This is a genomic window from Agrococcus sp. KRD186 (genome assembly GCF_017168255.1).
GTDB lineage: Bacteria > Actinomycetota > Actinomycetes > Actinomycetales > Microbacteriaceae > Agrococcus.
This window is the reverse complement of record NZ_JABFAP010000001.1, coordinates 657,087-772,429: the sequence shown is the minus strand read 5'-3', so window position 1 is coordinate 772,429 and position 115,343 is coordinate 657,087. Positions and strand designations below refer to the sequence as shown.

Annotated in this window: 76 protein-coding genes, 1 tRNA gene and 1 pseudogene (1 of these 78 only partly in view); 31 read left to right on the top strand and 47 right to left on the bottom strand. The window is 70.8% G+C overall.

The features are described from left to right. The 10 genes from J1M46_RS03655 to J1M46_RS03615 all read left to right on the top strand — a co-directional run. Positions 1–220, top strand: partial view of a methylenetetrahydrofolate reductase gene (locus tag J1M46_RS03655; protein WP_206446579.1) — the 3' end only. The gene continues 710 nt to the left of window position 1, outside the view; 220 of the gene's 930 nt are visible here — the last part of the coding sequence; its start codon lies off the left edge, out of view; it ends in the stop codon at positions 218–220. Then, positions 217–2,511: a 5-methyltetrahydropteroyltriglutamate--homocysteine S-methyltransferase gene (gene metE / locus J1M46_RS03650; RefSeq protein WP_206446578.1), complete on the top strand. Its 2,295-nt coding sequence runs from the start codon at positions 217–219 to the stop codon at positions 2,509–2,511. Before J1M46_RS03655 ends, metE begins: the two co-directional genes overlap by 4 nt. Positions 2,512–2,662: 151 nt before the next feature. Then, entirely contained in the window at positions 2,663–4,318 is a 1,656-nt protein-coding gene (locus J1M46_RS03645; RefSeq protein WP_342384260.1) for a TIGR04028 family ABC transporter substrate-binding protein, read from the top strand. A gap of 7 nt (positions 4,319–4,325) precedes the next feature. Beyond that, positions 4,326–5,261 carry an ABC transporter permease gene (locus J1M46_RS03640; RefSeq protein WP_206446576.1) on the top strand — a complete coding sequence of 312 codons (936 nt, stop codon included), beginning with the start codon at positions 4,326–4,328 and terminating at the stop codon, positions 5,259–5,261. Beyond that, entirely contained in the window at positions 5,258–6,109 is an 852-nt protein-coding gene (locus tag J1M46_RS03635) for an ABC transporter permease (RefSeq protein WP_206446575.1), read from the top strand. The genes J1M46_RS03640 and J1M46_RS03635 overlap by 4 nt, the downstream gene beginning before the upstream one ends. Beyond that, on the top strand, positions 6,106–7,767 hold the full coding sequence (locus tag J1M46_RS03630) for a dipeptide ABC transporter ATP-binding protein (protein ID WP_206446574.1): 1,662 nt from the start codon (positions 6,106–6,108) through the stop codon (positions 7,765–7,767). The genes J1M46_RS03635 and J1M46_RS03630 overlap by 4 nt, the downstream gene beginning before the upstream one ends. Continuing rightward, a complete protein-coding gene (locus tag J1M46_RS03625) occupies positions 7,767–8,795 on the top strand; it encodes an LLM class flavin-dependent oxidoreductase (protein WP_206446573.1) in 1,029 nt (342 codons plus the stop codon). Before J1M46_RS03630 ends, J1M46_RS03625 begins: the two co-directional genes overlap by 1 nt. Then, a complete protein-coding gene (locus J1M46_RS15215; RefSeq protein ID WP_342384259.1) occupies positions 8,785–9,438 on the top strand; it encodes a CMD domain protein in 654 nt (217 codons plus the stop codon). Before J1M46_RS03625 ends, J1M46_RS15215 begins: the two co-directional genes overlap by 11 nt. Then, positions 9,435–10,031: an alkylhydroperoxidase domain protein gene (locus tag J1M46_RS15210; RefSeq protein WP_241248998.1), complete on the top strand. Its 597-nt coding sequence runs from the start codon at positions 9,435–9,437 to the stop codon at positions 10,029–10,031. The genes J1M46_RS15215 and J1M46_RS15210 overlap by 4 nt, the downstream gene beginning before the upstream one ends. Beyond that, positions 10,031–10,690, top strand: coding sequence for a VOC family protein (locus tag J1M46_RS03615; protein ID WP_206446572.1), 660 nt, complete (start codon positions 10,031–10,033; stop codon positions 10,688–10,690). Before J1M46_RS15210 ends, J1M46_RS03615 begins: the two co-directional genes overlap by 1 nt. Positions 10,691–10,759: 69 nt before the next feature. Here the strand turns inward: J1M46_RS03615 and J1M46_RS03610 are convergent, their stop codons facing one another. After that, positions 10,760–11,989, bottom strand: coding sequence for a cobalamin-independent methionine synthase II family protein (locus J1M46_RS03610; RefSeq protein WP_206446571.1), 1,230 nt, complete (start codon positions 11,987–11,989; stop codon positions 10,760–10,762). 196 nt (positions 11,990–12,185) lie between these two features. On the opposite strand from J1M46_RS03610, the gene putP reads away from it, so the two are divergent. From putP to J1M46_RS03595, 3 genes are all read left to right on the top strand, one after another. Then, the gene (gene putP / locus J1M46_RS03605; RefSeq protein WP_206446570.1) at positions 12,186–13,778 is read left to right on the top strand and encodes a sodium/proline symporter PutP; all 1,593 of its coding nucleotides are present in this window, start codon (positions 12,186–12,188) and stop codon (positions 13,776–13,778) included. A 105-nt stretch (positions 13,779–13,883) separates the two neighbouring features. Next, complete coding sequence (locus J1M46_RS03600; protein ID WP_206446569.1) at positions 13,884–17,852, top strand: Pls/PosA family non-ribosomal peptide synthetase; 3,969 nt, start codon at positions 13,884–13,886, stop codon at positions 17,850–17,852. After that, positions 17,849–19,213: a M1 family metallopeptidase gene (locus J1M46_RS03595; RefSeq protein WP_206446568.1), complete on the top strand. Its 1,365-nt coding sequence runs from the start codon at positions 17,849–17,851 to the stop codon at positions 19,211–19,213. The genes J1M46_RS03600 and J1M46_RS03595 overlap by 4 nt, the downstream gene beginning before the upstream one ends. Here J1M46_RS03595 and J1M46_RS03590 read toward each other — a convergent pair. From J1M46_RS03590 to J1M46_RS03580, 3 genes are read right to left on the bottom strand one after another with little or no spacing between them, the layout of a single operon-like run. Beyond that, positions 19,185–19,712, bottom strand: a complete 528-nt coding sequence (locus tag J1M46_RS03590) for a 4'-phosphopantetheinyl transferase family protein (RefSeq protein WP_206446567.1) — start codon at positions 19,710–19,712, stop codon at positions 19,185–19,187. The two genes, J1M46_RS03595 and J1M46_RS03590, sit on opposite strands and share 29 nt — an antisense overlap. Positions 19,713–19,755: 43 nt before the next feature. Further along, positions 19,756–21,462, bottom strand: a complete 1,707-nt coding sequence (locus J1M46_RS03585) for an ABC1 kinase family protein (RefSeq protein WP_206446566.1) — start codon at positions 21,460–21,462, stop codon at positions 19,756–19,758. 38 nt (positions 21,463–21,500) lie between these two features. Further along, positions 21,501–22,070, bottom strand: a complete 570-nt coding sequence (locus tag J1M46_RS03580) for a PadR family transcriptional regulator (RefSeq protein WP_206446565.1) — start codon at positions 22,068–22,070, stop codon at positions 21,501–21,503. Positions 22,071–22,183: 113 nt separating this feature from the next. On the opposite strand from J1M46_RS03580, the gene treS reads away from it, so the two are divergent. Further along, positions 22,184–24,406, top strand: coding sequence for a maltose alpha-D-glucosyltransferase (gene treS, locus J1M46_RS03575; RefSeq protein WP_206446564.1), 2,223 nt, complete (start codon positions 22,184–22,186; stop codon positions 24,404–24,406). A 28-nt stretch (positions 24,407–24,434) separates the two neighbouring features. Here the strand turns inward: treS and J1M46_RS03570 are convergent, their stop codons facing one another. The 3 genes from J1M46_RS03570 to J1M46_RS03560 form a co-directional block, all read right to left on the bottom strand. Continuing rightward, positions 24,435–25,916 carry a hypothetical protein gene (locus tag J1M46_RS03570; RefSeq protein WP_206446563.1) on the bottom strand — a complete coding sequence of 494 codons (1,482 nt, stop codon included), beginning with the start codon at positions 25,914–25,916 and terminating at the stop codon, positions 24,435–24,437. 400 nt (positions 25,917–26,316) lie between these two features. Beyond that, positions 26,317–26,553 (bottom strand): type II toxin-antitoxin system Phd/YefM family antitoxin, encoded by a 237-nt coding sequence (locus tag J1M46_RS03565; RefSeq protein ID WP_206446562.1) that lies wholly within the window; start codon positions 26,551–26,553, stop codon positions 26,317–26,319. A gap of 173 nt (positions 26,554–26,726) precedes the next feature. Further along, the gene (locus J1M46_RS03560; RefSeq protein WP_206446561.1) at positions 26,727–27,293 is read right to left on the bottom strand and encodes an NADPH-dependent FMN reductase; all 567 of its coding nucleotides are present in this window, start codon (positions 27,291–27,293) and stop codon (positions 26,727–26,729) included. Between the two features lie 219 nt (positions 27,294–27,512). Between J1M46_RS03560 and J1M46_RS03555 the strand changes: the two genes are divergently transcribed. From J1M46_RS03555 to J1M46_RS03540, 4 genes are all read left to right on the top strand, one after another. Further along, positions 27,513–28,142, top strand: a complete 630-nt coding sequence (locus J1M46_RS03555; protein ID WP_206446560.1) for a class I SAM-dependent methyltransferase — start codon at positions 27,513–27,515, stop codon at positions 28,140–28,142. A gap of 127 nt (positions 28,143–28,269) precedes the next feature. Next, complete coding sequence (locus J1M46_RS03550; protein WP_206446559.1) at positions 28,270–29,430, top strand: diaminopropionate ammonia-lyase; 1,161 nt, start codon at positions 28,270–28,272, stop codon at positions 29,428–29,430. 73 nt (positions 29,431–29,503) lie between these two features. Next, entirely contained in the window at positions 29,504–30,157 is a 654-nt protein-coding gene (locus J1M46_RS03545) for a hypothetical protein (RefSeq protein ID WP_206446558.1), read from the top strand. After that, positions 30,154–30,621 (top strand): hypothetical protein, encoded by a 468-nt coding sequence (locus J1M46_RS03540; protein ID WP_206446557.1) that lies wholly within the window; start codon positions 30,154–30,156, stop codon positions 30,619–30,621. The genes J1M46_RS03545 and J1M46_RS03540 overlap by 4 nt, the downstream gene beginning before the upstream one ends. Positions 30,622–30,623: 2 nt before the next feature. Here the strand turns inward: J1M46_RS03540 and J1M46_RS03535 are convergent, their stop codons facing one another. The 4 genes from J1M46_RS03535 to J1M46_RS03520 all read right to left on the bottom strand — a co-directional run bounded on the left by J1M46_RS03535 (position 30,624) and on the right by J1M46_RS03520 (position 34,923). Then, complete coding sequence (locus J1M46_RS03535; protein ID WP_342384257.1) at positions 30,624–31,475, bottom strand: SDR family NAD(P)-dependent oxidoreductase; 852 nt, start codon at positions 31,473–31,475, stop codon at positions 30,624–30,626. Continuing rightward, a complete protein-coding gene (locus J1M46_RS03530; RefSeq protein ID WP_206446556.1) occupies positions 31,472–32,539 on the bottom strand; it encodes a zinc-dependent alcohol dehydrogenase family protein in 1,068 nt (355 codons plus the stop codon). The genes J1M46_RS03535 and J1M46_RS03530 overlap by 4 nt, the downstream gene beginning before the upstream one ends. A 56-nt stretch (positions 32,540–32,595) precedes the next feature. Further along, positions 32,596–33,282 carry a hemerythrin domain-containing protein gene (locus J1M46_RS03525; RefSeq protein WP_206446555.1) on the bottom strand — a complete coding sequence of 229 codons (687 nt, stop codon included), beginning with the start codon at positions 33,280–33,282 and terminating at the stop codon, positions 32,596–32,598. A gap of 432 nt (positions 33,283–33,714) precedes the next feature. Then, positions 33,715–34,923: an MFS transporter gene (locus tag J1M46_RS03520; RefSeq protein WP_206446554.1), complete on the bottom strand. Its 1,209-nt coding sequence runs from the start codon at positions 34,921–34,923 to the stop codon at positions 33,715–33,717. A 145-nt stretch (positions 34,924–35,068) separates the two neighbouring features. Here J1M46_RS03520 and J1M46_RS03515 point away from each other — a divergent pair, with 145 nt between their 5' ends. The 3 genes from J1M46_RS03515 to J1M46_RS03505 are packed head-to-tail and all read left to right on the top strand — an operon-like array spanning position 35,069 to position 36,668. Further along, a complete protein-coding gene (locus J1M46_RS03515) occupies positions 35,069–35,839 on the top strand; it encodes a phosphatase PAP2 family protein (protein WP_206446553.1) in 771 nt (256 codons plus the stop codon). 56 nt (positions 35,840–35,895) lie between these two features. Further along, positions 35,896–36,165: a type II toxin-antitoxin system TacA family antitoxin gene (locus J1M46_RS03510; RefSeq protein ID WP_206446552.1), complete on the top strand. Its 270-nt coding sequence runs from the start codon at positions 35,896–35,898 to the stop codon at positions 36,163–36,165. Continuing rightward, complete coding sequence (locus tag J1M46_RS03505; protein WP_206446551.1) at positions 36,162–36,668, top strand: GNAT family N-acetyltransferase; 507 nt, start codon at positions 36,162–36,164, stop codon at positions 36,666–36,668. The genes J1M46_RS03510 and J1M46_RS03505 overlap by 4 nt, the downstream gene beginning before the upstream one ends. A gap of 63 nt (positions 36,669–36,731) precedes the next feature. On the opposite strand, the gene J1M46_RS03500 is transcribed toward J1M46_RS03505, so the two are convergent. Next, positions 36,732–69,056 (bottom strand): HYR domain-containing protein, encoded by a 32,325-nt coding sequence (locus J1M46_RS03500; protein ID WP_206446550.1) that lies wholly within the window; start codon positions 69,054–69,056, stop codon positions 36,732–36,734. Between the two features lie 1,249 nt (positions 69,057–70,305). Between J1M46_RS03500 and J1M46_RS03495 the strand changes: the two are divergent. Both J1M46_RS03495 and J1M46_RS03490 read left to right on the top strand, forming a co-directional pair. Continuing rightward, positions 70,306–70,551: pseudogene (locus tag J1M46_RS03495) on the top strand (transposase); the annotation flags it as partial. Between the two features lie 116 nt (positions 70,552–70,667). Next, the gene (locus J1M46_RS03490) at positions 70,668–70,844 is read left to right on the top strand and encodes a hypothetical protein (RefSeq protein ID WP_206446549.1); all 177 of its coding nucleotides are present in this window, start codon (positions 70,668–70,670) and stop codon (positions 70,842–70,844) included. A 65-nt stretch (positions 70,845–70,909) separates the two neighbouring features. Here J1M46_RS03490 and J1M46_RS03485 read toward each other — a convergent pair whose 3' ends face one another. From J1M46_RS03485 to J1M46_RS03465, 5 genes are all read right to left on the bottom strand, one after another. After that, positions 70,910–72,298: a plasmid pRiA4b ORF-3 family protein gene (locus J1M46_RS03485; RefSeq protein ID WP_206446548.1), complete on the bottom strand. Its 1,389-nt coding sequence runs from the start codon at positions 72,296–72,298 to the stop codon at positions 70,910–70,912. A gap of 158 nt (positions 72,299–72,456) precedes the next feature. Next, complete coding sequence (locus J1M46_RS03480; RefSeq protein ID WP_206446547.1) at positions 72,457–73,542, bottom strand: ABC transporter ATP-binding protein; 1,086 nt, start codon at positions 73,540–73,542, stop codon at positions 72,457–72,459. A 29-nt stretch (positions 73,543–73,571) separates the two neighbouring features. Then, positions 73,572–74,924, bottom strand: a complete 1,353-nt coding sequence (locus J1M46_RS03475; RefSeq protein WP_206446546.1) for an ABC transporter substrate-binding protein — start codon at positions 74,922–74,924, stop codon at positions 73,572–73,574. Between the two features lie 50 nt (positions 74,925–74,974). Then, positions 74,975–75,844 (bottom strand): carbohydrate ABC transporter permease, encoded by an 870-nt coding sequence (locus tag J1M46_RS03470; RefSeq protein ID WP_206446545.1) that lies wholly within the window; start codon positions 75,842–75,844, stop codon positions 74,975–74,977. Then, positions 75,841–76,740, bottom strand: a complete 900-nt coding sequence (locus J1M46_RS03465; protein WP_342384256.1) for a carbohydrate ABC transporter permease — start codon at positions 76,738–76,740, stop codon at positions 75,841–75,843. The genes J1M46_RS03470 and J1M46_RS03465 overlap by 4 nt, the downstream gene beginning before the upstream one ends. 89 nt (positions 76,741–76,829) lie before the next feature. Between J1M46_RS03465 and J1M46_RS03460 the strand changes: the two genes are divergently transcribed. Next, a complete protein-coding gene (locus tag J1M46_RS03460) occupies positions 76,830–77,033 on the top strand; it encodes an OST-HTH/LOTUS domain-containing protein (RefSeq protein ID WP_206446543.1) in 204 nt (67 codons plus the stop codon). A 758-nt stretch (positions 77,034–77,791) separates the two neighbouring features. Here J1M46_RS03460 and J1M46_RS03455 read toward each other — a convergent pair. Further along, a complete protein-coding gene (locus J1M46_RS03455; protein ID WP_206446542.1) occupies positions 77,792–80,137 on the bottom strand; it encodes an AAA family ATPase in 2,346 nt (781 codons plus the stop codon). Between the two features lie 1,071 nt (positions 80,138–81,208). Beyond that, positions 81,209–81,670: a hypothetical protein gene (locus J1M46_RS03450; protein WP_206446541.1), complete on the bottom strand. Its 462-nt coding sequence runs from the start codon at positions 81,668–81,670 to the stop codon at positions 81,209–81,211. A 262-nt stretch (positions 81,671–81,932) separates the two neighbouring features. On the opposite strand from J1M46_RS03450, the gene J1M46_RS03445 reads away from it, so the two are divergent. After that, entirely contained in the window at positions 81,933–82,415 is a 483-nt protein-coding gene (locus J1M46_RS03445) for a hypothetical protein (protein WP_206446540.1), read from the top strand. A gap of 578 nt (positions 82,416–82,993) precedes the next feature. Here the strand turns inward: J1M46_RS03445 and J1M46_RS03440 are convergent. The 4 genes from J1M46_RS03440 to J1M46_RS03425 all read right to left on the bottom strand — a co-directional run bounded on the left by J1M46_RS03440 (position 82,994) and on the right by J1M46_RS03425 (position 85,980). Further along, positions 82,994–83,764: an ATP-binding protein gene (locus J1M46_RS03440; RefSeq protein WP_206446539.1), complete on the bottom strand. Its 771-nt coding sequence runs from the start codon at positions 83,762–83,764 to the stop codon at positions 82,994–82,996. Beyond that, a complete protein-coding gene (gene istA, locus J1M46_RS03435; RefSeq protein WP_342384255.1) occupies positions 83,761–85,326 on the bottom strand; it encodes an IS21 family transposase in 1,566 nt (521 codons plus the stop codon). Before istA ends, J1M46_RS03440 begins: the two co-directional genes overlap by 4 nt. A gap of 243 nt (positions 85,327–85,569) precedes the next feature. Further along, a complete protein-coding gene (locus J1M46_RS03430) occupies positions 85,570–85,734 on the bottom strand; it encodes a hypothetical protein (protein ID WP_206446537.1) in 165 nt (54 codons plus the stop codon). A gap of 170 nt (positions 85,735–85,904) precedes the next feature. After that, positions 85,905–85,980, bottom strand: a tRNA-Ala gene (locus J1M46_RS03425). Positions 85,981–86,093: 113 nt separating this feature from the next. Between J1M46_RS03425 and J1M46_RS03420 the strand changes: the two genes are divergently transcribed. After that, positions 86,094–87,461 carry a potassium transporter TrkG gene (locus J1M46_RS03420; RefSeq protein ID WP_206446536.1) on the top strand — a complete coding sequence of 456 codons (1,368 nt, stop codon included), beginning with the start codon at positions 86,094–86,096 and terminating at the stop codon, positions 87,459–87,461. Next, positions 87,454–88,176 carry a potassium channel family protein gene (locus J1M46_RS03415; RefSeq protein WP_206446535.1) on the top strand — a complete coding sequence of 241 codons (723 nt, stop codon included), beginning with the start codon at positions 87,454–87,456 and terminating at the stop codon, positions 88,174–88,176. Before J1M46_RS03420 ends, J1M46_RS03415 begins: the two co-directional genes overlap by 8 nt. A 71-nt stretch (positions 88,177–88,247) precedes the next feature. Here J1M46_RS03415 and J1M46_RS03410 read toward each other — a convergent pair whose 3' ends face one another. The 7 genes from J1M46_RS03410 to J1M46_RS03380 form a co-directional block, all read right to left on the bottom strand. Beyond that, a complete protein-coding gene (locus tag J1M46_RS03410) occupies positions 88,248–89,078 on the bottom strand; it encodes an HpcH/HpaI aldolase/citrate lyase family protein (RefSeq protein WP_206446534.1) in 831 nt (276 codons plus the stop codon). Then, positions 89,075–89,629 carry a MaoC family dehydratase gene (locus J1M46_RS03405; RefSeq protein ID WP_206446533.1) on the bottom strand — a complete coding sequence of 185 codons (555 nt, stop codon included), beginning with the start codon at positions 89,627–89,629 and terminating at the stop codon, positions 89,075–89,077. The genes J1M46_RS03410 and J1M46_RS03405 overlap by 4 nt, the downstream gene beginning before the upstream one ends. Next, a complete protein-coding gene (locus J1M46_RS03400; protein ID WP_342384254.1) occupies positions 89,626–91,572 on the bottom strand; it encodes an acetyl/propionyl/methylcrotonyl-CoA carboxylase subunit alpha in 1,947 nt (648 codons plus the stop codon). Before J1M46_RS03400 ends, J1M46_RS03405 begins: the two co-directional genes overlap by 4 nt. 5 nt (positions 91,573–91,577) lie before the next feature. Further along, on the bottom strand, positions 91,578–93,272 hold the full coding sequence (locus tag J1M46_RS03395) for a carboxyl transferase domain-containing protein (protein ID WP_206446532.1): 1,695 nt from the start codon (positions 93,270–93,272) through the stop codon (positions 91,578–91,580). 93 nt (positions 93,273–93,365) lie between these two features. Beyond that, the gene (locus tag J1M46_RS03390; protein ID WP_206446531.1) at positions 93,366–94,751 is read right to left on the bottom strand and encodes a dihydrolipoamide acetyltransferase family protein; all 1,386 of its coding nucleotides are present in this window, start codon (positions 94,749–94,751) and stop codon (positions 93,366–93,368) included. Continuing rightward, positions 94,748–95,791, bottom strand: coding sequence for an alpha-ketoacid dehydrogenase subunit beta (locus J1M46_RS03385; protein ID WP_206446530.1), 1,044 nt, complete (start codon positions 95,789–95,791; stop codon positions 94,748–94,750). Before J1M46_RS03385 ends, J1M46_RS03390 begins: the two co-directional genes overlap by 4 nt. Further along, positions 95,788–96,906, bottom strand: coding sequence for a thiamine pyrophosphate-dependent enzyme (locus tag J1M46_RS03380; RefSeq protein WP_342384253.1), 1,119 nt, complete (start codon positions 96,904–96,906; stop codon positions 95,788–95,790). The genes J1M46_RS03385 and J1M46_RS03380 overlap by 4 nt, the downstream gene beginning before the upstream one ends. Before the next feature lie 174 nt (positions 96,907–97,080). On the opposite strand from J1M46_RS03380, the gene J1M46_RS03375 reads away from it, so the two are divergent. Both J1M46_RS03375 and J1M46_RS03370 read left to right on the top strand, forming a co-directional pair. Continuing rightward, the gene (locus J1M46_RS03375) at positions 97,081–97,554 is read left to right on the top strand and encodes an Lrp/AsnC family transcriptional regulator (protein ID WP_206446529.1); all 474 of its coding nucleotides are present in this window, start codon (positions 97,081–97,083) and stop codon (positions 97,552–97,554) included. Positions 97,555–97,601: 47 nt separating this feature from the next. Beyond that, positions 97,602–98,486, top strand: coding sequence for a VOC family protein (locus J1M46_RS03370; protein ID WP_241248997.1), 885 nt, complete (start codon positions 97,602–97,604; stop codon positions 98,484–98,486). Positions 98,487–98,563: 77 nt separating this feature from the next. Here J1M46_RS03370 and rsfS read toward each other — a convergent pair whose 3' ends face one another. From rsfS to rplU, 11 genes are all read right to left on the bottom strand, one after another. Then, complete coding sequence (gene rsfS, locus J1M46_RS03365; RefSeq protein ID WP_206446528.1) at positions 98,564–98,938, bottom strand: ribosome silencing factor; 375 nt, start codon at positions 98,936–98,938, stop codon at positions 98,564–98,566. A 16-nt stretch (positions 98,939–98,954) separates the two neighbouring features. Continuing rightward, positions 98,955–100,157, bottom strand: a complete 1,203-nt coding sequence (locus tag J1M46_RS03360; RefSeq protein WP_206446527.1) for a hypothetical protein — start codon at positions 100,155–100,157, stop codon at positions 98,955–98,957. Beyond that, positions 100,154–100,744, bottom strand: a complete 591-nt coding sequence (nadD, locus tag J1M46_RS03355) for a nicotinate-nucleotide adenylyltransferase (protein ID WP_206446526.1) — start codon at positions 100,742–100,744, stop codon at positions 100,154–100,156. The genes J1M46_RS03360 and nadD overlap by 4 nt, the downstream gene beginning before the upstream one ends. Positions 100,745–100,761: 17 nt before the next feature. Continuing rightward, positions 100,762–100,938, bottom strand: a complete 177-nt coding sequence (locus J1M46_RS03350; RefSeq protein ID WP_206446525.1) for a hypothetical protein — start codon at positions 100,936–100,938, stop codon at positions 100,762–100,764. Between the two features lie 33 nt (positions 100,939–100,971). Next, a complete protein-coding gene (locus J1M46_RS03345) occupies positions 100,972–102,234 on the bottom strand; it encodes a glutamate-5-semialdehyde dehydrogenase (RefSeq protein WP_206446524.1) in 1,263 nt (420 codons plus the stop codon). A gap of 84 nt (positions 102,235–102,318) precedes the next feature. Next, positions 102,319–102,702: a hypothetical protein gene (locus J1M46_RS03340; RefSeq protein ID WP_206446523.1), complete on the bottom strand. Its 384-nt coding sequence runs from the start codon at positions 102,700–102,702 to the stop codon at positions 102,319–102,321. A 132-nt stretch (positions 102,703–102,834) separates the two neighbouring features. Next, a complete protein-coding gene (locus J1M46_RS03335) occupies positions 102,835–103,266 on the bottom strand; it encodes a GNAT family acetyltransferase (RefSeq protein ID WP_206446522.1) in 432 nt (143 codons plus the stop codon). Positions 103,267–103,271: 5 nt separating this feature from the next. Continuing rightward, positions 103,272–104,051 carry a glutamate 5-kinase gene (gene proB / locus J1M46_RS03330; protein WP_206446521.1) on the bottom strand — a complete coding sequence of 260 codons (780 nt, stop codon included), beginning with the start codon at positions 104,049–104,051 and terminating at the stop codon, positions 103,272–103,274. After that, positions 104,048–105,577, bottom strand: coding sequence for a GTPase ObgE (gene obgE, locus J1M46_RS03325; RefSeq protein WP_206446520.1), 1,530 nt, complete (start codon positions 105,575–105,577; stop codon positions 104,048–104,050). Before obgE ends, proB begins: the two co-directional genes overlap by 4 nt. A gap of 82 nt (positions 105,578–105,659) precedes the next feature. Then, entirely contained in the window at positions 105,660–105,917 is a 258-nt protein-coding gene (gene rpmA, locus J1M46_RS03320; RefSeq protein ID WP_092919170.1) for a 50S ribosomal protein L27, read from the bottom strand. Between the two features lie 13 nt (positions 105,918–105,930). Then, positions 105,931–106,239: a 50S ribosomal protein L21 gene (rplU, locus tag J1M46_RS03315; RefSeq protein WP_092919169.1), complete on the bottom strand. Its 309-nt coding sequence runs from the start codon at positions 106,237–106,239 to the stop codon at positions 105,931–105,933. 178 nt (positions 106,240–106,417) lie between these two features. On the opposite strand from rplU, the gene J1M46_RS03310 reads away from it, so the two are divergent. Beyond that, on the top strand, positions 106,418–106,687 hold the full coding sequence (locus J1M46_RS03310) for a DUF4031 domain-containing protein (protein WP_206446519.1): 270 nt from the start codon (positions 106,418–106,420) through the stop codon (positions 106,685–106,687). Positions 106,688–106,831: 144 nt separating this feature from the next. Here J1M46_RS03310 and J1M46_RS03305 read toward each other — a convergent pair whose 3' ends face one another. Together J1M46_RS03305 and leuE are read right to left on the bottom strand one after the other, a co-directional pair. Next, positions 106,832–109,501: an Rne/Rng family ribonuclease gene (locus J1M46_RS03305; protein WP_206446518.1), complete on the bottom strand. Its 2,670-nt coding sequence runs from the start codon at positions 109,499–109,501 to the stop codon at positions 106,832–106,834. 192 nt (positions 109,502–109,693) lie between these two features. After that, on the bottom strand, positions 109,694–110,377 hold the full coding sequence (leuE, locus tag J1M46_RS03300; RefSeq protein WP_206446517.1) for a leucine efflux protein LeuE: 684 nt from the start codon (positions 110,375–110,377) through the stop codon (positions 109,694–109,696). Between the two features lie 42 nt (positions 110,378–110,419). Here leuE and J1M46_RS03295 point away from each other — a divergent pair, with 42 nt between their 5' ends. Then, on the top strand, positions 110,420–111,040 hold the full coding sequence (locus J1M46_RS03295; protein ID WP_206446516.1) for a vitamin K epoxide reductase family protein: 621 nt from the start codon (positions 110,420–110,422) through the stop codon (positions 111,038–111,040). Positions 111,041–111,159: 119 nt separating this feature from the next. On the opposite strand, the gene ndk is transcribed toward J1M46_RS03295, so the two are convergent. The 4 genes from ndk to J1M46_RS03275 form a co-directional block, all read right to left on the bottom strand. Next, positions 111,160–111,570, bottom strand: coding sequence for a nucleoside-diphosphate kinase (gene ndk, locus J1M46_RS03290; protein WP_206446515.1), 411 nt, complete (start codon positions 111,568–111,570; stop codon positions 111,160–111,162). Between the two features lie 69 nt (positions 111,571–111,639). Beyond that, positions 111,640–112,092 carry a DUF4233 domain-containing protein gene (locus tag J1M46_RS03285; RefSeq protein WP_206446514.1) on the bottom strand — a complete coding sequence of 151 codons (453 nt, stop codon included), beginning with the start codon at positions 112,090–112,092 and terminating at the stop codon, positions 111,640–111,642. Beyond that, positions 112,089–113,663, bottom strand: coding sequence for a bifunctional folylpolyglutamate synthase/dihydrofolate synthase (locus J1M46_RS03280; protein WP_241248996.1), 1,575 nt, complete (start codon positions 113,661–113,663; stop codon positions 112,089–112,091). Before J1M46_RS03280 ends, J1M46_RS03285 begins: the two co-directional genes overlap by 4 nt. Continuing rightward, on the bottom strand, positions 113,660–115,343 hold a 1,684-nt coding region (locus tag J1M46_RS03275), incomplete at its 5' end, for a class I tRNA ligase family protein (protein WP_206446513.1). The genes J1M46_RS03280 and J1M46_RS03275, both read right to left, overlap by 4 nt.

Sequence of the window (115,343 nt, the reverse complement as noted above, 5' to 3'; positions counted from 1 at the left end):
GCTCCCGCAGGTGCTCGCCGACCGGCTCGCGCGAGCGGCACCCGAGGACGCCGTGCGGATCGGCGTCGACGCCGCCGTGGCGCTCATCAGCGCGCTCGCCGAGCACGACCCGCCCAGCGTGCATCTCTACACCTTCAACGACCACCGACCCGCGATCGACGTCCTCGAGGGCGTCGGCGCGCTGCCCATCGCCACCAGCATCAGCACAGGAGCACCATGACGACCATCAGCACCCGCGAGCAGCACGCCGCGGCACCGATCTTCCCCGGCGGCACGATCCTCGGCTATCCCCGCATCGGCCGCCGCCGCGAGCTCAAGCGCGCGCTCGAGGCGCACTGGCGCGGCACCATCGACGCCGCCGCCTTCCACGCCGCGGCGAGCGCGAACCGGCTGGCCGACCTCGAGCGCCTGCGCGAGCTCGGCCTGCGAGCCGATGACGCCTCGATCCCGATCGAGGCGGCGCACTACGACCACGTGCTCGACGCCACCCTCACCTTCGGCGTCGTGCCCCCGCGGCTTCGCGGCGGCCTGCCGGAGGGGCTCGCCGGCGAGTGGCTGCTGGCGCGCGGGCATGGCGACACCGCGCCGCTCGAGATGACCAAGTGGCTCGACACCAACTATCACTACCTGGTGCCGGAGCTCGACGCCGAGACGACCTTCTCCTTCGCCGACACCCGCATCGTCGACCGCTTCGTCGAGGCCGGCCGGGCCGGTGTGCACGGACGCCCGGTCGTGGTCGGGCCCGCCACCTATCTCGCGCTCTCGAAGGCGGCGGGCATCCGGCCCATCGAGCTCGCCGAACGGCTCGTGCCCGCCTACGGCGCGCTCGGGGAGGCGCTGGCCGCGGCCGGCGCCACCTGGGTCCAGCTCGACGAGCCCGCGCTGATCGCCGACTTCGACCACGTCGAGCTCGCCGAGCTGCAGGCCGTCGCCCGCGCCGGTGCCGAGGCCCTGCGCGCAGCCGGACTGCTGGTGCTGCTGCATGTCGGACACGGGGATGCTGCCGGTCGCGTCGAGTCGCTGGCCGACGCCGTCGACGCACTCGCGATCGACCTCGTGCGCGGCGGCGCGCCGGCGACCGGCTCGACGCCGCTGGTCGCCGGTGTGGTGCACGGCCGCAACGTCTGGCGCACCGACCTCGACGGCGCCCTGGAGCGCCTGCGGGAGATCGCGGCTCGCGGCCCCGTCGCCGTCGGCACCAGCACGAGCCTGCTGCACGTGCCGCACGACGTGGCGGCAGAGCAGTCGCTCGCCCCCCGACTGCGATCGTGGCTGGCCTTCGCCGACCAGAAGGTGGCGGAGGTCGTCGCACTGGCCGCAGCGCTCACCGGCTCCCTCGACGAGCAGGCGTTCGCCGACGCGCGCGCCGCGGTCGCGGACCGCGCCGCTGCACCCGGCGTGCGCGACGGCTCCGTCCGCGCTCGACTCGCGTCGCTGCCGAGCGAGGCGCGCCAGCGCGCGACGTACGACGAGCGCGCCCGGCTGCAGCGCGAGGCGCTCGAGCTGCCGCCGCTGCCGACCACGACGATCGGCTCATTCCCTCAGACCGGCGACATCCGCACCGCCCGCGCACGGCACGCGCGAGGCGAGCTCGACGACAGCGGCTACACGCAGGTGCTCCGCGCCGAGGTGCGCCGCGTGATCGAGCTGCAGGAGCAGCTGGGACTCGACGTGCTCGTGCACGGCGAGCCGGAGCGCAACGACATGGTGCAGTACTTCGCCGAGCACTTCGAGGGCTTCGCCGCGACCGAGCACGGCTGGGTGCAGTCCTACGGCTCGCGGGCCACGCGGCCGTCGATCCTGTGGGGCGACGTCTCCAGGGCGGCGGCGTTCACCGTCGAGTGGATCGCGTATGCGCAGTCGCTGACGAGCAAGGTCGTCAAGGGCATGCTCACCGGACCGGTCACGATCCTCGCGTGGTCGTTCGTGCGCGACGACCAGCCGCTGGGCGAGACCGCTGACCAGGTGGCGCTCGCGCTGGCCGACGAGATCGCCGATCTCGAGGCCGCGGGCGTCCGCATCGTGCAGGTGGACGAGCCGGCGTTGCGCGAGCTGCTGCCGCTGCGCCGCGAGGCCCGCCCCGCCTACCTCGACTGGTCAGTGGGCGCCTTCCGGCTGGCCACCGGCGGTGCGGCGCCGGCCACCCAGATCCACACGCATCTCTGCTACTCGGAGTTCAACACGGTGGTGGATGCGATCGACGGCCTGGATGCGGACGTCACGAGCATCGAGGCGGCACGCTCCAAGATGGAGGTGGTCGACGCGCTGGCCGCGCACGGCTTCGACCGCGGCATCGGTCCGGGCGTCTACGACATCCACTCCCCTCGCGTCCCAGGGCACGAGGAGCTCGACGAGCTGCTCGCCACCGCCGCCGCCGGCATCCCGGAGGGACTGCTGTGGGTCAACCCCGACTGCGGCTTGAAGACGCGCGGCTACGACGAGACGGTGGCGAGCCTCACCCGGCTGGTGGCAGCGGCTCGACGGGCGCGCGAGGTGGTCGCCGTCGGCTGAGCCTCCGCCCTCACGGCGCGCGCCGGCCTCCGTGGCGGCGCGCGCCGTCGTCGTCTGCAGGAGCGTGACGCCATGTTGCAGCCCAGGATGCGCGTGCTGCCGCAATCGGCTTGTCTTAGAGGCGTACCAACCACCGCTTATGGAGGTCCTCGTGAACCGCACACCGCATCCGCGTCTGTCAGCACTCGCCGGCGTCGCCGCTCTGGCCCTCGCCCTGAGCGCGTGCTCCTCCAGCCAGGCGTCGGCGCCCCAGAGCAGCGACGGAGGCCCCGTCACCGGCGGAACGCTCACGTACCTCGAGCACCAGGCCTACTCGACGCTCTACCCGCCGAGCGCCGGCTTCTACCCGAACGGCGCGCTCGTGAACAACCTCACCGTGCGCCTGCTGCACCAGGTGCCCGAGACGCTCGAGCTCGAGCCCTGGGTCGCCACGGCGCTGCCGGAGGTCAACGCGGACGCCACCGAGTACACCTTCGACATCCGCACCGACATCACCTACTCGGACGGCACCCCGCTGACGGCCGAGAACGTGGTCGCGAACATCGACCTGTACGGCCTCGGCGACCAGGATCGAGCGCTCATCGTCAGCGAGGCGATCAACAACTACGAGCGCGGTGAGGTCGTCGACGACGACACGGTGCGCTTCCACTTCAGCGCTCCCGCACCCGGCTTCGCGCAGGCGGTGTCGACCAACAACTCCGGCCTGCTGGCGGATGCGTCGCTCGAGCTCGACTCCGAGGGCTTCGGCCCCGGCAACGCCAGCGAGGTGATAGGGGCCGGGCCCTTCGTCGTGGAGTCCGAGCAGATCGGCACGACGATCCGACTCGCCGCGCGCGAGGACTATGCGTGGGCACCGCCGTCGGCTCAGAACCAGGGTCGCCCCTACGTCGACGCCGTCGACATCGTGATCGCCCCGGAGGACAGCGTGCGCATCGGCTCGCTCGTCTCAGGCCAGGGGCACATCGCGCGGCAGGTCGAGCCGCAGCACGAGGCGCAGGTGGCCGCAGCCGGGCTCGAGATCGTCGCCGAGCAGACCAACGGCGTCAACAACGGGCTGAGCTTCCGCTTCGACCACCCGCTGCTGCAGGACATCCGCGTGCGGCAGGCGCTGATCGCCGGCATCGACCGCCGGGAGATCGTCGACTCGATCTTCTCGGACGGCTATCCGCTCGCGACCTCCTCGCTGAGCCGGACAGCGCTGGGCTACGCGGAGCAGGTCGGAGCCTACGAGTTCGACCAGGAGCGCGCAAGGGCACTGCTCGACGAGGCCGGCTGGGAGGTCGGCGACGACGGCATCCGGGTGCGCGACGGCGAGCGACTGCACCTGGTCGTGAACGAGGCGCTGCCGCAGCCCCGCTCGCGCGACGTCATCACGCTCGTCGCCCAGCAGCTGCGTGAGGTCGGCGTGGAGCTCGAGCTCTTCCAGGGCGACCAGGCCGCGCAGACCGCTGCCGCGGCCGACATCGAGCAGATCCAGATCTACCACTCGATGGTGGGGCGGGCCGACTACGACGTGATCAAGAGCCAGTACTCGATCGAGAACCGCGACACGCTGCGCAACGCCGACGAGTCGGGCGAGCCGATCGACGCCGAGCTCGAGTCGCTGCTGCGCGAGGTCGCCTCCGCACCCGCCGCCGAGCAGCGGACCGCCGCCGCTGCCGCCGTGCAGGCGCACCTGACCGAGCACGCCTACGTGCTGCCCTTCTTCGAGGAGCCGCAGGTCTACGGGCTGCAGCCGGTGGTGCACGGCTTCGGCACCGAGTCGGTCGGCCGCCCCACGTTCTCGGGCGTCTGGCTAGAGGGCTGAGGGGGCCATGCCCTACGCACTCCGCCGCACGGGACAGGCAGCGCTGGTCGTGGTCGCCACGTTCGTGCTCGCCTTCCTGCTCCTGCACGCGCTGCCGGGCGACGCCATCGTCGCCCGGTACGCGAGCCCCGAGCTCGGGCTGACCGAGGCGCAGCTCGATCAGCTGCGCCTCGTCTACGGCACCGATCAGCCGGTCTGGGTGCAGCTGTGGCAGTCGGCAGCGGGCTTCCTCAGCGGCGACCTCGGCACGTCGCTGCAGAACGGGGCCGAGGTCGAGTCGCTGCTGGCCGCGGCGCTGCCCGCCACCGTCACACTGGCATCGCTGGGCTTCCTCGTCGCCGTGCTGCTGGCGACCGGCGTCGCCGTCGCTGCGACCTTCTCGTCGGCCGAGTGGCTCCGGCGCGCCTTCCGCTCGCTGCCGCCGCTGCTCGTGTCGGTGCCGGTCTTCTGGCTCGGCATCGTGCTGCTGCAGGTCTTCTCGTTCCAGCTCGGCCTGATCCCGGTGATCAACGCGAACCCGGTCGAGGCACTCGTGCTGCCGGTGCTGACGATCGCCGTGCCGATCGCGGCGCCGCTGGCGCAGGTGCTCATCCGCAGCATCGACGACACCGTCGCCGAACCCTTCATCGCCGTCGCCCGGGCGCGCGGTGCCGGCCCCCGCTGGCTGCTGTCGAAGGAGGTCGCGCGCAACTCGCTGCTGCCGACGCTGACCATCGCCGGGGTGCTGTTCGGCGAGCTGATCGCGGGCGCGGTGGTCACCGAGACCGTCTTCGCCCGCACCGGCCTCGGCCGGCTCACCGTCGATGCGGTCGCCACCCGCGACACACCGGTGCTGCAGGCCATCGTCGTCATCTCGGCCGTCGGCTTCGTCGCCATCAACCTGGCGGTCGACCTCGTCGCCCCGGCGATCGACCCCCGGCTGCGGAAGGCGGTGCACGCATGAGCGCGACAGCAGCGGTCCTGCTCCCCCGGCGCACCGAGCGCGCTGCCGCGCGCCGGCGGCCCGCCCTCACCCTCGTGCTCGCGGTCGCGGTGCTCGCCATCGCACTGGCGTGGGCGATCCTGCCCTGGCTGTTCACGAGCCAGGACCCGGTCGCGGGCGAGGCGCTGCACGCTCTGCAGGCGCCGAGCGGCGCGCATCCCTTCGGCACCGACGCCACCGGACGCGACCTGCTCGCCCGCGTCATCTTCGGCGCCGGCAACTCGCTCTCGGGCGCTGCCATCGCGGTGCTCGTCGGGCTGGTCGTCGGCACCGCGATCGGTGTGCTCGCGGGCTCCACCGGCGGCCTCGCCGACGAGGCGCTCATGCGGGTCGTCGACGTGCTGCTGGCGATCCCGGGCCTGCTGCTGGCGCTGAGCGTCATCGTGCTGCTCGGCTTCGGCGTCACGAATGCCGCGATCGCCGTCGGCGTGACCTCGATCGCCGTCTTCGCCCGGCTGGCCCGCTCGCAGGTGTTGAAGGTGCGGCGCAGCGACTACGTGGAGGCGGCCTTCGGCTCCGGCGGCTCGTTCCTCCGCGTGCTCTGGCGGCACGTGCTGCCCAACTCGCTGGGCGCCGTGCTGGCGCTCGCCGCACTGCAGTTCGGCAGCGCGATCCTGCAGATCTCCACGCTCGGCTTCCTGGGCTACGGCGCGCCGCCGCCCACACCCGAGTGGGGGCTGCTGATCGCCGAGAGCCGCGACTACGTCGCCACCGCCTGGTGGCTCACCACCCTGCCCGGACTGGTCGTCGCAGCCGTCGTGCTGTCGGCCAATCGGGTCGCATCCGCCGTCAGAGAGGCAACAGCATGAGCACACTGCTCACGATCGATGACCTGGCCATCTCCTATCGCGCTCGCGGCGAGCGGCACACCGCCGTGCACGGCGTCAACCTCGAGCTGCAGCGCGGCGAGGTGCTCGCCCTGGTCGGCGAGTCCGGCTCCGGCAAGACCACCATCGGCCACTCGATCATCGGGCTGCTGGCGGCCGGCGGCCGCATCGAGCGCGGCAGCATCGGGCTGCAGCTCGCCGGCGGCGACCTCGACCTGGCGAAGCTGCCCGCCCGCGCGCTGCAGCAGCTGCGCGGCGCGCGCATCGCGCTCGTCCCGCAGGATCCCGGCACCTCGCTCAACCCCGTGCAGACGATCGGCGCCTCGGTCGCCGCGCCGCTGCGCATCCACCGCTGGGGCACGAAGGAGGCCATCCGCCGTCGCGTCCTCGACCTGCTCGAGCGGGTCGGCCTCGACGACCCCGAGCGGCGCGCGCGGCAGTACCCGCATGAGCTCTCGGGCGGCATGCGGCAACGGGCGCTGATCGCGGCAGCAGTGGCCCTCGAGCCCGACCTGATCATCGCCGACGAGCCCACCAGCGCGCTCGACGTGACGGTGCAGCGGCGCATCCTCGACCTGCTCGACGACCTGCGCGCCGAGCTCGGATCCAGCGTGCTGCTGATCACGCACGACCTCGCGGTCGCGGCCGAGCGGTCAGACAGCATCGCGGTGCTGCGAGGCGGCAGGCTCGAGGAGGTCGGCGAGACGCGCTCGGTGCTGCTCGACCCGCAGCGCGAATACACGGCCACCCTGCTCGCTGACGCGCCCGCGCTCACCGACGCGGCGCCTCGGCCCGAGCGCCTCGCGGTCGAGCCGTTCGTGATGGTCGAGGGCCTCGTCCACGAGTACGGGAAGGGCACGGATGCGTTCCGCGCCGTCGACGAGGTCGGCCTCGGGATCGCTCGTGGCACGACGCATGCGCTGGTGGGCGAGTCCGGCTCCGGCAAGACGACGATCGGCCGGGCGCTCGCGGGCTTCCACACGCCCGCCGCCGGATCGATCCGCATCGGCGAGCTCGACGTGCTCGCCGAGCGCGGCAGCCGACGCCTGCGGCACGCGGTGCAGCTCGTCTCGCAGAACCCCTACGCCTCGCTCGACCCGCGCCGCTCGATCGGGCAGACGGTGGGCGAGCCGCTGCTGAACCTGCCGCTCGCCCACGGCGGCGTGCGCGATCGCCGCGTGCTCGCGGAGCGCGTCGCCACCGCGCTCGAGCAGGTCGCACTGCCCGCAGAAGTCGCCGGCAGACTGCCGCGCGAGCTCTCCGGCGGGCAGCGCCAGCGCGTCGCCATCGCCCGCGCGCTCATCATCGAGCCGCAGACGGTCGTGCTCGACGAGGCGGTCTCGGCGCTCGACGTCACGGTGCAGTCGCAGATCCTCGACCTGCTCGAGCGGCTGCAGCGCGATCTCGGCCTCACCTATCTGTTCATCACCCACGATCTCGCGGTCGTGCGCCGCATCGCTGACTCCGTCACGGTGCTGCGCCACGGCCGCGCGGTCAAGACGGGCACGACGCAGCAGGTGCTGTCGAGCCCGCAGCACGAGTACACGCGGGCGCTGCTGGATGCGGTGCCCTCCCCCGACTGGCTGCGAGACGCCCGACGCAGCCGGCCAACACAGCACGGGCAGCTGGAGGTGGCGTGATGGCGCCGACGATCGGATTCTTCACCCGCGTGCTCGACGACGCGGCTGCAGCGGAGCGCTACCGCATCGCGCTCGAGCAGATCGAGCTGGCCGAGTCGCTCGGCTTCGAGACCGCCTGGGTGGCACAGCATCACCTCGACGGCGCCGAGGGCGGTCTGCCCTCGCCGTTCGTGCTGCTCGCGGCGGCCGCCGCGCGGACCGCTCGCATCCGGCTCGGCACGGCCATCCTCACGCTCGCGCACGAGCATCCCGCGCGCGCCGCAGAGGACGCGGTCGTGCTCGACACGATCGCGGGTGGCCGCGCCGAGCTGGGCCTGGGCACCGGCGGCAGCCCCCGCACGCTGAGCGCCTTCGGCGAGGACCCCGGGCAGCGTCGCGCCATCTACGACGCGAAGCTCGTCCGGCTTCGCTCGCTCATCGCCGGCACCGCCGACCAATCGCTGTACCCGCAGCAGCAGACCGGGCTCGAGGGCCGCATCTGGCAGGCGACCTTCTCGCCGGAGGGCGCCGGCGCGATCGGCGCGCAGGGCGACGGCCTGATGCTCTCGCGCGTGCAGCCGATCCCGAGCGAGCACACGGGCGACGTCCCGCCGCGGGTGTGGGAGGTGCAGCGCCGGCTCGTCGACGCCTACCTCGACGCGCTGCCATCGGGTGTCGCGCCGCGCGTCCTCGCCTCCCGCAGCGTCGTGGTCGTCGACCCGGCCGACCGCAGCGCCGTGCGCGCGCATGCCGAGGCCGGGATCGGCGCGCAGGTGGCGCAGCTGCACGGCATCACCCCCGGCTCCCTCTCGCTCGACGAGCTGCTCGTGCGCAGCGAGACCCACCTCGGCACGCCGGCGGAGGTCATCGACTCGCTCGCGGCCGACACCGTGGCCGCCGGCGCCACCGAGGTCTCCATCCAGGTGCACTCGGTCGACCCCGACGCGTCCATCACCAACCGCTCGCTCGAGCTGTTCGCCCGAGAGGTCGCGCCGGCGCTCGGCTGGCCCGTCGCCATCGAACCCCAGGAGGCACGCCGTGTCGCATGACATCATCGACCACCTCGCCGAGATCACCGCTGGATCCCGGCTCGACACGATCCGCAGAGCGCGGCCCGATGCGCGCGAGAACGCGCAGCAGAGCTTCCTCGCGCTGCTCGAGCCGGCCGACCCCGGTGAGCTCCCGCTCGGGGACCGCTACGCGGTCGCCGCCTACGTCGCCCTGCTGCACGATGCCCAGGGCGCGCCCACCCGCTCGTCGGCCTTCTACCTCGAGCTGCTGGACGACGCGGCGGCCCCCGGGGTCACCGCGTCCGTGCGACGCGCAGCCGACGCGGGCCGCGCATCCGGCCCGTACGGCGGCTACCGCGAGCCCGCGCTGCAGCGGGAGGCGGTCGCCGGCCCCGTCGCCCGCGTCGACCGCTCCGTGCTCGGGGAGCGACTGGCGGCAGCGCTCGAGCACGCGCACCTGCTGGTGCTGCACCCGCGCGACGCGCGGCCCGAGGCGCTGCGTGCGCTGACCGCCGCGGGCTGGGGCCCCGATGCGCTCGTCTCGCTCAGCCAGCTGGTCGCCTTCCTGTCGTTCCAGCTGCGGCTCGTGCACGGCCTGCGCGTGCTCGCCGCCACGGCAGCCGACACGACCGCAGACGCCACGACCGCATCCGCCACCGAGCTCGAGGAGGCCCGCGCATGACCACCATCACCGACTACCCGGCGCTGCGGCGCCCGGACGCCTTCACCCAGCGCAGCCTCGGCTGGGTGCCGTGGGCGCCGCCGGTGCCCGAGGCCGAGCTCACCGCGGCGCAGCGCGACAGCCTGGTGGAGCCCGACCGCGCCACGAACCCGTACTTCCGGCTGCTCGCGCGCGACCCCGAGGCGCTGCGGGCGCGCACGCTCACCGATCTCGACATCTTCCACAACGACGATGGCGGCACCCCGCGCTGGGAGCGCGAGCTCGCCGCAGCCGCCGCCTCCCGCGTCAACGGCTGCGTCTTCTGCGCCTCCGTGCACGCGCGCGCGGCGTCGCGACTCTCGGGCCGCGGCGACGACGTGCAGCGGCTGCTCGACGAGGGGGTCGGCGCTCGCGTCGACGAGCGCTGGGATGCGATCGCGGATGCCGCTGCCGCGCTGACGGCGACGCCGGCGGCGTTCGGTGCCGAGCACGTCGAGCGCCTCCGCGCGGCCGGCCTCGACGACGTGGGCCTGCTCGATCAGATCAGCGGTGCGGCCTTCTTCAACTGGGCGAACCGGCTGATGCTCTCGCTCGGCGAGCCGGAGGTCGTCTGATGGGCGTGCCCCGCACCCTCGACCACATCGTGCTGGCCGGTCCGGATCTGGCGGCGCTGGTCGAGGCGTTCGAGCGCACCACCGGCGTGCGAGCGACGGCCGGCGGCCGGCACCCGACCGGCACCGCCAACGCGCTCGTCGCGTTCACGCGCGGCGGCGCGCGGGTGCGGCAGTACCTCGAGCTCATCGGCCCCGACGCCGAGGCGGGCCGGGCGGCGGCCGACGTGCCGCGCTTCGGCATCGACCAGCTGGCCGCGCCGCGCGTGGCGAGCTTCGCGATCGCGCCCGCCGACCTCGATGCGACCATCGTGCGTGCGCGCGCGGCCGGCCACGACTACGGCGACCCCGAGCCGCTCTCGCGCCGCACACCCGACGGGCGCGAGCTCGCCTGGCGCCTGGGTCTCCCTCGCGACGAGCATCAGCCGCCCTTCCTCATCGACTGGGGAACGACCCCGCATCCCGCTCTCGACGAGCTGCCGACGGTCGAGCTCGTCGCGCTGCGCCGCCGCACCCCCGACGTCGCGGGCGAGTCCGCTCGCCTGACGGCGCTCGGCGTCGAGGTCAGAGACGGTGCGGATGCGCTGCAGGTGGTGCACGCCGAGACAGCTGGCTTCGAGTTCGACGTCGTCGTCGACGGCACCGCGGTGACGGTGCGCTGAAGCGCCTCGCGCGTTCGAGGGGCCGGCCAGCGGTGCACGCCGCTGCCGGCCCCTCCGCGCTGCGCCGCGTCAGATGATCGAGACGGCGGCCCCCAGCCGCTCCTCGGCCAGTCGGGCGCCCTGCCCGAGCGACTCGAGCTTCGCGATGGCGATGGAGGGATGGATGCGGCCGCCGAGCCCGCAGTCGGTGGACGCGATCACGCGCTCGGGGCCGACGATGCGGGCGAAGCGCTCGATGCGGTCGGCCACCAGCTCGGGGTGCTCGACCACGTTGGTGGCATGGCCGATCACGCCGGGGGCGATGCGCTTGCCCGCGGGCAGCTCCACCTGCTCCCAGACGCGCCACTCGTGCTCGTGGCGCGCGTTGGCGGCCTCGAAGGAGTAGCTGCCGGCGTTGACCTCGAGCACCAGCTCGGCGATGTCGCCGAACGCCACGTCGGTCGTGTGCGGCCCGTGCCACGAGCCCCAGCACAGGTGCAGTCGCACGAGCTCCTCCGGCAGGCCGCGGATGGCGTGGTTGAGCGCCTCGACCCGGATGCGGGTGAAGGCCAGATAGTCCTCGATCGACGGCTCGGGATTGATCTGGTCGAAGTTCTCGGCCAGCGAGGGGTCGTCGATCTGCACGATGAAGCCGGCGTCGGTGATGGCCCTGTACTCCTCGCGCAGCACCTCGGCCCAGGCCCAGATGTGCTCCTCCTCGCTCGCATAGTGCCGGTTCGCGATGCGCGCGGCCGAGCCCGGCGAGAGCGCGGTCAGGAACCCCTGTTCCGCGCCCGCGCTGTCGAGGCCGGCGCGCAGGTTCGCGATGTCGGTGGCGAGCGCCTCGTGACCGGTGTAATGCAGCGCACCGGTGGTGGCCGGGAACGCCGTCGCCGGCTGCTGCTTGAGCACCGGCTGGTCGGGATCCTGGTAGGCGTCCTGGAAGCGCACCCAGTCGCGGCGGTCCGGGAACGAGGTCAGGCGCACGTCGCCGGGGGCCGAGCGCTGAATGGGCTCGGTGAAGATGTCCTCGCCGGTGATCTCCAGCCCCTGGACGCGCTGGAAGACGTAGGTCCACCAGGCGGCGTAGTCGGAGGGGTTCGACATCGCCTTGCCGTACTCGCCGTCGCCGATGATCGTGATGCCGAGCTCACGCTGCCTGCGCACGAGGTCGGCGACCGCCGCCGTGAGCAGCTCCTCGAACTCGGGCGTCCGCTGCAGCGTGAGTCCGTCCTCGGCGAACGAGCGCGCAGCGTTGGCGGCGATGAGCTCCGGGGTGCGCGGCAGGCTGCCTGCGTGGGAGACGTCGATGCGGGTCATGGTGGGCCTTCCGGTTCGTCGGTCTCCCGCACGGTACCCAGCGTGCGCGCCGCACGGGTAGCTGCACGGGTCACGGTTCGTCACACAGCGGTCGCGCCGCATCCGATGCAGGCGGATGCGGGGACTCGCCACATGCACTCGTCCCTATGAGTCGCACGTGAGTACGCTGTTACGCAACCGAACTGGGGAGATGACGATGTCGGACATCACATTCCAACTGGTGGCGATCGCCATCTACTTCGCGGCGATGATCGCGATCGGCGTCTACGCGGCGCGAAAGACCAAGAGCCACGAGGACTACATGCTCGCCGGCCGCGACCTGCACCCGTTCACGGCGGCGCTCTCCGCCGGTGCGTCTGACATGTCCGGCTGGCTCATGATGGGTCTGCCGGGCGCCATCTACGCCGCTGGCCTCATCGAGGCCTGGATCGCCATCGGTCTCACGATCGGCGCCTTCCTCAACTGGCAGTTCGTCGCTCCGCGGCTGCGCGCCTACACCGAGGTGTCGAACAACTCGATCACCATCCCCAGCTTCTTCGAGAACCGCACGCGCGACCGCACGCGCCTGCTGCGCATCGTGGCGGGCGTCGTCATCCTGGTGTTCTTCACGTTCTACGTCTCCTCCGGCATGGTCGCCGGCGGCGTGTTCTTCGAGTCGTCGTTCGGCACCGACTACATCTGGGGCATGCTGCTCGTCAGCGGCGTCACGCTGCTCTACACGCTCTTCGGCGGCTTCCTCGGCGCATCGCTCACCGATGTCGTGCAGGGCCTGATGATGTTCCTCGGCCTCATCATCGTCCCCGTCATGGCGTTCGTCACGGTCGGCGGCTTCAGCGGCGTGCAGGAGGGCATCGAGGCTTCCGGCGCAGAGCTCACCGGCCTGTTCCCCGCCGACATGGACGGCATGGTGGTGCTCGGCATCATCTCCGCCCTCGCCTGGGGGCTGGGCTACGTCGGCCAGCCGCACATCATCGTGCGCTTCATGGCGCTCAAGACCGTGCATGACGCGAAGGCCGGCCGCAACTACGGCATCAGCTGGATGGTCATCTCGCTCATCGGCGCCGTCGTCTCCGGCTTCGTCGGCATCGCCTACGTGCAGCAGCAGGGCATCGCCCTCGACAACCCCGAGACCGTCGTGCTGCTGATGTCGCAGGCCCTCCTGCACCCCTTCGTGGCAGGCCTCGTGCTGGCGGCGGTGCTCGCGGCGATCATGTCGACGATCTCCAGCCAGCTGATCGTCAGCTCGTCGGCGCTCGTGGAGGACCTCTTCCAGGTCTTCGCCAAGAAGCAGCCCTCGCAGAAGATGCTCGTCGTGCTGGGACGCGCCTGCGTGCTGGCGGTCGCGCTCATCGCGGCGGTGCTGGCGATCACGCCCAACGACACCATCCTCGGCCTGGTCGGCTTCGCCTGGGCGGGCTTCGGTGCGGCGTTCGGCCCGATCGTGCTGCTGAGCCTCTACTGGCGCAAGCTCTCGAACTGGGGTGCGCTGGCCGGCATGATCGTCGGCGCCGCGACCGTGTTCATCTGGGACGGCATCGAGAAGGCGAACACGGTCGACGGCGAGATCGTCAGCGGCTTCGAGTTCTTCACGCTCTACGAGATCGTGCCGGGCTTCGTGCTCAACCTGATCGTCGCGGTGGTCGTCAGCCTCGCCACCTACCGGCGCAACGCCGAGGTGGAGGAGGAGTTCACCCGCACCGGCTCGATCGTGCTGCAGGGCAACACCGCCCACGCCGGCACCGCGCACGTCAGCGAGGAGGCGGCGGCCGACCGCAACGCGCTCCCCTGACGGTTGCTCGACCGTCGCTCGCCGTTCATCTGCGAGACCGAGGCGCCGCGATAGCCTGAGGGGTCGCGGCGCCTCTGCGTGCGCGAAGCTGTGCGCGGAGGCGGAATGGGCGAGATGCCAAGGGGAATGCTGGCGGGCGGACATCTGGCCCCGCCTCCGCGAACGCTGCTCGACGTGCTGCGCGCGAGCGTGCTCTCGAACCCCGATGGCTCGGCGCTCGAGGATGCCGAGGGAGCGCTGAGCTACCGCGAGCTCATGGCCGCCGTCATCCGCACCGCCGCCCGCCTCTCGCTCGACGGCGTCGCCCGCGGCGATCGTGTCGGGGTGCGGATGCCCTCGGGCACGAGAGGGCTGTACATCGCGATCCTCGGCATCATGGCCGCGGGCGCCGCCTACGTGCCCGTCGACGCCGACGACCCCGAGGAGCGCGCGCAGCTCGTCTTCGGCGAGGCCGACGTCGTCGGCGTGATCACCGGGAGCGGCCAGTACACCCCCAGCCGCCGCGATCGCGGCCCGGCCGTGGACCCGGCCACGCCCGTCGCCGCGACCGCGCTCTTCGACGGCGCCCCCGCGCATCCGTCGACCGCGGGCATGCCGATCCCCACGCAGCCGGGCCTCGACGACGACGCGTGGATCATCTTCACCTCGGGCTCGACCGGCACGCCGAAGGGCGTCGCCGTGACGCACCGCTCGGCCGCCGCGTTCGTCGACGCGGAGGCGCTCATCTTCCTGCAGGACGAGCCGATCGGCCCGGGCGACCGCGTGCTGGCGGGCCTCTCGGTCGCCTTCGACGCCTCGTGCGAGGAGATGTGGCTGGCATGGGGCCACGGCGCCTGCCTCGTGCCCGCGCCGCGCTCGCTCGTGCGCAGCGGCATGGACCTGGGTCCGTGGCTGACACTGCGCGGCATCACCATCGTGTCGACCGTGCCGACGCTCGCGTCGCTGTGGCCCGCGTCGTCGCTCGAGAACGTGCGGCTGCTGATCTTCGGCGGCGAGGCGTGCCCGCCAGAGCTCGTCGACCGGCTCGCGACCGAGGGCCGCGAGGTCTGGAACACCTACGGCCCCACCGAGGCGACCGTGGTCGCGTGCGCCGCGCGGCTCGCCCCCGGCGAGCCGGTGCGCATCGGCCTGCCGCTCGACGGCTGGGATCTCGCGGTGGTCGACGAGGCCGGCAAGCCGGTCGCCGACGGCGGTGTCGGCGAGCTCATCATCGGCGGCGTCGGCCTCGCGCACTACCTCGACCCCGCGAAGGACGCAGAGAAGTACGCGCCGCTCCCCTCGCTCGGCTGGGAGCGCGCCTACCGCTCGGGCGACATGGTGCGGTTCGACCGCGAGGGGCTCTTCTTCAACGGCCGCGTCGACGACCAGGTGAAGGTGGGCGGGCGCCGCATCGAGCTGGGCGAGATCGAGGCGGCGCTCTCTTCACTGCCGGGCGTCAACGCGGCCGCGGTCGTGGTGCAGACGACGGATGCGGGCAACCAGGTGCTGGTGGGCTACCTCGGCTGCGAGGTGGAGACCTTCGACCGCCAGGCGGCGAACGAGCGCCTGCGCGACGCGCTGCCGGCGGCGATCGTGCCGGTGCTCGCGCTGCTGCCGGAGCTGCCCGTGCGGGTCTCCGGCAAGGTCGACAAGAAGGCGCTCCCCTGGCCGCTCGAGGAGGAGGGCGCCTTCGACGACGGCGCCGCGCCGGGCCTCGCCGTGCTCGCCGCCGACTGGCAGGCCGTGCTGGGGCTGCCCGCCTCCGATGAGGCCGACGACTTCTTCGCGCTCGGCGGCGGCTCGCTCGCCGCGGCGCAGCTGGTCACGCGCATCCGTCAGCGCGACCCCGAGTTCACCGTCGCCGACATCTACGCCTACCCGCGGCTCGGGGCCATGGCGGCCGAGCTCGCCTCGCGCGCCTCCAACGGCGGGCGGGAGCCGGCCTCGACCCACGAGGTCGCGCGCACCCCGCGCAGCGCGCAGTGGATCCAGACGCTGCTGGGCGTGCCGCTGTTCATCCTCAGCGGCATGCGCTGGCTGCTCGCCGCGCTCACGCTCTCGACCCTCCTGCAGGCGTGGACCGGCTTCGAGGCGCTGCCGACGGCCCAGCCGTGGCTGCTGGTGCTGGGCCTGGCGGTCTTCGCGACGCCGTTCGGGCGCATGGGCATCGCCGTGGTGGCGGCACGGCTGCTGCTGCGCGGGCTGCAGGCCGGCGACTACCCGCGCGGCGGCAGCGTGCACCTGCGGCTGTGGCTCGCCGAGCAGATCGCGCAGCAGGCAGGCGCCGTCAGCCTCGCCGGCGCCCCCTGGGTGACGCTCTACGCCCGCGCGCTCGGCGCGCACATCGGCGACGACGTCGACCTGCACTCGGTGCCGCCCGTCACGGGCATGCTGCGCATCGGTCGGGGTGCGTCGATCGAGCCCGAGGTCGACCTCACCGGCTACTGGATCGACGGCGACCTGGTGCGCATCGGCGCCATCCGCATCGGCGCGCGCAGCGCCGTCGGCGCGCGCTCCACGCTCGCGCCCGGCACCCGCATCGGCAAGGGCGCCGTGGTCGAGCCCGGCTCCGCCGTCTTCGGCCGCGTGCGCTCGGGCGAGCGCTGGTCGGGCTCCCCGGCGCGCCGTGTCGGCGCGGCGAAGGCGTGGTGGCCCGCCGAGCGCCCCGCCCACACGAGCGGCTGGGCCTGGATCTACGGGCTCTCGGCGATCGCCCTCTCCCTGATCCCGCTGCTGGCGCTGCTGGCCGGGGGCGCGGTGCTGACGCTCGGCATCCGCGGCGCAGACGGGCTGGGCGGCGTGGCGCTGGGCGCCCTCGCCTGGCTCGTGCCGGCCGCGCTCGTCGCCGGCCTCGTGCTCGCCGGCCTCATCGTGCTGACCGTGCGGCTGCTGGCGATCGGCCTGACCGCCGGCGTCTTCCCGGTGCACAGTGCCAACGGCTGGCGGGTGTGGGCGACCGAGCGGCTGCTCGACCTCGCCCGCACCATCCTCTTCCCGCTCTACGCGTCACTGTTCACCCCCGTCTGGCTGCGCCTGCTGGGCGCCCGCGTCGGTCGCGACACCGAGATCTCGACCGTGCTGCTCATCCCCAAGATGACCACCGTGCACACGGGCGCCTTCCTCGCCGACGACACGCTGGTGGCGTCCTACGAGCTCGGCGGCGGCTGGGTGCGCATCGCCCACGCCGAGATCGGCGAGCGCGCCTTCCTCGGCAACTCCGGCATGGCGGCGGCCGGCAACCGCATCCCGAACGACGCGCTGGTCGCGGTGCTCTCGGCCGCGCCGCGCAAGTCGAAGAAGGGCTCCTCCTGGCTCGGCTCGCCGCCCGTGCGCCTGCGCCGCACCCCGGTGGAGGTCGACGCCGCCCGCACCTACGATCCGCCGCTGCGGCTGCGCGTCGCCCGCGCCCTCTGGGAGCTCGCGCGCTTCGTGCCGGTGCTCGTCACCATCGCGATCGGCCTGGGCGTGCTGCTCACCTTCCTGTGGATGGCGGATGCGTGGGGCGGCCTGGCCGCGGTGCTCCTGAGCGGCGTCGTGATGCTCGCCGCCGGTGCCGTCGCCGCCGGCGTCAGCACCGCCGCCAAGTGGGTGCTGGTGGGCCGCATCCCGGCGACCGAGACGCCGCTGTGGTCGTCGTTCGTCTGGCGCAGCGAGACGGCGGATGCGTTCGTCGAGATGGTCGCGGCACCCTGGTTCGCGCAGTCCGCGTCGGGCACGCCCGCGCTCGTGTGGTGGCTGCGCAGCCTGGGGGCGACGATCGGCCACGGCGTGTGGTGCGAGAGCTACTGGCTGCCGGAGGCCGACCTCGTGACGCTGGGGGACGCATCCGTCGTCAACCGCGGCTGCGTCGTGCAGACGCACCTCTTCCACGACCGGATGATGTCGATCGACACGGTGACGCTCGAGCACGGCGCCACGCTCGGCCCGCACAGCGTCATCCTGCCGGCGGCGCGCATCGGCGAGCACGCGACCGTCGGGCCCGCCTCGCTCGTCATGCGCGGCGAGCTCGTGCCCGATCGCAGCCGCTGGAGCGGCAACCCGATCGGCCCGTGGCGCGAGGTGAAGGTCGCCGACTACCACGCGGTGAGCCGATGAGCCGCTCGAAGAACGGCGGGCAGCCCGCGGCGCAGCCGGTGGGCGGCGAGCCCTACGCGCCGGCCTCCGGCGACACGGGCTGGAGCGCGCTGCACTACGACCTCGAGCTCGAGTACCGCATGGCGACGAACCGGCTCGACGCGGTCGCGCGCATCAGCGGTCGCGCCGAGCGCGAGCTGACGGCGATCGGGCTCGACCTGGTGGGGCTGAAGGCCAGCCGCGTCTCGCTCGACGGTGAGCGGCGCACGCAGCACGTGCAGCGGCCCGGCAGGCTGACGGTGAAGCCCGCCGCGCCGATCGCCGCCGGGCAGGACTTCGCGCTCGAGATCGCCTACGCCGGCTCCCCCGCGCCCCGCCGCTCCCCCTGGGGCCTGGTCGGCTGGGAGGAGCTCGAGGACGGGGTCATCGTGGCGTCGCAGCCCACCGGCGCGCCCACCTGGTACCCCTGCAACGACCGGCCGAGCGACAAGGCGACCTACCGCATCCGCGTCACCACCGAGCAGGGATACCGGGTCGTCGCGACCGGCGCGCTGGTCGAGGAGACCACGCGCTCGGGGCGCACCAGCCGCACCTTCGACTGCCGGGTGCCGGTCGCGAGCTACCTCACGACCGTGCAGATCGGGCGCTACGTGCGCCGCGCGACGGTGCACGACGAGGTGCCGCTGGTGGCGTTCTACCCGCCGGCGCTCGAGCAGCGGGTGCTCGCCGACCTGGCGCCGCTGCCGCGGATGCTCGCGTGCTTCGTCGAGCGCTTCGGGCCGTACCCCTTCGACGACTACACGGTGGTGGTGACGGCCGACGACCTGGAGATCCCGCTGGAGTCGGTCGCCGGCGCGGTGTTCGGCGCCAACCTGATCGACGGCAGGGGCGGCGAGGAGCGGCTGGTCGCGCACGAGCTCGCCCACCAGTGGTTCGGCAACAGCGTCGGCGTGGCCGGCTGGCAGCACATCTGGCTCAACGAGGGGCTCGCCTGCTACGCGGAGTGGCTGTGGTCGGAGGCGGCCGGGCGCGAGACGACGGATGCGCTGGCGCGTGCGCACCATCGGCGGCTGAGCGGCCTGCCGCAGGACATCGTGCTCGGCGACCCCGGTCCGGCGCTGATGTTCGACGACCGCATCTACAAGCGCGGTGCGCTGCTGGTGCACGCGCTGCGCCTCGAGCTCGGCGACGTGCGCTTCTTCGGGCTGCTGCACGACTGGACGGCGCTGCGCGTGCACGCGACGGCGACGACCGCCGACTTCCGGCGGCTGGCGGGCAAGATCGCGGATGCCCCGCTCGACGCGCTCTTCGACGCCTGGTTGCAGGAGCGCGCGCTGCCGCCGCTGCCGCTCGTCAGCGCTCGACGGCGAGGCTCACGATGAGCCGGTCGCCGAGCTCGACGGCGTGCAGGTCGTAGACGCGGTCGCTGCCGGGCACCCGGGCGGTGGCGGATGCGTCGTCGACGTGGACCGCGCCGGGCTCGACCCGCAGTCCCCGGCCGTCGGCCTTCAGCGCGGCCTCGACCTGCGTCCAGCGCCGCAGCGGGTCGGGGTGCTCGCCCAGCAGCTCCCCCAGCGCGGCCAGGCGCTCGGGCGGCGCATCGGCGCGCTCGGCGTCGACCCCGATCCTGCGCCCGCGCACGGCCGCCACGACGTGCTGCTCCCCCGCGTGCGCGAGCGAGACGCCGACGTCGCGCGCCGCCGGCGGGGCCATCACCACCGGTCGCCCGTGCGGCCCGCCGCAGTCGGGGCAGCGCTGCACGACGACGACGGATGCCTCGTCGACGCCCGCGAGCACGCCCACCAGGGCGCGCAGCGCGTCGCGCGCCTCGACGCGACCGCCGCGCACGACGCGGGCCACCGCATCCCCCACCTGCTGCATGCGGCAAGTCTTCCAGCAGCGCGCCGGCGCCGGCGCCGGACGCTCAGCCAGGGCCGCGACGGCCGAGGACGCCGGCGAGCACGGCGTGCAGCAGCGGCACGGCGGAGACGGCCATCAGCACGATGCCGAGCACCGGGTTCCACGACAGCAGCAGCACGCCGGCCACGAGCAGTCCCGAGAAGAGGATCGCCGAGACCACCCGCCGGGCGGCGCGCTCCAGGCGGGCGAGCTTGCGCTCCACCTTGGGGACGGCGACGGCCAGCCGCCCCTCCTCGATGCGGGTGAGCACGTCGTCGATGCGGGTCGGCAGGTGGGCGATGAGGCTGGTCGTCGAGATGGCGCGCTGCGCGATGTCGATGACGACGTTGCCGCTCTCCTCCCGCAGCAGCTGCGCAGCGTAGGGCTCGACCGAGTCCCACACGTTGAAGTCGGGATCGAGCGAGCTGCACAGGCCGGAGGTCAGCGACACGGCGCGGATGACGAGCAGGAAGTGCTCGGGCAGCTGGAACGGCATCGAGCGCAGCACGTCGCCGAACTCGGCGGCGAACGCCCGGAAGTCGCGCTCGTCGACCTGGCGCAGCTCGGCGAAGCCCATGCCGCCGAATCGCTCGAAGGCGCGCGCCATCGCACGCTCGAGCGCGGCCTCCTCCGCCGAGGGCAGCAGCGCTCCCAGCTCGCGCATGCCGGCGACGAGGCCCTTGCCGTCCCGGGCGGCAGCCGCGATCAGCGTCCTGCGCAGGCCGGCACGGGTGCTGGCGGGCACCTCGCCCATCATCCCGAAGTCGACGAAGGTCAGCTGCCAGCGCGCTCCCGCCGGGCCCGACGCATCCGCCCCGCCCATGAGCGGCGTGACGAAGAGGTTGCCGGGGTGCGGGTCGGCGTGGAAGAAGCCGTGCGTGAAGACCTGGTCGAACATGACGGCGGCGAACTGCGAGGCGACCTCGCCCGGGTCGATGCCGGCGGCGCGCAGGCCGTCGAGGTCGTTGATCTTGATGGCAGAGACGTCCTCGAGCGTCAGCACCCGCCGCGTCGTGCGCTCCCAGACGATCTCGGGCACGCGCACGCGCAGGTCGTCGGCGAAGGCCTGCGCGAAGCGCTCGGCGTTCGCGGCCTCGTGCAGGTAGTCGATCTCCTGCAGGCTGGTCTCGGCGAACTCCTCGACGAGCGCGGGCATGTCGACGCGGTTGGCGATCACCGGCACGCGGCTGAGCCAGCCGGCCACCCGGCGCAGCGCCGCGAGATCGACGTCGACGATCGCCTCGATGCCGGGCCGCTGCACCTTGACGACGGCGTCGGTCAGGCCGGTGTCGGCCGTGTCGAGCGGTGAGAGCCCCGCTCGATGGGCCTGGCCGAGCGAGGCCGCCGCGACCGGCTGCTCGGCCAGGCTCGCGAAGGCGCGCTCGAGCGGCATGCCGAGCTCGCGCTCGGCGAGCTCGCGGATGAGGGGGAACGGCACCGCGGGCGCCTCGTCCTGCAGGCCCTCGAGCTCGCGGGTGATCTCGGGCGGCAGCACGTCGAGTCGCGACGACATGAACTGCCCCACCTTGATCATGAGGCCGCCGAGCTCGATGGCGAGCGCGTGGAAGCGGCGGGCGAGCCGCTGCAGCCGGGCGCTGCGCCCGCGCTCGGCCACGCCAGCCAGCCCGATGCGCGGCAGCAGCAGCTCGAACCACCACACGAGCGCGATGTGGCGCATCGCGAACCGCATGATGCGGCGGTAGCGGGCTCGCTCGCTTCTGACGTCGGACATCGGCTCCCCTTGATCCCGACGTGCCGGCGGCACCCGGCTCAGTCTTGAGCGAGGATCGAGTAGAGCCTACGACGCGCGTCTTCGAGCACGGTGACCGCCTGCTGCACCTGCTCGGGGCTGCCGGTGCGGCCGACCTGGGCAGCTGCCTGCGCCAGCTCGATGCCGGCCTTCGGCAGCGCCCCGTGACCACCGCCCTCGCGGCCGCTCGAGGCCGTCCACGGCGCGGGGGTCTCGGCAGCGGCATCCGCCTCTGCCCGGCCGCCCTCGGTGAGCGAGTAGGTCTTGCGGCCGCCGGACTCCTCGGCGGTGATGAGCCCCTCGTCGGCGAGCAGCTGCAGCGTCGGGTACACCGAGCCGGGGCTGGGCTTCCAGGCGCCGCCGCTGCGCTCCTCGATCTCGCGGATGATCTGGTAGCCGTGCATGGGCCGCTCTGCCAGCAGCGCGAGCACCGCCGCCCGCACGTCGCCGCGGCTCTTGCGCGGGCCGCCGCGGCTGTCGAATGCGCCGCGCAGCTGCTCCACCGCATCCCAGATGCTGCCGCCCGGTCCGCCGGGCCGGAACCCGCGCTGGCCGCCGGCGAACCCTGCGCCTTGGTATGTCTCGTGCATGATGGCCTCCTCGGCTGCGTCGCATCTCGACGATAGTCAACGATATGTCGCCCAGCGCTGCAGGGGAAGAGGCGAACGGCTCCTCGATCACGCGCGCGTGACAGACTGCAGGCGTGGACGCCCCCGAAGACCCCGGCACGGAGATCTCCTACGACGAGCAGCGCTACCCCGCCAGGCCCAAGCGCCTGCGGCCGCGCGATCAGATCCGCGGCGGCAGCCCGAGACGCTTCTCCACCGACCCGCGCACCGCCAACGCGTCGAACCCCTCGTACGTCGAGTGGCTCGTGCGGCAGTCGATGCTGAAGGACGCCGACGTGCTCAGCCGGCAGCTCTCGGGCCAGCCCTCCATGTGGCGCAATCCCTACGCGCGTCCCGACGCGCGCCGGGCGATCGGCGTGAGCGACGTGTGGTTCACGGCCTACCCCATCTCGCTCATCACCCGCCCCGGCCAGTCGTTCCTCGACGCGCTGGGCGACGAGGCGCTGTGGGAGGCGTTCGAGCGGATCGGCATCGACGGCCTCCACACGGGCCCGGTCAAGCGCGCCGGCGGCATCACCGACTGGCGCGAGACGCCCAGCGTCGACGGGCACTTCGACCGCATCAGCACCCAGATCGATCCGGCCTTCGGCGACGAGGACGCCTTCCGCCGCCTCTCCGACGTCGCGGATGCGCACAACGGCAGCGTCATCGACGACATCGTCCCCGGGCACACGGGCAAGGGCGCCGACTTCCGGCTCGCCGAGATGGCCTTCAAGGACTACCCCGGCATCTACCACATGGTGGAGATCCCGCCGGAGGACTGGCACCTGCTGCCGGAGGTGCCGGCCGATCGCGACGCCGTCAACCTCGATGCCGCGAGCGAGCGCGAGCTGAGCGATCGCGGCTACATCATCGGTGAGCTGCAGCGCGTCATCTTCTACGTGCCCGGGGTCAAGGAGACGAACTGGAGCGCGACCGCCGCGGTGCTGGGCGTCGACGGCGTCGAGCGCCGCTGGGTCTACCTGCACTACTTCAAGCAGGGGCAGCCCTCCATCAACTGGCTCGACCCGACGTTCGCAGGCATGCGGCTCGTGATCGGCGACGCGCTGCACTCGCTCGGCGACCTGGGCACGAGCGCGCTGCGGCTGGACGCGAACGGCTTCCTCGGGGTGGAGAAGGCCGCCGAGGGCCTGCCGGCGTGGTCGGAGGGGCATCCGCTCTCGCATGCCGCGAACCACATCATCGCGGGCATGGTGCGCAAGGTGGGCGGCTTCACCTTCCAGGAGCTCAACCTCACGATCGAGGACATCCGCGACACCAGCGCCGTGGGGGCCGACCTCTCCTACGACTTCGTCAGCCGGCCCGGCTACCACCACGCGCTCGCGACCGGGGAGACCGAGTTCCTGCGACTGACGCTGATGACCTCGCTCGAGCTCGGCGTCGAGCCGGTGGGCCTCGTGCACGGTCTGCAGAACCACGACGAGCTCACCTACGAGCTGGTGCACTGGGCGACGCGGCACCGCGATGACGTCTACCCCTTCCGCCACGCGGAGATCACCGGCGGCGAGCTCGCCGAGCTGATCCGCGCCGAGCTGACCGAGGCGCTGACGGGCACCGCCGACTACAACCGCGCCTTCACGCAGAACGGCATCGCGTGCACGAGCGCGTCGCTGATCGCGGCGACCCAGGGCTACGCGCGGCTCGAGGAGATCACCGAGGCCGCGATCCCGGCGATCCGCGACGCGCACCTGCTGCTGGCGAAGTACAACGCCTGGCAGCCGGGGGTCTTCGCGCTCTCGGGCTGGGATCTCACCGGCATGCTCACGCTGCCGGCCGAGCAGGTGCAGGATCTCATCGCCAGCGGCGACACCCGCTGGATCGAGCGCGGTGCGCACGACCTGCTCGACGCATCCGCCGACATCACCGCATCGGCGGCGGGCATGCCGCGCGGCCGCTCGCTCTACGGCCCGCTCCCCGCGCAGCTCGAGCGGCCGGACTCGTTCGCGAGCGGGCTCGCGGAGGTGCTCTCGATCCGGCGGGAGCACGGCATCGCGACGGCGACGCAGCTCGACGTGCCGCACGTCGCGCACCCCAGCATGCTCGTGCTCGTGCACCGCCTCGACGACGGCGACGCGGAGGCGGTCGACGCCCTGATCCAGGTGACCGTGCTCAACTTCTCGGGCGAGGCGATCGAGGGCACCGTGCACTCGGAGTCGATCCCCTCGCAGCACGACGTGGTCGATGCCGAGAGCGGCGAGCGCGTCGCGCACGTCGACGACCTGCAGAGCTTCAGCGTGAGCCTGCCGGCCTACGGCGGGCTGTTCCTGGCGCTCGAGCCGATCGAGCCGGCGGACTGAGCGCTCGCCGGCTGAGGCCGGGCACGGCTCACTGGTACGAGACGAAGACCGGCGTGGGCTCGATGGCCATGGTCCCGGCTGGGTCGAGCATGGGGCGGTCCTCGTCGATGAAGTTCTTCCAGCCCAGCGCGATGCCGGCGGGCAGGTCGCGCTGCAGTGCGCGCCAGGTCTCGAGCTTCGCGGGCTGCGTGCCGTTGCCGTCGACGTGCAGCACGAGCGCGAGCTCGTCGTGGCCGGTGTCGAGCTGGGCGCGATCGCGGATCATGCGCAGCGTGAACTGGTGCAGCACGACGACCTTCTGCGGCAGCGCGTGCGCGGCGGTCAGCTCGGCGCGCCAGTCCAGCGTCTCGTTGACCTCAGCCGCGTCGACGCTGCCGATCTGCTCGAGATGGCGCTGGCCGGGCTGCAGCCGCCATTCCGGGTCGAGCGCCAGCCCGACGTGCGGCTGCGCGAGCAGCTCCTCGTAGCGCCGCGCCTGCTCCGGGAAGGACGACAGGCCCGGTTGCAGATCGAGCACGACGGTGATGCCCTCCTCACCGGCCCGCTCGACCCACGGCCGCAGCGCATCCACGCTCACCTCGTTCGAGTAGTTGCCGTCGTCGCCTGCAGCGCCCGCGGCGACGGTCGCGATGATCTCGAAGGCCGGCACGACGGTCACGTCGGTGAGCTGCTGGAACTGCGCGGCGCGCTCGCGCGCCCGGGCGACCGCCCAGTCGAGGTCGTGCTCGCCGAGCTCGCCCAGCACGGGCGTGCCCGGGTGCCCGTACAGCGCCACGAACATCCGTGTCGGGAACACGATCTGGCCGCCGCCGGGCAGCTCGACCCCGGTCGCCGCTGCCGCGAAGCGCCGAGCCAGCAGCGCGCTGTCGCCGAAGCCGTCGCCCAGCGCGAGCACGGTGCTGCCTGCGTGCTCGCTCGCGGTCGCGACCGTCTCGCTCGATCGGCGCGGGTCGCCGCCCGGCAGGTCGGCGGTGGTGCCGGATGCGGCGCGCACGACGGTCTCGGCCGCTGCGGTGACGTCGTGGTCGTCCGCAGCCGCGGTGCTGTCAGTGAGCAGCACGACCGGCGGCGCCGGCTGCACCACCTCCACCGCAGGCAGATCCTGCGCGCCCGAGGGCACGGCCGGGTCGAGGTCGATGCGCTCGCTCTGCTCGCTCAGCGCCCCCACGTCGTCGCCTGCGAGTGCCACGATCGTGGTGGCACCGAGCCGCTCGAGCTCAGCGGCGATGCCGGGGCCCGCGACGAGCAGCGGCGCGCCGGCCGCCACCGCGGCCTCGGCGAGGTCGTCGGCGCGTGGGGCGCTCGCCACGAAGACGACGTCGCTCGCCTCGAGCAGCCGCTCGCTCGCCGCGATCGAGGTCGCGGATGCGTCGTCGCCCGGCAGCACGACCGCTGGCTGCACCGCCGCGCGGTAGCTGACCGAGAGGGGCTCCAGCGGAGCACAGGCTCCCGGCGCGAGCGCGACCACGAGGGCGATGACGAGGGCCAGCGCGATGCGCCGCACAGCCACGCGCACCACCTCCCCTCGCACCTCGGGCCCAACCGTACGCTCGGCTCGCCGCTGGGGAGGGAGCACGCTCCGCGCGGGCGCAGACGAATCCGCTCGAGCTGCTCGCTGGGCGACGCGCCGTTCTCAGAGATGAACCGATCGCAGACCCTGCCGAGCGCTGAGCAGTCCGCAACTGTCGCAGATTCTGCGACAGTTGCCCATTGCGGCTGCTACGGGAGCAACGCACACTTCGTGAACTCGTAAGCCATCCTTACGGGTTCGTCGACCGGGGCCGACTTCTGCCTGCATCGCGAACCGACAAGTGATCCTTGTGAGTTCGCGAAGCGACGAGGCGAGGCGCGGCCTCGCGATGCGAACCTGTCGGGATTCCCGACCGGTTCGAGGCTGGCTGTACGAGGATTCAGCCGTCGCCGCTCAGGTCGTCGATCGCCGCGGAGATGTCGGATGCGACACGCTCGTCGGGCGCATCCGTCCCCGCGAGCGCGGCACGCAGGTCGCGCCCCGTGGCACGGCGGGCTGGCCTGATCTCAACGACTTTGCGACCGCCTCGGGTCACGGTGAGTGTCTCGCCCGCCTCGACGGCATCGAGCAGATCCGAGAACTGGCGGGAGGCCTCGGTCGCGCTGATGGTTCGCATGACGCCAGTCAACCTCAAGATCTGGTTCTCAGCAGCGTCGATGCGACGCTGCACCCCGCAACCACCGCGCTCGGCGCGAGCCGACGCATCCGCCCCCGGACACAGCAGAGCGGGCCTCCCCAGGGCAGGCCCGCTCCGGCGTCGAAGGGCTCAGTCCCCGACAGCGGTGTCGATCAGGCGGCGACGAGTGCGCCCTCGCGCACGTGCTCCATCGCCTTGCTCCAGACGACCAGCTGGTCGAGCATCGGGGCGACCGACGCGGCGTGCATCTCGGTGGGCTTGAAGGTCGAGAAGTTCTCGAAGTCGGTGAAGAGCGAGAACATGCCGGCCTTCTGCACGTGGGCGACCTGCAGCTCCGAGAGGATGCCGCGCAGGTGCTCGACGGCGCGCACGCCCATGGCCGAGCCGTAGCCGACGATGCCGGCGGCCTTGTTGTTCCACTCGGCGTTCAGGAACGAGATCGCGTTCGCCAGCGCAGGCACGACCGAGTGGTTGTACTCGCCGGTCACGAACACGAAGCCGTCGAACTCGGCGATCTTCGCGGCCCAGGCCTGCGTGTGCTCCTGGGTCTGCGCGCCGGGCATGGGCTCGTCGAGCAGCGGCAGGTTGAAGTCGGCGATGTCGACCAGCTCGTAGTCAGCGTCGCCGCGCTGCTGCGCCTGCTCCAGCACCCACTGCGAGACGCCCGCGCCGATGCGGTTCGGGCGGATGCTGCCGGTGATGATGGCGATCTTCGTCATGTGTGTCTTCCTCAGGGGTCAAGGGCTGCCGAGCAGCGCCGCATCGATGGGATCCGGATGCCGTGCGCCTGCCGCGATCCGCGGTGCGCCGTGGCATCCACGTCATCCAACCGCTTCAATCTTGAACTATTCCCGCGCGATCAGATTTCGTTCCCCTGCCATCGGCACTCGATCGCGAGGCGCACCACCCGGCATCATGGAGCCGGAAGGGATGAGCGGATGCGCGACCACGACGACCTGACGGCCAGACAGCGCGGGGTGTGGGAGCGCGTCGCGCCCCGCTACGACGACAGCATGGCCCTCTTCGAGCGCACCTGGTTCGGCGGCGGCCGCGAGTGGCTCGGCGCACGCGCGCACGGCCGGGTGCTCGAGGTCGCGATCGGCACGGGCGCCGATCTGCCCCACTACGGGGCGGATGCGGTGGTGACGGGCGTCGACCTCAGCCCCGGCATGCTCGCGGTCGCCCGCGCACGCGCCGCGCAGCTGGGCCGCGAAGTCGAGCTCGTCGAGGGCGACGCGGAGCGGTTGCCGTTCCCCGACGCATCCTTCGACACCGTCGTGTGCGCGCTCGCGCTCTGTAGCATCCCGGATCCGGTGCGAGCGATCGGCGATATGCACCGGGTGCTGGTGCCGGGCGGGCGGCTGCTGCTGCTCGATCACGTCGGCAGCACGTGGCCGCCGCTGCGCTGGGCGCAACGGCTGCTGGAGCAGGTGACGGTGCGCGCCGCCGGCGAGCACTTCACCCGCCGCTCACGACCGCTCGTCGAGCGCGCAGGCTTCGCCATCGAGGAGGCCGTGCGCCGGAAGGCGGGCACCGTCGAGCTGCTGAGCGCACGCAAGCACGGCTGAGCGAGGCGAGATGGCGACGCTGATCGCGGCGGAGCCCGGCAAGTTCTCGCTGCCGGCGGCCCCTGACCTGGCGCATCCGGATGGGCCGGGTTGACCCGGCGCGCGGGCGCCCGGGCATGATGAGGGCATGACAGCAGACGCAGGCACGACGACGGATGCGGCAGGCACCCGCATCTACCGCAACGACGCGGCCCGGCAGTGGCGCTGTGAGCCGGTCGCCGGCATCGCCGGCTTCCACGCGAGCATGCCCGGCTACGCGCCGACGCCGCTCGTCGAGCTGCCGGGGGTCGCGGCCGAGCTCGGCGTCGCGCGCGTGTTCGTGAAGGACGAGTCCTCGCGCATGGGGCTGCCGGCGTTCAAGATGCTGGGCGTCTCCTACGCGATCGTGCGAGCGCTCGGCGAGCACCTCTCCCCCGGCTCCGCGCCGCTGCCGCTCGACGAGCTGCGCGAGCGCCTCGCCGGCGGCGATGTGACCCTGGTGGCGGCGACGGACGGCAACCACGGCCGTGCCGTGGCCCACATGGCACGTCTGGTCGGCATCCGCTCACTGGTCTTCGTGCCGTCGACCGTCACCGCCGAGGCGCAGCGCGCGATCGCGGCCGAGGGCGCGGAGGTGCGCGAGCTGGCGCTGCCGTACGACGACGTGGTGGCTGCGGCGGCAGAGGCGGCGGCCGACCCGGCGATGCTGCACGTGCAGGACACCGCCTGGCCCGGCTACCACGAGGTGCCGCAGTGGATCGTCGACGGCTACCAGACGCTGTGCAGCGAGGCGAGCGGGCAGCTCGACGCGGCGGGGGCCGAGCGCCTCGACCTGGTCGCCGTGCCGGTCGGCGTGGGCTCGCTCGCGCAGGCGGTCGTGCGGCACTTCCGCTCGGAGCCCGGCATCGCCGGCGATCGCCCCGCCACCGTGCTCTCGGTCGAGCCGGAGCTCGCGCCGACGCTGCTCGACTCGCTCGAGGCGGGCTCGCCGCGGCGCGTGGCGACGGGCGAGACGATCATGCTCGGCCTCAACTGCGGCACGCTCTCGGAGATCGCTTGGCCGCTGCTGCGCGACGGGGTGGATGCGGCGGTGACGGTGAGCGAGGATGCCGCGGCGCAGGCGGTGCACGACCTGGCGAGGCTCGGCGTCGACGCCGGCCCGTGCGGCGCCGCCTCGCTCGCGGGCGTGCGCGCACTGCGGGCGGCCGCGGAGGCGGGGTTGACGGAGGCGCTGCCGCCCGACGCGGTGGTGCTGCTGCTGTCGACGGAGGGCCGGGCGGCCAACCCGCTGCCGGAGCGCTACCGGTGAGAGACGCCGAGGCCGGCGCATCGCGCGATGCTACCCTTGGCTGAAGTCTTCTTGATCAGGAAGGATTCAGCCAATGCGCATGTCGACCGCGGACGCCGCCGAACGCCTCGGCATGTCACGGCGCGGTGCGAGCTACGCGATCCGTGACGCGGGCTTCGTCGAAGAGGTCGGCAACGCATCCTTCGTCGACCACCTCGCGGTGCTCATGGTGGCGCGATCCCGCGGTGAGGGCCGGCGATGGGCAGCCGAGACGGCGCTCGCGGCGTTCGACCTGCTGGATCGCGGCACCACCGATCGTCTCCGGCACGACTCACGGTCGCGGTTGCGCAGTCAGCTCAAGACGCAGGATGCGGCAGCGATCGCGCATCGTGCCGAAGGGGTGCTCGGGCGAATCCGCCGAGTCTCGGCACCGCGAGGGACGGCTCGCATCGATGCAGAGGCGGCCGTTGCCGCGATGAGCGGGCTGGATGAGGCTGGCACGCTCGACCTCGGGATCCACGGCGGCCTGGACGGCACCCGCTACCTGCGGACGCCGGGCGGAGAGTCGCGGCAGGATCTCGTGCGGACCGGCCTGGTGGATGACGCCGGCGGCGACATCGTGCTGCTCGCCGGGGCGATCGGGCCGCAGAGCGCCTCGCGCGTGCTGCTCGAGTGCTACTTGCTGGGCGATACGAGGATGATGCGCGCTGCTGCCGACGTCCTCGCGTCGAGGGCGCGCACGCTGTGAACGACCGTGAGCGCTGGCACATCCAGGTGCCCACCACGAGCAGGTTGGGGCCGTGGCCGCTGCTGATCGAAGTGGCGCAGCTGCTCCCACCGGTCTCGTGGACACTCATCGGCGGCATGATGGTGCAGCTGCATGCGCTTAGGGCCGGCGTGCCGCATCCGCGAGCGACGACGGACATCGACGCGCTGATCCACGTCGAGACGGGCGCGATCACGTATGCCTCCGCCGCCAGGATGCTTGCATCGGCTGGCTTCATCGAGCATCGCGCCCTGCATGCCGCCGCCAGAGCGCATCGCTTCACCCGCGGATCCGAGGTCGTCGACGTGCTGGTCGCTGACCACGCGGCGCCCTCGGTGCTGGCACACAGGGCGGTGACGACAGCCGTGAAGGCTCCAGGCGGCACACGCGCGCTGCGCAGCACGGTCGACGTCAGCGAGGCGGACCGCGCGCGGCTCCGCGACTGAGCTCACGAGCTGACCGCGCGCTCGCGCATGGCGATGAGCCCGTTGTAGCCGTCGACGAAACTCGGGTACCGCAGGGCAGGCAGCAGCGTGCGCAGCAGTGCGCCGCTGAGTACCGTGCCGCTGGCCGCCGTGGCCAGCTTCGGGGGCGGCGCGACCTGCAGCCGCCGCGCGATATGCGCCACGACCTCGCCCAGCGGCGCCGGCGCCTCGTCGACGGCATGCACCAGGCGCGGCGGCGCGGCCACCGTCAGCATCGCCTCGAGTGCCCGCACGAGATCGGTCTCGTGGATGCGGTTCGTGCGCTTGGCGTAGTCGACCGTCTGCCCCTCGAGCACGACGCGCAGCAGTCGCTCCCGGCCAGGCCCGTAGATGCCGGCCGGCCGCACGACGTGCGCGTCGAACAGCTCGGTCGCCAACCGCTCGCCCGCGAGCAGCATCTCGGCCCCCGCGCTCGCCGGAGCGGGCACGTCGTCCTCCGTGCGCGGATGCTCGCCCGGCCGCCCTTCGAAGACGCGGGTCGAGGAGACCAGCACCACGCGCTGCGGGATGGCCTGCAGCCCGGCAGCCAGGTTGCGGAGCGCGACGAGATAGCCGTCGGCCCTCTCGGGCGCACCGAGGCTCGGCGTGAGGGTGATCACCATCGCATCCACGGTCGGCAGTTCGCCCACCGGCGGCGCGAGCAGATCGACGGCCAGCGGCGTGAGCGACGGCGGCAGCGCGGCGGTGTCGCGTCGCAGGCCGAACGCCTGCGCGCCGGCGCCCACCAGGCGCTCCCCCAGCCTCGTGCCGACCTTCCCGCAGCCGACCAGCAGCACGCGCCGCCCCGGCCCCGGCGGTGCCTGGATCCCGCTCACGCGTTCGCCCCTTCCACGGGCGCCGCCGAGCGCCGCGGATCGATCATCGTGATGCCCGCCGCCGTCGACCGGTCGTAGACCGGCAGCAGTCGCGCCGCCTCCTCGAGCCCCACCGTGCGCTCGATCAGCCGCTGCGGCTCCAGCACGCCCCGCTCGATGAGCGCGAGCATGCCAGGGTAGTCGCGCGCCGCCATGCCGTGGCTGCCGAGCACGTCGAGCTCCCACGCGATCACGCGCGAGAGCGGCACGCGCGGATGCCCGTCGGCCGGCGGCAGCAGGCCGATCTGCACGTGCCGGCCGCGCCTGCGCAGGCCGAGCACCGCATCCGCCGCCGTCTGCTCGCTGCCGACGGCGTCCACCGAGACGTGGCTGCCGCCGCCCGTGAGCGCCGCGATGGCGGTCGGCACGTCGCTGCCGTCCGCGAGCACCGTGTGCTCGGCGCCCAGCTCGGTCGCGAGGGCGAGGGCGGATGCGTTGCGGTCGATCGCGATCACACGCGCGCCGAGCGCGTGGCCGATCATCACGGCGCTGAGGCCGACGCCGCCAGCACCGATGACCGTCAGCCACTCCCCCGGCTGCGCGCGGGCGCGGCCGACGAGCGCGCGGTAGGCGGTCGCGAAGCGGCAGCCGAGGCTCGCGGCGGTCGCGAAGTCGACACCCTCGGGGATGGCGACGAGATTGGCGTCGGCGGCGTGCAGGGCGACCTGCTCGGCGAAGGATCCCCAGTGGGTGAAGCCGGGCTGCTGCTGCTCGGGGCACACCTGCGCCTCGCCCGCGAGGCACCACACGCAGCGGCCGCAGCCGCACACGAACGGCACCGTCACGCGGTCGCCCACCCGCCAGCGCTCGACGCCCGCGCCGACGGCGGAGACGACGCCGGCGAGCTCGTGCCCCGGCACGTGCGGGAAGGCGATCTCGTCGTGCCCCGCCCAGGCGTGCCAGTCGCTGCCGCACAGGCCCGTCGCCATCACCTCGACGACCACCCCGCCGGCCGGCGGCAGCGGCGCCGGCACCTCCCGCACGGCCGGCGTGCTGCGGACGGAGTCGAGGACGAGCGCGCGCATGGCTCGATCCTGGCAGAGCGCCGCCGCCGTCTGCGGCCGCTCGGTCGGGCGCGAGCTCAGCGGCCCTCGAGCGCCGCCCGGGTCTTCGCGTAGCGGCGAGCGCCGACCGCCCGCCACAGCAGCCGCACGGGCGCGGGCAGGTGCTTGCGCTGCCACGCCTCGCCGCCGTCGGGCTGCGCGCGCAGGATCGCGCCCAGCGAGTTCCAGGTCTGCCCCTTCGGCGTGCTCTTCCTGCCGTGCGCGGCGAACCACTCCACCTCGTCCTCGGTGATCACGGCTTCCATCACCGGCACGATGGTCGCCTCCTCGTCCGGCAGGTGCACGGCGAGCGCCGCGTTCACCCCGTCGAGCGCCTCGACCACCGTCACCCGGTCGGAGTGGAGAGCGGATGCTCGCCATGCAGGCAGCGCCGCGTCCAGCTCGCGCAGGTGCACCAGCATCTGCGCGTGCTGCTCCTGCATGCGCGACACGTGCGCACCGCACGCGGGCGAGCGCTCGCGGAGCGCACCCCACAGCTGCTCGTCCTCGCCCTCGTGGTGCGCGTGCAGGCTCACGGAGAGCAGCGCGAGCTGCGCGGCGACTGCCGCCGCATGCGCGAGGTCGCCGTCGGCGACGCCCCGCACGAGCTCCGGACCCTCGCCGAAGCCGCTCCTGAACATCCGGTGGATCTCTGCCATGCCGCTCGCGTCGCAGCGCTTCTCGGGCGGCGCTGCGTTGCTGGCGGGGAGTGCGGTCGCGGCCATGACCCATCCTTCTCTGACACTGTCTGGATTGGCCAACTGTAGGCCTGCGCTGGCCGGCTGACAATGGCTGGCGCCGACGTGCTGCTGGCTGCCTGCGCGGGCCCCCGTGCCGGACGCATGTCATCGGCCGCCAATAGCGTGCACAGCCATGACGATCCGAGCCGCCGAATGGCATGTGCTGCACCCGCTCGACGGTGCGCCGCTCGCGGTCGTGCGGCTGGTGCAGCTCGGGCCGCGGCGCGAGCCCTACTACCGGGCGGTGACCGCGCAGCCGGATCACTCGCAGCGCCGCCTGCTGGGCTACTGGTCGAGCGTCGAGGAGGCGCACGAGGCCGCGCTCGCGCTGTTCGAGCGCAGCACCGGGCGCTCGCTCGGCGGCGGCGACGGCCGCAGCCGGCGCGGGGTGCCGCCGCAGAAGCCGCCGCCCGGGCCCTACGGGGCCGGTTCGCCCTCGACGGTGTCGCGCAGCCTTGGCGCCCACGCGAGCGCGAGCAGCGCGAGCAGCGTCAGCAGCCCGTACGCACCCACAGCGGTGGGCCCGAAGCCGATCAGGTCGCTCACTCGGCCGACGATCAGCGCGGAGGCCGCGGCGACGGCGTAGGTCACGGCCGCGTACATCGAGGCGAGCGCGCCCTGCCGCGAGCTGGAGGCGCCGAGCGTGAAGGCGACGAGGCCCGCCCGGTAGGCGACGCCTGCGCCGGCCCCGATCAGCGTCAGGCCGGCGACCGCGATGACCGGCAACGCGGCGAACGAGCCTGCCGCGACGGCGGCGGCGCCGACGGCGAGCGTGAGGGCGCCACTCAGCCACGGCGCGACACGCGTGAGGGCCGGGCTGGCGAACTGCAGGATGCCGCTCGCCACCAGCAGCAGCGCGGGGCCGACGGCCTGCACGAGCGGCTGGCCGAGGTCGGCGAAGATCGTGGCGCTGAAGACGACGCTGATGCTGAGAGCGACCCAGGCGATGCTGCCGGTCACGAGCACCGGCAGCGCGCGAGCAGGCAGCCGCAGCCGCTGCCGGCCGCCGAGCTCGATCGAAGCCGTCTGATGCTCGAGGGCGCGCGCGTTGACGCGCCGCCTCGCCCAGAGCACGGCTGCCAGCGCGATGAACAGCACCACGACGAGCACCGCATGGCCGACGAAGACGAGACCGGGCGCATCCGCCCCCACCGTCGAGACGAGCAGCTGCGCAGCCACCACGCCGACCACCGCGCCGGCGATGTTGCCGGTCGAGGTGATCGAGCGGCCTGCCGCACCGATCGTGCCGACCACCAGCGCCGACGCCGCGCCGGTGCCGAGGCCGCCGGCCACGCCCACGAGCACGCGGGCGGTGAGGATCGACCAGGGCTCCGGGTGCAGCGCGAACAGGTCGGAGGCGACCAGCGCGACGAGGCTCGCCAGCAGCAGCGCGGGCGCATGGCGCGCGAAGCGCGGGTTCGCCAGCAGCGCGAGCACCACGACCAGCGCGCCCACGTAGAGCACGAAGGTGAGCGAGAGCACCACGGCGTTCAGGCCGAGCTGCGCGCGGTAGATCGGCAGCAGCGGGTTGATCGCGTTCGAGATCACCAGCTGCATCGCGAACGCCGTCGACACGAGCGCCGTCTGCAGCAGCGCGAGTCGGCGCGAGCGGTGGGCAGCGGGCACAGCGAGTCCTTCGTCTGGCGCGACAGGGCCCGTGCGCGCTCGTGAGCGGTTCCCTCACGGGCGCTGTGCGGGGCGATGCCAATCTACCGTGGGATGATCTCGTGCACGGCCCGCGCATCCCGCGTCGGCACGAAGGGATGGCACGGTGTCGCTAGCCGCGAGGACGCGAGGTGAGCGGCTGCGTCGCTGGCACGAGCGCTTCATCGTCGAGGAGCGCGTGCTCGAGCCGGCGGCTCGCCGCCGCCTCTGGGTCACCGCGGCCGTGCTGATCGTGGTCGGCCTGGCCCTCTTCATCGTGCCGCTGGTGCATGTGCTCACCGGCACCGGCATCGAGCGGCTCGACAAACCGGTCGACGCCTGGTTCGACACCCTGCGCTCGGCCGACGCGACCGCCTTCCACATCGCGATGGCGGTGCTCTTCGGGCCGGTCGCGCTCCCGCTCATCGTGCTCGCGGTGGTGGTGACCTGGGCGATCCTGGCCAAGCATCTCTGGCGACCGCTGCTGCTGGCCGGCGGCATGCTCACCGGCGTGGCGCTCGCGCTCACCATCGCGCCGATCGTGCAGCACCCGCGGCCGCCGGTCGACGACATGCTGTTCGGGCCCGACTACACGTTCTCGTTCCCCTCGGGGCACGTGCTGGGCACCTCCGACTTCTTCCTGATCCTCGCGTTCCTGCTGGCCAGCCGCATCCAGAGGACATGGTTCACGGTGCTCGCGGTGACCGTCGCGGTCGCGGTCGTCGTCCTGCAGGGCGCCGGGCGCATCTACCTCGGCTACCACTACCTCACCGACGTCTCGGCGTCGTTCGCGCTGTCGATGGCGATCCTCGGCTGCGTGATCGCGATCGACACCTGGCGCACGGCGAAGGTGCCGGGCGAGCCGGTCGAGGCCGAGCCGATCCTCCGCGAGGGCTGAGCGGCCATCGCAGCGCCTCGGTTGCCACTGTACGGCACCTGCCGTACAGTGGTCGCATGGCAATCTCGACCGAACGACTGGAGCTCCGCCTTGCACCCGAGGACAAGCGCGACATGGAGCGCGCCGCGGCGCTCGAAGGCGTGAAGGTCGGCGAGTTCGTGCGCCGAGTCGCGCGGCAGGCTGCACGAGAGTCCATCGCCCACCACCACACGACGTTCATGGACGCTGAGTCGTGGGACGCGTTCAGCGCTGCGGTCGACGCGCCGGGCAAGCCGATCGCTGAGCTCCGGGAGCTCTTCGAGCGCGAGTCCGTGCTGGGTCGTTGACCAGGTTCTCGCGTGCGAGGCCGCTGGCGGACTTCGACGAGCCGCCAGAGCTCTCCGCCTTCGACTCGGGGCTGCCCACCGTCGACGCCTGGCTCACCGAGCATGCCGCCGAGGCCGAGGAGCGCGGGTCGGCGCGCACCTTCATCGTCACAGCCGACGATGGCAGCGTGGCTGGCTTCTCCTGCCTCTCGATGACGAGCATCGCGCGAGCGGACGGCCCGAAGAGGCTGCGTGCGAACATGCCCCGGCAGATCCCCGCAGTGCTGATCGGCCGCCTCGCGCGCGATGCGCGTTACACGGGGATGGGCCTCGGCGCGTCGCTCATGCGGGATGCCATGGTCCGCGCCGTCGCGGCGGCCCGCAGCGTCGGTGCGGCAGCCATCCTGGTCGACGCAGACGCGGGTGCCGTGGCCTTCTACACAGCAGTCGGCTTCCGGCCGACGCGTGTGGAGGGACAGCTCTACGTCACGATGGCCGACGTCGAAGCGACGCTGAACGCGTAGCCCGCCTCAGCGCCGCTCAGACCGCTGCGTGGATGCGGTGCCCGGTCGTCGGGTCGAAGGCGATCACGCTCGACGCGCCGACCGCGAAGGCCAGTTGCTCGCCGACGGCGGGCCCAGCGTCGCGGGCTGGGAGACCCGCGAGGAGGGTGGCGGCTCCGTCGGCGCCTCCGTCGGCGCGTCGGACGTCGCGATCGACCCTGCCTTGGTCGGCGCCGTCGCGGTCTCGACCACGATGAGCGTCGTCTCGAACTCGGAGGTGACACTCTCCGAAACGGGGAGGGTGGACACCGTACTGCCACTCCCGAGCACTGCCGCGGGTGACTGGTTCATGGTGTCGGTGATCGTGCCGGTCACGCTCTGCTCTGCGGTGAGCGCATATCCGGCCCCCGTGCCCAGGGTGAGCACGACGGATTCGGGCGACTCCGACTTGCTGTCGCGGACCGGCGTCAAGGACAGCGTCACGGTGGTCACCCCGGCCGCGAGGGTGATCGCAGTCGCTCTGCTGTTCAACGAGCCACCCGTGGCGCTCACGGTGTAGTCCTTGCCGCTGCCGAGGACGGCCGTCCCCGACCAATTCAGCCTGATCGTGATCGTGGTGTCGGTTCTGCCCGTGCGTGTGATGACGAAGGTCAGGGTGTCGGTCGGGTTCTCCGCACCAGCGCCGTCGATCGCGGCGAGGCTCACGGACGCCGTCGTCGGAGCCGGTGCTGTGTCGTTGTCGGCGATGGAGCCCGAGGTCGACGATGGCGAGCCCACGGCGTAGCCGGCGCCGGCACCGATCGCCAGCGTCACCGCCTCGGCTCCCTCCACGAACGTGTCATCCACGACTGTGAGTGTGATCGTCGCCTGCAGCACCCCGGCAGCGAGCGTGAGCGTGCGGCCGTCCGCTGCCAGCGTGCCGCCTGTCACCTGCACCTTGTAATCGACACCGAACGTTGCCGCGCCGCCCCAGTGCATGGCGACACCGAGCGCCCCTGCGCCGTCGCTGCGGGTCACCCGGAACGTCAGGGGGTTCGAGTCGGCCTCGGCCCCCGCAGCATCCAGGACCGTCACGGTGACGACCGGGGGCGAAGCGAGCACGGTCACCAGCTGTGTGCCGCTGGTGGTGTTTCCGAACGCGTCGGTCGCGGTCCAGGTGATGGTGGTGACCCCGACTGGGAAGAGGTTGCCGGCCGGCATGCCGGTTCGGGTCACCACGACGCCGGCGACGTTGTCGGTCGCGGTGGCGGTGCCGATGGTCGCGTCGCTGATGAACAGCGTCGTCGTGCCCGCGGTCGCCGTCCGAGTCACCGGAGGCGGCACAGTCAGCGTCGGCGGAACCGGATCCGCCGAGAAGGTCAGCGGCACGCCGTAGACGACGTGCACCCCGTCGAAGGCGGTCGCGCCCGTCGCTGCCATCAGGCCGAGGTACCCGTCAGCGACGGCTCCTTTGTAGGAGTAGGAGCCGAGCGTCACGCCATTGAGGGTGATGGTCACTGTGGTGCCCAACAGGGTCACGACGAGGCGGTGGTCGACTCCCACGGCGAGGGCGGCGGTGAAGGTGGCGTCGATCACCGTCCTGTTGCGGATTCGGTGGGCGAGCACAACGGTGCCGGAGGTCTGGTCGAGCAGCACCATCTTGTAGTCGCGGTCGCTATAGCCGTCGATGACCAGCCCGCCCGACGCGCCGGGAGCCAGGTTCACCGTCGCGTCGAGCGTCGTGGTCGTGCCACCGATCGCTCGCGCCGGGAGGTCGAGGATGCTCATGGCGGGCGTCGCGTCGCCGGTGCCGCGCAGTGCGCCGCCCGTGACGATCCACGTTCCGGTGCTCGTGTAGCCGTCGGCGACGCCGTCGCTGAAGTCCTCGCTGGTCTCGAACGTGGTCTGCGGTGGGACGGTGCGCACCACGAAGTTGTCGAACACTGTGCGGGAGTTGTCGGTCCCGACGCCGACCAGGCCGGTGTTCAGCGCGCGAGCGGCACCGTCGACCCACCGGGCACCGAACTGGTGGGTGAGCTTCTCGACCCCGTCGAGCGAGACGGTCACGACGATCCCGTTCACCGACACGAGCAGGCTGTAGTAGCGGCCCGGCACGATGTTGCCGACCGCCGCCTGGACATCGACGATCCATCCGGTCGCGTTGCGGTGCCCCATCACGATCTTGTTCGTGGACTGGTCGAGACCCGCGAACCTGAAGTCGGTCGGCGAGTAGTAGTCGAAGATGATGTAGGCGTTCGCTTCCCAGCCCCCGATGGGCTTGGTCACCTTCACGGACGCGCCGATCTCGTAGTACACCGGCAGTGCGTCGTCGACGATGAATGTCGCCGCGGCGTCCTGGCCGAGCGAGGCCACCGAGACGCCCAGGGCTCCGCCGGAGACCTCCCAGATCCCGCTGTCGACGGCGACGGCGCTCAGCCTGCCGTCGTCGAAGGTGGCGCTGCGCAGCACATCGCGCTTGCCGCCGGGGATGTTGCCTGCCTGCGGATCGGCCGGCGCTCCGCTCTGGTCCTGCCAGAGGCCGTGATCCTGCTGGACGATCAGGCCGATCTCGCCGTACGGCTCGCCGTTGCGCTCCGAGTAGTCGGCGTTCCAGTCGAACGCCCGCGTGGCATCAGCGCCCTGCGCCGCCGACAGGGCGTACAGGAACTCGAACAGCGCTGGCGGCACCTGGCGGCTCACCGTCGCGATGCCGAACGGTGCGAACGGCACGATGTAGCTGTTGAACTCGCCCGTCCAGTCGATGAGACGGTCACCGCCGGTGTTGCCTATCAGGATGTCGCGACCCGCCCCGCCGAAGGCGCGGTCCTCGTAGGCGACGTGCGTGTCGGGGGTGTCGTTCAGCCATGTGTCGCCGGTCTGCGTGCAGGTGCCGCTCGGCGTCGAGGCGAGGCATCCCGAGTGCAGGTCGTCGTCGGCCTGCAGCAGGTCGTTGCCCCAACCACCCCAGAGCGTGTCGTGCCCGGTGCCGCCGACGATCCAGTCGTTGCCGAGGTCGCCGAAGAGCACGTCGGCCCCGTCGCTGCGGGCGGGGCCAGTGCCCAGGCACGCGCCGTTGTTCGCGAACGAGATGCAGCCGACCACGACCGGACCCTCTGTGGTCACGTTGTTGAGGAACCACTGGTGCGGGTAGCTCGCGATGTCGGCGCTGCCGGTGCAGGTGTGACCGCTCGGGGAGTAGGAGGTGCAGCTCCACACCTCCGCGGCGGCGTTGAAGAGGATGGCGCGACGCGGCTCGTACTCGTCGTACAGGTCGAACTCGCCCGCGCGACGGGTGCGGTCGTAGTGCCAGCCGTCGATGTCGTCCGGGTTGAAGCGGAGGATGTCGCCCGGGTTGTTGGGGTGGCCGAAGTCGATGCGGATCAGCCCGTCGCGCACGGCGGTGCAGTCGATCGACAGTCCGCCGGTGCACGACTCGACGTAGTTCGGCGCGAACCCGGCGACCAGTGCCTCTGCGCCGGTCATCGCGTCGTCGCCCACGCCGCCGTGGATGGCGTCGTCGCCGAGCCCGCCGAAGAGGATGTCGTCGTAGCCGCCCGCGGGCCGGTAGAGCGGGTCCAGGTCGTTCGGATCGGCGAAGTACGGGGTCAGGTTCACCGTCTTGTTGAGGACGCCGGCGACGTTGATCGTCTCCTCCTGCACGCGGCCCGGGGTGGTGATGACCTCGCCGAGGACGTCGCCCTGGGTGGTGCGGGTGTCGGGGTCGGTCGGTCGCAGTGCCAGGATCCCGTACAACGGCTCGCTGTAGCACGTGGTGCCGTTCGCGGTGCACGGCACTCCCGCCGCCGTCCATCCGGTCGAGGAGTTGCGACTCGTCGAGATGCGGCCGTCGTCGCCGAGGATGCCGTCATCGCCGGTGCCGCCGGAGATCCAGTCATCGCCGTAGCCGCCGATGAGGTCGTCGTCCTGCCCGTCGCCGAAGATGATGTCGTTGCCGGTCATGCCGTAGACGGTGTCGTCGCCGGCCTCGCCGTGTATCTCGTCGCCGGCGCCGCGATCGGTCGCCGCCAGCGCGGCCCGGTACCCCGGTCCGCCGAAGGTGTAGTCGAGCATCTCGACGGCGCGCGGGATGATTCGCAGTCCACCGGCGTCGTTGTCGTAGGCGAAGGTGAGGTAGGCGTTGGGGCTGTGCTGCACGCCGTTCGTGCCGACCAGCCGCAGGATACGCGCGTTGTCACCGGCGATCGTGTCGGCGTCGCGGGCGTGACCGGTCGGGCTCGTGAGGATCGTGCCGTCCCCCGCGACCACGGTATCGCCCGCGGCATCTTGCACGGTGGCCTGCCCGATGTGGTTGCGCGAGATCGCGGTGCCCGCGCCGCCGAACAGCATGTCGGCGCCCGCCGGTCGGCACTCGGCCCCCAGGCAGAACGAGCCGAGGCTGCGCCACTCGACACCTGCGATGAGTCGGATGCCGCCGGCGATGAGTTCGATCGTCACCATCACCGGGTCTGCGATGCCGGCGCCTCCGACCGTCACCTTGTAGGCGCCTGGGGTCAGTCCGAGCGCGGTGCCTGCCAGCGTCAGGACCGAGCCCTGGACGCCGACGACGCGCCACTGGACGACAGCGCCCGCGGCGTCCTTCACCGCAGCAGGCTTGGCGTCCACCGGGAGCGAGAGCACCAGTCGTTGGTCGGCTCCGAGGCCGTACAGGTCGGAGCTGTCGCCGATGATGTCGTCCTGGCCCAGACCACCGAACACGGTGTCGTTCCCACCGCCGCCCTCGATGTAGTCGTCGCCGTCGGTGGCCGCCTCGACCGAGGGGTGCACCTGCAGCGTGTCGGTGACGGTGGCGTCGAGCGGGTCGTCACGCCATGCGCCGATGACGCCCTGAGTGCGCGTCTTCACGACCGGCCAGACGTCGGTGGCCGCGATCGGCAGACCTCCTACGAGCAGGTTGCCCGTGACCGAATCGACCGTGAATCCGGTGATGTCGAGCACCAGTCCGTTGACGTGACCATCACCCTGGATCACATCGTTGCCGAGCTGTCCGTAGATCTCGTCGTCGCCTGCGCCGCCGGCTATGTAGTCGTGGCCCCACAGCTCGGGGTGGTTCGTCTGGATGTCGTCGCTGTGGTCGAGGATGGTCAGCTTGTACTGGCTGCCGCCGTTCGGGTCGTTCTGGGCGGCAGCTGTGACGAGCGCGTGGCCGTCGGTGCCGTCCGTGATGCTGGTGCCGTAGATGAGGGCTCCGAGCAGCGCCCGCATGCGGGGGTCCAGCAGGTCTGCGCGGCGGCAGCAGTCCCCGTTGTCTCCGGCGATGAGGTCGTTGCCAGCACCGCCGTCGATCACGTCGTCGCCGTCGAGTGCGCCGGCGACGTTCGAGCCGCCGATGAGGATGTCGTCGCCACCCTCGCCGTAGAGGATGTCATCGCCCTGTTGGCCCATCACGATGTCGTTGCCCTCGCCGGCGTAGACGAGGTCGTCGCCCGATCCGGCCTCGGAACGGGTGTTCGTCGCGCGGAAGTCGATCGTGCCGCCCTGCTCGATGCACAGGCCATTGCGGGGGTCGTCGGGATCGTATGCGCCGGTCGTGCAGGTGACTCTGCCGTGGTCGCCGAAGATCACGTCGTCGCCACCGAAGCCGTAGATGACGTCGCTCGCGCCGCCGCCGAAGAGGATGTCGCGACCCTCACCGCCGAAGATCGTGTCGCGACCGCCGTCTTCGTCCGCGAACCCGAGCGTCTCGATGATGCAGATCAAGAACTCGTGCACCGCGAAGATCGTCAGGTGCAGGTCGGGCAGCGCAGGGTTGCTCGCCATGCGTGCGTTGTCGCCGAACACGAGGTTCGAGCCCTGCCCGCCTGAGAGCACGTCGTCGCCGGCACCGCCGACAAGGATGTCGTTGCCAGCCCCCGAGGTGATCGTGTCGTGGCCGCCGAGGTGCGTCCACGCGACGAACGACGACACCACGTCGATGTCGTGCGCGTCGTCGGTGTACTCCGACTGGTCATCCAGCAGGTAGTCGACGAACCCGTAGTCGCCGAACAGGATGTTGTTGCCGTCGCGGAGCCGTGCTGTCTCCCCCGCGTTCGCCACGATCGCGTCGTTGCCGCCGCCCCCGAAGACCATGTCGCGGCCGAGTCCGGTGCGGATCGCATCGTCGCCGCCGAACCCGCTGCTCGTCTCGCTGCCGACAGGCACGTACCCTTCGACGAGCGCCAGCACGGGCACCTGATAGTCGTCGCTCGTGCCGTCTCCGTACGCACTCGGGATCGGGCGGTTGGGCACGTTGTCTTCCACGCCGCGCACACGCCCGTGATCGCCGAAGACGATGTTCTGGCCGATGCCCGCATCGATCGTGTCACCACCGGCGCCACCCGCGATGATGTCGTCGTGGATGCCGGCCGAGATCGTGTCGGCGACGCCGAAGCGCTCGTCGATCGACTCGACGAGATGCAGGATCGTGATGCTCGGCGTGCCCTCGATGTACAGCATGCGGCCGTGGTCGCCGAAGATCACGCCGGGCTGGTCGCCGCCGCGGATCTCATCGGCGCCGTTGCCGCCGAAGAGCCGGTCGCGCCCGCCGTCACCCGTGATGAGGTCGTCGCCTCCATCTGCCGGGCGAGTGCTCGCGATCTCTCGGACGCGACCCGCCGTCTCGATCTTCTGCAGCCGCACGGGGTTGACGTAGCCATACGCGGGCGCCACTCCCACGGTGGCCGACGCGATGTCTTGGCGCACGGTGCCGTAGTCGCCGAAGACGATGTCGTCGTATTCGTCGGCCGCGCTCGCAGTCGAGCCGAGCGCGTCGCCGTGCAGGCGGTCGTCTCCCGCGGCCAGGTCGTCGCGGTTCACCCAGGCGCTCGTGTTCACCCACGGGATGCTCAGCTCCCGGAGGACGACGTCGACGTTGACGCCGTTGTCGCCGTAGATCTGGTCGGAGCCGCGCCCACCCGAGATGCTGTCGTCGCCCGATCCGCCGACGAGATAGTCGGGTGCCGCGCTGCCGATGATCGTGTCATCGCCCGCTCCGCCGTAGGCCGTGAACCCCACACTCGGAAGGGTGCCTGCGACCAGCCCCGCGAACAGCGCGCTCGCGTCGATGACGTCGTTGCCGGCGCGGGTGTAGGGATTGCCCACCGGGAAGAGGAAGCGCGCGTCGCCGCCGCCGATCTCGGCCGGGTACGGCTTGCTGCCGAAGCTGCGCACGGAGTGCAGGCTCGGGTCGCCGCTGTACCAGATGCCGTCCTGCGACGTGTCGCCGTACACGACGAGCGGCGAGTCAGGCCCAGCGCCGCCGGTGATGATGATCATGTCGCCGCCGACCACGCCCGAGGGGAGGAACCAGTTGCCGCCGCCATGCACCGTCGTGATGCCACCGTGCACTGCGGTCTGACCCAGCGTGCCGTCGGCGTTGCGGTCGGGGCCGCGCAGCAGCGTGCCGCTGATCGTCACGCGATCGTTGCCTTCGCCGAGGAGGATGTTCAGCACTTCGATCGTGCTGAGGGCGGCATCCTGGTCGTACGTGCCGGTGATGGGGTCGTAGACGATGGTTCCGAAGCTGATGCCCGCCGGGAAGACCCGCGGCTCACCGAAGGGCATCGACTCGCCGTCGCCGAGCAGTGCGCCGAGGTCGAGGGGCACGGCGTTCATGCCCAGGCCGGTGAGCGTGGTCGACGTGAGCTCGCCCACGAGGTCGGCTTGGCTCGAGTCGGCGAAGACGTTGAGCACGTCGATCTGCTGCGCCTCGGGAGGCTGCGGGGCGATCGCGAAGAGCGGCCCGTTGCCCTCGCCGGGCAGCAGCAGCGCAGGGCGCAGGGAGCGGTCGGCCGCGGTCGTGCCACCCTCGACGGCGAGCGGGCCGCGGATGCCGCCCAGCAGGTGCGGCTGCTTCGCGAACGTCTTCAGGTTCTCGCTGCCCGGAGGAAGGACGTAGTACTCGTCGGCGACGAGGTTCACCGTCACCGGCAGGTACCAGTCGTCCGGCGTGAAGACGACGGTGGCGGCCCACTGGCGCACGGTCACGGTGCCGGGAACGCTCGTCGGCCTACCGGCGGCGGTGAGCCGGAGCAGGTCGAGCAGGCCGCTCGTGCTGCCGCTGATCAGCTGCACCTTGTACAGCGCCGCATCCGCGCCGATCGTGAGGAGCTGACCTTCGAAGAAGCCCGCGTCGAGCCAGCTGCCCCCGTCGAGGCGTCGCAGCGTGCCGGTCGCGACGTCGTAGGCGATGTCGCCCGAGAACTGCGCGCCGACAGCCTGATAGGTGACGCGGCCGCCGGCGACGATGTCGGTCTGCCCATCCGACTCGAGTGCGACGGTGACGGGCGCATCGGGGCGCCCGGTGAGCCGGATGTCGTACGAGTCGCCCTGCGCATTCGGGCCCGTGATCACACGCGTCGACCCGCCCGTCTCGACCACGACGAGTCCCGGCGTGTCGTCGTCGTGGACGCGCACGTCGATCGTCATCGTGGCGGCAGCGTAGCCGCCGGAGACCACGCGCAGCGAGAGCGCGGTGAAGTGCGGGTCCTGGCGCACGGTGTCGTTCGCCGCGCGGACGGTGACGACGACGCCGACTTCCCAGTCGCCGTCGGGGATGACCACGTCGTAGACGCCGGTCGACACGAGCGAGACGCCTGTGCCGCTGAGCACCACGCGCGCGTCACTCAGGGAGATGCGCACGGTCACCTCGGCGCCCGGGTCGGTCGCCAGACGGACGATGATCCGATCGGTGAGCTCCGTCGTCGCCGTGCCCTCGATGACGACCGTGGCGTCGTCGGGCGTCCCTGCGGCATCGATCGGGATGACCTCGATCGCCGGCTGGTCGTCGTCGCGCACGGTCACCTCGACGTTGCGCACCGGCGTGTGGGCGAAGTTCGGGTCTGCGCTGAGCACCGAGTGGCTGATGACGACGACGCCCGAGCCCTCGGCGACCGAATCCTCCGCGGCGATGACCGACACGATCTGCGCGTCGGACCGCGACCACGAGGATGAGGTGAAGAGCAGCACGATCGAGTGCGCAGGCACCGGGGTCAGCACGCCGTTGATCCAGATGTTCCGGTCGTAGTCGACAGCCCCCGCGATGACCCGCGACAGCCACAGGGTGTCGGCCCCGGTCTCGTTCGACGTGGACCGCCCCGCCGAGACGGTGACGTACACGTCGGCGGTCGGCGCTTCGGCGAGGTAGACGAGATAGGTATCGGCGACACCGCCCTCACGAACGAGCGTGCCGGTGCCGGTCTCTTCGATGATGACCTTGCCCTGCGCGCCGCGCACGACCGTCACGTCGACTCCGGGAGCCGCAAGTCCGTCATAGTCGTCATCCGCCGACGAGACGTCGTGGTTCACGGCGCCCGTCGTGCCCTCGACGTCGCGCGAGACGACGGCGCCGGCCACGTCGCCCGCGACGTTGACGATGTCCGACCCCAGCCCGCCGATCACGCGCGTGGCGACACCGAGTGCGGTGGAGAGAATATCGAAGATGTCGTCGCCCTCGAGCCCGTCGATCTCGAGCAGCTCCACACCCGCGTAGCTGACGGCCAGCCCCGCGCCGTAGATCGCGGTCGCGGTCACCACGATGTGATCGGCGAACTCGGTGCCGAGCACCACGAGCTTGTCGACACCGGCACCCCCCTCCACGGAGACCGGGGCGTTGATCGTGTACTGCACCTGGTTCTGACCGGTGCCGGTGCGGATGTCGGTCGCCGCCGCCGTCGAGAACAGGCTCGCACCGAGGAGCGGCATCGCGACGCGTGCCGCGGCATCCCGCCAGACGATCTCACACGTGGTTCCCGTGGCGGAGCAGTCACCGGTCGTGCGTGCCAGCGCGAAGGCACGCACCACGAACATGTCGTTGCCGTCGTCGCCCTCGAGCCGCAGCGGTGCCTGGTTCGCGTAGACGGTGAAGGAGTCATCGCCGTTGCCGCCCTGCACGAGCAGCGGAGCACTGGTGCCACGCGAGAGCCAGCCACGCGTGGTCGCGATCGTGGCGTACACGTCGTCGGGGTGCAGCGACCCGCCGGTGGTGACCCCTGTCGTGCCACTGAACGGGCCCGCGTCGCGCTGCAGGCCGTAGAGCTGCCCGATCTGGAAGACGTCGTTGCCCGCGCCACCGTCGAGCGTCGCGATCACCGTGACGTCGTCGGAGGCGAAGGAGTCGTTGCCTCCCTGCCCGAGCACGCTCAGGCGCCCGTTGACACCCGCGTCGTAGCCGATGCGCTCGACCGCGAACGCGTTGTCGGCCAACAGCGCCACGCCCGACGGCGCGGCGACGTCGATCGTCGTGTGCAGCAGCGCCACGAAGCCGGGGCGATCGAACGCCTCGCCGTCGATGCGAGCGACGCTGCGGAGCAGGAAGATGTCGTCGTACGGATGCGGTGTCGTCGCGTTCTCGTAGCCACTCAGGGCGCTGTCGGCTCCGTAGATCCAGAGCTCGTCTACCCCGTCGTTGGCGGCACCAGTGTCGAGCACGTGAGCGACGTAGTTGCGCGGGCTCCCCCGACTGCCGGTCGTGTAGAAGGTGTAGATGTCGGTCTCTGCCTGGCCGTCGAGCACGAGGGTGTGACCGGCTGCGACGTTCATCGTCTGCAGGTACCAGACGATGAACCTGTCTTCTCCGTCGGCCTCGTCGGTCGACGAGAGGTTCTGGCCGCCGTACACGCGCGTGTCGCCGCCGAGGTGGATGTACCCGGGCGAGCCGTAGGTGGTCTTGGTGTTGTCGGGGTCGACTCCGGTGTCGTCGCCGAACTGGAACGTGTCGACGTCGGTATCGCCCCAGATCCTGGAGACGGATGCCGCTCCCGGCACGATGTCGCCGCGCAGCACGATGGTCGTGCCGTACGTCTCGTCGAGGTTCAGCCAGTCGCCGTAGATGTCGATCGCCCCGCCGGCGCGGATCTCACCGTTCGAGCTGGTGGTGATGTCGTCACCGACCTGCAGCAGCACACTCCCCGTCGCGGCGATGCGGCCGCGCGGCACGGAACGCAGCGCCGCCTCGGCGAACCGCACCGCACCGCTGTGCAGCAGGTCGAGATCCTCGTCGAGCGCTGCGGACGACTCTCGCACCGTGAGGGTCACGTTGCCGCCGAGCGCTTCGGCGAGCACCAGTCGCAGCGTGCTGGCGACCTCGGTCAGCCAGATCGAGACGGTTGCTTGCAGGCCCACGTCGCCGATGCCGGTGAACGACGAGTCGATGTCGAGGTCGTTGCCCGTCTGGCCGATGCTGCCGCCGATCGCATCGAGGTCGATCGAGTCGCCCTCGACATCAGCGTCGCTGTCGCCGAAGGCATCGATGATCGACCCTGCGCGGGTGGTGAGGGTGACGTCGGCGCCCGCAGTGACGAGATCGATCCGCAGGTCGTCGACGGATGCCGCGATGCCATCGATCTCGGTGATGCGGATGCTCCCTTCGGCGTCGGCGAAGAGCGTCCCGCCCACCAGCCCACCGTCGCGGTTCGACGAGTCGATCTCGAGGAAGTTCGCCGCAGAGCCGATGCCCCCGTTCGGGGCGAGCAGCGTGATCGTGGTGCCGACGACATCGGCATCCGAGTCCCCGACGCTGGCGGAGGCATCCGCGCCGGCCTGCGCGTCGACGATCGATCCGGCGCGCGAGCTCAGGTGCACGTCGCCACCGCGCGAGCGGATCATGCCCGCTCGCAGGTCGCCCGCTGTCTCGACGAGCGTCACGAAGCCGTCGACGCTGACATCGATGTGGCCGGTGCCGAGCACGTCGGTGTACGCCACGAGCGTGACGGTCGGGCTGGCGAGACCGGCAGAGCCGCTCGTCGTCCAGTTCGCCGCACCCTGCACGTCGGCGATGGTGATGTCGCCGCCCGCGATGACCCCGGAGCTCGGAGGCACGGTGGCCGACGCGGTCATCGTGCGCGGCAGCGTGAAGGCAGCCAGCCCCGTCGGATGCGTCGTGGCCGCGCGCGCCGTGAGCGTGGCCGTTCGCTCGAAGCTCCAGATCGAGGCGATGGCGGTTCCGCCGAGGGCGTACGCGGCCGGGTCACGCACGATCGCGACGGTGTCGGGCCGGAAGTGGCTGGTGTGGTGCTGGTCGTAGCCCCCACGGTCGACCACCACGCGAACGTTGCCCGGTGAGCCCGCCGTACGGTCGCGGAGGCTGTCTTCGATCACGAGGTCTGCGTGGCGGCCGGTGTCGATCCGGTCGATCCCGACGGCGAGGTGGCCCGTGTCGGTTTCCCCGGGACACAGCGCACCACGCTCGACGGCCTGCAGGAAGAGGTACGCATCGAGCCCCGCGGTGACGAACATCGTGAAGTCGCGGCACGAGTTGTCGGTGGCCGCCGGGCGGTCGCCGCGGTTCACCGACTTCACCAGGCGCACCTCGAGCCTGTCCGTCGCTGTGCCGAGAGACCCGAGCGTGGCCTCGATCTCGGCGACCCACGTCTCGATCCACGACGTGCCGACGGAGCGGATGTCGCCTTGGCCGTTGAGCAGGCGCGTCCAGCCCGCGGGGTTGAGGATCGGCCCGCGCACGACAATGTCAGCGGTGGACTGGAGCTTCTGCACGTCAACGATCGACCCTGCAGGCGTGAGGTTGCGCCAGAGGTCGAACTCCATGACGTTGTCGTCGGCGCGACCCTCCGCGAGCACCGCACCAGACGCATCCGTGCGCCTCACGAACTCCACGAGCGGCACATCGCTGCCGCGATAGATCATGTCGATGCCGACGATGTGCAGGTCTTGCTCCGAGTGGTCGATGATCGTGACCGACTCGAGGTTGTCGCGGAATGTGAAGACCGGGAGCACGCCGGACGGGTTGCGACTGACGTCGGCGACGAAGGCGACATCGCCGTACCCGGTGTTGGTCACTCGCACGTAGTAATCGCCGTCGGTGATCTGACTGCCTACCCCGAGCGTCGGACCGACGCCCACCTGGCTCAGGTCATCCCAGACCGACACGCTGTTCAGTGCCCGGATGAATCCTTGCTCGTCGATGACGAGTTCGGGCTGGCCGGTGAGACCGCCCAGGATGACGACATCCGCCCCCCACGTGATGGACTCGGCGTCGCTGCCGCCGATGGTGGTGGAGGCCTCGACGAGCAGCGCGAGGGCGGGGCTCGCCTTGTTGAGCCCCAGACTCGTGCCGACGACCAGTTTCGTCTCGCTCACTCGCGTGTTGTCGCGGGCGCCGGCCGTGACGATGACGAAGCTCGACGTCGACACGGACGTGGCGAGGTTCGTGGCCCCGTACTGGTGCGCGATCGGGAAGAAGAAGAGGGCGACCGCAAGCGCGTAGTCATCCCTGATGATCTCGATGCTCGCCACGACGGCACGGATGTCGACGCCGCGCTCGCCGGTGATCCGAGTGACGTTGCCCGAGGCGCCGAGGATGTCGACCTTCGTGACGGCATCAACCTGCACGAGCGCGTCGGCCAATGCCACGGCAACACCGAGGAAGACCGGGCTGTACGCCGTCGCCCAGGCGCGGGCACGGGCGTAGAGGCGATCGACGAACGCGCCGATGGCCACCGAGTCGCCCGTGATGGTCACGCCTGCGCCGATGGTGACGAGGGTGTCGGCAGCGACGTAGACGCCGCGGTCATCGTTCGTGCCGTCGGAGTCGGCGCCACCACCCACCGCAACGGAGTAGGTCTCGCTGAAGGTCTGCACGTCAGAGCGAGAACGCGCATGCACGACGAGGGCATCGCCCGCGGTGAGCACCGCACGCTCGCCGATCGTCACGCGGGTGCTGAAGTCGAGTCGCGCGGTCGTCTCTGCGATCTTGCCGCTGACGCCACCTCCACCGACCGCCCGTGCACTCGCCGAGGTGATGTGGTCGGATGCCGCCGTGATCGTCAGGTCATCGCCCGCGACGAGCTGGGTGCCGTCGTCGATGGTGACTGCGGTGTCGAGCTCGTTGTTCTGGTAGACCCAGACATCTGCATGGGCTTCGCCGACGGTGAGCCCACCGCCGCTGGAGGCGTCTGCCGTCGCCTGCTGCTTGGTCTCCGACCGTGCGGCGATGGTGATGTCGCCGCCGGCGCGCACACTCAGCGCCATCACGGAGATCGTCGCGTCGGCCGCGTAGTGCAGCGTCGCGCTGGGGAAGTTGAAGTCTCCGATGCCACCCTGCCCGCCCCGCGCATCGGCGGTCGACGAGCCGTTGCCGGCGACGGCGAAGGAATCGGCGAGCGCGGCGCCGCCGGGGCCGGTGAGCTCGTGCGAGCCGGAGAGGGGCGCCGTGAGCACGAGCCGCAGCGTGTCGACCGCGGTGCACGAGGCGGCGCAGGGGGCGAGATCCAGCCCGAGGGTGCCGATCGTGTGGATGCCGCGTCGCGTCGGGGTCGAGGGCGTGACGTTCACGACCCCGCCGTTGTTGCGCATCAGCTGGAACGTGTCGTTGTCGCGAAGGGCGATCGCGATGCCGCCGCGGGTCAGGGAGAGCCCGCGGGTCTGCGGCTGCCCTGCCGCTCCGGCCACCACGTAATACGTCTGCCCGTGCTCGAGACCAGCCAGCACGCGTGCCAGTGAATGCACGACGGCGCGCCCGGCAGCCGTTTGGTCGACGCGCACGATCGCGATGTTCGCCGCCGCGATCGGCGCGATGTCGTTGGCGTCATTGAAGTCGCTGTCGTCGCCGGGGTTGGAGTTGGAGCCCGCGTAGCCGACGGCCTGGAAATAGGTCGCTGCCAGCCGGAAGACGTCCGCATCGACGCGGATGACGTAGTACGTGCGGCCATCCACCAGGTTCAGCCCGCTGCCGTGGTACAGCACCGCGTCGCCGGTCGCGAAGCCGTGGGCCGGCGAGTAGATGTTGTTCGCGGCATCGCTGTGCGCCACAGGCGCCTCGGGGTTCATGCCGCCGGCCGCTGTGCACAGCGGTGCGCCGCGAGTGGGTCCGGTCACGCTGGTTCCGCACCAGTTGAACGTCGTGATGGTGACGTCGACATCGTCTTGCGTGAACTCCGCGACGGCGCCCGCCTCGTAGGTGACGGCATCCCCCACGGCCGGCGGAGTGGCCGACATCATCGAGAGGTAGGTGCCGCCCGAGACGAGCGTGAAGCCATACAGCGGCAGGTTTGCCTCCGCAAGCGTCGCCGCGGCCAGCGTGGCGACCAGTCGGATGCGCAGCGGGTCCAGCACGCGCACGTAGAACACGCCGGTCTCTGAGAGGCCCTGCCAGTTCTCGATGATGTCGAGCGTGCCGTTCGAGAGCAGCCGCACCGCGTCGCCCGAGCGCAACGAGTGCGGCGAGGCGAAGGTGATGATGTCCCGCACGGCGTCCACGTTGGCGAGGCTGAATGCCTCGTCGAAGGCAATGGTCGCGGGGGTGGTCGCCGTGCGCGGCTGCAGCACGGTGACGGTGTAGGTGCGGCAGGTCTCCGCGGTGCCTGTGCACGTCGAGAGGCCGCCGATCTGGCCGCCGCTCGCGGTGTAGGTGACCTGGTCGCCGGTGTTGAGCGGAAAGTCGACCGTCATCGTGTCGGTGGTCGCATCCACCGCGACGATGTCGCCGTCGGGAGCGCTCGCCGCGGACTCAGGCGTTCTGGTGACCACGGCGGTGACGCTGACGTCGCCGGTCGCGGTGATGCGCGTGCCCGTCCCGACCTTGACCGTCACCGTCGGGAAGACGGTCGCGGTCGCGTTGGGTACGCCCGCTGTCACTGCTCCTCCGCCCCAGGCGGCCGAGTAGGCGTCGGCCTCCGCTCGACCGGTGGCACTCACCGTCACGTCGCCGCCGACACCATTCACCCCGGTTGCGGTGATCACGGAGTTCGCACCGATGCCGGCCGACGTGGTCGTGATCGACTTCGCGGTCGTCGACGGCGCCTTGACTTCGATGGCCGCGCCACCCGAGATCACCATGGAGGCATCGGCCACCGCCGCGCGGATGGTGGCGGTGACCGTGACGTTGCGTGCGCCGACGGTGACGCGCTGGCCCAGCTCGGCGGCCGCGCCGCCCTGCACTGTCGCCTGGGCCGACAGCGCACTCACCGTGAGCAGCCCGCCCGTGGTGCGATCGGCGTCGGATGTCGCGGTCTCACGCAGCGTGGCCGTGACCGAGACATTGCCCGTCGCCGTCACCGCCGTCGCGTATCCGCTGACCGCCTCGACGCCGTCTACGGGGACGGCCGCTGCGCGACCGATCCTGGCGATCACTCGGGTGTCGACGAACGACACCGCCTGGCCGGTGCCGATCGAGACCACCCCGACGCCACCGGAGGGCATCTTCGCGGTCGCGTCACTGTCGGCCCACGCTGTCACCGTGAGGTCGCCGACCGTCAGGGTGGCGCCCTCGTCGACGATCGCCGAGACCGTCACCGGAGTCGTCGACGTTCCGATCTCGGCCGTCGGCGAGTACACACCGACCGCGACGAGTCCGCCTTCTCCACCCGTGGTCGTCGTCGTGGCCGTCGTCTGCACATGGGCGAGGACTTCGGTGGCTGCGTCCGTCTCGATGATCGCATCGCCGATTCGGGCCAGGGCGCTGCCCGTGATCGTGGTGCGTGCGCTGATCGCCTGCACGGCGATGAGTCCGCCAGTGCCCGCGACCACGGTCACGGTCGCTGTGCGCGTGGCTGGGGCGGCAAGACCTTCTCCGACGCGCACGAGCAACGAATGCGCGTCGACGTGGGCACCATCGCCGACCTCGGCGATCAGCAGATCGTCGATCGTGATCGTGGCGCCGATCGTCGTCACTGCGAGTCCCGTTGAGCCGCTGCCTCCGCGCAAGGACGCGGTCACGAGGTTTGCCGACGTGGCGGTCACCGCGACCTGCGCGGTGCCGGTCACGTCAGCGCCCGCGCCAATGCGCGCCACTGTGCTCGCACGGTTGGTCGCGGAGGCGACCGTGACCGAGATCGCAATGCCAACGACCCCGAGGGCGACGGCGACGCTCCACGTCTCGGCCTCGGCGTCGGCAGTGCTCCGCGCAGTGACGGTCACGCCGCCGTTCTCGGCTTCGACAACCGCGCCGGTGATGGACGCGGCGGTATCGGCCGCGATCAGGTTGTCGGCCAGCAGCACGGCGTTCGCGGTCGCGCCGCCGAGGCCGACGGCGACGGCCACCGAGACCGCATACACGTCGGCGTCGATCGTCGCCGAACTGGTTGCGGTCACGGAGACGGATGCCGCGACGACCCCGGTGGCGCCACTGCCGTCGATGGACGCATGCACGCGAGTGCCGATGCGGTTGGTGGCCTGAGCGCCGGCGCCGGCTGCGGCGACGGCGATGCCCGAGATCGCAATGGCGACCGAGCCCGCCGCGATCGTGGCGGTGATGGTCGGGGTGTCGTCGGCCGACACGGTGAGCGCGCCACCCGCCGAAACGCTCGTATCGGAAAGGTAGGCCTCGACGACATTTCCGCCCTCGCGCACCCACGCGGGGTTCGTCGCGTAGTTCACGCTGCCGAGCGCCACCGTTGCGGGGGAGCCGACGTAGCGGTACACGGCTCGAGCCACACCGCCGGCACTGTGACCGTCGGCGATGAGCACCTTGTCTCCGAAGCGCACCCGCTTCGAGCCGTCGGTGCTCGTGAAGGCGTAGTCGAGGCCCAGGTAGTTGCGGGCGATGGCCGCGCCGATCGCGATCGCTCCGGAGGCGACCAGTCCGCCCGACACGGCCCCCGCGACGCCGATGACCGTCGCGGTGATCGTCGATTCACCGATGGCTGCGACCTGTACCGTGCCGGATGTGGTGACGTCTGCGTCGTCCAGGTAGGCGCGCACCGCACTGAGGATCGTGTTCTGGGCGAGCGCCCCGGCACCCGAGATCGCCAGGCCGCCCAGTGCCCCGATGCCGGCGCTGAGCGCGGCAGCAAGGGTGAAGGCCAGGATCTTCGTCCGTTCGGTGGCCGACACCATCACCGATGTCGCATCCACCACCGTCACATCCGAGAGGTACGCCTCGACCTGGTTGGCGATGATGTTCTGCGCGAGCGCCACCCCGATCGCGGCAGCGAGGCCCACGAGCCCTGCACCCACGGCGAGCGCGGCGGCAGCGACATCCGCCTTGATGGTCGACGTATCGCCCGCCGACACCGTCAGCGCTGCGACGTCGATGTCGCCGGGGCCTGAGACGAATGCCGCCACGTCGACCGCGATGCGATTCTCCGAGCTGGCGCCGGCACCCGCTCCGCCGACGCCGATCATGCCGGCGCCGATCGCGGCCGAGGCCGCCAGGACGAATGCGGCGATCGTCTGCGCCGACGTTGCCCTCACGAGCAGGTCGCCGCCCGCGGTGATGTCGGAATCAGCCACCCACGCGCGCACTTCGGCGGCGTTGCGGGTGAGCAGCTCGCGCCACCGGGTGTCGTCGCTGAAGTCGATGCACGCCCCCTTGCCCGCGGCATCCTCGCCCGAGAAGCACGCACCGAAGCCGCCCGTGCCCACGTACTGGTAGGCCCTGCCGCTGTGCACGCCGTCGTCGACCGAAACGGTGTCGCCGGTCGTGATCGCCCCGGAACCGGCGAGCAGGCCGGTGAGGGTGTGGTCGGCGATCGTACCGTCACCGGCGTCGTACCCGATCACGTTGCGGGCGATCGACACGCCGATCGACACGGCACCGCCGATGAAGCCGGCGCCCACGGCGAGTGAGGCGCCGACGACCATCGCGAGCATCGCGGCGCGTCCGTCGGCGGTCACCGTGATCGTGGTGTCGCTGTCGACCACGCTGCCGGAGATGTACGCGTTCACGGTGCTGGTCACGATGTTCGTCGCCACCGCGCCGCCGCCGCTCACCGCTGCCGCGCCCGGCCCGCCAGCCACGGCCACCGAGGCGGCGACCGAGACCGCGTCGATCGTGATCGCCGACACATCGAAGCCGCCGGTGACTCGACGAATGATCCAGCCGAGCCCGGTCGCGGCATCCCGCAGCACCCACTCCTCACCGGCGACCAGCTCGGTGACCGCGAGCTGGCGCGAGAGGTGCAGTGAGGGCAGCGCAGTCTGCAGCTTCGCGATGAGCGATGCGGCCAGCGCACCCTTGCCCGCACCGGTGATGTCGGCGGTGTCGTCAGCTGAGGAGTTCAGGTCGGTGGCGGTGAGGAGCGCACCCGGCACGAACACGGGGATGGATGCTGCGCTGAGTGCCGCGATGCGCAGCGATGCCGCATCGACATCGGGGACACCCGAGAGGTAAGCCGCGACGTCCGCCGCCACCTCGTTGCGCGCGAGCGAGATCGCGACGGAACCTGCGACGGCAACTCCCCCGCCGGCGATCGCGAGCGACGCCCCGACCGCGACGGCGCGGATGCGCGAGGTGTCGGTGGCCGAGATGGTGATCGCCGCCCCGTGCAGCTTCGAGGAGGCAGTGCCGCTGACGAACGCGTGCACCTGCATGTTGATGCGGTTCTGCACGTCGGCGCCTGCGGCAGTCGCTGCCACCGCCACCAGACCGCCGGCGATCGCCACCGAGATGGCGAGTACGAGCGCATCGATCGTGGCGGTGTTGGTCGCTTGGACGGTCACGTCGCCGTCGGCATCGACCGAAGAGCTCTCGATGGAGGCGCGCACGTGGGCGGGCGTCGCCGTCGAGGAGAGCCCGTCGGGCGTGTACCCGATGAGGTTGCGTGCGATCGAGATGCCCACTGACACGCCGATACCGACCGCGCCGCCCGACACCGCCGCCGAGACACCCGCCACGATGGCCGAGATGCTCGACGAGTTCGTGGCCTTCACCACGACGCCACCCGTCGCCGTCACCGAGCTCTCGGAGATGAGCGCCGTCGTCGTCGAGAGGATCACGTTCGAGGCGAAGGCGCCCGCACCGCTCACCGCAATGCCCACCAGGCCGCCCGATGCGGCGAAGGATGCGGCGACGGCGAGTCCGTCGATCCGCGACTCGCTCTTGGCCTCGATGACCACATCATCCGCGTCGACTCCGACGGCACCCCCGGTGCCGACCTGCGCGATGCCTGCGGTGACGGCGACGTCGATGGTGTTCTGCGCGATCGTGATGGCGACCGAGACAGCGATGGCGGCAATGCCCGCGAAGGCGGCGGCGAGCGATGCGCCGATGGCAAGCGCGCGGATCGCCGAGCGATCGGTGGCCAGAAGACGCACGTGCTCGGCGGAGATGCCGCGCAGGGTGTGCACGGCCTGCGGCTCGCCCGTGACGGTTGCCGCGACATCCGTCACGATCGTGTTCGTCGCCCATGCTCCGGCGCCGCTCACGGCGATGCCCACCTTGCCGGCAGCGGCGATCGCGGCCGAGGCGGCGATCACCAGGGCGCTGATCGTCTGGCGGGACTCGGCGGTCTGCGTGAGCTGGCCCGTCGCGTCGAGCGAGGTGCGCAGCAGATACGCGCGCACTTCGAACGGCACCCGTGCGCCCGCGTCGTCGTATCCGCCGATGCGGTTCTCGGAGATCGAGATGCCGATCGAGACGCCGATGCCGGCGAGGCCTCCCGCACCGACACCGACGGATGCCGCGACGATCGTCGCGACGACCGAGGCGCTGGCGGCGGCGTCGAGGTCGAGCGCACCGGCAACGTCGAGCGAGCTGTCGGCGATCCAGGCGTTCACCGAGCCGCTGACCTCGTTGCGGGCGAAGGCGCCGGCGCCCGCCAGCGCGAGGCCGGCCTTCACGCCGCCGCCGACGGCCAAGGCTGCGGCGATCGCGATGGCGTCGATCGTCGGGCGCGAGACTTCGAACGCGCCCGCGTCGGACCGCGTGATCAGGAACACGTCGTTGCCTGCGGTGAGCTGCCATACCCGGCCGGCCTCGACAACAGTGAGCGACGGCGCCTCGTAGCGCCAGCGTGCGGCGTTCGTGAACGTCTCGCCGCCGAGGTTGATCAGCGCGTCGTCGCCGAGGAAGCGATAGGAGCGCATGCCATCGACGTCGTGCACGACGTCGTCGCGCTTGACGATCACCCATTGGTCTCCGGCGAGCCAGCGGTCGGTGTCGGTGAAGTCTTCGTCGGTGAGGTCGACGTCCACCTCGGTCGTCGTGCCGATGAAGACGTACACGCCGGGGTCGCCACCCGCTGCGTGGCCGTCGGCGACGAGCACGGCGACACCGAAACCGAGCGTGGCTGCTGCATTCAGCGACGAGATCGACGCCACCGCTCGGGTCGTCGACGATGTGCGGCCGACGACGAGCGGGTGGCCCGCGGTCGCGAACTGCGCCTCGATCGCGGCGAGGATCGCGGCGTCGTCGTTGGCGTCGGCCGAGTCACGCACCTGGTTGTCGTCGCCGTCGGTGGTCTGCTCGCTCTGGGCCGCATCCGCGAGGGAGGTCCGGGTGACACCCGTGAGCGTGAAGAGGAAGGTGCCGCGCGAGGTGGCCGACACGTCGACATCCCCGCCGGTCGTCGTGACGACGGCGGCGATGATGGCCGCGGCGACGTCGACGTGGATGCTGTTGAGGGCGATCGACAGGCCGATGGCGACCGAAGCGCCGATCGTGCCACCGAAGCTGGCGGCGACCGCGGCGCCGATCGCGAGCACCCGGATCGTGGAGGTGTCGTCGGCGGTGACGCTGACCGAGGCTGCACGCACGGTACGCGGGCTGGCGGGGCTGCCGCCGTCGATCGCGGCGCGGGTGGAGGCGTTGATGCGGTTCTCGGCGTAGGAGCCGGCCCCCGCGAGGCCGATGGCCGCGGAGGTGCCGCCGCTGATGGCGGCAGCTGCCGCAATGACGAGGGCCTCGATCGACTGGGAGGAGGTGGCGGAGAGGGTGACTGCGCCGCTGCTGTAGACGTGGGCGCCAGAGACGACCGCTTCAGTGGCCGCCACGCTCGGGGTCAGCCCGATGCGCTCCCACACGGAGGGGTCGGTGAAGTCGGTCGTTCGAAGGTCGACCGACTGGGTGATCGGGGGTCCGCGGTACGAGTACGCCTCGCCGTCGAGCACCCCGCCCACCACTCGCACCGTGTCGCCGGCCGAGAGGCCCGCGACCACCTGATCGGAGTCATAGTCGGTCGACACGCCGGCTGCCTCATCCCATCCGATCAGGTTGCGGGCCACCGAGATACCGAGGGCGAGCCCGACCGACGAACCGAGCCCGGCCGCGAGCGACGCGCCGATGCCGATGACACGTGCATGGATGCTGCCTGTGGCCATCGCCGCGACCGAGACCGCCGCAACGGGAGCAGCTGCCGTGCCGAGCGACCCTCCGACGATGCCCGCGCGCGTGGTGGCGAGGATGCGGTTGGTCGATTCGGCGCCGCCACCAGCCAGGGCCACCGCGGGAGAGCCCGCAGCGACCGCCACCGAGACGGCGACCGCGATCGCCGACACCGAGATCTCGGAGTCGTTGGTCGCGCTGATGAAGATGCCGCCCAGCGCGAGCACGACGCCGGGATCGTTCACCAGCGCGAGCACCTGCGAGTCGATCGTGTTGTGGGCGAGTGAGAGCCCGACGGCCCCCGAGATCGCGCTGCTCCCGCCGAGGCTCGCGGCCACGGCGAGTCCCTGTGCGTCAGCGCTGATGCGCGAGCTGTCCGAAGCGGTGACCCGCAGCGCCCCGCCGGCCCCGACACCCGTGCGGGTGGCGGATGCCTCGACGCGAGAGCCGATCATGTTGTCGGCCCAGACGCCGCCGATCGAGATCGCGAGGGCGGAGCTGGTCGAAGCGGCTGCCGCCACCGACGTGGCGCTGATCCTGGCGTCGATGGTCGTGGCGTTGCTCGCGTCGATCACCACGTCGCCGCCGGCCTCCAGGTGGGCGTCGATCGCGCGCGCCTTCACTTCGATCGGTGCCGCAGATCCCGTGACCTCGAACGTGGTCGGGTTTGCGTACTCCTCCCACCCGATCAGGTTGCGCGCCACCGCGATGCCGATCGCGATCGCCGGTGACGTGCCCGAGATGGACGCCCCCACAGCCACCGCGAGCGCGGCGACCGTGGCGTCGATCGCCGAGGAGAACTCCGCAGACAGGGTGAGTCCTCCGCCCAGCGCCGTCGCGCGGGTGTCGTCGATCGTGGCGTTCGTGCGGCCGCGGATCAGGTTGATCGCCACCGCTCCGCCGCCCGAGACGGCCGTCGAGCCCTTGATCCCGACGGCGACGGTGATGGCGGATGCTGTCGAGGTGGCGTCGATCGTCGACTGCCCGGTCGCGGCCACCTGCAGTGTGCCACCCGCCCGCGCCCACGCGGCCCGTGCGAGCCGAGCATCCGTCGCCGTGCGGATGTCGTTGCGCGCCACGCTCAGCCCGATGCCGACGCTCGCCCCGCGGTCTTCGGTGAGGTTGATCGTCACCGCGGTCACCGGTGCCTCCACCCACGCGTCGATCGTGGCGAGGTCGTCGGCCGTGATGCTCAGACTGCCGCCCGCGTCGATCGAGGCTTCCCCGGTCACCGCAGGGGCGTCGGCGATCTCGGCACGCGTGATCGCGTTGACCTTGTTCATCGCGATGACGGCGGCGATCACGACAGACACCGCCGAGGTCTCGTCTTCTTCGCCGCTCGAGGGCAGCGCAATGTTGATCGAGACGATCGCGTTGCGGATGTGTGCGGTGAGGGTGGAGGCGCCGACCGCGGTGACGCTGACGTCGCCCTCGGCGTCGATCGTCGAACCGGTGACAAAGGCGACCGTCTCGGCCGGCAGCGGTGTGGCGATGTCGGCACCGGAGAACGCGTCGGCGATGGTGAAGAAGATGTTCTGCGCGCCCCAGCCGATCGTGTTGAACGCGAGGGTCACGCCGAGGCCGATTCCGGCGGTCTCGGTCACCGCGGTGATCGTCGCGATGATCGCGGAGGTGTTGGCCGCGGCCACGACGACGTTGGCGGCGGCGGTGAGCGCAGCATCCGTCACCGTCGCGTGCGCGCTGGAGAGCACCAGGTTGGTCGCGATCAGCACGCCGATCGCCTTCGAACCACTGCCGCCCTGGGCGAGCATGCTGCTCGTGATGATCGCGGTGAGGGCGGCACGCTCGGTCGCCGTGACGGTGACGTCTCCCCCGGCATCCACATCGGTGTCGACGATGTTCGCAGTGACCCCGCCGCGCACATCGTTGAGCACGACGAGGCCGCCCCCGGCGGTGGAGGTGGTCTTGATCGTCTGCACCAGCTGCAGCACGCGGTCGATGAAGGGCACATCCCAGAGCGCGTCGACCAGGCGCTGGCGCCAGAGGGTGGCGTCGCTGTAGTCCTGGTTGCCGAGATCGAGGTCGAGCATGGGCTCGGTGCCGATGTACTCGTAGACCAGGCCCGCGCAGTCGTCAGCGCAATGCGCGTAGTCGTCTGCGACCCGCACGGTCTGGCCGGGGCTCAGATCGACAGTCCCCGAGTTCGACGTGTGCGAGTAGTCGAGCAGCGCCGCCTCGATGAGCCCCGCGTAGATGATCGTCGGGTCGTTGACGGCCTGGGCGAGCACCTCGAGGGTGATGTCGGCACTGATCTCGGCGACCTCGTCGGCGCTGACGGTGACGTCGCCTCCGGCGATGAGCCCGGTGCTTCCCCCCGCCTGCTCGATGACCGCCGACGTCAGCACGTTGACCATGTTCTTCGCCACGGCGATGCCGACCGACGTGCTCGCCGACCCCCACACCATCACGACGACCGAGAGGGCGGCGTTGGTGACCTCGGCGTTGATCACGCCGGCGTTGACCGCGACGACCGCGACCTCGCCGCCGGCGTTGACCACGGTGCCGGTGATCCGTGCCTCGACGGTCGCCGGCTGCGCTCCCCCCAGCGCGTTCGCGAGCTCGGGCGAGCCGATGATCGTGTCGATGAGGTTGAAGAGGAAGTTCTGCGACAGCCAGCCGATCGAGTTGAAGGCCAGCGTGACGCCGACGTTCGTCGACGCCGACTCGAGCGAGGCGCGGGTGGTGGCATCCAGCTGCGCCACGTTCTCGGCGCTCACCAGCACGTCACCGGTCGTGGTGGCAGAGCCACCCGAGACGACCGCACGCGCTTGCGAGAGCACCACGTTGGTCGCGATGACTCCGCCCACCGCGATCGAATCGCCCTTGATTTCGGGGAACGAGCTGCCGCCCGACGAGATCACCGAGGCGTCGGCGATCGCCCGCAGGAGCGCCTCTTCGCTCGCCCGCACGAGGATGCTCGCCGCCGTCACGTGCACGTCGGTGATGCGGGCGATCGCGCGGGCCCGCACGTCGTTCATCACGACGATGCCGCCGACGGCGATCGCATCGGAGCCGGTGAAGTTGAGACCGTCAGGCAGGATGCCGGTGAGCGGCAGCGGCTTGAACCACCCCAGATCGCTGAAGTCCACCACGCCGAGGTCGATGAGCGAGCCGTCCGGGCCCATCCATTCGTACACGACACCCTCGTCGCCGCCCAGCAGTGCCCACAGGGCGCCGTCGCTGTAGTCGATGACACCCAGATCCAGCAGGGCGTCAGCGCCGAGATAGCGGTAGGCGCGGCCGCTCTCGCCGCCGACCTGCACCCACAGGGCAGTGTCGGAGTAGTCCTCTGCGCCCAGGTCGAGACGGGCGTTGTCGCCGATGTAGCGGTAGGTTCCTGCCGCACCGCCGCCGGCGTAGCCGCTGAGCACCTCGACCACGTCGCCGGTGACGACGATGCGGGTGCCGGAGCCTGTCGAGAACCGCGCGTCGGCATAGCCGTCGTCGACGCGCACGATCTGGCCGTTCTCGAGCGAGATCTCCCCGTCAGCGCTGGCGTGATCCTCCTCGATCGCGACCACGCGCACGGTGTCACCACGGTTGAGGGTGCGCTCGCCCTCGGCCGAGGTGTAGTCGGAGGCCACGACGTTGTCGTTGACGTAGCCCTGCGCCACCGAGAGTCCGCCGTCGTTGACGGTCGTGGAGGAGGTGACCAGCAGGGTGTTGGCGTAGATGCCGGTCGCATCGGTAGCGGTCACCTCGACGGCGCCGCCCGCAGCGACCGCCTCGGTCGGTGTCATCGGAGTGTTGGCGATCTCGGCCTCGGCTCCGGCCGACACCTTGTTGCTCGCGATCAGCACTCCGACTGCCCCGCCCTTGGCGTCGTACAGCGCACCCGCCTCGCTGATCGCCGCGTTGCTCACCGTCGCGTTCAGCTGCGCCGAGTTGATCGCGGTGACCGACACGTCGCCGCCCACGGTGACGACGGTGTCGAGCACGCGCGCGATGGCCAGCGCGGGACGCTCATCACCGAGGGCCTCGCTCAAGAGCGGGTCACCCAGAATCGCGTCGAGCGCGGCGAACAGCACGTTCTGCGGTGCCCAGCCGAGCGTGTTGAAGGCGAGGACGACGCCGACGGCATGCTCACCCGACGTCGCCGAGGTGAGCAGGGTCGCATCGATCGCCACCGCATTGTCAGCCAGCACCGTGAGGTCACCGACCAGCAGCAGCACCGAGTTCTTCACGAGAGCAGTCGCCGTCGCGAGCACGCGGTTCGTGGCGAGCTGCCCGGCGACAGCCAGCACGGAACCGGTGCCGTAGAAGCTTCCGCCCATTGCAGAGACGTTCAGCAGTGCTTCGGCCTCGAGCCACGCGTTCTCGGTCGCCGACACGGTGAGCCCTGTGGCGGTGACAGCGGCATTGATCACCTGTGCGGTGGCCGAGGCCCGCACGTCGTTGAGGATCACGAGGATGCCGACCGACCGCGCATCGGAGTCGGTGAGGTTGCCGATGTTCGGGTAGAACCGGCCGAGGTCTTCGGAGCCGGCGACCACCCTCGTCCAGCGGGCGGTGTTCGTGAAGTCCGTCGCGACGATGTCGCTGAGATCGAGCGACCCCGACGCTCCGATGTAGAGGTAGATGTCGCCGACGACCGGTGCCGTGCCCCCGGGGTTCGCCGCGCGCCAGGCGTCGACCCACGCCTGGCCGACACGCACGTGCGTTCCGATGCGTCCGCCCACTCCGGCCGGGAGCGTGCTCGGCTCGGTCACCACATCACGTACACCGGACTCGGTCGTGTAGTCGTAGTCGCCCGGAATGACGATCTGGTTCAGCACGTCGGTGATGCCGGCCAGGGTGTTCGAGGTCGCCACGTCCTGGATGACGGTGCTGCTGGCCGAGATGCCAGCCTCATCGTTCGCCTCGACGGTGACTTCGCCGCCGGCATCCACGGTGCCACGGGTCCCGGTGAAGACGATCTCGGCAAGTGCGAGGCTGTTGACCTTGTTCGTGCCGACGATGAACCCTGCGGCCGCGCCCGAGGCGCCGTAGCCGTCGATCTGCTGCTTGCCGCTGGAGAGCGTCACGTTGGCGTTGGCCTTCGTGCCGGCGCTGCCGAAGGCGATGTCGACGGCGGCTTCGACGACGTTCTCGTTGGCGGCGACGGCGTTGAGGATGGTCGCCGAGGTGGCCATGACCGTGATGTCGCCGGTGATGTCCAGCGTCGAGTCGGTGACGACGGCACGTGCGACCGCGGGGTGCTCGTCTCCGAAGATCGCGGTGACGATCGGGTCGTCGCCGGTCGTGAAGCGGTCGGCGATGTCGGAGACCGGAATCCCGAGAATCGCCTCGAGGAGGTACGAGAGCAGGTTCTGCGAGGTCCAGCCGAGCGAGTTGAAGGCGAGGATGACGGTGAAGGCATCCCACGCTTCCATCGTGGTGGAGGCCACAGCCACGGCGTCGCCGATCTGCGCGGCCTCGACCCGCAGGTCGCCGCCGGCGGTGATCGGGCTGCGGGTGACGAGCGCCTCGGCGCCGCCCTGCACCGCGTTCATCGCGAGGACGCCGCCGCCGCCCTCCCACGCGTAGAGGGTGCTGGAATCGAACGCCGACAGCGCCGACGAATCCGTTGCCCGAACGTCGACGTCGCCATCGACCGCGACGGTCAGATCGGTGATCGACGCGATGGTGGACGTGCGCACGTCATTGCTGACGATGAGGCCGAAGTAGCCGTTCGCCTCACCGGTGAGCGACTTGCCCATCCGGGTACCGAGCTCACCGAGGAGCGCGTAGCTCAGAGACCCGGTGAACAGGCTCGTGGAGGTCATCGGCTTCCACAGGTCGAGGTCGTCGAAGTCGGCGCTGCCCAGATCGACGACGGTGCCATCCAGGCCCATCCACTGCACGATCGTGCCGGCGGCCTCGGAGCTGCTGTCATCGGCGACTCGGACGCGATCGTTCAGATCAAGCGTCACGGCGCCGGAGTTGCTGGTGTAGCTGTAGTCCTCGAGCTGGTCGGCGAGGAAGCTGTTCACGAGGCCCGCACCCGCATCGTTGTTGGGCGAGACCTCGGAATAGAGGGTGGTGGTCGAACCGATGGTCGAAGCCGAGAGTGCATCGACCGTGAGTGCGGCTGCCGTGACCGACGCGGTGATGTCGTCGAGCTGCCGCCAGCCGGGGGCGGTGAAGTCTTCGTTCGCTGCCGGGGGCCCGCGCGCTGCGCCGACCCACTGGTGGATACCCGAGAGCGTGTGGACGACGTCGCCGGTCTCGATGGTCTCCGGAGGTGCGGCGAGGGTCCAGTCGGCGATCGCGATGCCGTCGACCTGCGCGAACGCGCCGCTCGAGACCCGGTTCGAGGCGAGCACGCCGTTGACGGCCAATCCCCCGGCGCCGAACAGTGCGGCAGGGTACGAGGTCGCGTCGTTGCCGAGGTAGGCCGAGACGGTCGCCGACGCCGTGGCGATGACCTGCACAGCACCCCCCGCTGCCAGCGTGGTGTGCTGCACCAGCGCCGAGGCGATCGCCGGGCGTTCGCCGTCGTCGTCGCTGTTCTCGTCGATGACCGCGGAGCCGAGGATCGTTTCGATGGCGGCGAAGAAGGTGGCCGTCGGGGCCCAGCCGATGGTGTTGAAGGCGAGCACGACGCTGAATGTCTGCGCGCCGGAGGTGAGCGCCGCCCGTGCGGAAGACGCCACTTCGGCGCGCAGCACTGCGCGCACGGTGACGTCGCCGACGACGTCGACGATGCTCCACAGCAGGCTGGCGGTGGCACCGCCGAGCACGCGGTTGGTGGCAAGGATGCCGCCCGCGGCGAGCGCCGTGCCTTCACCGGTGATGCTGCTGCCGCCCGACGCCTTCGCAGTCACGTCGGCGTCGGCACGAACGATCGCCTGCTCGATCGCCTCCACCACAAGCGAGCCCGCAGCGAGGTTCACGAACGCCAGCACGGCAATGACGTCACTGCGCAGGTCGTTGAGCACCACGGCGGCGGCGATCGCGACGGCGGGAGATTGGGTGATGTTGAAGCCGCGCGGAATCCCGTCGCTCGGATCGGCGGGCCGCCACCAGCCGAGATCGAGCAGATCCTGCGCACCGAGATCGACCAGCGAGCCGTCGGGCCCCATCCACTCATACATGCTGAGCGGAGTGTCGGCGACCCGCACCCAGACGGCCGAATCGGAGTAGTCGGTCGCGTTGAGATCGAGGTCAGCCGACGAGCCGAGGTAGCGGTAGGCGCTCCCCGCGTCGCCGCCCACGATGGCCCAGCGGCTCACGATCGAGAAGTCTTCGACGGCGAGATCGATCCGGGTCGCCTGGCCCAGGTACCGATACCGCGTGTCGACATCACCGCCCGCGAGATGGCCCGCTTCGACGAGCACGATGTCGCCGTGCAGCACGTAGCGGATGCCGAGGCTTGTGCTGTGGCGTTCGCCGGCGTAATCGGCGGCCAATCGCACGATGGTGCCGGTTGCGATCGCTCGCACCTGATCTGCGATCTCCGACTGCGCGGTGAAGTCGTCTGCCGTGGCGCCGATGGGCACGAGCACGAGGTCGCCACGGTCGAGCGTGACCTCGCCGTCGGTGGAGAGGTAGTCGTAGGTCAGCCCGCCGCCGATGGCGTCGATCGTGTTGCCGACGACGTGCACTCCTCCGTCGTTCACCGTGACCGACGCCACGGTGAGCTTGACGTTGGAGTAGATGCCCGCCGCGTGGTCGGCGACGATGCGTACCGCCCCACCGGCAGTGATCGGGATGCGCTGCGCGGTGTTCGACTGGATAGCGACCGTTGTGATGCTCGAGATCTTGTTGCTCGCCAGCACGAAGCCCGCGCCTCCGCTGAACATGCCGGCGACAGCCTGCAGCGATGCCATCGAGGTGTTGCTGACGGTGGCGTTGATCGTCTCGGCCGAATGTGCGCGCAGATCGATGTCGCCAGTGGCCGTGAGCTGCGAGTCGCGGGCGAGCGCGTCGACGGCCCACGACTGCTCGGTGGCGAACGTCACGCCGAGCAGGAGTTCGCCCGCGGCGCGGAGGTCGTCGAGCGCCGTCGCCGAGAGCAGCCAGCCGACGAAGTTGACGGCCATCGCGGCCGCGAGCGTGAGCTTCGGCGAGTTGTCGATCGTGAGCGTGCCGGTCGCCGCGACGGCCGAGATGTCGGAGGTCGCGTCGATGAGTGCGCCGTCGCTGTCGGCCTCGATGACGATGGATGCCGCATCGACGATGCTGTCGATCACGCGTGCCGACACCGAGCCCACGAGCGCGTTGGCGGCGAAGAGCCCGGCGACGGCCGCGATGTCGGTGGTGACGAGCGCGACGTCGGCTTGGGCGATCGAGGCGGCGGTCGTGGTGGCCGTGAGCACCGGTGCGGCCACGGCGCTCACCTTCACGTCACCCGTCGCGGTGATCTCCGAGCGAATGATGAGGGCACTGACCGTGCGGTCGAGCAGGTTCCAGGCGCTCACGCCGGTCGCGGTGATCAGGGGCGTTCCCGGCATGAGGACCTGGTCGCCCGCCTCCACGGTCAGCGCGCTCGTGTCGTGCGCCTCGACCGTGACCCCCGCCGCCGTGGTGATGCCCGCATCCGTCACGGTGGAGCTGGTCTGCCCCGTGACGTCGATGAGCGCGTCCTTGCCGATCGCGGCGTAGGTCGAGGCAGTGGTGGCCTGCACCGAGAGAGCACCGACGTCGAGGGTGGCGCCCGTCACGTCGGCGGTTGCGTCGTCGGTGCCGACGACGAGGTGCGCGATGCCGACGAGGGTGGAGGCGACCTCGGCGATGAGTTCACCGTCATTGCGCGCGGCCACGCCCACGCGTCCGGTGGTGGTCAGCGCAGTGGCGATGGATGCAGCAGTCTCGCGGTCGAGCGTGATGCGCGCCTGCAGGCTGTCGAACCTGAATGCCGTGTTGATGTGCGCCGAACCGGTGACCGGATTCGAGAACAGCGGGACCAATACTGGACGGCTGGCGTCGTCGAGTAGCGCGATCAGCCGGGTCGTATCGGATGCCGACACGAGCACGGTCTCGGGCACGCTCGCTGAGGCGGGCCCGCCGCCGGTGAGCGTGACGGTCGCACCCGAGCGGATATGCGCCTGCGACGAGTTCGTGGCGGTGACATCCACGCGCGCATCGACGACCGACAGCACACCGGCTGCCCAGGGAGTGAGCGACGCGGCGGTCGCCGTGTAATCGAGCTCGATGCCGACCCGCGCGAGCACCTGCAGCGTGGCTGCGACGATCGTCGCGACCGCGCCGATCTCAGCCAGTGCCGACGAGTGGAATGTGAACGACTCGGCTCCGGCCGCGCCGGTACTGGCCTCGAACTGCTCGGCGGTGGCGCTGACCAGGATGTTGCGCGCCGATACTGTGCCGGACACGCGCGCGACCGCGGCCACGGTGCCGGCGGAGCTGGAGCCTGCGTGCGCGGCGAGCGTGACATCGGCGGTCGTCGTGAGCTGAGCATCCGCCATGATCTCGACGGTTTCGGCGAAGGCTGTGAACGGTACCCCGCCGAGGTCGATCGTCCCCACGACGCGCACGGCATCCGTTCCGCCGAGACCATCGATCGTGAGCGAGACGGTCGGGATCGCGAAGTGCAGGGTCTCCATCGTGGGTGCCGTGGCGGTGAGCCAGCCTGCGAGCGACGCGTGCGGGGCGAGGGTGATCACTTCGTCGCCAGCGGTTCCGCTCACCGTCAGCGCAGTCGCGGCCGAGATCGTGATCGGTTCGAGCCCGGTGTAGGAGTACCGGATGCCGCCCACCACGACCGCGCCCGAGTGTGGATCGTAGGCCTCGGCGTGCACCCCGCGGCCGGCCGCGTCGAGCACCATCGTGTCGAACCCGCCCGCTCCGCCGTCGACCGCGCCGGAGAGGCGACCCGTCGCCGAGAAGTCGAAGACATCCTCGTTGTCGGCGGCACCGACCAAGTGCTCGAAGCCGTCGAACACGAAGCCACTCACGGTTCCGGCGCCGTCGCCGGTGATGCTCCAGGTGACATGCTGCGCGGGACCCCCCAGCGTGTCTTCGCCTCCCCCGCCCGTGATGCGGACGCTGCTGTCGCCGGCTGCACCCGTCAGCTCGATCCGATCGGCGAGCGCGCCACCGGCGACGATGTGGCGAGCGGCATCGGGTGCCTCGTCCACGTCGGAGGGGTCGGTCAGGCTCACCAGCACCGCGCCCTCGCCCGAGACGACTAGCTGGTGATCGAACCGGTCACCGGCGGTTGCCACGGCGGTGTCGCCCTCGAGGCTCCAACGACTGCGCGTGCCCGAAACGGCAAGCGGCTCGAGGTCACCGATGGTCAGGGTCGCCTCGTATGCGCCGGCTGCGCCGGGATTGAGCGTGACGGTGACCGTGACGCTCTCGCCGGCTGCCAGCTCTGTCGGCATGCCGGTGATCTCGAAGGCGTTCGACGGATCATCGAGCAGCGCGGCGAGCGCGATGACGTCCGTGCCGGTGTTCGTGATCACAAATGTCATCGATCCACCCGACACCGGGTGGACTCGGCCGAGCGCGAGCTCGCTGACCGAAAGCACCAACTGAGCCGCGACGACGGCCGCCACCTCTGCGGGTGCCTCCGAGGTCGGCGCGAGCTCCGGCGCAAGGGACTCCGACGCTGGTGCCGGCTCGGGGTCGGGTCCTGGCGCGGGTTGCGCGTCGGCGTCGGGCTCTGGCGCGGGCGCCGCGTCGGCGTCGGGCTCTGGCGCGGGCTGCGCGTCGGCCTCGGGCTCCGGCGCGGGCGCGGGCTCCGGCGCGGGCGCGGGCTCCGGCGCGGGCTCGGCGGCAGGCAGCCCCGTGGGTTGGGCGGGGCGGGGGCTGTCTCCTCGGCGGATGCCGGTTCGACGACCTCTGTCGCTGCCAGCAGCGGTGCCGATACCGGCGACCCGCCGGCGCGCGCAGCATCGTTCGCCGTGACGGCGATGGCGCTTCCCGGGTGGAGGACTTCGTGCATCACGCCGCCGTCTGCGTGCTCGAGCCCCACCGCGTGGCCGATCTCGTGTCGCAGGACGGTGATGAGGCTCATTCGTCCCCATCCCCAGCCCGCGGCATCCGCGTCGATGGTGATCACGCGACCGGACGTGTGCCCCAGCATCCGTTCCGGAAGTTCGCCGACACGCGCCGAGATGCCCGCCGTGTCGATTCCTTGGGCTTCCCACTCTGTACGCGCTTGCGCAAATGCTTGATCGAGCTGGTCCACTGGGAGTGCGTCCGAGCTCACTGGTCGGGACGACACGCCGATGGCTGTGAGCGCAGCCGCGGGGTCTGGTGCTCTCGTCGGCGGGAGCACTGCGATCTGCACGATGAGACTGAGCACGGCGACGACGAGAGTGATTCGAAAGCCGAGAGACGACGATGCGCTCGCCGGTCTCGCAGCGCCTGCATTGGCGTTGCGAGACTTCATCGGACGAGTTTCCAATGCGGCTGCTTTCAGTCGCCTGGGGAACCCCATAGTGGCAACAGTGTTATGTTTACACCTTGCGGCGTGTGCGCACAAGGCATCGGGCAAACCCGTGTACGCACGCCACCGCGGTCCGTTGCTCCGAGCAACGCTCGCTGCAGTGAGCGGGTCGAAGGCGATGACGCTCCCCTGCCCGACCGCGAACGCGAGCTCGGTACCGATCGCGGGCTTCGAGCCGTTCGGCAGCCGCGCCGTCCAGCGCCGACCCTGCCCTGCGCCGTAGACATAGGTGTCCGAGCCGAGCTCCTCGACGAGGTCGACAGTGACGCTCACTGTCGAAGTCGCAGGTCTCCCCCATGACGGCCGACCTGGACGAGCAGGTCGAGCAGGTCCGCCACCGGCCGCTGGATGAGGCTGGCCCGTTCACGTTCGTCGCCGCCGACGTGCTGACGATGATGGTCCTCGAGGGCGGCCGAGTCATCAACGCCGTCGTCCTGGTCGCGACCGGCGTCAACGCCGACGGGCGCCGCGAGGTGCTGGGCCTGCGTGTGGCCACCAGGGAGACCGGGCTGGCGGTCGACGATGCCGAGACACAGCGGCGTCGGCGTCCACGCCCAGCCGAACGCGGGTCGCATGTCGTCGGCCGCCGACAGCGTGCACAGCCGTGACGATCCGAGGCGCCGAGTGGGTTGTGCTGCATCCGCTCGACGGTGCACGGCTCGCGGTCGTGCGGCTCCTGCTGCGCGGGCCACGGCGCGAACCGCATTACCGGGCCGTGACCGCGCATCCGGATCGCGCGCAGCGCCGCCTGCTCGGCTATTGGTCGAGCGTCGACGAGGCGCACGAAGCCGCGCTCACGCTGTTCTAGCGGCCCGCGCCGTACCCGAGCGGTCGCGCGGCGCCGGTCGCCCGCCGCGCAGCGTGAAGCGCCGGTCAGCGCGTCAGCAGCGCGCGTGCCACGGTCGCCCGCCACCCGGCATCGGCGAACTGCCCGCTGAGCTGGTCGAGCACGTCGCGGGTAGGCCACGCCCAGATGTGCGCGGCATCGTCCAGGCTGCCGCCGGTCAGCCTCCATCCCAAGTCGGCCAGCAGCGCTCCGCTGTCGGGCGCTGGCATCTCAGTGTCGAGCAGAGCCGACCGCAGCAGCAGCAGCGCCCCGGCATCGCGCTCGTGCGGCTTGCCGAGCGGCACGCGGCTGCGAATGTGGTTCCACAGTGCCGCGGGATCGCCTGCCACCGCGCGCGCTGCCGCCGTCGGCAGCAGCCGGCCCTTCGCTTTGCGCAGCAGCCCGAGCTGCGTCGCTGAGGCGCGCAGCGCTGCGACCGGACGCGTCTGGTCCTCGCGGTTGCCCTTCCCGATCCACTGGCCCTCGAGTCCGAGCGCATCCCACAGCGTGGACACGACCGTCGGCGGCAGCCAACCGGCCGCGGTGAGCGGCAACCCGTCGCCGACGAGCTCGAGCAGCAGTCTGTAGCGGTCGACAGCCCCCTGCATCTGCCCGGGTGACAGGTGCACGGGCTCGTGCAGCGCATCCGTCACCAGCGCCGCGACATCGCTCAGCTGCGAGCCCCCCGCCTTCAGCAGCAGCTCCGGAATGTACGGGTGCACGGTGTCGAGCGCCGGCAGCGGTCCGCTCGCGAGCATCTCGTTGGCCTCGTCGATGTCGAAGTGCTCGGGGTCGAAGCCCTCGGGCGCCCAGCGGCGCAGCTCCTCCGCCCAATCGGCGTCGATGTCGACAGGCCGCCCCGCGAGCACGTCGAGCAGCTGCGCGTACCCGCCGATGCCGCCGCAGTCCTCCGGTGGGCAGGCGCGCTTGCCAGTCACGCACACCGCATCCGGGGCTCCGTCGACCCACGGCTCGGCCCGCTCGAGCTTGATCGTGTGCTGCCAGCCGTCGCCGAAGTCGTACTCGTAGTGCAGCCGATCCCCCGCCGTCGCGAGCACCTGCTCGAGCCGCACGTCAGCCTCGAGCGTGCCGGTCTCGCCCTCGTCGACGTCAAACGGCGTGAGGAACGGCTCGACGTCCCGGTCGAGCGCGCCCGGGCCCATCACGAAGTGGTGCAGGTGGGAGTCGCTCCAGCCCATCGCGACCTGCAGCACCGTGTGCAGGCGGTCGAGCGGCATGTGGCTCGAGAGCTGCAGGCGCCGCCAGATGGGCGGCTGCGCACCCGTGAGATCGACGCGCACGGTGAAGCGCTGCGGCTGCCTCTGCTTGTGCAGCAACGTCGGCTGACGGCGTCGCCACTCGAACGGACTGCGGCTCGCGCCGATGGCGGCCAGCAGCGCCTGCGCCGCCTCGACCGGGTTGTCACGTGCGCCCATGCGCCATCTCCTTCGTCGGATTCCCGCTGCCCTCACGATGCTACGCGGATGTGTGGGGTCACCACCGCAGCACCATGCCCCTGGGAATCGACCACCCAGACCGCGGTATGGCCGAGGTCCAGGCGACGCTCGCGCCATAGCGTCGGCGTCGCGCCGCGTCAGCCCGCAGCGTGGATGCGGTGCCCCGTCGTCGGGTCGAAAGCGATGACGCTCCCCAGCCCGACGGCGAACGCGAGCTGGTCGCCGATCGCGGGCTTCGCGCCCTTCGGCAGTCGCGCGGTCCAGCGCGCGCCGTGGCCGCTGCCGTAGACGTAGGTGTCCGAGCCGAGCTCCTCCACGAGGTCGACCGTCATGCGCACCAGCGCGGCGTCATCCCCCGGCTCGGCGACGACCGTGAGGTCCTCGGGCCGGATGCCGTACGTGAGCGCGCTGCCCGAGTGGCTGGCGGCCGGCCGGAACGGCAGGGTGAGGTCGCCCACCTGCGCGCCCCGCGCATCCGACCACTCGCCTTCGACGAGGTTCATCTGCGGTGAGCCGATGAAGCTCGCGACGAACAGCGTCTCGGGCTCGTCGTAGAGCTCGCGCGGAGTGCCGACCTGCTCGATGCGGCCCTTGTTCATGACCACGACGCGGTCGCCCATCGTCATCGCCTCGGTCTGGTCGTGCGTGACGTAGACGGTGGTGACGTCGAGCGTGCGCTGCAGCGCGGCGATCTGCCCGCGGGTCTGCACGCGCAGCTTCGCGTCGAGGTTCGACAGCGGCTCGTCCATGAGGAAGACGGATGGGCGGCGCACGATCGCGCGCCCCATCGCGACGCGCTGACGCTGGCCGCCCGAGAGCTCGCGCGGCTTGCGGTCGAGCAGCTCGGTGAGTTCGAGCAGCTCGGCGGCCTCGGCGATCAGCCGCTGCCGCTCGGCGGCCGGCACCTTCGCGTTCTTCAGCGAGAACTCGATGTTGCCGGCCACCGTCATGTGCGGGTAGAGCGCATAGCTCTGGAACACCATGGCAACGTCTCGCTCGCTGCCGTCGACGCCGGTGACGTCGCGGTCGCCGAACGCGATGCTGCCCGACTCGGGGAACTCGAGCCCGGCGAGCGCGCGCAGCGTCGTCGACTTGCCGCACCCGGAGGGGCCGACGAGCACGAGCAGCTCTCCGTGCTCGATCTCGAGGTCGATCGCGTCGATCGACGGCCTCTGGGCCCCGGGGTAGGTGAGCGTGACGTCATGCAGCGAGACGTTGACCATGGTGGTGGTGTCCTTCGGAAGGGGTGGTGTCAGCCCTCGAGCTGCGGGGCCAGGTCGTTCTCGTACAGGCCCTCGAGCTCGGCCTGCATCTCGGCGAGCGACTCCGCCACGTCGGCGTCGGTGGTGAGGATGCGCTGCAGGCCGGTGGCGAGGGTGAGGTCGCCGCCGGGCAGGAACACGCGCATGAAGTCCTGCGTGCGCGTGCGGGTCTCGAGCTGGTTCACGGCGACCTCGAAGTTCGGGTTCGCGGCGTAGAGCTCGCTGGCGTCGGCGTCGGAGCGCACCGGCATGTAGCCCGTCTCGGCAGAGAAGGCGACGGTGTTCTCGGCGCTCGTCAGGTGGTCGGCGAGCATGGCTGCCGCGAGCTGCTCCTCGGGGGTCGAGGAGGCCGAGATGGCGATGCCGGCACCGCCGGTGGGCACGACGAGCTCGGTCTCGACGGGGCCGCCGGGGAGGAACGCGACGCCGACCTCGAAGCCTGCGGTCTCGGTGACGCCGCCGAGCGAGCCGGTCGAGCCGATGAACTGGCTCGTCGCGCCCGCGGCGAAGTCATCGGCGGGCGAGCCGCTGGAGACGTTGGCCCAGCCGTCGAGCACGGCGTCCTGTGCGAACTGCACGGCCTGCACGGTCTCGTCGCTCGTCATCGCACTGGCGTCCCACTCGTCGGACCAGCCGCCGCCGTAGCCCCAGACGAGGTTGTTCATCATCCAGGCCGGGTAGTCCTCGGCGGGCGGGAAGCTGAAGGCGGTGTCGGTGACGCCCGCCTCGACGAGCGCCTGCGAGTTCGCCTGCACCTCGTCCCAGGTGGTGGGCGCAGCGTCGAGGCCGGCGGCCGCGTAGTCGTCCTTGTTGTAGTAGAAGATCGTCGTCGAGCGCGAGTACGGCACGGCGAAGTGGCTGCCCTCGTAGAGGTAGTCGTCGAACAGCGTCGTGTTGTAGGTCGAGGCGTCGCCACCGGCTGCGGCGAAGACGTCGTCGAGCGGCAGCAGCGAGCCGTTGACGTAGTTGGTGAACCAGGTGGCGTCCGACATCACGACGAGGTCGCCGACGTCGCCAGAGGTCTGCGCGGTCTGGTAGCGCTGCGAGATCTCCTCGTAGTTCGCGCCGGCGGTGACGACCTCGACCTCGATGCCGGTCTCCTCGGTGAAGCTGTCGATGAGCTGCTGCTCGATCTCCTGCGAGCCGCCCGGGTGGTTGGTCCAGAAGCTGATCGACTCCGCCGGCTCGACCGAGGTCCAGTCGGTGGCGGCGGCGGCATCGGCCGAGGGGTCGGTGGCGCCGACGGCCGGGCCGCACGCGGTGAGGCCGAGCGCTGCGACGCCGAGCGCCGCGACGGTGGTGGTGACGCGCTTCGCGCGCGTCGAGCGGATGCGGTGGTTCATGATGCTCCTCGGTAAGGGTGGGTGGGTGGTTCGGAGGTGAGTTCTGGGGGCTACTTGACGGCGCCCTGGGTGAGGCCGCTGACGATGAAGCGCTGCAGGGCGGCGAAGACGATCAGCACCGGCAGGATGACGAGCACGGCGCCGGCCATCAGGTAGCCGTAGCTGCCGGTCTGGCCCTCGATCGACTGCAGCAGGTTGAGGCCCACCGGCAGGGTCATGTTCTGCACCGAGTCGGTGATGATGAGCGGCCACATGAAGCTGTTCCACTCCCCCACGATCGTCACGAGCGCGACGGTCGCGATGGTGGGCGCCGAGACGGGAGCGACGATGCGCCAGAGGCGCTTGAGGTGGCCGGCGCCGTCGAGCTGCGCCGCCTCGAGCAGGTCCTTCGGCAGCGTCTTGAACTGCTGCCGCAGCAGGAAGGTGCCGAAGGCGGTGCCGAGCCCGGGCAGGATGATGCCCCACAGGGTGTTGCGCCCGCCGAGCGACGAGATGGTCAGGTAGTTCGGCAGCAGCGCGGCCTCCGGCGGCACCATCAGCGCGACCAGGATCGCGAGGAAGACGGCGTTCTTGAACCGGAAGTCGATGAAGACGAGCGCGTAGGCGGTCGTGATGGCGAGCACGACCTTGATCACTGAGCCGACGATCGTGACGATCAGGCTGTTGCCGAGCACGGTCAGCAGCGGCACGGTGTCGGCGACGTGGGCGTAGTTGTCGAGGGTCGGATCCTGCGGCCACAGCACCGGCTGGGTGGTGATGATCTCGGGCGCCGGCTTGAAGGAGGCGATGGCCATCCATGCCAGCGGCAGCACGATGACGGCCATCGCGATGAGGATCGGCAGGTAGCCGCCGAGCACGGTCGCGACGATGTTGCGGCGCGAGAAGGCCTGCCGCCAGTGGCTGAGATTGGTGGCGCTCATGCGTAGTGCACCCGCTTCTCGACGAATCGCATCTGGAAGGCGGTGATCGCGAACAGCACGACGAACAGCACCACCGAGATCGCGGCCGCATAGCCGGCGTTCTGGTAGGGCCCGAAGCCCTGCAGGAACAGCTCGAACACGATCGTGTTCGTGCCGTTGCCCGACGGCGTCATGATCTTGAGGATGTCGAACGCCTGCATCGAGCTGAGGATGTTCGTGACCGTCAGGAAGAAGACGGTGGGCGAGAGCAGCGGCAGCGTGAGCCTGAAGAAGCGGCGCAGGGCACCTGCCCGGTCGATGCGGGCGGCCTCGATCAGGTCGCTGGGGATCGACTGCAGGCCGGCGAGGAAGACGACGGCGCAGAAGCCGAGGTTCTTCCAGACGTAGACGACGATCACCATCACGAGCGCGAGGTCGGGGTCGAGGTACCACTCGGGCGAGCTCGCGCCGAACGAGCGGAGCACGTGGCCGAGCACGCCGAGCTGCGGGTCGAAGATGAAGTTCCACACCATGCCGACGCCGACGCCCGAGAGCACGTAGGGCGAGAAGATCGCGGTGCGACCGGCGGTGATGCCGGGGATGCGGTGGTTGAGCGCGAGGGCGACGAGCAGTCCCAGGACCATGGATGCGAGCACGGTCACGACCGTGAAGGTGATCGTCACCCGCCACATCTCGGCGCCCTGCGGCGAGGTGAACAGTCGCACGTAGTTGTCGATGCCGGCGCTCGTGGCGCTGGTCGAGCCCATGCGCCAGTTGAGCGTCGAGTAGTAGGCGTTGCTCAGCAGCGGGAAGTAGATGAAGACCGAGATGAGCAGCAGGTTGGGCCCCGCGAAGGCGAGGAACACCAGCGCATCACGGCGCCGCTGGCGACGGCGATGCGGGGAGGTTTCGGGCACCCGCTGAGCGTGCTCGAACTTGTTGAACGGCACGTGTCCTGCGGGCGACCTGGAGGGGTGCCGCAGGTGAATCGATACCTGTATGACAGGTGTCCGCGCGAACAGGCGAGGAGGGCTCGGCGAACCTCTCTTCGGTCGGCCAGCTGATGCGCAAGCAGCAGCCCGATTTCGACCCCCGCAACTGGGGCTACGTGAAGTTCTCAGACCTGGTGCGTGCGACGGAGCTCTTCATAGTCGAGCCGCGGCCCGCGGGTGGCCTACAAGTGCGCCACGCCAAGAAGAACGGCGATTGACGGCGAGAAGCAGCGTTGCGCGACGCGTCAGCATCCTGTTCAAGGAACTCGGCGCACGCGAAAACTCCAGGTCTCCCGGGGGTTTGGTGGTGCTCCTAAATGCCTACTGCAAGACAGAAATGACCAACCGTCAACTACTTGAGATTGTAGCAAAAGCACAGGGGTCAGAGCCGCGCCCGGAGCGTCCGCCCTCCCTGTCAGTCGCACTCGCAAGATCACCGAACGGCAACGGCAGAAGCTGGTCGACGCCTACCGAGCGGGAGCGCGAGTCAAGGACATCACCGAGCAGGCAGGACTGTCGAAGGACCGAGTCATCGTCCAGCTCAACAAGGCTGGTGTCGAGCGTCGACCCAGGTCGATGAGCGAGCAACAGGCTGACGAGGCGGTCCAGCTGTACGAATCTGGACAGTCACTAGCTCGAGTCGGTGAGCGGCTCGGCTTCACCGCCAGGACGGTACAACCTGGGCTGAGGAGCCGAGCTGGCGTCTTCCGCGACAGCCACGGTCGTGTTCGCTGACCCCCGATGTCCGCTCGCAGAATCCACCGGCTGCCCGCCTACTTCGCTGCACGTGGCTGCTTCCGGCATGCCGAGTCGGTCACCGAGCTGCTCCATGAGCTTCAAGGTGGAGTCCAGCACCGAGTGCACCCAGCCGTCAAGCCGGAGATCGTCAGCGTCCTTCAAGAGCAACTCGCGGAGGCCAGCGCGACCTTCTGATCGTGTCCTCCGCAGCGTGACCGAGCGAACTAAGAGCACGAGGCTATAGTTGCTCGGGCAGTGGCGCCGGGTCGTGATCTACTAGGTCCAACGGATCGAGCTCCAGGATGGCGCACAGTCCGTCGAAGTGCTCCTCGTCGACGTGCCTCATGAATGTGAACACGGCGCCAATCGCTGTCTTCACCTCGTCCGGGCTGACCGTTAGCTCGGTGTGAGGCGTGTCGCTGTGCGAATAGGCATGCGTATATCGAGTCAGCCGTTGACGGAGTGCATCAGGGTCGCCGGCGTATCCGGACTTACTCAGGAGCGACGCCGCGTCCTGCATTGCGCCGTTGAAATTCGCGGCGCTACCCGGCCGCTTGAACGCCATGAACGTCTCTAGCAAGCGTCGAATGACGTTTGGAAAGAGGAGCTGGGCGTCAAGCCGATTTTCAAGACTGTCATCTTCCTGAAGCTTCTGCTTAATCTCGCTAACCGCGATGAACGCGTGGTGGTAGGTCGAGCGCACCTTCTTCCGGGCCTTCTCGGAAGGCGGCCAACCGACCAAGACCGGCTCCCGTCGTGGAACTCCGGAATGCACCCGGTGCTGAGACTTGATCTCATACAACCGACTCGGTATTTGCTTCTTGAGAGCGTCTGGCAGACCTCCAAGCTGGATGTCCCATTGCCGAAAGAGTTCGAAGTTGTGCGTCAGTAGGAACAGTTGCGCCACATGCTCTTTCGAAACCGTCTCGGTCCAGATGGAAGTGGAAACCCCCATGAATATGTCGCTGTCGAGGCTCGATACGGGATCATCGATAACCACGATCGCCTTGCCTGCAGAGTTATCGAAGCGAGCCACAGATTCCAGGAAGTGGACTAGCGTGATCGCTGTACGCTCGCCGACGCTTAGGCCATGCGCAGGTTTGCCCAGTCTCGTAACCCGGTATCGGTCTTCGTACGACTCGAACTTGAGCTCGTTGCGACCGAGCAGTCGCGCGACTCGCTCAGTGAGCACCTTCGCTGAAGGCGACGGATCACCGTCGACAGCTTCGAACTCCGCGACCTTCTCTCTCAGGCTGGAGACCTCGCCGGCGAGGCGAAGCGCGTCTGCCGACACGGTCTCAGATTCATCTACGAGAGCCTGTACGGCAGCTTCGGCCTTCTTGAGATAGTGTCGCTCAACCTGTTGCGCCGCAGCAGTGACAAGCTCGGCATGGCCCTCTACTCGCTGGTTGTGCTCGCGACTCACCGTCTCCAGCGCGGCGCCCGGGACGCTTACAGCCTGCGTCACCTCGGCGTCGTCAACCTCCAAGACATTGGCCCGCTTCGCGTCGATGCGTTCGCGAACCTTGCCGGTCCAGTCGTTCAATCCGCGCGCCGCGGCTTCGAACTCGATACGTGCTTTGTCCTGTGACGGGCGCAAGTCATCGAAGAGTAAAGCTCGCGCTACGACGCGGTTGAGGCTCAACGTGACGTCTGCGTCCAAGGCATCGAGTTCCTTAGCAAGGGCATCCAAGTCTTGCTGGAGGACGGCTACCTCATCGGAAAAGTGCTTTTCGATCTCCGCTCTGCGCTCCGCCGTGAGCGGTCCGCTGCAGAAGAGACACGTATCAGCATGCACGTGCAAGTCCGCTCCGGCTTCGACCCAAGAAGTTGCATCTGGCCGAGCGACCAATGTGTCGAGCGCGACTGCCACAGGCGACTTCCGGAGCGCGATCTCAACTCTTCGTGCGAGGTCATCTGGAACTGAAATAGAGAGTTCCGGTATTTGGACGGGATCGCGGTTTCCCGCTTGCACGAACTTCTCCTGCGAACGCAATGTTGCTTCGTCTAGTTCCCCCCAATCGGCATGCGATCCGGCAAAGGCGCTCCTGACAGTGCCAGATGAGAAGTGGCTCTTCGAGGCGTACCTGCCACCAGCGGCACTCACTGCGCCAACTACAAATTCAGAGACGTTCTGATGTTCGCGGGTGATTTGGCCCGCGATCTTCTTGCCCTTGGCGATGGCCGCAACGTGTTTCTCAGACTCCGCATCAAGTTGCGGACGAAGTTCTTCAAGTCGGCGTTCGGCTTCGACAGGACGTTCGCCGACCGTCAGGACCGCCGGCATGTCTGCATCGTCACTCGTCAATCGGTGCGAGCGGGCGACAAAGTGCTCATTGAATACGAACAGCCGACCGAAGATTGCGTGATCTTGATTGCTGGTTTGCGAACGAACACCGTTGGCTTCGACGTCAATCGATACCCGCCGAAAGGCATCTCCACCGTGGGTGAGCTGTTCTAGTGCTGATGCAAGCGATGTCTTGCCAGTGCCATTCGCGCCGTAGATGACGTTGATACGTCCGAAATCTGGGAGCGCTGACCCCCACTTGTAGTCCTGCCAATTCCCGCACCCCTCGATGGACACGAAACGACGTAGCACTAGAGATCAACTCCGTTTGATCCGAGTCCAAAGAACCGCTCGAAGAACTGGCTGAGGCGTGTCATCCGTCGACGCTGCCTCGCAGGTCGTTGGCGATGCGCCGGATGGTCTTGTGCAGTTCGGCGCGCTGGGTTTCTTTGGTGGTCGGCGGCATGTTCGGTTCTCCTCCACGCTGAGGGCGTGCGTCGGTTGATGCTGGGGCGCGTTCCTCACCGTATCGGCGCCGACCAACGCGCCCGGGGTTTGGCACGACTCTGGCGAGCGGCCCCGCGCGCAGAACTCGCCGCGCGGCGCGTGTCACGGGGTCGACATAGGTTCGGCGCGTGACGACGAGACCGATCGAGTGGGATGTGCTCCACCTGCTCGACGGTTCGCCCCTGGCGGTAATCGGGCTGGTGTGGCTGGGCGCGAAGCGCGAGCCGTACTACCGGGCAGTTACCGCGAACCGGGATCGAGCGAGCCGAAAGCTGCTCGGATACTGGCGCAACCTCGACGACACGCACACCGCGTGCCTGGCGCCCTACGAGCAAGCCACGGGCCATGCTATCTGTCCTGGCGGACAGTGGCCGAAGCTGCAGGTGCCGCCGCGGAGGCCGCCGCCGGAACCGCACGAGCCGGGCCGGGCGGCGCGGCCAGGCAGGCACGCCTCTCGGGCTTGAGGCGTACCCTGCCTGTTCGATCCAATCGACCAGGACGACCCGTTCAGCCAGGTCGGCGTCGACGTCTGCCCGGAGTGCCGCGCGGTGCTGCAGGAGGACGGCTGCCGTGGATGCGGTTGGGCGAAATCGGTGTCGCTGGCGAAGCATGAGCGGCCAAGGGAGGCGATGAACTGCCGAGCATCAGCGGGTGGTGAGCGTAGCCGCCGGACCTGTGACGTCAGCGCCCGCACCTACGCTCACGCCATGACCCTCTGCCCCGTCGAGTGGGACGTGCTCTGCTTGGTGACGGGGACAGGAAGCAGCCCGCTGCAGATGCCGGCGCAGAAGCCGCCACCCGCGGCACACGAGAAAGGACGGGCCGCGCGGCCAGCACTCCACTGCGCCGGGCGGTGACCGCTCACTTGATGCTCAGCGCAGCCCGTACCTCACGCAGGACATCGACCCACGCATCCTCACGATCCTTGTCGTCCGGCGGGCGCTTCATCAGTCGCGTGTACGCACTCATTGCTGCGACGACAGCGTTGGGCCCCACCATCTCGACATCACTCATCGCTTCAGGCAGAGCGGTCCGCACGGACTCGACCTGCGCTGACATTCGATCGGCCGCGCCCCTGCCCACCGGCTGTGCGCCAGCGACCGATCGCATCTGCTCGCTCTCGAGCATCACAGTCGCCTTGGTCAGGTTCAGCCACTTGCGGAACGCCTCAAACCGCCGCTCTCGAACCCACCGGGCATGCTCGCGCCGCTGCTGAATCGTCGCCCCGATCCAGCCAGCCAAACCAGTGAGCGCAGCACCGCCGAAGATCGACAGGAGCGCGAGCAACGTCGGATCGATGGCGGCCACAGGCGAATCGGTCATGCCACGAGCCTAAGACTGCAGCTGCCACAACGACGAAGAGCGGCCCGCCACCTCCGAAGAGGGACAGTGCTGCGGGCGAGGATCAGGATCTGCGCCCAAGTGCGGACCATCATCTTCACCCGGTGAACTTCCACGCCCGGGCGATCTTGAGCACGCCCTGTCCGGGGCCGTACACGTCGGGCCAATAGGCCACGTAGGTGAGCGCGTACTTCGGCATCGCGCTCACCGCGCAGTCCCGCTCGTTGCGGCTAGGTTGAGCATCGTGGACATGGACCCTCAGACCCTTACCTGGCTCATGCAGACCGCGAAGGCCGGTCTCGACGTCGCGATGGGTGAAGTGCGCGACTGGCGCGAGCGCAAGGCCGACGGGGCAGACGACAGTGAGAGGCCCGAGACGTTGCTCGAGATTCCTGCACGTGCTTCCGAAGACCCGAACTGGATCGTCAGCCGAGTAGCGCGCCACGGCCCGACCGGCGCCTTTCGGCTCGCCCTTGTGAAGACCTCGAGCGCGATCGCGGAGAACGTCCGCGTCTTCAACGCGAGCATGACCACATCGCTGCGCTTAGTCGGCGACACCGAGTGGCCAGGGACGTTCGCAACGATGGAGCCCGTGACTTTCGTCGTACTTGATCCGGGATTCTTTGGCGAGACCGCACCGGTGATCGGAATCGAGTGGGACGGGCATGACGGCGAACGTCGCGAGACGACCTTCCCGTTGCCCGGCCACTTCGGCGTCTGGTCCTGATGACGCACGATGCCGCTCGCACGGCGCGTCAGTTCGCGGCGCAATTGCGTCACGAGTCCATCCCAGTGGCCGACCAACGCCGCCCACAGGCGAGACGCCGCGCATCTGCGGGACGGTGAGACGCGTAATATCGACCCGCTCGAGCAGCAGCATGCAGCGGCGGAAGTCGGCGTGGTCGTGCGGGTGGTCTATCCCGCTCCCGTGGATGTCGCCGACGCGCTCGCCAGTGAGTCGCTGCACGATCGCATCGGAAAGGAGGCCCCGCTCGCCGTTCGGTCAGGTCCAGCTCCCGTCGATGAAGCGAATCGCGGCTCTCGCGCGCAGAAGCTCTTCGGCCGCGGAGGGCGACTCGGCGAACGCGCTGTGATCCGCCTTCTGCCCGGAGAGTTCGCAGAAGGTTCCTCGTGCCTTGTAGCGGCCGTCCGTCAGTCGGTCGCAGCGGATCGCTCCCCACGAGCCGAGTGGGATTCGTGGTCTATGGCGCGTAGCCCTTCTCGGTAGCGTGGGTCCACGTGGTTGGTAGCGGCGTTCTGGGGAGCTGGTAGCGGCCCGGTCGGTGGTGACCGGGCCGCCTGCTGTTACTCCCAGTAGTCGTCGCTCGCGCGGGCGCGTTCCTGACGGAGTCTTCGCATGTCGATCTCGCCGAGGTTGATCGTTCTGGCGCGGTTGGCGAGCCGGTTCACGATGGAGTCGGCGGCGACCCGGTCAGGGAGTTCGGCAACCCAGTGCGCCGGTCCTGTCTGCGAGGCGATCATCGTGGGGAGCCGGTGTTCTCGGTTCGCCAGGACGGCGAACAGGTCGCTGGCGGCGTCGCTGTCGATGCCGACGGTGAGGAAGTCATCGATGATCAGCAGGTCCGTCTCCGATAGCTCGTGCAACAGCTTGCGGTGCGCGATGCCGTCGGTGCGGGCGATGACGAGCCGGCGTGCGAGCTCGTCCATCCGGGCGTAGAGGACCGCGTGCCCGTTCTGGCAGGCGGTGATGCCCAGCGCGCATGCGAGGTAGGTCTTCCCGCCGCCGGTGGGTGAGACGATGAGCAGGTTCATGGGGTCTGCCCGCCAGTCGTGTTTGGCGTAGCGTCGCATCCGCACCGGGGTGATGCCGCGCCCTTCCCGATAGTCGATCTCGGCGATCGAGGCGTCCGGGATCGGGAACCCGGCCTGCCGGATCAGCTTCTCGACCTTGTGTGCGCGCCGCTGCTCGAGCGCGTCATCGACGGCGGTGAGGAACAGCTGTTCCGGAGTGAGCTCGTCGTTCGTCTCGTCCTGGATGAGTTCGGCGAGCCGGGTCGCGACGTGCGTGACCCGCAGCGCGCGGAATTTGTCGTAGTCGATGCTCGTGAACGTCATCGGCTTGCCTCCTCGCCGGTGGCGTAGTGGGAGGCGTCGCGCACGAACACGTCCGGCCCGAACCTCACCCCGCCGGCCCGTTTCCTTGTCGAGGCGGCCGGGATCACCGGCCGTGGCTTCTTGGCGTCGCTGTCGATGCCGGCCATGAGCCGCTTGAGTGTCGTGTAGGTGGCGTGTCCGCTGCGGTTCACCAGTTCCTGACAGGCTGCCTCCAGCCGTTCACGGTTGCGCTTGCCGAGTCCGCCCAGAATGTTCTGACAGTCCAGGTAGCCCTGCGCCTCGATCGCATTCCGGTCGAGGACCTGCTCGATCACCTGCACGGTCGCCGGGCCGAAGCTCCGCGCCCGGTCGGTGAACCAGCGCCTGGACCAGAGCCCGTCGATGTTGCGGTGCTGCGGCGGGACATGCTCGGGCAAGGTCGAGTACTGGCCCTTCCGGCCCGTCAGCCGCCGGTGTTCGCAGACGATCTCGTGCCCGTCGAACACCGTTACCCGCGTCGAGGTGAGCCGCACCCGCAGCAGCTGCCCGGCCAGCGCGTAGGGGACGGAGTACCGCTGGGAATCGGCGGTGACGTGGTAGTTGCGTCCGGCCTTCAGCTCCTTCCACGCCACCTCCTCGAACGCGGCATCCGGCAGCGGCCCCAGCAGGTGGGCTTCCTCAGCCTCGAACCGCTCCCATCTGGTCGTGTCGTCCGCGCGGCGGATGTCGTGGTTGATCTCCCGCACCCGCTCATCGATCGCCTCGTTCAGCTCCGACAGGGTCGTGAAGACATCCTCTTCGAGGTAGCCGATGACGCGCTTGTTCACCACGTTCACCGCGCTTTCGGCAGCCGCCTTGTCGCGGGGACGTTTCGCTCTGGCGGGCACGATCGCGGTCTCGTAATGGTCGGCGAGCTGCTGATACCTCGCGTTCACGATCCGCTCCGCGTCGCCCTTGTGACGCTGGTGCGTCGAGGTCGTCGGGTTATCGGGCACGACGATCTGCGCGACACCCTGAAAGTGGGCGAACGCGCGCACGTGAGCGTCCAGCCACGCCTCGCTCTTCATATCGGCGTAGGCGCGGCAGAACAACGCCCCCGAGAACGGCAGCACCGCCACGAACAGCACCGCCCTGGTGATCGCGCCGCTGACGGCGTCGACCAGATCGATCGTGTCACCGGCCCAATCCACCAGCATCGCCCGGCCCGGCTCGTGATGCAGCGTCGCGACCAGATCATTGGTGCGCACGTAGCCGGCGAACAAGGCGCAGAACTGCGAGTACCCATACTTCTTCTTCGCGCCCGTCGCGGACGCGTCGGCATACCGTCGCCATGCCTGCAGCAGCGTGAAGTGCCGGTTCTGCTTCATCGACGCCAGCACGCGTGCAAGATCCGGCTGCTCGTACTCGTCTGCCAGCCGCCTGCGGCCGTCCGGGAACCACTCCCCGAGATCGGCGTCGCTCACCGCCGCAGCCGAGACAACCCCGCGCTCCGCGATCGCTTGCTTGACCCGCGCCACGTCGCGATGCGAGCACCCCGCGATCTCCACGACCTCCCGGTAGCTGCGCCGCTCCAGCAGCAGCACCAGAATCCTTCGATAGTCCGCCATGAACTCCGCCTTCCAAACGAGAAACGACGACACCCCTGTGTCGCCGTTTCCCAGCAGAGCACCGCGCCAGCCCCAGCGCTACCGCGTTCCCAGAATCGCGCTACCAACTGCGTGGACTCGCGCTACCAAAAGGCGCTACTCGCCAGTCTACCCATTGCGCGCCTCCAGCCACTGGACGACGTCGCCGGCCTTGTAGCGGGCGTGGTTGACGAGGCGGAGCTAGCGGGGGCCGCGCCCGTGCTGGCGCCAGTTCTGCAGCGTTTTGACGCTGACGTGCAGCGCGGCAGCGACTTCGCGTTCGTTGAGCAGCGTGCCGGGCGAGCGCTCGCAGAGGTCGATGCGCACGGAGGTCAATTCGGTCGTAATTGCGTTGATGATGGTCACGCTACGTACATCTGCCGGGCCCATCGACGCGATCCGACGAAAGTCTAGGAACGATTTGTACTCCCTGGGAGCAACTTGGAGGTGCGGACCGGATCGCGGGGTCTTGCGGTTTTCGCCGCGCCGCCGATCGAGTGCTCCAACGGAAAAACCCCCGGTCTCCCGGGGGTTTTTGGTGGATCTGGGGAGACTCGAACTCCCGACCCCCTGCATGCCATGCAGGTGCGCTACCAGCTGCGCCACAGACCCTTGCACTGCTTCAGGCTTCCCGAAGCAACCCCGCAACTATACATGACCCGCTCGGCGTTTGTCACATCGAGCCTGTGCGGCGCACCCTCCGCGCAGGCGTATGCTCATCGCTCGTGCAGGCGACTCGCCGCCCCCGACCGGGCCTCATCCAGCTGTGGGAACGACAGCATCCCGCCCGGCGCATCTTCGCCGGGTTCGTCGCGCTCAACCTCATCGGCTGGGGCTTGCTCATGCTGCCGATCTCTCGCCAGGGCGAGGGGGCAGCCACGTGGATCGAGGCGCTCTTCACGGCCGTCTCGGCCGCGTGCGTGACCGGCCTCACCGTCGTCGACACCGCCCTCTACTGGACGCCCGTCGGCCAGGTCGTCATCCTGCTGCTCATCCAGCTCGGCGGCCTCGGCGTCATGGTGTTCGCGAGCCTCGTCGGCATCTTCGTCGTGCGACGCCTCACGCTCGGCTCGCGCCTCACCACCGCCCAGGAGGCGCACGCGGAGGGCCCCGGCAGCGTGCGCCGCATCGTCGTCAGCATCCTCAAGATCGCGCTCGTCGTCGAGGGCTCGGTCGCGCTCATCCTCTGGCTGCGCTTCTGGCTCGGCCGCGGCGAGGATCCGCTGCACGCGCTCTGGCTGGGCGTCTTCCACGCCGTCTCCAGCTACAACAACGCCGGCTTCGCGCTCTTCAGCGACAACCTGATGGGCTTCGTCGACGACCCCTTCATCCTGCTGCCGCTCGCCACCGCAACCATCATCGGCGGCCTCGGCTTCCCCGTCATCGTGCAGATCCTCAAGCACGCGCCGAACCCGCGCCGCTTCTCCATGCACACCTGGCTGGTGCTCGTCGGCACCGGCAGCCTGCTCGTGATCGGCACGCTCGCCATCGCGGTGCTCGAGTGGAACAATCCGGGATCGCTCGGCGCGCACTCCCCCGCCACGCGCATCCTCGACGCCTTCTTCCACTCGGTGCAGACCCGCACCGCCGGCTTCAACGCGCTCGACATCGGCCGGTTCGAGCCCGAGACGCTGCTGGTGATGGATGTGCTGATGTTCATCGGCGGCGGCCCCGCAGGCACCGCCGGCGGCATCAAGATCACCACCTTCGGCGTGCTGCTGGCGATCATCCTCGCCGAGGTGCGCGGCGACCCGGCCGTCACCGTGTTCGGCAAGCGCCTCTCGCGCGCCGTGCACCGCGAGGCCATCACCGTCGCACTGCTCGCCGTCGGGCTCGTGTTCGGATCGACGATCGTGATCATGCTGCTCACCCACATCGACCTCGACCAGGTGCTGTTCGAGGTGGTCTCCGCCTTCGGCACGGTCGGCCTCTCCACCGGCATCACCGCATCCGTCGGCACCCCCAGCCAGCTCATCCTCATCATGCTCATGTTCATCGGCCGCGTCGGCCCCATCACCGTCGCCACCGCGCTCGCGCTCCGCCCCCGCAGGCTCGCATTCGAGCTGCCCAAGGAAAGGCCCGTCATTGGCTAAGCTCCGCAACCCCTTCGACCCGACCACCATCGGCTCGGCGAGCTCGGTCGCCGTCATCGGCCTCGGCCGGTTCGGCACCGCGCTCGCGCTCGAGCTCATGGCGCACGGCACCGAGGTGCTGGGCATCGACGACCAAGAGGATGCGGTGCAGGCGCTCAGCGGGCAGCTCACGGGCGTCGTCACGGGCGATGCGACGAAGCCGGAGCTCATCGAGCAGTTGGGGCTGGCCGAGTTCGACCGCGTGGTCGTCGCCATCGGCACCGACGTGACCGCGAGCATCCTCGTGACCAGCCAGCTGCTGCGCGTGGGCGTCAAGGAGGTGTGGGCGAAGGCGGTCGACGAGCGCCACGCGCTGATCCTCGACCAGCTGGGCGTCGAGCACGTGGTGCGGCCCGAGGCCGACATGGGCCGCCGCCTGGCCCACATGGTGCGCGGCGCGATGGAGGACTTCCTCGAGATCGAGCCCGGCTACGCCGCCGTGCGGCTCGAGGCACCCGCGAGCATCGCGACGGTGCCGCTGCGCGAGCTCGCGCTGCAGGCCAAGCACGGCATCGGCATCGGCGCCGTGAAGCGGGGCGGCGAATGGATGGTCGCCAACCCCGAGACTCGCTTCGAACCCGGCGACACCGTGCTCGTGCACGGGCGCACCGGCAAGCTCGAGGCCTTCGCGAGCCACTGGGCCAAGCTGCGCGCCGCCGAGCGCAAGAAGCACTAGCGCGCGACCGTCACGCCGGGCTTCAGCGGGCGTTCCCGCTGTGCGCGCAGGGCCCTCCTGCGGTGGGCAGGCTACCCTCGCGGGCGCGCCCGCTCGACGAGGCTGCGCGCGTGCCGCAGGATCGGCTCGTCGACCATGCGCCCCTCGAACGAGAATACGCCGGGCGTCGCCTCGGCCGCGGCCAGAATGCGCCGTGCCTCGTCGACCTGCTCCTCGGTGGGCGCGAACGCCCGGCGGTAGGGCTCGACGTGGTTCGGATGGATCGCCGCCTTGGCACCGAAGCCGCTCGCGGCGGCGTCGAGCGCCTCCAGGTGCGCGCCGTCGAGGTCGGCGATGTCGGTGCGGATCGCGTCGATCGCGGTCTTGCCGAACGCGCTCGCAGCTAGCAGCACGCGGCTGCGCGCATGCATGGCGACGTCGCGGTAGCCGCCGTCGTCGCCGCGGCTCGAGGTGCCGCCCATCGACGCCACCAGATCCTCCGCGCCCCACATGAGCGCCACGACGGCGCCGTGGTCGGCGATCGCCTCTGCCGCGAGCACGCCGCGGGCGGTCTCGATGAGCGCCACCACGCGCACGCCGGGGATCGCCTCGGCGACCGCATCGACCTCATCCGCCGACTCGGCCTTCGCGAGCATCACCGTGCGGAACGGGCTCGCCGCCACCGCCTCGAGGTCGTCGCGGAAGCCCGCCGACGAGCGCGACTGCACGCGCACGATCGTGCGCGCGGGGTCGAGCTCGGCGGCCGCGATCGCGGCGCGTGCGGCGGCCTTGGACTCGCCACCGACCGCGTCCTCGAGGTCGAGGATCACCGCATCCGCTCGGTCTGCCGCCTTCTGGAACCGGTCGGGCCGGTCGCCGGGGCAGAACAGCAGCGCCGGGCCCATCGCGAAGCGGCGGGTCATGCTGTTGCCCCCGCGCCAGTGGCCGCCGGTCCCTGCGCGTCCGGCGAGCCCTGCATGAGCACCTGTCGCACGGCCTTCGCGACCACCTCGCCGTGCTGGTTGCGGGCGATGTGCTCGAACGTGGCGATGCCCTGCGCGGGCCGCGACTTCGACTGGCGACGTCCTGTCACGCGCGTCTCGCAGTAGATCGTGTCGCCGTGCTTGACGGGCGCCGGGAAGGTGATGTCGCTGAAGCCGAGGTTGGCGACGATCGTGCCCTGCGTGAGCTGCCCGACCGAGAGCCCGACCATGGTCGCGAGCGTGTGCATCGAGTTCATGAGCGGCTCGCCGAACTCGGTCTGCTCGCTCCAGTGCCGGTCGAGGTGCAGCGGCTGCGGGTTCATCGTCAGCGTCGTGAAGAGCACGTTGTCGGTCTCGGTCATCGTGCGGCCGGGGCGGTGCTCGTAGACGACGCCCTCCTCGAGCTCGTCGAAGTAGAGGCCGCGCTGCGTGATGCGCCGCGCAGTGTCGGTCTCGGCAGCGGTCTCGGCTGCCGGCGTGGTCTCGCTCATGCGCTCTCCCCCTCGATCGGTGTCACGGTCGCGAGCTCCTGCCCGCGGGTGACCTGCTCGCCGCTGGCGACGTGCAGGTGCACGGTGCCGGCGACGGGTGCGCGCAGCACATGCTCCATCTTCATGGCTTCGACGCTGATGACCGCCTGGCCCTCCGCGACCGTCTCGCCGTCGGCGACGTGCGCGGCGACCACGGTGCCGGGCATCGGCGAGGCGAGGCTGGGCGCGGCCGGGCCACGACCACGGCGGATGCGCGGTGGCGCCTCCACGAGGAAGTCGCCATCGCGGGTGCGCACCCAGGAGCCCTCCGGCGTCTCGCGCACCCAGGGATCGCGCGACGTTTGCAGCACATCGATGGAGCCATCGGCGCGGGTCACCGTGGTTCGCTCACCGAGTGTCTGCACGGCGGCAATGCCATCGCCGTCGCGCAGCTGCGTGCGGCGGCCGACGGCGCCGCCCATGCGCCAGCCGTCGAGGCGCCAGGCGCCAACCGGGCCGAGGCTGGGCGGCACCGCGCTCGCAGCCACCATCGCGAGCACCGTGCTGGGCACTCCGTTCGGTGCACCGCCCGCAGCGATCCGCTCGCCCTCGCGGTCGATGAAGCCCGTGTCGAGCTCGCCCGCGCGCACGCTCGGCTCGTCGAGCAGCGCACGCAGGAACCCGCGATTCGTGACCACACCGAAGATGCTGGTCTCGGCCAGCGCGTCGCGCAGACGGTCGATGGCCTCCGCGCGCGTGGCAGCGCGCACGATCAGCTTCGCGATCATCGGGTCGTAGCTCGAGCCGACCTCGCCGCCGCGCTCCACGCCGGCGTCGACCCGCACGCTGCCGTCCTGCTCCCAATCGTCGGGCCACTCGAGCTCGAGCACCGTACCGCCGGTGGGCAGGAAGCCCGCCGCGGGATCCTCGGCGTAGATGCGCGCCTCGATCGCGTGGCCGGTGAGGGTGAGATCCTCCTGCGCGATGGCGAGCGGCTCCCCCGCGGCGATGCGCAGCTGCTGCTCCACGAGGTCGATGCCCGTGACCATCTCGGTCACCGGGTGCTCGACCTGCAGCCGCGTGTTCATCTCCATGAAGAACGGCTCGTCGGGCCGGTCACCCGCGACGATGAACTCCACCGTGCCGGCGCCCACATAGCCGACCGAGCGGGCCGTCTCGACCGCCGCCTGCCCGATCGCCGCGCGCTGGGCATCGGTGAGCAGGGCGCTGGGCGCCTCCTCGATCACCTTCTGGTGGCGGCGCTGCAGCGAGCACTCGCGCTCGCCCAGGTGGATCACGTTCCCATGCGTGTCGGCGAGCACCTGCACCTCGATGTGGCGCGGGCTCGTGACGAAGCGCTCGATGAACAGCGTGTCGTCGCCGAACGACGAGCTCGCCTCGCGGCGCGCGGCGGCCAGCGCCTGCGCGAGCCCGGCCGGCTCGTCGACGCGGTACATGCCCTTGCCGCCGCCGCCGGCGGCCGGCTTGATGAGCACCGGGAAGCCGACCCGCTCTGCGCCGGCGATCAGGGCGGCGTCGTCGAGCCCCGGCTCGGCGATGCCCGGCACGGTCGCGACGCCGCGCGCCTCGACCGCGTGGCGGGCGGAGATCTTGTCGCCCATGGTCTCGATCGCCGAGGCGGGCGGCCCGATGAAGACCAGCCCCGCGTCGGCGCACGCGTGCGCGAAGCCGGCGTTCTCCGACAGGAAGCCGTAGCCCGGGTGGATCGCCTGCGCGCCGGTCGAGCGCGCGGCCTCGATGATCTTCTCGCCCGAGAGATACGTCTCCCGCAGCGGCCCAGCCCCGAGCGAGACGACCTCGTCGAAGTGGTCGGGGTGCGGCGAGGGGTCGTCTTCGGCGCGCACGGCGACCGAGCGGATGCCCATCTCGCGCAGCGTGCGCGCGATGCGGATGGCGATCTCGCCGCGGTTGGCCACCAGCACGGTGTGGAACATCTCCGGCATTCCCATCACATCCTGAACACGCCGAAGCGCGGCTCGGGCAGCGGCACGGCGGTCACGACGTCGAGCGCCATGCCGAGCACGCGGCGGGTGTCTGCCGGGTCGATCACGCCGTCGTCCCACAGCCGCGCGCTGGCGTAGTAGGGATTGCCCTGCCGCTCATACTGCTCGCGCACCGGGCGCTCGAACTCGTCCTGCGCATCCGCCGACCATTCGGAGCCCGCGGCCTCGAGCTGCTCGCGCTTGACGGTGGAGAGCACGGATGCGGCCTGCGGCCCGCCCATCACGCTCACGCGGGCGTTGGGCCACAGCCACAGGAACCGGGGGTCGTAGGCCCGGCCGCACATGGAGTACGTGCCGGCGCCGAAGGAGCCCCCGATGACGACGGTGAGCTTCGGCACGCGCGTGGTGGCGACGGCGGTGACCATCTTGGCGCCGTGCTTGGCGATGCCGCCGCGCTCGGCCTCGGAGCCCACCATGAAGCCGGTGATGTTCTGCAGGAACACCAGCGGCACGCCCCGCTGGTCGCACAGCTCGATGAAGTGCGCGCCCTTCATGGCCGACTCCGAGAAGAGCACGCCGTTGTTGGCGATGATGCCGACGGTGTGGCCGTGCAGCTCGGCGAAGCCGGTCACGAGCGTCTCGCCGTAGCTGGCCTTGAACTCGTGGAACTCGCTGCGGTCGACGATGCGGGCGATGACCTCGCGCACGTCGTAGGGCGTCTGGAGGTCGGGCGGAACGGCGTCGTAGAGCGTCGACGGGTCGACCGCGGGCGGCTGCGGGTCGTCGGCGATCGGCGATGCGCCGTATGGCGCGTGGGCGAACCAGCCGAAGACGCCCTTCGGCGTGGGCCGCGCGCCGGTGACGCCGCGATCCTCGTGCGGCAGCGCCTCGACCATGTCGCGCACGATCTCGAGCGCGTGCACGTCGTCGTCGGCGAGGTGGTCGACGACGCCCGAGACCTCGGCGTGCAGCACGCCGCCGCCGAGCGACTCGGCGTCGATCACCTCGCCCGTGGCCGCCTTCACCAGCGGCGGGCCGCCGAGGAAGATGGTGCCCTGGTCGCGCACGATCACCGTCTCGTCGCTCATCGCCGGCACGTAGGCGCCGCCGGCGGTCGACGAGCCCATCACGGCAGCCAGCTGCGGGATGCCGAGCGCCGACAGCTGCGCCTGGTTGAAGAAGATGCGGCCGAAGTGCTCGCGGTCGGGGAAGACCTCGTCCTGCATCGGCAGGAAGGCGCCGCCCGAGTCGACCAGCGCGATGCACGGCAGCCGGTTCTCGCGCGCGATCTGCTGCGCGCGCAGGTGCTTCTTCACCGTCAGCGGGTAGTAGGTGCCGCCCTTGACGGTCGCGTCGTTGGCGATCACCATCACCTGCCTGCCGTGCACCAGCCCGATGCCGGCGACGACACCGGCCGAGGGCGCATCCCCCGGGCTGCCCTCGGCAGGGCTCCCGTAGACGCCCCAGGCTGCCAGCGGCGCGACCTCCAGGAATGGGCTGCCCGGGTCGAGCAGCGCGTCGATGCGGTCGCGCACCAGCAGCTTGCCGCGCGCGACGTGCCGCTCGCGGCTCTTCTCGGGGCCGCCGAGCGCCACCGTGCCGAGCCGCTCGCGCAGCTGCGCCACCAGTGCCTGCATGGCAACGCGATTCGCCTGCGCCGCGTCGGAGCTGCTGTCGACGTGGCTGGTGAGTGCGTGCATGCCCCTACCGTGCCACGTCGGCGTCGGGTGCGTGCGCAACCTGCCCGCTCATCACGACAGTGCTCATCGCGCCAGTGCTCATCGCGACAGTGCTCATCGCGCCAGCGCCAGCGCCGGGCGCTCCAGCACCGCGGCGATGTCGGCCAGGAAGCCCGCGGCCTCGCGGCCGTCGAGCACCCGGTGGTCGAACGAGACGGTCACGGTGCACACGTCGCGCAGCACGATCTCGCCCTGGTGGTTCCAGGGCAGCTTGCGGATCGCGCCGAGCGCGATGATCGCCGACTCCCCCGGGTTCAGGATGGGGATGCCGCCGTCGACGCCGAACACGCCCACGTTCGAGATGGTGATGTTCGACGAGGTGAGCTCCTCCATCGACAGCTTGCCCTCGCGCGCCCGCACGGCACGGTCCTTGATCTGCGCGGTCAGCTGGGCCGCATCCATCGTCTCCGCCTGGTCGACCGAGGCGACCACCAGGCCGCGGTCGGTCGAGACGGCGATGCCGAGGTTCACGTGCGCGAAGCGCTCGAGCTCGTTGGTGTCGGCGTGGAACGATGCGGTGACCTCAGGCCAGCGTTTGGCCGCCAGCAGGATCGCCCGGCTGGCCAGCGCCAGGAACGAGGCGTCGCCCGACTTGGCGAGCGCGAGCGTCTCGGTCACATCGACCTGATGGAAGGTCGCGGCGTGCGGCACCGTGAGCGCCGACTTGGTCATCGCGGCGGCGGTGTGCTTGCGCAGGCCGGTCACCTTCTCGCGCGTCGAGGCCGGTGCTGCCAACGCGCTCGCGGCAGAGGCGGCGGATGCGGTGCCCGCGCCCTCGACGTCGGCGCGGGTGACGAGGCCGTCGGCGCCGCTCGGGCGCACCGACTGCAGGTCGATGCCGCGATCCTTCGCTAGCTTGCGCACCGGCGGCATCGCCCGGTTCGGGCCGCGCCGCTGTGTGTGTTCCAATGCCGCGCGCTCGAACGGCTCGACATCCCAGGTGCGCTTGCTGCGGGTGGGCTTGCCGCCGTGCACGGTGACCGAGCCGACCAGCACCGAGATCTTCTCGGGCTTGTCGTCGGCCGCGACGGCCTCTGCCTGCGCGGCGACGTTCGTCTCGGGTGCGGAGGCCGGCGCGCTCACGACGTCGGGCTCCTCGCCGACCGGACCGGGCGCATCCGTCGTGGCCACCGCATCCGTCGTGGCCGCCGCATCGGTCATCCCCGCAGCGGTCATCCCCGCAGCGGGTGCGGCGCCGTCATCGTCGCCGAGGTCGAAGTCGATCAGCGGGGCGCCCACGTCGACGGTCTCGCCCTCGCCCGCGTGCAGCTTGGCGATGACGCCCTCGTAGGGGCTGGGCAGCTCGACGACCGCCTTGGCGGTCTCGATGTCGGCGAGCGGCTGGTTGAGCTCGACGGTGTCGCCCTCGGCGACCTTCCACGCGACGATCTCGCTGTCGGTCAGGCCCTCGCCCAGGTCGGGCAGCAGGAAGGTCTTCATCGTGCGGCTCCATCGTTGATGGCGGCACCGGTGACGGCGGCGTAGTCGAGGTCGGTGCGCGAGTTGCGGCGGCCGAGCGTGCGGTCGACGGCGTCGAGCAGCCGGTCGAGGCTCGGCAGGTACTCGTGCTCAACGGCCGAGGGCGGGTACGGGGTGTCGTAGCCGGTGACGCGCTCGGGCGCGGCCTCGAGGTGCGCGAAGGCGCGCTCGGCGACGGAGGCGATGAGCTCGCTCGAGACGGACGACTCGGCGGGCGCCTCGTGCGTGACGATCAGGCGGCCGGTGCGCTGCACCGACTCGACCACCGTGTCGACATCCAGCGGCGAGATCGAGCGCAGGTCGATGACCTCGATCTCGATGCCCTCGTCGGCGGCGGCGATGGCGGCGCGCAGCGCGGTGTCGACCGTCGGCCCGTAGGCGGCGATCGTCACGTCGCGGCCGCTGGCGACGATGTTGGCGGTCTCGAGGTCGCGCACGATCTGACGATCGACCTCGCCCTTCGTGTAGTACTTGCCCTTCGGCTCGAAGAACAGCACCGGGTCGTCGCTCTGGATCGCGGCGCGCAGCGTCGAGTACGCCTCCTGCGGCGTCGAGGCGGTGACCACGCGCAAGCCCGCCGTGTGGGCGAAGTACGACTCGGGCGACTCGCTGTGGTGCTCGACCGAGCCGATCGCGCCACCGAAGGGCACGCGAATGGTCAGCGGCATCTTCACCCGGCCCTGCGAGCGGTAGTGCAGCTTCGCGACCTGCGCGACGATCTGGTCGAACGCGGGGTAGATGAAGCCGTCGAACTGGATCTCGGCGACCACCCGGAAGTCGCGGTACGTCATGCCGATCGCGGTGCCGATGATGGCCGACTCGGCCAGCGGCGTGTCGATCACTCGCTGCGTGCCGAAGCGGTCCTGCAGGCCGTCGGTGACGCGGAAGACGCCGCCGAGCTTGCCGATGTCCTCGCCCATCAGCAGCACGCGGTCGTCCCCGTCGAGCGAGTCGGCGAGGGCGGCGTTGATGGCCTTCGCCATCGTCAGGGTCTCGGTCATGCCTTGGCCTCGATGCTGCTCACGAAGGCGCGGTGCTCGAGGCGCTGGCGCTCCAGGCGCCGGCTCGGCTGCGCGTAGACGTTGTCGAAGATCTCGTCAGCGGTGGGCGGCTCGGCGTGCTCGCACGCGGCGCGGAACTCCTTGGCGAGCTGGTCGGCGCGGATCTTCGCCTCGGCGCGCACGGCCTCCATGTTGGCGCCGCAGCGAGCCAGCGCCCGCTCGACGCGCTCGATCGGGTCCTTCGCGGTCCACGCCTCGACCTCGGCCTCGTCGCGGTAGCGCTTCGGGTCGTCGGTGGTGGTGTGCGGGCCGCGGCGGTAGGTGACCGCCTCGATGAAGGTGGGGCCGCCGCCGGTGCGGGCGCGGTCGATGGCGATGCGGGCGGCGGCGTGCATGGCGAGCACGTCGTTGCCGTCGACGCGCATCGAGGGGATGCCGAAGCCGGTGGGGCGCAGCGCGAGCGGCACGCCCGACTGCAGGCCGACGGGCTCGGAGATCGCGTACTGGTTGTTCTGGCAGAGGAAGACCACCGGCGCCTGGAAGGAGGCCGCCCAGACGAGCGCCTCGTTGACGTCTCCCTCGCTGGTGGCGCCGTCGCCGAAGGCGGTCAGCGCGACCTCGTCGGCGCCGTCCATCTTGGCGGCCATGGCGTAGCCCACGCCGTGCAGCGACTGCGCGCCGATGATGATCTGCGAGGGCGCCATGCGGATCTCCTGGGGATCCCAGCCGCTGTGCGCGTAGGCCTTCCAGATGCGCGAGAACTCGCCCATGTCGGCACCGCGCAGCAGCGCGAAGCCGTGCTCGCGGTACGAGCCGAAGACCCAGTCCTTCTCCCCCAGCGCGCGGGCGGGGCCGACCTGCGCGGCCTCCTGGCCCAGCAGCGGCGGCCACAGCACCAGGTGGCCCTGGCGGGTGAGGGCGAACGCCTCGACGTCGAGCCGGCGCACGCGCACCATGTCGACGTAGAGGTTCGTGAGGGCGTGCTCGTCGATGTCGGTCAGGTGCGGGTCGAGCAGCTCGTTCGGCAGCCGGGTGCCGTCGAGGTCGAGCACGGTCAGCGGGCAGTCAAGGCCTGCGGCGAGCGCGGGGTCGGGGGCTGGCACGGTGATCGACACGATCGAACCTCCTCGTTCGAGCGCCTTGTGGGCGCCGGTCGGATCCACAGGACGGGTCGTCCGAAGATCTGTGCTCCGACGGTAGCCCGATCTGGCACGCCGCGCAATCAGCGACACGCTTGCTGCGCAGGTCGCGCATTTCGCCGCGAGCTGCTGTGCGCTAGATTGCGCATCATGCGCACCGTCGATGACACCGATCGGAAGATCCTGCTCGAGCTCACCAGGCACCCGCGGATCACGAACGCCGCGATCGCCGAGCAGCTCGGGCTCGCCCGCAACACCGTGCAGAGCCGGGTGGCCGCGCTCGAGGCCTCGGATGCGCTGCAGGGCTTCGACCGCAGGTTCCACGCCGCGGCGCTCGGCTACCCGCTGACGGTGTTCATGGCGACCCACGTCGACCAGCCGCAGATCGACTCGGTGGTCGAGCAGCTGCGGCAGATCCCCGAGGTCGTGCAGGCCTTCGGGCTCTCCGGCCAGGCGGACGTGCTCGTGCGCGTGGTGTGCCGCGACGCCGAGGATCTCTACCGCGTCAACAAGCTGGTGCTCGCCTGCGAGGGCGTGGAGCGCACCGAGACCTGGCTGTCGATGGGCGAGCTGATCCCCTTCCGCCTCGCGCCGGTGCTCGAGCGCGACCTCGGCCGAAAGTAATTCGGAATCAAACGACCACGATGGCGTTGCACCTCCCGGAGGACATGATGAACACCACGATCGATCTGCTGCCCGACGCCACCGACATGGGCCCGGTGATGCTCAAGACCGCATCCCTGGCACGCCTGGTGCACTGGTACACCGCCGGCGTCGGCCTCGAGCACATCGCCGAGCGGCCCGGCGCGGTCGAGCTCGGCGTCGACGGCCGCACCATCCTGGTGCTGGAGGAGGCGCCCGACCTGCGCGGCCCCAACCCCGCGGATGCCGGCCTGTTCCACACCGCCGTGCTCTACCCCACGCAGGCGGCGCTGGCTGCCGCCGTCGTGCGCATGACACAGCTGCCGAACATCCAGTTCGCGGGCACCGGCGACCACCATGTCTCCGAGGCGTTCTACTTCGCCGACCCCGACGGCAACGGCGTCGAGCTCTACGTCGACCGCCCGCGCGAGCAGTGGAGCTGGTCGAACGGCCAGGTCTACATGACCACCGAGTTCATCGACCCGAACCGCTTCGTCAACGAGCACCTCGACCGCGGCGCGTTCGGTGCCGGCCCGTCGACCGCGCCGGTGGAGGCGAAGATCGGCCACGTGCACCTGCAGGTCGGCGACGTCGCCTCCGCGCGCGCGTTCTACGTCGGCGCGCTCGGCTTCGCCGAGACCACCTCGCTGGGCAACACGGCGCTGTTCGTCAGCGCCGGCGGCTACCACCACCACATGGCGATGAACGTCTGGAACTCCCGCGGCGCGGGCCGCCGCGCCGACACCCTCGGCCTCGGCCGGGTCGAGATCCGGGTGCCCGATGCGGATGCGCTGGGCGCGGCCCGCGAGCGGCTCACGACCGCGGGCGTGGCGGTCACCGACGACGGCCGCAGCATCCGCTTCGACGACCCGTGGGCCAACGCGATCACCCTCACGCCCACGCTCGTCGGGTAGCGCCCTCCGCAGGTATAGGGCGATTTGCTCGGCATCGACAGGTGCTGGGGCAAACCGCCCTATACCTGTCGTGGGGGCTAGTCGGCCGGGTGCTCCGGCAGCTGCAGGTCGACCACCGGCGCATCGCGCCACAGCCGCTCGAGCTGGTAGTAGGTGCGCTCCTCCTCGTGGAAGACGTGCACCACGATGTCGGAGAAGTCGAGCAGCACCCAGCGGCCGTCGGCCCGGCCCTCGCGGCGCACAGGCTTGGCGCCCTCGGGGTGCAGCGCGTCCTCGATGTCGCGGGCGATGGCGCTGACCTGCCGCTCGTTGCGGCCGGTGACGAGCAGGAACACGTCCGTCAGCGGCAGCTGCCCGGAGACGTCGAGCGCCACCTGGTCGACACCGAGGGCCTTGTCGGCTGCGCGTGCCGCGACGCGCGCGAGCGCGATCGCCTTCTCATCCGCGCTCATCGCGCACTCCCGTCGATCAGAGCCAGCCCTGCGAGATCGCGAGGAAGAGCACCGTGCCGACGCCGACGACGAATGCGCCCGCGCCCACGCCGATGACGACCGGCCAGGCATTGGTCCGCTGCTTCTGCGGTGCGATCTGCACGCGAGCGTTCGCGTACGACGAGACCGCCTTCGAGGCGCGCACCGGCGCCGTCTCGGGGCTCGAGACCTCGCCCTCGGCGACATCGGAGTCGACGTCGTTGCCGTCGATCGACGCGCGACCGCGGCCGGACGAGGCGAAGCCCTCCGGCACGTCGATCGAGCCGGTGACGAGCAGGCCGTCGTCGCCCTCGAGCGTGAAGTCGGGGCTCTCGCTGCCGGCGGGCAGCACCAGCGCGTTCGCCGTGAACGACGAGGTCGAGCTGCCGCTGCTGCCGGCGACGCCCTGCTCGCGCAGATCGGCGATGTGGTGCTCGGAGGTGTCGGAGACGACGTTCACGATCACCGGGAGGCGCTGCGACTGGCCGCGGCTCGGGCCGGTGACGGTGAGGCTCTCGTCCTCGGCCGCTGCCGCGCGGCGGTCCTCGAGCTCCGCCGGCGTCACCTCGGCGACGCGGCGCGACGAGACACGCGGCTGCTCGACGAGCACCTCGTCGATCTCGAGGTCGTCCACCTCGGCGTCGTCGACGGTGTCGAGGCCCTGCACGTCATCGATCTGCGCGCTCGAGCGGCGCGCGGAGGAGGGTGCGGGCACGGATGCGCTGCCCGCGGCGGGTGCGCTGCCGGGCGCGGGTGCACTGGGCGCCTCGTCCGCCAGCTCGGCCTCGAGCACGTCAAGACCGACGGTCTCCTCGACCGGCTCGACGGTGGCATCGCGGTGTGCCGCAGTGCCTGCCTCGGGGGCGGGCTGCTGCGCCGCCTTGTCCTTCTTGCGGCCGAAGAAGCGGCCGAGCGGCTTGGAGGTGGCAGCCTTGTCGTCCTCGGCCGGAGCGGCGCCGGACTGCTCGCGCACCTCGCGGAGGTCGAGCGCTTCGGTCTCGGCGAGCTCGACGCTCTCGGCCGGCGCCGCGGGAACGCTGGGCGTGGAGTGGCGGCCGAGCTGCTCGGGGGCGGACGCTGCCGCGTCAGACGCCTCCTCGGGCACCGGCGGCGGCCCGCCTGTCTGGGCGAGCTCGGCAGCGCGTTCGCGCGCCCGAAGCTCGCGCCGCGTCAGCGGTCGTTCTTCGTTCGCGTCAGTCATGCTGAGAGTCTCCGGTACAGGTCGTGTTTGCTGATGTATTGAACCACTCCGTCCGGCACGAGATACCAGACGGGATAGCCGGCGCTCACGCGCGCACGGCAATCGGTCGAGGATATCGCAAGTGCGGGGATCTCCAGCAGTGAGACACGGTCCGGCGGATACCCGGTGATGGATACCTGGTGGCCCGGGCGGGTGACGGCGACGAAGTGCGCGAGCTGCCAGAGCTCGTCGACGTCCTTCCACTCCACGATCGAGGTGAACGCATCCGCCCCCGTGATGAAGAACAGCTCGGCGTGCGGCCGCTGCTCGCGGATGTCGCGCAGCGTGTCGATCGTGTAGGTCGGCCCGTCGCGATCGATGTCGACGCGGCTGACCTTGAAGCGGGGGTTCGAGGCGGTCGCGACGACCGTCATCAGGTAGCGATCCTCGCTGGGCGACACGTCGGGCTTCAGGTACGGCTCACCGGTGGGCACGAAGACGACCTCGTCGAGGTCGAAGTGCTGCGCGACCTCGCTGGCGGCCACCAGGTGGCCGTTGTGGATCGGGTCGAACGTGCCGCCCATGATGCCGAGGCGCTGACGGCGCATGGGCGCGTCGCTGATGGTCAGCCGTCGCCGTGGGCGTCGCCCCGCACCGAGCGGTGGGCGACGTCGCGGAAGGAGCGCAGCACGATCGCGGAGATGAGGAAGACCGCTGCGGTGATGCCGGCAGCGATGTAGGGTGCGAACTCGGCGCCGGCCGATTCGGCCTCAGCGGCGGTCGCGAGCATAAGCAGGTGCATGGGTGCCTCCTTTTCGCTCAAGCCTAGCGCGGCTCAGGCGCGCACCTGACCGGCGCCGCGCACGATCCACTTGGTGCTGGTCAGCTCGGTCAGCCCCATCGGGCCGCGGGCGTGCGACTTCTGCGTCGAGATGCCCACCTCGGCGCCGAAGCCGAACTCGCCCCCGTCGGTGAAGCGAGTGGATGCGTTGTGCATCACGACCGCGGAGTCCACCTGGGCGAGGAACGTGCCCGCCGCATCCGCGTCGTCGGTCACGATGGTGTCGGTGTGGTGCGTGCCGTAGCGATTGATGTGCTCGATGGCGGCGTCGAGGTCGTCGACGACACCGATCGCGACATCCATCGACAGGTGCTCGGTCGCCCAGCCGCCCTCGCCCAGCGGCTCGGTGCGCGGGGCGCCCGGCAGCGGGCCGTCGGCATGCAGGGTGACCCCGGCCTGCTGGAGCGCCTCGGCGAGCACGGGCACCGCGGTGTCGGCGATGTCGCGGTGCACGAGCACCGTCTCGAGCGCGTTGCAGACGCTCGTGCGCTGCGTCTTGGCGTTCAGCACGATCTCGACCGCCATCGGCAGCTGCGCCGCACGGTCGACGAACGCGTGCACGATGCCGGCGCCGGTCTCGATGACCGGCACGGTCGCCTCGGTGACGACCCGCTCGATGAGGGCGGCGCTGCCTCGCGGCACGAGCAGGTCGACGAGCCCGCGCGCCCGCATCAGGCGGCCAGCGCCGTCGCGGCCGAAGCGGTCGATGGTCTGCACCGAGGCGCGCGGCAGCCCGGTCGCCTCGATCGCGCCCTGCATGGCCTCGACGAGCACGGCATTGGTCTGCTCGGCGGCCGAGCCGCCGCGCAGCACGACCGCGTTGCCGGAGCCGAGCGCGATGCAGGCCAGATCGACGGTCACGTTGGGGCGGGCCTCGTAGATGACGCCGATGACGCCGAAGGGCACGCGCACCTCGGTGAGGTCGAGCCCGTTCGGCAGCGTGCGCTGCCGCAGCACCTCGCCGATCGGATCGGGCAGCTCTGCCAGCTGCCGGGCTGCATCGGCGAGGCCGGCAATGCGTGCCTGATCGAGCAGCAGACGGTCGAGCATGCCCTCAGCGAGCCCGGTCTCGCGGCCCCGCTCGAGGTCGGCGGCGTTGGCCGCGAGGATGTCGTCGGTCGCTGCCTCGATCGCCTCGGCGATGGCGAGGACGGCGGTGTGGCGCTGGTGCGCGGGCGCGACGCCGAGCGCGCGGGAGGCGCGCTGCGAGGCGGTCAGCAGCGCGTCGAAGTCGTCGGTAGGGAGCTCGGCGGCCATGTCTCGATCCTAGGCCGCGGTCGATGCGCGTGCAGCGGCGGCAGCGCACCGCTCGTGCTCGCTCGCCCTGGAGGCTGCAAAGGCTCACGCGCGATCGGGGGCGGGGCCGTCTGCATGCTCCTTGAACGGGAACCGCCCGGCACCGACATGGAGACCGCGCAACGCGGGTGGATGCACGACGACGTCGCCTGCGACCGCCAGGATGTCCACGATATCGTGATCCTCGGGATCATCGCCGCAGCCGCAGGAGAGCAGCTGGCGGCGACAGCGCGGGCACGGCTCCAGGTCGCAGCCGTAGTGGTGGAAGCCCTGCCGCTGGATGCCGCAGTCGCCGCAGCGACCGCCACGGCCGATGGGGGCGCCCGTCTGGCGGATCCGGTCGAAGCGTTCGCCCCGGATGATGAACGCGTCCACCCTGCAGGTGGCAGCCTCGAGCATCTCCTGCCCGCAGTCTTCGCAGTCGGCCATCGTCGTCCCTTCGTTCGGCCAGCACGTCGCGCGTGCGCGGCGCTGCTGGACTCGTTGCTGAGGGTGCCGATACTGCCCGGACCGTGTGCCGGCGGGAGCGGCGGAATCCGGTGCCTGTGGACAGTCGGGCCGTCAGCCCTCTGCGAGTCGCCGTCCCAGCACGGTGACGGCCTGCTGCTCGTAGCCGATCGCCGTGTAGAAGCCGGACGCCGCCTCGTTGTCGGCGCGCACCATCAGCTGCAGCTTGACGCCTCCGTGGTCGACGATCCACGCCTCCGCCGCCCGCATCAGCCGGGCGCCGAGACCCTGCCGATGGCGCCCGAGCTCGACGGCCAGGTAGTAGACCCAGCCGCGGTGGCCGTCGTGGCCGACCATCACCGTGCCGACGAGCGCTCCGCCGTCACGGATGCCGAGCACAGCCGAGGCGGGACCCTCGACCGCGCGGGTGAAGTCCGCCTGCGGCGCGTTCCATGGGCGGGTGAGGCCGTTGTCCTGCCAGAGCGCGATGGCGTCTGCCGCGTCGGCGAGGCCGAGCTGCTCGACGGGTGCAGCGACCTCCGCCACGCGGTTCAGTCCTCGGGCCGGGGGTTCGGCTCGAACTCGGTGCCGAGCCGCTCCCCCGCGACCAGCCGCTCGAGCAGCGGCGTCGCGGTGACCGTCACACGTACGCCGGCGTCGGCGGCGAGACGCGCCGCATCCACCTTCGTCATCGCGCCACCGGAGCCGATGTGGCTGCCGCTGGCCCCCAGGCGCACACCGTCGAGCGGATCGCCGTAGGGCACCAGGCTGATGGGCTCGGAGCCGGCCTCGTCGGGCGGCGCGGTGCGCAGCGCCTCGATGTCCGAGAGCAGGATGAGCCGGTCGGCGCCGACGAGCTTGGCGACCAGCGCCGCCAGCCGGTCGTTGTCGCCGAAGCGGATCTCGTGCGTGGCGACCGTGTCGTTCTCGTTCACGATCGGCAGCATCCGCAGCTCGAGCAGCCGCTCGAGCGCGTTGCGGGCGTTCACCCGGTGCGAGTCCATGTCCATGTCGGATGCGGTGAGCAGGATCTGCGCCGCGATCACCTCGTGGCGCGAGAGGCTGCGCTGGTAGCGGTTCATCAGCACGTTCTGCCCCACGGCCGCCGCGGCCTGCTGCATGGGCAGGTCGGCAGGGCGCTCCTGCAGGCCCAGGAACGGCATGCCGGTGGAGATGGCACCGGAGGAGACCAGGATGACGCGCCCGGTGCGGTGCAGCGCCGCGAGCCCGTCGACGAGCGGCTCGATCTGCGCCCGGCGCTCGCCCGAGATCGACGAGGAGCCGACCTTGATGACGATCAGTTCGCCCGCGGTGCGGTCGAGCGACGTCATGCGTCCTCGTCCCAGCGCTCCACCTCGACGCTGTCCTCGGTCCAGCGGGCGGCGTCGCGCTCCTGCACGAGACCGTCGCGGGCAGCCTGCTTGGCGTCCATGCGGCGGTGGTACTCCTCGCGGCGCTCCTGCGTGGTGCGGCGGTCGTTGCGATCGAGGCGAGGATCGGTGCCGCGGTTGCCGACCAGCTCGGCGGCGGAGGCGATGGTGGGCTCCCAATCGAAGACGATGCCGGCGCCCGGGCCGATCACGACGGTCGCGCCGGCGACCGCACCGGCCTTGAGCAGCGCATCCTCGGTACCGAGCTTCGCCAGTCGGTCGGCGAGGTAGCCGACGGCCTCGTCGTTGCGGAAGTCGGTCTGCGCCACCCAGCGCTCGGGCTTCGCACCCAGGATGCGGTAGACCGGCCCCGCGTGCGTGCCCTCGACCTTGACCCGGAAGCCGCTGTCGTCGATCGCCTTCGGCCGCAGCACGATGCGCTCGGGCTCGGGCTCGGCCGCCTTGGCTTCGCGGTCGGCCTCGACGATCTCGGCGAGCGCGAAGGAGAGCTCGCGCAGTCCCTTGTGGGCGACGGTGGAGATCTCGAAGACGCGGAAGCCCATGCCCTCGATCTCCTCGCGCACGAAGGCGGCGAGCTCGGCCGCCTCTGGCACGTCGATCTTGTTGAGGGCGACGAGCTGCTGACGCTCGAGCAGCGGCGTCTGCCCCTCCGGCACCGGGTAGGCGGCGAGCTCGGCGAGGATGACCTTGAGGTCGCTGACCGGGTCGCGGCCGGGCTCGAGCGTCGCGCAGTCGATCACGTGCAGCAGTGCCGAGCAGCGCTCGACGTGGCGCAGGAACTCGAGGCCGAGGCCCTTGCCCTCGCTCGCGCCCTCGATGAGGCCGGGCACGTCGGCGATCGTGTAGCGGGACTGGCCCGACTCGACCACGCCCAGGTTCGGGTGCAGGGTCGTGAAGGGGTAGTCGGCGATCTTGGGCCGCGCGGCGCTCATGGCGGCCACGAGGCTCGACTTGCCGGCGCTCGGGAAGCCCACCAGCGCGACGTCGGCGACGGTCTTCAGCTCAAGCGTGATGTCGCCCTCGAAGCCGGGCGTGCCGAGCAGCGCGAAGCCGGGGGCGCGGCGCTTCTGGTTCGACAGCGCGGCGTTGCCGAGCCCGCCCTGGCCGGCGGGGCCGACGACGAGGCGCATGCCCGGCTGCGTGAGGTCGGCGAGCTGCTCGCCGTCGGCATCGGTCACCACGGTGCCGACCGGCACGGGCAGCTCGAGGTCGGCGCCGGTGGTGCCGGCGCGGTGGTCGCCCATGCCGGGCTGGCCGTTCTCGCTCGCGCGGTGCGGTGCCCGGTGGTAGCCCAGCAGCGTGGTCACCTGCGGGTCGGCGACCAGCACGATGTCGCCGCCGTCGCCGCCGTTGCCGCCGTCGGGGCCGGCGAGCGGCTTGAACTTCTCGCGCTTGACGGAGACGCAGCCGTGCCCGCCGCTGCCGGCACGCAGGTGCAGTGTGACCTGATCGACGAAGGTCGCCATGGTGTGTCTCCTCTAGATGCGAGAACGGGGCGAGCCGAAGCCCGCCCCGTTCATCGGGATGCCTGTGTCGCGCGTGCGCTGATTACTCGGCTGCAGCGACGATGTTGACGACCTTGCGGCCGCCCTTCGCGCCGAACTCGACCGCGCCGGCCTCGAGGGCGAACAGCGTGTCGTCGCCACCGCGGCCAACGCCTGCGCCGGGGTGGAAGTGGGTGCCGCGCTGGCGGACGATGATCTCGCCGGCCTTGACGACCTGGCCGCCGAAGCGCTTCACGCCGAGGCGCTGCGCGTTCGAGTCACGGCCGTTGCGGGTGGACGATGCGCCCTTCTTATGTGCCATCTCTGCATGCCCCTTACTTGATGCCGGTGATCTTCAGGCGCGTGAGCTCCGAGCGGTGACCCATGCGGCGCTTGTAGCCGGTCTTGTTGCGGTAGTGCTGGATGCGGATCTTCGGGCCGCGCAGGTCGGTCACGATCTCTGCCGTCACCTTGACCTTGGCAAGGTCAGCAACGTCCGACGTCACCTTGTCGCCATCGACGAGCAGCACGGGGGCCAGCTCGACATTGCCGTTGTCGTCACCGGCGATGCGGTCGACGACGAGAACGGTACCGACCTCGACCTTCTCCTGCCGGCCGCCGGCGCGCACGATTGCGTACACCACGTTGGATCCTCACTGTTGGAACGACTCCCGGCCGTACCGGGACGAAGCTTTCGGCGCGCGCACGAAATGCGACTTGCGCCAGCGAACAACGATACAGGCAATCGTCGTTCCCGGTCAACATGAGCGCACCGCGCGTCGCGCATCCGCCGCCGTGCGTCTTCGACGCTACCGTTGCCGGATGGCGATCCTCGTCGACGACCCGCTCTGGCCGGCCCACGATCGCTTCTGGGCGCACATGGTGAGCGACACGAGCCTCGACGAGCTGCACGACTTCGCGCGCCGCGCGGGCATCCCGGCGCGCGGCTTCGACCACGACCACTACGACGTGCCCGCGGAGCGGATCGACGCGCTCGTGGCCATGGGCGCGACGCGGGTCGGCCCCAAGGAGCTCGTGCGCCGGCTGATCGCCAGCGGCCTGCGCGTCAAGGAGCGCGACCGGCGGGATTGAGCCGTGCGCGCGGGCGGCGTGCGTGATTGAGCCGTGCGCGCGGGCGGCGTGACTGCCGCGCTCCCGCGCGCCAAGCGGAGACCGGTACCGTCTTGCCGCTCGACCCGAGGGTGAGCGGCAAGACGGTACCGGTCGTGCTGGCGTCTAGCCCTGCTCGTCGGGCTTGGCCGTGATCACGCCGGAGGAGGCGCGGCGCGAGCGGCGAGCCGCCTTGCCGGTGCCGGGCGCGGGGGCGGCGAGCGCGTCGAGCGCGCTGCCGAGCAGCCCGTCGAGGTCGTTCTCGGTCGCCGTGCGGGCCTGCTGCTCCTGCTGGGGCTCGACCGGGATGTCGAGGATCGTCACGACCGGCTCGGCCGCGACCTGCTCGATCGCCTGCTTCGAGGGCTCGACGACGCCGGAGACCTGCTCCTGCGCGCGCTCGCCACGCTGGCGCCGGTTCGACCGGCGGCCGCCGCGCTCACGGCCGGACTGCTCCGACTGCTGCTCCGACCGCTGCTCCGGGTGCTGCTCCGGCTGCTCCGACTCGGGCGCCGTCTGCTGGGGCGCCTCCGCCTCGGCGGCGTGCTCGTGCTCGTGCTCGCCCTCCGGGTGCTTGCCCTTGGCGGCCGAGGCGATCTGCGAGAGGCCCTTGCGCATGTCCTCGGTGATGGCGTGCGTGCCGCCACCGTTGCCGTTCTGCTGGTGCTGCTGCTGCTGGTCGTTCTGCTTGCCGCCGCGGCCGCGGCGACGGCTGGTGCCGTTGCCGCCGCTGTCTGCCTGGCGCTGCGACTTCGAGACCGGCTCGTGGTGCACGATGATGCCGCGGCCGGCGCACACCTCGCACGCCTCGGAGTACGACTCGAGCAGCCCGAGGCCGAGCTTCTTGCGTGTCATCTGCACGAGGCCGAGACTCGTGACCTCCGCCACCTGGTGCTTCGTGCGGTCGCGCGAGAGGCACTCGATGAGGCGGCGCTGCACCAGGTCGCGGTTCGACTCCAGCACCATGTCGATGAAGTCGATCACGATGATGCCGCCGATGTCACGCAGCCGCAGCTGGCGCACGACCTCCTCTGCGGCCTCGAGGTTGTTCTTGGTGACCGTCTCCTCGAGGTTGCCGCCGGCACCGACGAAGCGGCCGGTGTTGACGTCGACGACGGTCATCGCCTCGGTGCGGTCGATCACGAGCGAGCCGCCGGAGGGAAGGAACACCTTGCGGTCGAGCGCCTTGTCGATCTGCTCCGAGATGCGGAAGTGCGAGAACGGGTCGTCGGTGCCCTCGTAGGCCTCGACGCGGTCGATCAGGTCGGGCGCGATGGCCTCGAGGTACTCGCGGATGGTCTCGAGCGCCTCGGAGCCCTGGATGACGAGCTTGCCGAAGTCCTCGTTGAAGACGTCGCGCACGATCTTGACCAGCAGGTCGGGCTCGGCGTGCAGGCGCAGCGGCGCGCTGCCCGACTGGCGCTGCTGCTGGATGCGCTCCCACTGGCGGGTGAGGCGCTCGACGTCGTTCGTCAGCTGCTCCTCGGTGGCGCCCTCGGCGGCGGTGCGCACGATGACGCCGACGCCCTCGGGCAGCACCTGCTTGAGGATCTTCTTCAGGCGCGCCCGCTCGGTGTCGGGCAGCTTGCGCGAGATGCCGTTCATCGAGCCACCGGGCACCGACACGAGGTAGCGGCCGGGCAGCGAGATCTGGCTCGTGAGCCGCGCGCCCTTGTGGCCCACCGGGTCCTTCGTGACCTGCACGAGCACGGTGTCGCCGGGCTTGAGCGCGAGCTCGATCTTGCGCGGCTGGCCCTCGAGCTCGGCGGCATCCCAGTCGACCTCGCCCGAGTAGAGCACCGCGTTGCGGCCGCGGCCGATGTCGACGAAGGCGGCCTCCATGCTCGGCAGCACGTTCTGCACGCGGCCGAGGTAGACGTTGCCGATCAGGCTCGACTCCGACGACTTCGCCACGTAGTGCTCGACGAGCACGCCGTCCTCGAGCACCGCCAGCTGCACGCGGTCGTGCTTCGAGCGCACGATCATCTGCCGCTCGACCGACTCGCGGCGGGCGAGGAACTCGGTCTCGGTCACCACCGTGCGACGACGGCCGGCATCGCGGCCCTCGCGGCGGCGCTGGCGCTTGGCCTCGAGGCGGGTCGAGCCCTTGACCTTCTGCGGCTCGGTGATGAGCGGCCTGCTGCTGCCCCCGTCATCGTCGCTGTCGCCGCGACGCGTGCGGCGGTTGCGGCGCGACGAGCGACGGCCGCGCTGCGAGCGGTCGTCGAAGTCGTCGTCCTCATCGTCGTCATCATCGTCGTCGTCGTACGAGCGAGCGGCGGGCAGCGCCGGCAGCGTCTCGAGATCGGGCGCGTGGAAGAGCAGCCCGAACGGGCCGGCGGGCACGGCCGGCAGCACCTTCGCAGCGGCGATCGGGTCGGCCGCCTGCTCCTCGTCGGACGAGGCAGCGGATGCGTCGTCCTGCGACGCGGTCGGAGCCGACGTCGCCGGGTCCAGCAGCCCGGGCTCGTGGCCCGGCTCCTGCTCGGTCGCGGCCTGGTCGGCCGATCCAGCCGGCTCCTGCACGGTCTCGGTCTGCTCGGCAGATGCATCCGAACCCTGCTCCGTCGACCCATCCGCACCCTGCTCGGCCGACGCATCCGTCGTCTCAGGCGTGTCCGTAGCCTCAGGAGTCTCGGGCTCGGCCTCGGCAGCGGCCGGTGCCTTGCGGGTCGAGACCCGCTTGCGCTTGGGCTTCTCGGCGGCGGGGGCCGTCTCGGTCGGGGCCTCGGTCGTCGCGTCGGTGACGTTCGGCTCGTTGCCCTCTTCGGGGAGGTTCGCTGTGTTGTCGGCCATCTCTGGCGTACTCCTGTCGCGACCGGCGCCGCCGGTCGACATCTCGCTCGCGGCCCGGGGCTCGCCCGGCGCGAATCCTTGCAACTCGCCCCCTCGCGGGAGCGGCCCGGGCCAGTCAGGCTGCCCGGAGAAACTTGTGCGTGCGCCCGTCGGGCGCGCTGCCGGCAACTCTACCGCACGCGGGCGCGCCCGCTACGGCAGCACCACGCGCACGGCGAGCGCCACGAAGGCGGCCGCGGCGACCAGCGTGCCCCCGATCGCGAGCCAGCCGTGCGGCTGCACGCTGCGGCCGACGCGGGCGCCCACCAGCACCAGCACGGTCAGGTAGAGCGCCGACGCGGTCTCGAGGATCAGCATGAGCACCACGACGTCGGCGAGCGGCGTGGGCGAGTCGGGGTCGATGAACTGCACGAAGAACGACGCGAGGAAGAGAATCGCCTTCGGGTTCAGCAGGCTCGTGATCAGCGCGGTGCGGAAGGGCGCGAGCCGAGGCCGGGCGATGATCGGGTTCGGCACCGCGATCGGCTGCGTCGGGTTCTCGGTCGGTGCAGGCTCCGCCCGCCGCTGGCGCTTGGCCCGGATGCGGTCGACCGCGCTGCGCACCAAGCCGAACGCCAGCCAGCACAGGTAGGCGGCGCCGGCCCAGGTGAGCACGCGGAAGACGATCGGGTTGGCCGAGAGCGCCTGCGCCGAGAGCACCGCGAGCACCATCAGCACGGCGTCGCCGAGGAAAACGCCGAGCATCGCGCGGAAGCCCGCACCGCGGCCGGCGCGCAGCGCGGTGGCGATCACGAACAGGCTGTTCGCGCCCGGCAGCAGCACGATCACGACGACGCCGGCTGTGAATGCGGTAAGAGTCGCCCCGTCGAGGCTCATGACCGGCCCACGGGACTGATTGAATGATGCGCAGGAGGCCACATGTCTGACGCTCGACCCGCCCACATCACCGCGCCGCTCTGGCTCGGCGCGCTGCTGATCATCACCGGGCTCGCCGGTCTGCTCGGCGCCTTCGCGCTCTCGGTCGACAAGATCGAGTTGCTGACGAACCCGCAGGGCTCACTCGGCTGCGACTTCAACCCCTTCCTGACCTGCTCGGGCGCGATGGACTCGGCGCAGGGCGAGGCGTTCGGGTTCCCGAACCCGTTCCTGGGTCTCATGACGTTCCCGGCTCCGATCATCATGGGGGCGCTGACGCTGGGCCGGGTGGCGATGCCGCGCTGGGTGTGGACGGTGTTCTCGCTCGGCGTGCTCGGCGGCCTCGCGTTCGTGCTGTGGCTGGCGCAGCAGTCGATCTTCGTCCTCGGCTTCGTCTGCCCCTGGTGCTTCCTGGTGTGGATGGCCATGTACGCGATGAGCTTCCCGCTGTGGGTCTGGGGCTTCGGCTCGGGCGCGCTGCCTGCCGGCGCCGGGCTCCGCCGCGTCGCAGCGAGGTTCTCGAGCTGGGGCTGGGTGCTCTCGCTCGCACTCGCCGTGATCGTGGTGCTCACGATCATGATCGTGCTGCCCGGCATCCCGCGCTACCTCTTCGGCGGCTTCTGACGCTTCGCGGCGCTCGGCCGCTGCGCCTCGGAGGGTGAACGACGGATGCGCTGCGGCCGCCGGGCGGGAATGCACCGGGGCCGCAGCGCATCACGGGCGCTTCGGCGTCAGGCGAACCGTCAGTCGAACCAGAGTGCGAGCTCGCGCGCTGCCGACTCCTCCGAGTCGGAGCCGTGCACGAGGTTCTGCTGCACCTTGAGGCCCCAGTCGCGGCCGAGGTCGCCGCGGATCGTGCCGGGGGCTGCCGTGGTCGGGTCGGTGGTGCCGGCGAGCGAGCGGAAGCCCTCGATGACGCGGTCGCCCTCGAGGCGGATCGCCACCGAGGGGCCCGAGAGCATGAACTCGACGAGCGGCTCGAAGAAGGGCTTGCCCTGGTGCTCGGCGTAGTGCTCCTCGAGGCGTGCCCTGTCGGGCTGCACGAGTCGCAGGTCGGTGACGACGTATCCCTTCGCCTCGATGCGGGCGAGGATGGCGCCGGTCAGCTGGCGCTGGACGCCGTCGGGCTTGATGAGGACGAGGGTGCTCTGCATGCCTGCCAGCCTACCGAGCGCCGGGCGGCCGCTCGGCCCGGCAAGCACGCCCCGTGCGCCCGTTCGCGGCTACTCGCCGGGGGCGCCGCGCGGGTCGAGGCCCGCCGCGCGGCGGTTCCGCTCGATGCCGCGCGCCTTCACGAAGCAGTAGATCCACAGGACGATGAACACCAGCGCGACGACGCCCCAGACCGGCTCGATGAGCGTCAGCGCGGCGAGCGCGACCTGCATCGCGAGGCTCACGATCCATCCCCACGTGCGCGCCAGCAGCGGCATGGTGGCCAGCAGCAGTGCCGCGACGACCGCGAACGCCAGCGGCTGCGGCCAGTCGCGCGAGACGCCCCAGACGGCGAGCGTGCCGAAGGCGAGGCCCGCGACCTCGAGCGTGTGGGTGATGCGCAGCAGCGCCTCCATCGCGCCGCGCTTCGGGCGCGGCTTGCGCGCCCTCGCGGGGGTGCCGGATGCGTCGGGTCCGGATGCGTTCGGCTCGGTCGCGCCGGGATCGTTCGTCTGCGCGGTCATCGCTCGTCCTCCTGGTCGGTGCCCTCGAGCGCGGTGTCCATGAACTCGGTGCCCTCGAGCTCTGGGGCGTCCAGCTGCACGGTCGCCGCCTGTCGGCGGGCGTCGGGCCGCAGCAGCCAGCCGGCCTCGCGGGCGTGGCCGATCACGTCGCCGAGCAGCGTGATCGATCCGGTGACGACCACCGCGCCGCCGCGGTCGGCCGCCGCGTCGCGGGCGGTCTCGACGGCGGTCTCGAGGTCGGTCTCAACCAGCACCCGGTCGGCGCCCAGCACCGCGACAGCCAGCGCGGCGAGCGCGTCGGCGTCGAGCGCGCGCTCGGAGCTCGACTGCGTCACCACCACCTCGTCGATCACCGGCTCGAGCTCGGTGAGCACGCCGGTGGCGTCCTTGCCGGCCAGCACGCCGAGCACGAGCGTGACGCGCTCGAGCCCGAAGTACTCCCCCAGCGCGGTGCGCAGCGAGGCGGCGCCGTGCGGGTTGTGGGCGGCGTCGGCGATCACGAGCGGCTCAGCGCCGATGGTGTCGAGCCTGCCGGGCGAGGTCACCGCGGCGAAGCCGTCGGCGAGCACCTCGGCGGTCATCGGCTGCGCGCCGCCGCCCAGGAAGGCCTCGACCGCGACGAGCGCGAGCGCCGCGTTGCGGCCCTGGTGCGCGCCCATCAGCGGCACCAGCTGGTCGATGTACTCGGCCGCGAGCCCCTTGACGGTGATGAGCTGGCCGCCGACCGCGACCGACTGCTCGGTGAGCGAGAAGTCGCGCCCGTCGACCAGCAGCCTCGCGCCCACCTCCGCCGCGCGCGCTTCGAGCACGGCGAGCGCCTCCGGCGACTGCGCGGCCGAGACGACGATGGCGTCGGGCTTGATGATGCCGGCCTTCTCCCCCGCGATCGCCTCGACGGTCGTGCCCAGGCGGCTCGTGTGGTCGAGCGCGATCGGCGTGATCACCGCGACGTCGCCGTCGGCGACGTTGGTGGAGTCCCAGGTGCCGCCCATGCCGACTTCCAGCACGGCGACGTCGACCGGGGCATCCGCCATCACGGCGAAGGCGAGCACGGTGAACGCCTCGAAGAAGGTCAGCCGGCGCTGGCCCTGCTGGGCGAGCTCGGCGTCCACCATGTCGAGGAACGGCGCGATGTCCTCGTAGCCCTGGGCGAACGCCTCGTCGGAGACGGGCTCGCCGTCGATCACGATGCGCTCGTTGACGCGCTCGAGGTGCGGGCTGGTGAGCACCCCGGTGCGCAGCCCGTGCGCGCGCAGCAGCGTGTCGATGATGCGCGCGGTCGAGCCCTTGCCGTTCGTGCCGGTGATGTGGATCACCCGGAACGCGCGCTGCGGCTCGCCGAGCAGCTCGACCGCCCGCCGGGTCGCCTCGATGCGCGGCTCGATCGCGGCCTCCCCCGCCCGCTCCAGCAGCGCCCGGTAGGCGGCCTCGGCCGCCTCCGCGTGCTCGAGCGAGGCGAGGATGCGGTCGTCGATGTCGGGCGGCTCGCCCGCGGCCTGGCTCGCCCCATCGGTCATGCCCGTCTCGTCCGTCATGCCCGTCTCGTCCGTCATGCCCGTCTCGTCCGTCATGCCTGGGCCCCCTCGGCCGCTGCGGCCTTCTCGATCGTGATCGCGAGCGGCGAGCCGTCGCCCACGCGGTGCGCGGTGCGGCCGTCGGCCAGCTCGCCCATCGTGTCGTCCACGCGCTCGAGCGTCAGCTCGACGGCGAGCGTCTCGGCCCTGACGAGCTCGCCGTTGGCCTCCAGCGCCGCGACACCGTGGCTGTCCGAGCCGAGGGTGAGACGGATGCGGTCGCTCACGTCGAGTCCGGCATCCTTGCGTGCCGACTGCACGGCGCGCACGACGTCGCGGGCGAGGCCCTCCGCCTCGAGCTCGGGTGTGGTCGCGGTGTCGAGCACGACGAAGCCGCCGGCCGGCAGGAAGCCGACCGCCGCGCTCTCGTCGGCGACCTCGAGCGCGAGCTCGAACTCGCCCTCGACCAGCGCGATGCCGCCGGCGGTGACGGTCTCGGCGCCGTCGTCGTCGGTCGCGACCGACCAGTCGCCGGCCCGCGCAGCCTGGATGGCGCGCTGCACGTCCTTGCCCAGGCGCGGTCCCGCCGCGCGGGCGTTGACCTGCAGCCGCCGCGAGATGCCGTAGCGCTCGAGCGCGTCGTCGGCGGCGGCCTCCAGCACCACATCGCGCACGTTGAGCTCGTCGCGCAGCACACTGGTGAAGGCGCTCACGTCGACGGCACCGACGACCGTGAGGGTCGGCAGCGGCAGCCGCACGCGCTTGCGCGCCTGCTTGCGCAGGGCGTTGCCGACCGACGCGATCGCGCGCACCGCGTCCATCTGCGCGACCAGCTCGGGGTCGGCGGGCAGCGCGTCGTCGCCGTCGCCGTCCACATCCGGCCAGTCGGTGAGGTGCACCGAGCGACCGCCGGTGAGGCCCTTCCAGACCTCCTCGGTCACCAGCGGCGACAGCGGCGCCGCGATGCGGGTGAGTGTCTCGAGCACCGTGTAGAGGGTGTCGAACGCCTCGGTGCCTGCAGGCGATCCGGTGCCACTGCCGTCCGCGGCCACGCCCGTCCAGAAGCGGTCGCGCGAGCGCCGCACGTACCAGTTGGTGAGCACGTCGAGGAACTCTCGCACCGCCCAGGTGGCACCGGTGGCATCCAGGCGCTCCAGCGCATCCGTCACCGTCTCCACCGTCTCGCGCAGCTTCGCGAGGATGTAGCGGTCGAGCACGTCGGTGGACGCCGCCGAGCGCCTCGCCAGGTACGGCCGGCCGTCGGCGGCGCGGTTGGCGTAGGTGGAGAAGAAGTACCAGGTCGACCACAGCGGCAGGTGGAACTGCCGCAGCGCCTCGCGGATGCCCTCCTCCGAGACGATGAAGTTGCCGCCGCGCAGGATCGAGCCCTGCATGAGGTTCCAGCGCACCGCATCCGACCCGTAGGTGTCGAACGACTCGTTCACGTCGGGGTAGTTGCGCCGCGACTTCGAGGCCTTGAAGCCGTCGTCGCCGAGGATGATGCCGTGGCTGATGACGCTCTCGAACGCCGGCCGGCCGAACAGGGCCACCGAGAGCACGTGCATGACGTAGAACCAGCCGCGCGTCTGCCCGATGTACTCGACGATGTAGTCGGCGGGGCTGTGCTCCTCGAACCATTGCTCGTTCTCGAACGGGTAGTGGAACTGCGCGAAGGGCATCGAGCCCGAGTCGAACCAGACGTCGAGCACGTCGGGGATGCGGCGCATGGTGCTGCGG

Bases quoted from the DNA above. Each gene is read 5' to 3' on its own strand.
- ndk (WP_206446515.1), bottom strand. From the start codon at position 111,570: ATGCAGAGCACCCTCGTCCTCATCAAGCCCGACGGCGTCCAGCGCCAG.
- J1M46_RS03370 (WP_241248997.1), top strand. From the start codon at position 97,602: ATGAACACCACGATCGATCTGCTGCCCGACGCCACCGACATGGGCCCG.
- J1M46_RS03555 (WP_206446560.1), top strand. From the start codon at position 27,513: ATGCGCGACCACGACGACCTGACGGCCAGACAGCGCGGGGTGTGGGAG.
- J1M46_RS03630 (WP_206446574.1), top strand. From the start codon at position 6,106: ATGAGCACACTGCTCACGATCGATGACCTGGCCATCTCCTATCGCGCT.
- J1M46_RS03610 (WP_206446571.1), bottom strand. From the start codon at position 11,989: ATGACCCGCATCGACGTCTCCCACGCAGGCAGCCTGCCGCGCACCCCG.
- J1M46_RS03405 (WP_206446533.1), bottom strand. From the start codon at position 89,629: ATGAGCGAGACCACGCCGGCAGCCGAGACCGCTGCCGAGACCGACACT.
- J1M46_RS03530 (WP_206446556.1), bottom strand. From the start codon at position 32,539: ATGCGCGCGCTCGTCCTCGACTCCGTCCGCAGCACGCCGGCCGTGCGG.
- obgE (WP_206446520.1), bottom strand. From the start codon at position 105,577: ATGGCGACCTTCGTCGATCAGGTCACACTGCACCTGCGTGCCGGCAGC.
- J1M46_RS03305 (WP_206446518.1), bottom strand. From the start codon at position 109,501: ATGGCCGACAACACAGCGAACCTCCCCGAAGAGGGCAACGAGCCGAAC.
- J1M46_RS03360 (WP_206446527.1), bottom strand. From the start codon at position 100,157: ATGACTGACGCGAACGAAGAACGACCGCTGACGCGGCGCGAGCTTCGG.
- metE (WP_206446578.1), top strand. From the start codon at position 217: ATGACGACCATCAGCACCCGCGAGCAGCACGCCGCGGCACCGATCTTC.
- J1M46_RS03470 (WP_206446545.1), bottom strand. From the start codon at position 75,844: ATGAGCGCCACCAATCTCAGCCACTGGCGGCAGGCCTTCTCGCGCCGC.
- J1M46_RS03565 (WP_206446562.1), bottom strand. From the start codon at position 26,553: ATGCGAACCATCAGCGCGACCGAGGCCTCCCGCCAGTTCTCGGATCTG.
- J1M46_RS03580 (WP_206446565.1), bottom strand. From the start codon at position 22,070: ATGCACGAGACATACCAAGGCGCAGGGTTCGCCGGCGGCCAGCGCGGG.
- putP (WP_206446570.1), top strand. From the start codon at position 12,186: ATGTCGGACATCACATTCCAACTGGTGGCGATCGCCATCTACTTCGCG.
- J1M46_RS03285 (WP_206446514.1), bottom strand. From the start codon at position 112,092: ATGACCGCGCAGACGAACGATCCCGGCGCGACCGAGCCGAACGCATCC.
- J1M46_RS03385 (WP_206446530.1), bottom strand. From the start codon at position 95,791: ATGACCGAGACCCTGACGATGGCGAAGGCCATCAACGCCGCCCTCGCC.
- J1M46_RS03615 (WP_206446572.1), top strand. From the start codon at position 10,031: ATGGGCGTGCCCCGCACCCTCGACCACATCGTGCTGGCCGGTCCGGAT.
- J1M46_RS03280 (WP_241248996.1), bottom strand. From the start codon at position 113,663: ATGACGGACGAGACGGGCATGACGGACGAGACGGGCATGACGGACGAG.
- rsfS (WP_206446528.1), bottom strand. From the start codon at position 98,938: ATGAGCGCGGATGAGAAGGCGATCGCGCTCGCGCGCGTCGCGGCACGC.
- leuE (WP_206446517.1), bottom strand. From the start codon at position 110,377: ATGAGCCTCGACGGGGCGACTCTTACCGCATTCACAGCCGGCGTCGTC.
- J1M46_RS03525 (WP_206446555.1), bottom strand. From the start codon at position 33,282: ATGGCCGCGACCGCACTCCCCGCCAGCAACGCAGCGCCGCCCGAGAAG.
- J1M46_RS03295 (WP_206446516.1), top strand. From the start codon at position 110,420: ATGTCTGACGCTCGACCCGCCCACATCACCGCGCCGCTCTGGCTCGGC.
- J1M46_RS03500 (WP_206446550.1), bottom strand. From the start codon at position 69,056: ATGACATTTGTGATCACGAACACCGGCACGGACGTCATCGCGCTCGCC.
- J1M46_RS03310 (WP_206446519.1), top strand. From the start codon at position 106,418: ATGGCGATCCTCGTCGACGACCCGCTCTGGCCGGCCCACGATCGCTTC.
- J1M46_RS03350 (WP_206446525.1), bottom strand. From the start codon at position 100,938: ATGCACCTGCTTATGCTCGCGACCGCCGCTGAGGCCGAATCGGCCGGC.
- J1M46_RS15210 (WP_241248998.1), top strand. From the start codon at position 9,435: ATGACCACCATCACCGACTACCCGGCGCTGCGGCGCCCGGACGCCTTC.
- J1M46_RS03400 (WP_342384254.1), bottom strand. From the start codon at position 91,572: ATGCCGGAGATGTTCCACACCGTGCTGGTGGCCAACCGCGGCGAGATC.
- J1M46_RS03390 (WP_206446531.1), bottom strand. From the start codon at position 94,751: ATGAAGACCTTCCTGCTGCCCGACCTGGGCGAGGGCCTGACCGACAGC.
- J1M46_RS03410 (WP_206446534.1), bottom strand. From the start codon at position 89,078: ATGACCCGCCGCTTCGCGATGGGCCCGGCGCTGCTGTTCTGCCCCGGC.
- J1M46_RS03345 (WP_206446524.1), bottom strand. From the start codon at position 102,234: ATGGCCGCCGAGCTCCCTACCGACGACTTCGACGCGCTGCTGACCGCC.
- J1M46_RS03450 (WP_206446541.1), bottom strand. From the start codon at position 81,670: ATGACCGATTCGCCTGTGGCCGCCATCGATCCGACGTTGCTCGCGCTC.
- J1M46_RS03600 (WP_206446569.1), top strand. From the start codon at position 13,884: ATGGGCGAGATGCCAAGGGGAATGCTGGCGGGCGGACATCTGGCCCCG.
- J1M46_RS03635 (WP_206446575.1), top strand. From the start codon at position 5,258: ATGAGCGCGACAGCAGCGGTCCTGCTCCCCCGGCGCACCGAGCGCGCT.
- J1M46_RS03550 (WP_206446559.1), top strand. From the start codon at position 28,270: ATGACAGCAGACGCAGGCACGACGACGGATGCGGCAGGCACCCGCATC.
- J1M46_RS03590 (WP_206446567.1), bottom strand. From the start codon at position 19,712: ATGCAGCAGGTGGGGGATGCGGTGGCCCGCGTCGTGCGCGGCGGTCGC.
- J1M46_RS03510 (WP_206446552.1), top strand. From the start codon at position 35,896: ATGGCAATCTCGACCGAACGACTGGAGCTCCGCCTTGCACCCGAGGAC.
- J1M46_RS03480 (WP_206446547.1), bottom strand. From the start codon at position 73,542: ATGGTCAACGTCTCGCTGCATGACGTCACGCTCACCTACCCCGGGGCC.
- J1M46_RS03640 (WP_206446576.1), top strand. From the start codon at position 4,326: ATGCCCTACGCACTCCGCCGCACGGGACAGGCAGCGCTGGTCGTGGTC.
- J1M46_RS03395 (WP_206446532.1), bottom strand. From the start codon at position 93,272: ATGCACGCACTCACCAGCCACGTCGACAGCAGCTCCGACGCGGCGCAG.
- J1M46_RS03560 (WP_206446561.1), bottom strand. From the start codon at position 27,293: ATGACGAAGATCGCCATCATCACCGGCAGCATCCGCCCGAACCGCATC.
- J1M46_RS03545 (WP_206446558.1), top strand. From the start codon at position 29,504: ATGCGCATGTCGACCGCGGACGCCGCCGAACGCCTCGGCATGTCACGG.
- proB (WP_206446521.1), bottom strand. From the start codon at position 104,051: ATGACGTCGCTCGACCGCACCGCGGGCGAACTGATCGTCATCAAGGTC.
- nadD (WP_206446526.1), bottom strand. From the start codon at position 100,744: ATGCGCCGTCAGCGCCTCGGCATCATGGGCGGCACGTTCGACCCGATC.
- J1M46_RS03475 (WP_206446546.1), bottom strand. From the start codon at position 74,924: ATGAACCACCGCATCCGCTCGACGCGCGCGAAGCGCGTCACCACCACC.
- J1M46_RS03485 (WP_206446548.1), bottom strand. From the start codon at position 72,298: ATGGGCGCACGTGACAACCCGGTCGAGGCGGCGCAGGCGCTGCTGGCC.
- J1M46_RS03585 (WP_206446566.1), bottom strand. From the start codon at position 21,462: ATGTCCGACGTCAGAAGCGAGCGAGCCCGCTACCGCCGCATCATGCGG.
- J1M46_RS03440 (WP_206446539.1), bottom strand. From the start codon at position 83,764: ATGACGTTCACGAGCATCGACTACGACAAATTCCGCGCGCTGCGGGTC.
- rpmA (WP_092919170.1), bottom strand. From the start codon at position 105,917: ATGGCACATAAGAAGGGCGCATCGTCCACCCGCAACGGCCGTGACTCG.
- J1M46_RS03340 (WP_206446523.1), bottom strand. From the start codon at position 102,702: ATGGCCGACTGCGAAGACTGCGGGCAGGAGATGCTCGAGGCTGCCACC.
- J1M46_RS03625 (WP_206446573.1), top strand. From the start codon at position 7,767: ATGGCGCCGACGATCGGATTCTTCACCCGCGTGCTCGACGACGCGGCT.
- J1M46_RS03375 (WP_206446529.1), top strand. From the start codon at position 97,081: ATGCGCACCGTCGATGACACCGATCGGAAGATCCTGCTCGAGCTCACC.
- J1M46_RS03595 (WP_206446568.1), top strand. From the start codon at position 17,849: ATGAGCCGCTCGAAGAACGGCGGGCAGCCCGCGGCGCAGCCGGTGGGC.